Genomic DNA, 115343 nt, shown 5'->3' on the forward strand with positions numbered 1-115343 from the left:
CAGCTCATCTTTGGACAGGTGGTACCAGCGGTCATCCCGCATCTGTATGTTCCAGCCATCACCCGCTGCGATTACCTGCTTGTAAATATCGGTCGGCTTCTGGCCAAACTTCATCATTGCGACCTTTATGGCTGCCACCGTCGTGCAATTGCTTTTATTTGGCCCCTGCTTGAAACCACTCCAGATATTGCCGGGCTCATTACCCACGCCAGGTCTTCTGCCAGGATTACTCCTGTCGGGGTAGAGGTCATCAAGACTCATCCTCTGAGTGGGAGTGTTATGACTTACCTGCCGCGGATGACGAAGCCCAGGTCCGTTATGTGCACGGGGGTGGCCAATGTCATGCGACCGGCTGGACAGAGACTCTCGCCCCGCATCCGGGAACAGGTGCTGTATAGACTGAAAAACTGCCGCTTGGGAGGCTATGTAGACGTCCAAGGTTTGAATCAGCTTGTTGAGATCGTTCTTGAACGTACCGCTGTCCACCGTTTCCAGAAGCGCCTTCAAACTGAAAGATAACCGTTGAGCCATTTGCGCCTTGGAACCTGTCGCATCAAATAACTCATTGAGCTGCTGTTTGACCGCAACCACTTCGGCCGCAGGCGCAACGGAAACCGCCCTGGGTCGCAACCCATTTGGCGCATACCCGGCGCCCACACCTCCCGTCCCTGCCGCCCCTGAATTCCACATCTGCAACGCTCCCGATTAAGTGAAAAGCCCGCAGGGCTCTGACCCGCTCAGTGGTAAGTCGGATGCGGACAGTTCCATACCCTATGTAGGCACGCTGCCCTGTCCATCGCAGAACTTTCAACGACAATTCGAAGAAGCGCTGGCGTGCCCTTCGATAGCATTGCCTGGGTAACGCTGATGCACCGAGGCGTCTGCATCGCAGGCAAGCCAGCTCCCACAGAAAAGCAAAACCCAGGCGGCATTGCAGCCGACCAAATTGTGGAAGCTTAAATCGGTCGAATTGTGGGAGCGGGCTTGCTCGCGAAGGCGGTGGGTCAGTCGCCAGATTCATTGGCTGATGCACCGCATTCGCGAGCAAGCCCGCTCCCACACTGGATCAAGTGAGCCGTTAAAACGATGTGCAAAAAAAACGCCCCGAACCAGTCGGGGCGTTTTCATTCAGCGTTTACCAATCAAGCTTGATCAGCCAACCGCCACGTCGTCCCGCCCTTGCCGTCTTCCAACACCACACCCATCGCGGTCAGTTGGTCACGGATGCGGTCGGACTCGGCCCAGTCTTTGTTAGCCCGCGCAGCCAGACGCGCCTGAATCAGCGCATCAACTTGCGCCGCATCCACACGCCCTTCAGCGCCGGCTTGCAGGAAGTCATCGGCTTCCATCTGCAACACACCCAGCACGCTGGCCAACTCTTTCAAGCGTGCAGCCAGCCCGGCCGCTGCATCCAGATCGGTCTCGCGCAAGCGGTTGATCTCACGCACCATCTCGAACAGCACCGCACAGGCTTCCGGCGTGCCGAAGTCGTCGTTCATCACTTCGGTAAACCGTGCCACGAACGCTTCGCCGCCGGCAGGCGCCACGGCTGGCAGGCCTTTCAACGCGTGGTAGAAACGCTCCAGGGCGCCCTTGGCGTCCTTGAGGTTGTCTTCCGAGTAGTTGATGGCGCTGCGGTAGTGGCTCGATACCAACAGGTACCGCACAACTTCCGGGTGGTACTTTTCCAGCACGTCGCGAATGGTGAAGAAGTTGTTCAAGGACTTGGACATCTTCTCGCCATTGATGCGGATCATGCCGCAGTGCATCCAGGCGTTGGCGTACGTCTTGCCGGTAGCGGCTTCGCTTTGGGCGATTTCGTTTTCGTGGTGCGGGAACTCGAGGTCGCTCCCGCCGCCGTGAATGTCGAAAGTCTCGCCCAGGCAGCAGGTGGACATCACCGAGCACTCGATGTGCCAGCCCGGACGCCCGGCGCCCCATGGCGACTCCCAGCTCGGCTCGCCGGGCTTGGTGCCTTTCCACAGCACGAAGTCGAGCGGGTCTTGCTTGGCTTCGTCGACTTCGATGCGCGCGCCGATGCGCAGGTCTTCGATTTTCTTGCGCGACAGCTTGCCATAGCCCATGAACTTGGCGACGCGGTAGTACACGTCGCCATTGCCGGGGGCGTAGGCATAACCCTTGTCGATCAGGGTCTGGATCATCGCGTGCATGCCCGGGATGTGATCCGTGGCGCGCGGCTCCATGTCCGGCTTGAGGATGTTGAGGCGCGCCTCGTCCTCGTGCATGGCAGCAATCATGCGTTCGGTCAGCGCGTCGAACGACTCGCCGTTTTCGTTGGCACGGTTGATGATCTTGTCGTCGATGTCGGTGATGTTGCGCACATAGGTCAAGTCATAGCCGCTGAAACGCAACCAGCGGGTCACCAGGTCGAAGGCAACCATGCTGCGGCCGTGGCCGATGTGGCAGTAGTCGTACACGGTCATGCCGCACACGTACATGCGCACCTTGTTGCCATCCAGCGGCTTGAAGACTTCTTTGGTCTTGCTGAGTGTGTTGTAGATCGTTAACACGACAACTCCCTTAAATCACTGGCCCCACGAATCTCGCAAGGTCACGGTACGGTTGAATACCGGCTGACCAGGTTTCGAGTCCTTGATATCTGCGCAGAAGTAACCTTCGCGCTCGAACTGGAAACGGTCTTCCGGCTGTGCGTCGCCAAGCGATGGCTCGGCACGACAACCGGTGAGCACTTGCAGGGAATCAGGGTTGATGTTGTCCAGGAAGCTCGCGCTGTCTTCAGCCTTTTCAGGGTTCGGCGAACGGAACAGACGATCGTACAAACGCACTTCGCACTCAATGCTGGCAGCGGCCGGCACCCAGTGAATCACGCCCTTGACCTTACGGCCTTCAGGGTTCTTGCCCAGGGTTTCGGGGTCGTAGGAGCAACGCAGTTCGACGATGTTGCCATCGGCGTCCTTGATCGCTTCATCGGCGCGGATCACGTAGCTGCCGCGCAGACGCACTTCGCCATTCGGCTCCAGGCGCTTGTAGCCCTTTGGCGGCTCTTCCATGAAGTCATCACGGTCGATGTATATCTCACGCGCGAACGGCAGCTTGCGCACGCCGAGTTCTTCTTTTTGCGGATGACGCGGCAGTTCGAGGTTCTCGACCTTGTCTTCCGGGTAATTGGTGATCACCACTTTCAACGGACGCAGCACGCACATGGCGCGCGGTGCGTTGGCGTCGAGGTCCTGACGGATGCTGAATTCGAGCATGCCGTAGTCGACCACGCCGTCGGAGCGGTTGGTGCCGACCATCTCGCAGAAATTACGGATCGACGCCGGGGTGTAACCGCGACGACGGAAGCCCGACAGCGTCGACATGCGTGGGTCGTCCCAGCCATGCACGTGCTTTTCATCAACCAGCTGCTTGAGCTTGCGCTTGCTGGTGATGGTGTAGTTCAGGTTCAGGCGGCTGAATTCGTACTGACGCGGGTGCGCCGGCACCGGCAGGCTGTCGAGGAACCACTCGTACAGCGGGCGATGGCTTTCGAACTCCAGGGTGCAGATCGAGTGGGTGATGCCTTCGATGGCGTCCGACTGACCGTGGGTGAAGTCGTAGTTCGGGTAAATGCACCACTTGTCACCGGTCTGGTGGTGGTGGGCGTGGCGGATGCGGTACATGATCGGGTCGCGCAGGTTCATGTTCGGCGAGGCCATGTCGATCTTGGCGCGCAGCACGCGAGCGCCGTCCGGGAACTCACCGGCGCGCATGCGGTTGAACCAGTCCAGGTTCTCTTCGACCGAACGGTCGCGGAACGGGCTGTTTTTGCCCGGCTCGGTCAGGCTGCCACGGTATTCCTTGGCTTGCTCCGGGGTCAGGTCGTCGACGTAAGCCTTGCCAGCCTTGATCAACTCGACGGCCCAGTCGAACAACTGGTCGAAATACTTGGAGGCGTAGCGCACTTCACCGGACCACTCGAAGCCCAGCCACTTGATGTCGCTTTCGATGGCGTCGATGTATTCCTGGTCTTCCTTGGCCGGGTTGGTGTCGTCGAAACGCAGGTGCGTGACGCCACCGAACTCCTGGGCCAGGCCGAAGTTCACACAGATCGACTTGGCGTGGCCGATGTGCAGGTAACCGTTGGGCTCAGGCGGGAAACGGGTGACGATCTGCGTGTGCTTGCCCGAATCCAGGTCCGCCTGGATGATCGGGCGCAGGAAATTGACCGGGACGGCAGGTCCGGCCTTGGAATTCGAGGTAGGGTCGACAGTGGGCTTGCTCATAGGATCCTTGAACAGACGAAGTGCTTGGCCAGAAGTAGGGGCCGATAAAACAAAGGGCTTATGATAGCCGAAGCTGTCAAGCCGCTGACAGAGCGTGGTCGAAAACTGCTGCATTTAATGCATCGGCGGTAAAAAACCACCTCGAAATTCCTGCAGGTCACGCTAAACTGCGCGCCTTGGCCTCTGTTTAGCCAATCAGGTAAGGCGCTCAGGCGTCCAAACCCACGAATTCCCTGAAAAGAGTAGTGAACATGACTCAAGTCAAACTGACCACCAACCACGGTGACATCGTCATCGAGCTGAACGCCGAGAAAGCGCCGATCACCGTCGCCAACTTCATCGAATACGTTAAAGCCGGCCACTACGAAAACACCGTTTTCCACCGTGTCATCGGCAACTTCATGGTCCAGGGCGGCGGTTTCGAGCCTGGCATGAAAGAAAAGAAAGACAAGCGTCCAAGCATCCAGAACGAAGCGGACAACGGCCTTTCCAACGACAAGTACACCGTCGCCATGGCCCGTACCATGGAGCCGCATTCGGCCTCCGCGCAGTTCTTCATCAACGTCGCCGACAACGCTTTCCTGAACCACAGCGGCAAGAACGTGCAGGGTTGGGGCTACGCGGTATTCGGTAAAGTGACCGAAGGCCAGGACGTCGTCGACAAGATCAAAGCCGTGCAGACCACCGGTAAAGCCGGTCACCAGGACGTTCCGGTAGAAGACGTTATCGTCGAGAAAGCCGAGATCGTTGGGTGATATTGCTGATTTCAGATTTGCATCTGGAAGAGGACCGCCCGGACATCACCCGGGCGTTTCTGGATTTGCTCCACGGGCGCGCCCGTGGCGCCCAGGCGTTGTACATTCTGGGCGACTTCTTTGAAGCCTGGATTGGCGACGATGGCATGACACCGTTCCAGCGTTCGATTTGCGCGGCCCTGCGTGAGCTGAGCGACAGCGGCACCCCGATTTTCATCATGCACGGCAACCGTGACTTCCTGATCGGCAAGGCGTTCTGCAAAGCTGCAGGCGCCACCTTGCTCAAGGACCCGAGTGTCGTGCAGTTCTACGGCGAGCCTGTGCTGTTGATGCACGGCGACAGCCTTTGCACCCGCGACCTTGGCTACATGAAGCTGCGGCGCATCCTGCGTAACCCGATTGTGCTGTTTATCCTGCGGCACCTGCCATTGCGCACCCGCCACAAGCTGGCGCGCAAGCTGCGCAGTGAAAGCCGCGCGCAGACACGCATGAAAGCCAACGACATTGTCGATGTGACGCCCGAGGAAGTGCCGCGGGTGATGCAGCAGTTTGGCGTGCGCACCCTGGTCCACGGCCACACGCACCGCCCAGCGATCCATAAGCTGCAGATTGGTGATCAGGCGGCCAAGCGCATTGTGCTGGGGGATTGGGACAAGCAGGGCTGGGCGTTGCAGGTAGACGAGCAAGGGTTTGCGTTGGCGGCGTTTGACTTCGTCAACCCACAACTAGCCTTGCCTGGCGCCTGATTCTCAGACACAACACCCGTCAAATGTGGGAGCTGGCTTGCCTGCGATAGCATCACCTCGATGTATCTGATGTACCGAGGTGCCTGCATCGCAGGCAAGCCAGCTCCCACATTGACCGAGTTCGGTCTTTCGATCAGTGCCCCGAAGCCTCCGGCCCGGCCTTCGCCGCAAACGGCGGTTTCGCCAACCACACAATCACGATCAAGCCCATGAACATCCAGCCCAGCAGCGTGAAGTAATCCACGGTGGACATCATGTACGCCTGGCTGGTGAGAATCTGGTCCAGCTGTGCATAGGCCTTGTGCCCTGCCCCGCCGAGTGCCTGCAAGGCATCACGGGTTGCCGAGTCGTAGGTGGTCATGTTCTCGCTCATGTACGCATGGTGCTGGTCGGCGCGGCGAATCCAGATCCAGGTGGTCAGCGAGGCCGCAAAACTGCCGCCCAGGGTCCGCAGGAAGGTCGCCAGGCCCGCGCCGTCGGCGATTTGCGCCGGCGGCAGGTCGGACATCAGGATGCTCAAGGTCGGCATGAAGAACAGCGCCACGCCAATGCCCATGAACAGCTGCACCAGGGCGATGTGGGTGAAGTCGACTTCATTGGTAAAGCCGGCACGCATGAAGCAACTCAGGCCAATTGCCAAAAATGCCAGGCCCGCCAGCAAGCGCAGGTCGAACTTGTGCGCGTACTTGCCCACAAACGGCGACATCAGCACCGGCAGAATGCCGATCGGTGCCACCGCCAGGCCCGCCCAGGTGGCGGTGTAGCCCATCTGGGTTTGCAGCCATTGCGGCAGGATCAGGTTGATGCCGAAGAACCCCGCATAACCGAGCACCAGCACAATGGTGCCGATGCGGAAGTTGCGGTAGGCAAACAACCGCAGGTTGACCACCGGGTGCTTGTCGGTCATTTCCCAGATGACGAACACCGCCAGGGCTATCGCCGAAATCACGGCACCAACGATGATGAAGTTGGATTCGAACCAGTCCAGGTCATTGCCTTTGTCGAGGATGATCTGCAGCGCGCCGACACCGACGATCAGGCTCAGCAGCCCGACGTAATCCATCGGCTGGTAACTGGTGACCACCGGACGTTTCTTCAACTGCGAACGCACCACCAGCACCGCGAAGATGCCGATGGGCACGTTGATAAAGAAGATCCACGGCCAGCTGTAGCTGTCGGTAATCCAGCCGCCAAGGATCGGGCCGGCAATTGGCGCCACCACCGTGACCATCGCCAGCAGCGCCAGGGCCATGCCGCGCCTCGCCGGCGGGTAGACCGCGATCAGCAACGTTTGAGTCATCGGGTACAGCGGCCCGGCCACCAGGCCCTGCAGCACCCGAAAGCCGATCAGCTCAGGCATCGAGGTGGAAATACCGCAGAGGAACGAGGCCAGCACAAACAGGATGGTCGCCCACAAAAACAGCTTCACCTCGCCAAAGCGCCGGCTCAACCAGCCGGTCAGCGGCAAGGCAATCGCGTTGCTCACCGCAAACGAGGTGATCACCCAGGTGCCCTGCTCCGAACTCACGCCGAGGTTGCCGGAAATGGTCGGCAAGGCCACGTTGGCGATCGTGGTGTCGAGCACCTGCATAAAGGTCGCCAGCGACAGGCCAATAGTGGCCATCAACAGGCTGGGTGGCGTGAACGAGGCGTTATTGCTCATCAGCGTTGCACAGCCTTGGGCGCGGCGAGGCTGTTGTCATGGATCAGCTGAGTGATCATGGCATCGGCTTCGGCCAATTGGCGGTCATACACGTTGGTGGTGAACGAGGCCTTTTGCGGCGCCTGTTGCGCCAGCACCGGGCCGCTCTTGTCGTGCAGGTCCACGTTGACCACGGTGCTCAAGCCCACACGCAGCGGGTGCTTGGCCAGCTCGTCGGCGTTGATGTGAATACGCACGGGCACCCGTTGCACGATCTTGATCCAGTTACCGGTGGCGTTCTGCGCCGGCAGCAAGGCAAACGCGCTGCCGGTACCGGCGCCCAGGCTGTCCACGGTGCCGCTGTACTTCACGTCACTGCCGTAGATATCCGACTCGATGTCCACCGGCTGGCCGATACGCATATCGCGCAGCTGGGTTTCCTTGAAGTTGGCGTCGATCCACAACTGGTTCAGCGGGATCACCGCCATCAACGCGGTCCCCGGCTGCACGCGCTGACCCAATTGCACCGTGCGCTTGGCCACATAGCCGGTTACGGGTGCAATCAAGGTGCTGCGGGCGTTGGTCAAGTACGCCTGGCGCAGTTGCGCGGCGGCGGCCTGCACGTCCGGGTGGGACGAAATCACCGTGTCGTCCACCAGCGCGCTGGAGGTCTTGAACTGTTGCTGCACGTTGGCCAGGGCGTTTTGCGCCGAGGTCAGGTCGTCACGGGCGTGGGACAGTTCTTCCTGGGAGATCGCGCCGCCGGCGGCAAGGTTCTTACGACGGTTGTAATTGTCCTGGGCCTTCTGCACGTTGGCTTGCTGCGCCAGCACCTGGGCTTTCATGCCATCAACGTTGCTGTACAAGCCCCGCACCTGACGCACGGTGCGCGCGAGGTTGGCCTGGGCACTTTGCAGGCCGACAGCGGCGTCATTGGGGTCGAAGTTGATCAGCACTTGGCCTTCGTGGACCAGGTCGCCGTCGTCGGCGCCGATGCTGACCACGGTGCCGGTGACCAGCGGGGTGATTTCCACCACGTTGCCGTTCACATAGGCATCGTCGGTGCTTTCGTTGAAGCGCCCATAAAGCTCATACCAGGCCCACACGCCGATCACGCCAAGAATCACGATCAGCGCCAGGCCGATCAGCATGATTTTGCGTTTGCGTGGGTTGCTGTCTTTTTGCTGCTCTTTGGGTTGCTCTGTTGCGTTGTTGCTTTCGGCAGTGGCCATGACAAATACCTCAAATTATTCCGTGCGTGTAGCTGGGGTGGTTACGGCCACGTTATCGGCGTTGTACCCGCCACCCAGGGCTTGCATCAATTGAATCGACAGATCGATCTGTGCAGCATTCAAGGCCGCCAACTGACGCTGGGCCTGCAGCAATTGCTGCTCGATGCTGAGTACATCCAGGTAATTCCCGATCCCCGAGCTATAGCGCTGAACCCCGGTGTCGTAAGACTGCTGGGCAATGTCCGCGGCGTGTTGCTGGGCCTGGATCTGCCGACCGGTATCGCGCAATTGCGAAAGGGTGTTGCCAATATCGCCCAAGGCTTGCACCAGGGTTTTGTTGTACTGGGCCACCGCCAGGTCGTAATCGGCGTCGCGGGCATCGAGGTCGGCGCGCAGGCGGCCGCCGTCGAAGATCGGCAACGAGATAGTCGGCGCAATGCTGAAGAATCGGCTGGCCGAGCCAAACATCGCGTCGCCCAACAACGACTCGGCCCCGGCACTCGCGCTCAGGTTGAGGTTGGGGTAGAAGCGGGTCTTGCTCGCGGCGACATTCTTGCTTGCTGCCTCGACACGCCAGCGTGCGGCGATCAAGTCCGGGCGACGGCCCAGCAACTCGGCCGGCAGCACAGAAGGCACGGCAACGGCGCTGGGTTTGAGCACGTTCGGGCGGGTCAGCTCGCTGCCACGGTCGGGGCCTTTGCCGAGCAATACGGCCAGGGCGATCTTGGCGCTTTGCAGCTGTTTTTCTGCATCGATCAATTGCGACTCAGAGCTGGCTTCCAGGCTTTCGGTCTGCTGGTACTGGTACTGGCTGTCGATGCCGGAACTCAGGCGGCGCTTGCTCAGGTCGAGCATCTGGCGGGTGCGCTTGAGGTCGTCGGCGGCCAGGTCTCGCACGATGTGCGCCTGGCCCAGGTCGCTGTAGGCCTTGGCCACGTTGGCGGCCAGGGTCAGGCGCGCGGCTTGCTGATCGACTTCGGCGGCACGCGCCTGGCCCAACGCGGCTTCCCAGGCGGCGCGCTGGCCACCCCACAGGTCAAAGTTGTAGTTGAAGCTGGCGCCGATGTTACGCACGGTGGCGTAGGCATCGCCCTGCCCCAGCGGGTCCTGATCCTTGGCCAGGCGCGAACGGCTCACGCCGGCGCTGGCATCCAGGGTTGGCATGCGGGCGGCATCGGCGGCGTAGGCAGCGGCTTGCGCCTGGTGAGCACGGGCGCTGGCGACTTGCATGTCAGGGCTGTTTTGCAGGGCTTCATGGATCAAGCCGTCCAGCTGCGGGTCGCCAAGGCTCTTCCACCAATCGGCCGTCGGCCAGGCGGCGCTCGACAAGGTCACGCCACTGAGGGACTTGCCGGTTTGCAACGTGTTGGCATCGAGGCGTTGGCCCTGGGTGTCGAGGCCGCTGAAGTTGGCACAACCGGCCATGCTCATCGCCACCAGCACCAGGCTAAGTGCGCGTGTGTTCATTGATTACCTACCCGCTGGATGACGATGGCGTCACCGGCAGCTATCAGAATTTTCGTGAGGATTTTTTCCAGGGTTTGCAACTCGCCGGGCTGCAGGGCGCCAGCCAGCTCATTCATCGCCTGCGCGCCGATGTGCGGCAGCATGTCTGCCAGGCGCTGGCCGTCTTCGGTCAGCACCAGCTGCACCTGGCGCCGGTCCTGCTCGGAGCGCTTGCGCGCCAGCAGGCCCTTTTGCTCCAGGCGGTCGAGCATGCGGGTCATGGAACCGCTGTCCAGCGACAGGTTGCGACACAGCTCGGCGGGCGTGTCGACCTCGTACTGGGCAATGATGATCAACACTTTGAACTGCGCGGCGGTGACGCCATGCGGTTCCATATGCGTGTCGATAATGCGGTCCTTGAGCAGCGCGGCGCGGCCCAGCAACAGGCCGAGGTGGCAGTTGCGAAAGCTGTCAGGGGTGAAGTGGGTCATCGAAAGTCACCTTATTACTGCCTAGGCAGTGAATGTATGACAAGATGTTACTGCTTAGGCAGCGAATGTCAAATGGAATTATTAGCTTGCTTGCTAATTGACCGACAGGTGGGCTGCACCACAAACACTGTGGGAGCTGGCTTACCGGCGATGGCGGTCTGTCAGTCAATGAATCATCGACTGATGGACCGCCATCGCCGGCAAACCAGCTCCCACAGTGTTTGTGCGTGAGGGTTTAGAAATCGCGCTTGTAGAAGATATCCAGTGAACTGGCCACGCCACTGGCCACTTCCAGGTACACCTTCTTGCTCAGCAGGTAGCGCAAGGCAATCGTACTGGCCGGCTCGAACACCCCAACCCCATACCGCAGGCTGAGTTTTTCGGTGATCTTGCCGCTGGCCACCACGGCGGTGTTATTGCCGGTGCCCTGGGTGTCGAGGTCGAAGTCCTGGATACCCAGCTTGTTGGCGATATCCGAGGTCACCCCGGCGCTGCCCATCAACCCCAGCCCCAAGGCGGCTTCGGCCAGCATGTTGTTGTCTTCGCCGGTGTTGTTGCGCGAACGCCCCAGTACCAGATACGAGAGTGCATCCTCCTGAGGCATGGTCGGCTCGGAGAAGATCTGCGTGGTCGGTTGTTCGGCGCTGCCGCTCAAGCGAATACCGGCCGTCACCGTTCTGGACGGTTCGGTAACGACGCGCACCGCTTCGACATCCAGGAACGGTTGGTCCAATGGCCCTGCAAACAACAGCCGCGCGCGGCGCACGTCAAGCCGCTGCCCGTAGGCACGGTAGCGGCCATCGTTGAGCCACAGCTCGCCACGGGTGTCCATGTTGTCGCCGATGTGCACATGGCCCTGCACTTTGGCAGTGAGCCCGAAGCCCGCGAAGTTGAGCTGGTCTTCGCCCACCACCACGTCGATGTCCATGGCCATCGCCATCGGCGCCTTGCCCTCCTCGGTCTGGCTGCCGACGATCACGGTGTCATCGGAGACCTTGACGGTGGACGGCGGCAATTCACGCACGGTGATGTCGCCACGCGGGATGTGCACCTTGCCGGCAATCGCCAGCTTGTCGTGTTTCAGGCTGATTTTCAGGTCCGGCGCCACTTCCAGCTTGGCGTAAGGCTCAACCGTGACCGGCAATTGCGCGCCTTGCAGGCTGAGGTCCACCACCAGCGCCTGGCCCCAGTCGATCTGCCCCTTGAGGCTGCCCTGCCCGGCCTTGCCGCTGTGCCACGCGCCATTCAACTGCACGCTTTCGCCGGCAATCAGGGCCTGCACGTTCAAGCCTTCAAGGCTGATCGGCAACTCCGGCCCGGAGACTTCACCGCCCACCAGATTCACGTTGCCGTTGACCTGCGGTGCCAGCAAACCACCGGAGATACGCCCGTTACCGTTGAGCTTGCCGGTGAGTTTGTCCACCATCGGCACAAACGGTCGGGCCACGGCGAGATCCAGGCCGTTGAGGCTGAAATTACCGGTGATCGGCTTGTTCTTCGGCAACGGGTTGATCTGCGCCTGCACCAGCAACTCGCCGAGCTTGCCGCCACGGAAGGTCAGCTGAGTGTCGATGCGTTTAGGGTTGAGGGTGGTTTCCAGCTTCAGGGTGTCGTAGGGGAAATCCACCCACTGAGCCTTGTCCTTGACGCGCAGGGTGCCACCGCTGGCATCCACCGCGATCACGCCTTTAGGGCCGCTGGCGGGCAGGTCGAGCTGCACGTCGGCGTTGAGCTTGCCTTGCCAGGCGAAATCCTTGGGCATAAAGGCAGCCAGGCTGTCGATAGGGAATTGCTTGAGGTGGTAACGCAACTTCGGCTCAGGCATCAGGCGCTGATCTTCACCGCACAGGCTGGAAGGGCCAGACACCCAGCAATGCGCCGCAAAGGTCAGCTTGCCGTCCGCCAGGCGTTCGATCCTGGCCGGGGCTTGCAGCTTCCAGTCCTGGCCACCGGCTTGAACGTCACCGCTGGCCAGGCGCCCGCGCCAGTTACCTTTGTCGAGGTTGCCATCGAGCGCCAGGCCCAGCTTGACCAGCGGCCCGGCCAGGTCCAACTGGACTTTCTGGCTTTTGATATCCCCTTGAGCGCTGGCGGTCAGGGTGCCGACCTGGGTGTCGCCGGCCTGAATGCCACTGCCCTTGAGGTCGATCTTCGCGCGCTGGGCGTTGTCGAGTGTGGCGTTGAAGGTGAGGTTTTGCAGTTGATTGTCGGCGAACGCCAGTTGCTGGCCTTTAAGGTCGAGTTTGCCTTGCGGCGCCTTCAACGTACCGGCCACATCGACGCGCCCGTTGATCTGCCCACGCAGTTGCGGCCACAACTGGGCCAGGCGCGTCAGCTTGATGTCGATCTGGCCGGCCACACGTTGCTGCAGGCTGCCGCTGCCATTGATGCGGTTATCACCCAGGCGGATGTCCAGGTTGGCCAGGGTCCATTGCTCGCCTGCGCCTTCTGCCTTGGCCGCCAGCACGGCAGTCTGACCGCGCAAGCGGCCCTTGAGGTCGAGGTCGGCGTTGAGCTTGAGTTGTTCCTGTTTGAACTCGCCCTTGCTGCGCAGCGGCCCGGCCAACGTGCCCGGCAACTCCGCGACCCAGTACGCCGGGTTCAACGCCGACAGGTCCAGCGCGGTGTCCCAGGCAATGCCGTCGGCAAACTGCAGGCTCAGGTGGCCTTCAGCCTTGCCTTGGCCGGCCGTCAATTTCAGTTCGGGCAGGAAGAGTTGCTTGAGGTCGCCACTGAACGGCGTGACCACATTGAATTTGCCGGCCGGGCCGTCGAGGTCGGCCTTGAGGTTGCCGAGGTAATTGCCGTCTTTGTAGGAAATCTCGCCGTTGAGCGTATGCAGCGCGAACTGCGGCTCATCAATCAATGGATAGAGGCGGTGCCAGGGAAAATCCAGCCAATCGATCTTGGCGTCGGCGCTGAAGCCTTGTTGCCAGTCCAGATTGGCGCTGAGCTTGAGGCTTTGCTGGTCGCCGGCATTCAAATCCAGGCCGGCGATCTGCGCGCCCTTGGCGTCAACCTTGCCCTGCAGCAGCAGGTCTACCGGGCCTTTTTCCGCAGGCAGCACGGCCTTGCCCAGCAGTTGATAACCGCTGCTCAGGTCGCCCTTGGCGGTGAGGTCCAGTTGATTGAGTTGCAGGGTGTCGGGCAAGTCGGCGCTGGGTTTGAAGCCGTCGGCGCTGATGTGCAATTGCGCGGGCAAGTTCTCCACCAGTGGTTGCAGCTCACCGCTGAGTTTGGCGGGCAGGTAGCCGCTGCTGTCGGCGTCGAGCTTGAGGGTCTTGAGCAAGTCTCCGTCGAGCTTGAGGGCAACCTTCCACGGCGCGCCGCCGGGCGCGTACGGCAGGCTCAGGTTGCCCGTGGCGCTCAGCGGCCAGTTGCCGGTCGGTTGCAGCAGACCGGCCAAGTCCAGCACCAGGTCGTCGCGTTGCAGGTGCACCGAGTCGATCTGCAGGCCCGCGGCGGTCCAGTGCGCCGCGAGCTGCAAGCCCTTGAGCTCTTCGCTGCCATTGAACAGCAGGCTACCGACGCGAACGTCGCCCAACTGGATCGCCACCGGCAGTTTCAACTCCGGCAGCTGGATCGGCCCGCTGCTGCTGTCATCGGTACTGGGTGGGAATTGCAGGCTGACCTGTTCCACGTCCAGCTGGTTGATGCACAGGGTCATGCGCAGCAGGCAGGCCGGCGACCAGTCGAACTTCGCCGCATTCAGCTCGACCCGGCTGGTGTCTTGCTGCCACAGCAGGTGGTCGACACGCCACTGGCCACCCAAATGCCCCTGGAAATTCTCAACCGTCAACCCGGGCACCTGGCTCAAGGCCCAGCGGCTGCCCGCTTGGCTGCCGAGTACCGCCCACAGTGCCAGTAACACCACGGCGAAGACTGCCACGATGGCCAGCCCCGCTATTTTCAAACCACGCATCACAGCTCAGGCCCCATGGAAAAGTGCAAACGAATGCCGCCCGGATCTTCCAGGGCATGGGCCAGGTCGAGGCGGATCGGGCCCACCGGCGACACCCAACGCACGCCCACGCCCACACCGGTTTTCAGGCTCGGCATGTCCAGGCTGTTGAAGGAGTTGCCTTGGTCGACAAAGGTCGCGATCCGCCATTTTTCGGCGATGGAATATTGATATTCGGCACTCAGCGCCACCATGTAGCGACCGCCGATGCGGTCACCGCGATCGTTTTCGGGTGACAACGTCTGGTACTCGTAGCCACGCACGCTCTGGTCACCACCGGCAAAAAAGCGCAGCGATGGCGGCACCGATTTGTAGCCATTGGTGGCACTGCCGCCAAACTGCGCACGGCCGAGGAAACGGTGGTTGTCCCACAAGGTGGTCAAGCCCTTGATCGTGGCGGTGCCGTAAAGCAGGTTGGTGTCGGAACCCAGGCCTTCCTTGGCGACCTTGGCGTCGAACATCAGGCGATAGCCATTGTGCGGGTCGATGCGGTTGTCGCTGCGCAGGTAGGAATAATTGATCCCCGGCATCACCAGGTTACTCAGGCCCGAGTCATTGCCCAGGCGGTATTCTTCGCGCTGGTATTTGAGCGAGATGACCCGCGTCCAGCCGCTGGGCAATTTGCTGTGCCATTCAGGGCCGAGGGTGAGCAATTTACTCAGGGTGTCGGTATTGGCGATCTCTTCATTCTGGTAGCCGCCGGCAAAACGCAGTTTGTCGGTGAGCGGTGGGTCCAGCGGGATGTCGTACCACAGGCCGACGTTCTGGCGCGGCGCCGACAGCTCGGCTTCCCAGCCATAGCTGTGACCTTGTGGGTTGACCCAGTGACGCGTCCAGTTGGCTTTGCCGCGCGGGCCGACGTCGGTCGAGTAACCCAGGCCCAGGCCCATGGTGCGCGGCTTGCGGGTGTCCAGTTGCACCGCCACCGGGATCACATCGTTGGCCGAGGCTGCGGGGCTTGCGTCTACGCGCACGGTTTCGAAAAAGCCACTCGCCTGCAGGTTCTGGTTGAGTTCGGCGATCAGCTCGGAGTCGTAAGGGTCGCCGCTTTTGAACGGCACCATGCGTTGCAGCAGGTCTTCATCAAACGGCGTGTCGCCGGCGAAGCTGACCTTGCCCATGCTGTAGCGCGGGCCGCTGTCGTAAATGAGTTCGATATCGGCGACGCCGGCTTTGGGGTCAACCGAGAGTTTCTGGCTGGTAAAGCGCCCGCTGAAAAAGCCGTAGCGCGAGGCCTGGTTCTGGATCAGACGCTTGGCGTCTTCGTAGTGGCCGTGGTTGAGCACGGCGCCGGATGTGAGGTCGCTGCTGTCGGGCACGCGAAAAGCCTTGAGGCTCGCGGCCTGGCCGTCAACCCGAATGGTCACGTTGCGCAAATGCACCGGCTCGCCGGGGTCGATGGTGAGGATCAGGCGTGGATTCTTGCCGCCTTTCACATCACTGACGATTTGCGGCTGATAGTAGCCCAGCGCCTGGGCCGCCTTGCGGGCCTGCTCTTCGGCGCCGCGGCTGAACCGCAGCAGGGCTTCTTCATCACGATCGCCTACCCCGCCGATATAGCCTTCGATGTTGGCTTTCAACGCGTCGTTTGTAGGCTTGATCCGCACGTCCAATTCGCTTTGCGCCAAGGCGCCGCAGCTTGTGAACAGCAGAATCAAGCCGCTGGTAAATCTTCCTGGAAACTTCATAGGCGCGGATGCTACACGAGCTGGGGAGAGACTTTGAACCCGGAATTATCTGAATAATTCTGCATTAAGCCGTTGCAACATGTAACGACTGCGGATTGGGGTGGAAAAACACGTGCTCCAGGATAGGCCCTATCGCCACTTCGCCGATTTCCTCATAGCCCTGGCGCTTATAAAAATCCAGGTAGCGTGAGTTGCCGGTATCGAGCACTACGCCTGAGGAATGCGGGTCGTCGGCGCACCAGTTGTGCACGGCCTCAAGCAATTGCTCGCCATAGTGTTTGCCCTGAAATTGCGGGTGGATGCCCAACAACGGCAGTACGTGCACCGACTCGGTCGGCAGGCACGCCAGCACTGCGTGATGGTATTCCAGGTAACGGCGAGTGCCGCGCACACCGGTGCTCAACCACATGCGCAATTGCCACGCCCAGCTTTCGGTAATGCCCAGGCGCCGTTGCGGTGGCGCAATCAGAGCGATGCCGATCAGCCGGTCGTTGACGAATAGGCCGATGGCGGGCAGTTTCTGAAAAAAATGCTGCTTGACCAGCTCACGCACCGTGGCGCGTACCCGCTGTTCATAGCCTGGGCGTTCAGCTTCGAAGATGTAGGCGAACGTCGGCTCATGCCGATAAGCCTGGTAGAGCATGGAGCGCGCTTCGCGCGAATAGCCGCTGTTGAGCAGGCGGATCTCGGCAAGGGCCGTCGAAGTGTCAGGCATACAGTCAATCTCCCTGGGCGCCATTCAGAAGATGGCGTTCTTATGGGTACGAACCTACGCAGCACCAGTCGTTCCCAGACATTAGCAGTGCATCTGCTCGACCGCCACGCTGGCCCCCGTCGGACTTGTCGGCTAGCATCGCCCTTTTGCCAGACTGGACTGCCGACCATGAAAATCGTCTCCTTCAATATCAACGGGCTGCGCGCCCGCCCTCATCAGCTGGCGGCGCTGATTGAAAAGCATCAACCCGACGTGATCGGCCTGCAAGAAACCAAGGTTCATGATGACCAGTTCCCGCTGGCCGAAGTGCAGGCCTTGGGCTACCACGTTTATTACCACGGCCAAAAAGGCCATTACGGCGTGGCCCTGCTCTCGCGCAAAGAAGCGCTGAGCGTGCACAAAGGTTTTGCCAGCGATGAAGAAGACGCCCAGCGCCGCTTCATCTGGGGCACCTTCGCCGATGAGAACGGCAACCCCGTGACCATCATGAACGGCTACTTCCCCCAGGGCGAAAGCCGCGACCACCCAACCAAGTTTCCGGCCAAAAAACGCTTCTACGAAGATTTGCAGCACCTGCTGGAAAGCCAGTTCAGCAATGACCAGGCCTTGGTGGTGATGGGCGACATCAACATCTCCCCGCAAGACTGCGACATCGGTATCGGCGCCGACAACGCCAAACGCTGGCTGAAAACCGGCAAATGCAGCTTCTTGCCGGAAGAACGCGAGTGGATGGCCCGCCTGAAAAACTGGGGCCTGGTGGACAGCTTCCGCCACCTCAACCCGGACGTGGCCGACCGCTTCAGTTGGTTTGATTACCGCAGCCGTGGGTTCGAAGATGAGCCCAAGCGCGGCCTGCGCATTGACGTGATCATGGCGTCCAACGGCCTGGTGCCGCGGGTCAAGGATGCCGGCGTGGACTACGAGCTTCGGGCGCTGGAAAAGCCGTCGGACCACGCGCCGATCTGGCTGGAACTGAGCTGACGCGACTCAATGTGGGAGCTGGCTTGTGTGGGAGCTGGCTTGCCTGCGATGCAGGCACTTCGGTCTTCCAGCTAAACCGAGTTGATGCTATCGCAGGCAAGCCAGCTCCCACCTTTGGGTTGTTTGTGTGCCCGTCACACCGTTGAAACCTTACTGACTTAATCTCCCGGCACTCCCTTTGGCTTAAGAAGGTGCCGGCATGATGCTGCGCGTTCTGCTCCTGTTGATCCTGCCCCTCTACGCAGTTGCCGCTGCCCTGCCCGCTCCCGACCAAGACCCCGCGTTGCGCATCCAGGGTTCCAACACCATCGGCGCCGCGCTCGGGCCCGCGCTGGTCATGGGCATGATGCAATACCAGGGCTTGCAGGCGGTGCACAGTGAACCGGGCGACGGCGCCAATGAACAGCGCGTGATCGGCAAGACCCGCCAAGGCAGGACGGTCACCATCGAGGTGGCGGCCCACGGTTCCAGTACCGGGTTCGCCGCGTTGAAAAACCTCAGCGCCGACCTCGCCGCGTCGTCGCGCCCGATCAAGGACAGCGAACTGGTGGACCTTGAACCGTTGGGCGACCTGAAAAGCCCCGAGGCTGAGCAAGTGATCGCCATTGATGGCCTGGCGATTATCCTCAACCCGCAAAACCCGTTGAATACCCTGAACACCGAGCAACTGGCGCAGATTTTCAACGGCGAAGTCGACACGTGGGAGGCACTGGGCGGCATCGGCGGGCCGATTCATTTGTATGCCCGGGATGATCAGTCCGGCACCTACGACACCTTTAAGGAACTGGTGCTACGCCTGCGCGGTAAACCCCTGGCACCTGCCAAGCGCTTCGAATCCAGTGAGCAACTGTCCGACGCCGTAAGCCAGGACCCTCAGGGCATCGGCTTTATCGGCCTGCCGTATGTGCGCCAGGCCAAGGCCGTGGCAATCGTCGATGGCGACTCACAACCGATGTTGCCGTTGAACAGCCTGATTGCCACCGAGGACTACCCGCTGTCACGCCGACTGTTCTTTTACCTGCCGCCCTCGAGCCGCAACCCGTGGGCCAAGGCGCTCGTGGACTTTACCCAGAGCAGCAAAGGCCAGGCGATTGTTGCAGCCAACGGTTTTATCGCGCAGCAGGTGCAGGCGATCAGCGTGGAGCCGCGCCCGTCGATGCCTGCGGACTATCAAGCCATCGCGCGTGAGGCCCAGCGACTGAGCGTGAACTTTCGCTTCGAAGAGGGCAGCGCCAGCCTCGACAACAAGGCGCGCCAGGATTTGCAGCGGGTGGTGGCGTACCTGAAAAGCCACGACAAACTCCACAAGCAGGTGACGCTCGTAGGGTTTGGCGACGCCAAGAATGACCCACAGCGCGCCGCGCTACTGTCGAAGTTGCGGGCAATGGCGGTGCGCCGGGAACTGGTGAAGAACGGTGTGGTGCTGCGCGATATTCTCGGCTTCGGCGCGCAGATGCCGGTGGCGGCGAACACGGCGGACGAGGGGCGGATCAAAAACCGGCGAGTGGAGGTTTGGGTGCACTGACGCCTGGCGAGCAAGCCCGCTGTGGCGAGCGGGCTTGCCCCGCGTTGGGCTGCGCAGCAGCCCCATAATCACACGCACTCTTCCAGGCAGAACCGGTCGCATGGTTTCAGGGCTGCTGCGCAGCCCAACGCGGGGCAAGCCCGCTGGCTACATCTACTGCCCGCTGCGCATCAGCTCTTTGGGCACGTACTTGCCGATCTCGAACTTGCCGATCGCCGCACGGTGCACTTCATCCGGGCCGTCGGCCAGGCGCAAGGTGCGTTGCATGGCGTACATGTAGGCCAGCGGGAAGTCGTTGGAAACCCCGGCGCCGCCGTGAATCTGGATGGCGCGGTCGATCACTTTCAACGCCACGTTCGGCGCCACCACCTTGATCTGCGCGATTTCGCTTTTCGCAACTTTGTTGCCCACGGTGTCCATCATGTACGCCGCTTTCAAGGTCAGCAGGCGGGCCATGTCGATTTCCATCCGTGAGTCGGCGATCTTGTCGATATTGCCGCCCAGACGGGCCAATGGTTTACCGAACGCGGTGCGGCTGACGGAGCGTTTGCACATCAGTTCCAGCGCGCGCTCAGCCATGCCGATGGAGCGCATGCAGTGGTGGATACGGCCTGGGCCAAGGCGGCCCTGGGCAATTTCGAAGCCGCGACCTTCGCCGAGCAGTACGTTTTCGTACGGCACGCGCACGTTGTCGAACAGCACTTCGGCGTGGCCGTGCGGGGCGTCGTCGTAACCGAAGACCGGCAATGGGCGCACGATTTTTACACCGGGGGCATCCACCGGCACCAGGATCATCGAGTGCTGCTGATGACGCGGTGCATCCGGGTTGCTCAGGCCCATGAAGATCAAGATCTTGCAGCGCGGATCGCAGGCGCCGGAGGTCCACCATTTTTTGCCGTTGATCACCCACTCGTCACCCTGGCGCTCGGCGCGGGCGGCCATGTTGGTGGCGTCTGAGGACGCCACGTCCGGTTCGGTCATGGCAAAGGCCGAGCGAATCTCGCCGCGCAGCAACGGCTCGAGCCAGCGTTGTTTTTGCTCTGCGTTGGCGTAGCGCACCAGCACTTCCATGTTGCCGGTGTCGGGAGCGGAGCAGTTGAACGGCTCCGGGCCCAGCAGGGAGCGGCCCATGATCTCGGCCAGTGGTGCGTATTCGAGGTTGGTCAGGCCGGCGCCCAGTTCGGATTCGGGCAGGAACAGGTTCCACAGGCCTTCGGCTTTTGCCTTGGCTTTCAACTCTTCCATGATGGCGGTGGGCTGCCAGCGGTCGCCTTCGCTGACCTGGCGTTCGAACACCGGCTCGGCCGGGTAAACGTAAGCGTCCATGAATGCAGTGACGCGTTCACGCAGTTCCTGAACCTTGGGCGAATAGGCGAAATCCATGAGCAGCTCCCTTCTCTGAGAGGTTGTTTAGGTCATGCAATCGATGCTAGAACAGCGCTGATAATTTACCTAGCCTATTCTCGGCGTGTATTAACATTCATCACCGATATATGATCGGCGCCTGAGCACCTGACAAATCGCCACCTAACAATAAGAGCGCAACGAAATGAATCTGAGCAAGGTCGACCTCAACCTCTTTATTGTCTTCGATGCGATCTACACCGAAGCCAACTTGACCCGTGCCGGGCAGATCGTCGGCATCACCCAGCCGGCGGTGTCCAACGCGCTGGCGCGCTTGCGCGAAACCTTCAATGACCCGTTGTTCGTGCGCACGGCCCAGGGCATGGTACCCACGCCGATGGCGCAGAACATCATCGGCCCGGTGCGCAATGCGTTGTCGTTGCTGCGGGTGTCGGTGCAGGAAAGCCGGATTTTCAACCCGCAGCAGGCGGCCAAGACCTACCGCATCAGCATGACCGACCTCACCGAAGCGGTGATTCTGCCGCTGTTGTTCCAGCGCCTGCGCCGCCTGGCGCCGACGGTGGTGATCGAGAGTTTCCTGTCCAAACGTCGCGAAACCACCAAGGAACTCGCCGCCGGGCGCCTGGATTTTGCCGTGGATGCGCCGCTTAACACCGACCCGCAAGTGCGCCACGTCAAGCTGATGGAAGACCGCTACGTGTGCGCCATGCGCAAGGGCCATCCGATGGCGGGCAAGGACAAATTCACGCTGGATGACTACCTGTCGCTGACGCATATCCATATCTCCAGCCGCCGCAACGGCCTGGGCCATGTGGACCTGGCCCTGGGCAAGATGGGCATCCAGCGCAAGATCGCCCTGCGCTCCCAGCATTACCTGATGGCCTCGCAAGTGTTGCAGCAGACCGACATGGTGATGACCGTGCCCGAGCGCTTTGCCAGGCGCCATGAATTGCACTGGTTCAACCTGCCGGTCAATGACGTGCCGCCTGTAGAAACCCACTTGTACTGGCACGAAAGCACCGACCAGGACCCGGCCAACCGCTGGATGCGCGAGCAAATGATCGAGTTGTGCCAACAGGTGACGGCGCATGAGAAAAAGCTCGATGGCAAGCAAGCCTGACCTATGGCAAGCAGACCTTTTGTGGTGAGCAGTCCCAGTGTGGCAAACAGGCCCTGTGTGACAAACAGGCCCTGTGTGGCGAGCAGGCTTGCCCTGCGTTGGGCTGCGTAGCAGCCCCAAACCCAGGCGCCGCGTTTTATCTAAAAAACTGAGTCAATGTTTATTGCAGGCGCGTCACACCCAACGCAGGGCAAGCCTGCTCGCCACAACACGCCCGCTCATAAGGTTGGAAAGGCAGCTTGACGTTCACGTCAACCTGACATTAGCTTAGCGCCAAGACCTTCTTGAGCGCCCCCATGAGTACGACCTACAGCATCTCCGACCTCGCCCGCGAGCTCGACATCACCACCCGCGCCATTCGCTTTTATGAAGAACAAGGCCTGCTGGCCCCGGAACGCCGGGGCCAGGAGCGCATCTACTCGGCGCGCGACAAGGTCAGCCTCAAACTGATCCTGCGCGGCAAGCGCATTGGTTTCTCCCTGGCCGAGTGCCGCGAGCTGATCGAACTCTACGACCCCAGCAGCGGCAACCACATTCAACTCAACAGCATGCTCGCCAAAATCGCCGAACGCCGTGAGCAGCTTGAGCAACAACTGCTGGATATCGAACAGATGAAGCTGGAACTGGACACCGCCGAAGAGCGCTGCACCCAGGCCCTCGCGCAGACCATGAGCCAGGTTGGCCAATAACGATAAGGTAGCCATCATGCCCCTCCCCTCACACGTACGCCTGGTGGAAGTCGGCCCGCGCGACGGCCTGCAGAACGAAGCCCAGCCCATCAGCGTGGCCGACAAGGTCCAACTGGTGGATGCCCTGACCGACGCGGGCTTGAGCTATATCGAAGTCGGCAGCTTTGTCTCGCCCAAGTGGGTGCCGCAGATGGCCGGGTCGGCGCAAGTGTTTGCGCAAATACAACGCAAACCCGGCGTGACCTACGGCGCACTCGCGCCGAACCTGCGCGGTTTTGAAGATGCCGTGGCCGCGGGCGTAAAGGAAGTTGCCGTGTTTGCGGCCGCGTCCGAGGCGTTTTCCCAACGCAACATCAATTGCTCCATCAGCGAAAGCCTGGAGCGCTTTGCGCCCATCATGGCGGCGGCCAAGCAGCACGGCGTCAGCGTGCGCGGGTATGTGTCGTGTGTGTTGGGTTGCCCTTACGAAGGTGACATCGCGCCGGAACAGGTCGCGGCGGTCGCGCGCGAGTTGTACGCCATGGGCTGCTATGAGGTTTCCCTGGGCGACACCATCGGCACTGGCACGGCGGGCGCTACGCGGCGGCTGTTTGAGGTGGTCGGCGCGCAGGTGCCACGGGACAAGTTGGCCGGGCACTTCCATGACACCTACGGGCAGGCGATTGCGAATATCTACGCCAGTGTGCTGGAAGGGATTACGGTGTTCGACAGCTCCATCGCGGGCCTCGGCGGCTGCCCCTACGCCAAGGGCGCCAGCGGTAACGTGGCGACTGAAGACGTGGTGTACCTGCTCAACGGTCTGGGTATCGACACCGGCATCGACCTGCAGGCGCTAATTCTCGCGGGCCAGCAAATCAGCAGCGTGCTCGGCCGGCCCACTGGGTCGCGGGTTGCCAAGGCGCGTAACGCCAGTTGAGTAGAGCGGCTGTGACAATGTGTTACCGCACCGCTACATATCGAGTAACACGGGAACATATTTTGTCGCATTCGCTGTAGGCGATTTCTTATAAAAATTTCAACCTGCTGATTTTAAAGGCTTTTTAAAAGTTGGCACGGCTTCTGCTATCTCTATTGCATAACAAGAATAAAAAGCGCCAAACCTAATAAAAATAAGACGAAACGACTCTGACATAACAAAAACAACACGGCAGAGACGCAGCTAACAGATTTTTTTGGAGAAGATGTGCTTCGCAGGGTACGGCATGCCGAAACCCGCAACCGGTTAGAGAAAAATAAAACTACCTCAGGTAGCTGCCACTGGTTGGATCGGTAACGAAGAAGCAGATCAGCGCTCAAAAAAATACGTTTGCTCTTGACCCCGAATGGGGGTCGCCCAAAACAGCGGTAAAGGGTAACGGCTGCCAAAAACAACAACAGGCCGCCCCTCAATAATAAAAAAGAGCACGCAACGACAAATTAAAGGGGACCTTCGGGTCCCCTTTGTGCTTTCCGGGATTCGACAAACGCTCGTCTGGCATCGATCAAAAAGCGTGTTCGCGAAGGCGGTGTATCAGTGACAGATGAGCTGGCTGACCCTGCGCATTCGCGAGCAAGCCCGCTCCCACATGGTTTTTGGGTTGTTAGTTAGACTGGGTTTTCAGCTCCTCGATCGAGATTTCGCGCATGCGAAATTTCTGGATCTTGCCCGTCACCGTCATCGGAAACTCTTCCACGAATTTGAAATGCTTGGGCGTCTTGAAATGCGCGATGCGGCCCTTGCACCAGGTTTGCAGCTCCAGCTCGTTGGCCATATGGCCCGGATGGAACTTGACCCAGGCGACGATCTCTTCACCGTAACGCTCATCCGGAATGCCAATAACTTGCACATCTGCCACCGCCGGGTGGGTGAAGAAAAACTCTTCGAGCTCGCGCGGGTACACGTTTTCGCCACCGCGAATGATCATGTCCTTGTTGCGCCCGGCGATACACACGTAACCGTGTTCATCCATGGTCGCCAGGTCGCCGGTGTGCATCCAGCCCGCGTCATCGATGGCGTCACGGGTGCCGTCGGGGTTGTTCCAGTAGCCGAGCATGACGCTGTAGCCGCGCGTGCACAGCTCGCCGATTTCACCGCGCGCGACGGTATTGCCGGCGGTGTCGATGATCTTGTTTTCCAGCTGCGGCTGGGTGCGGCCCACGGTGGTGACGCGGCGCTCCAGGTCATCGTTGGCACCGGTTTGCAGTGACACCGGGCTGGTTTCGGTCATGCCATAGGCAATCTGCACTTCCCCCATGTGCAGCTCGCTGATGACGCGGCGCATCACCTCGATAGGGCATGTGGCACCGGCCATGATCCCGGTGCGCAAGCTGGCCAGCTCGAATTCGCCGCGGCGAGGGTGATCGAGGATGGCGATGAACATGGTCGGCACGCCGTAGAGGCCGGTGGCGCGCTCTTCGGCGACGGCGCTGAGGGTCAGCAACGGATCAAAGCCGTCATTCGGGTAGATCATCGTGGTGCCGTGGGTGATGCAGCCGAGGTTGCCCATGACCATGCCAAAGCAGTGATACAACGGCACCGGAATCACCAGCCGGTCCTGCGCCGTGAGGCCCAGGCTTTCGCCAACCATGTAACCGTTGTTGAGAATGTTGTGATGACTGAGGGTGGCGCCCTTGGGAAACCCGGTGGTGCCGGAGGTGTATTGAATGTTCACGGCCTGGTCGAAGTGCAGGCTGGCCTGGCGCCTGTGCAGCTGTTCGGGCGGGACGCCAGCACCCAGGGCCGCCAGCTGCGACCAGGGCAAAAACCCCTGCGGTGGGTTGGGGTCGAGGCTGATCATCGCGCCCAGGTTGGGGCTCAGTGCTTGCAGCATGGCGTGGTAATCGGAGCTTTTGAATGACCCGGCGCACACTAGCCATTGGCAACCGGACTGCTTGAGCACGTACTCCAGCTCACTGCTGCGGTAGGCCGGGTTGATATTGACCAGGATCACGCCAAGCTTGGCACTGGCAATCTGGGTGATGCACCACTCTGCACAATTGGGCGCCCAGATGCCCAGGCGGTCACCGGCTTGCATGCCCAGTGCCAGAAACGCACGGGCGTGCAAATCAACCGTGTGAGCCAGTTGCCGCCAGGTGTAGCGGCGTTGCTGATGGCGCACCACCAACGCTTCACCCTCGGGATAGCGCGAGACCGTGTTATCGAAGGCCTGGCCAATGGTCATGGCCAGCAAGGTCTTGTCCTGAGAGCCACGGCTGTAGCTCTGATTCGGTTGATCCATAACGACCCCTTTTGTCTTTTTTGTAAGGTGGACGGCGGCTACTTGACGTAAACGTAAACTACGATTGACAGCCTCGCAACGCAAGCTTACGTTAACGTAAAGGTGAGCGCCCTCCCCAGCGCTCAACCACACAACAACAAAGCTCACATTAAGGTGCCTGTCCATGAGTTACCCGTCCCTGAACTTCGCCCTCGGCGAAACCATCGACATGCTGCGCGACCAGGTGCAGTCCTTCGTGGCCAAGGAAATCGCGCCCCGCGCGGCTCAAATCGACAGTGACAACCTGTTCCCCGCCGATATGTGGCGCAAGTTCGGTGACATGGGCCTGCTCGGCATTACGGTGCCGGAAGAGTACGGCGGCGCCGGCCTGGGCTACCTCGCCCACGTGGTGGCCATTGAAGAAATCAGCCGAGGTTCGGCGTCAGTCGGCTTGTCCTATGGCGCGCACTCAAACCTGTGCGTCAACCAGATCAACCGCAACGGCAGCCACGAACAGAAGCTCAAATACCTGCCGAAGTTGATCAGCGGCGAGCATATCGGCGCCCTCGCCATGAGCGAGCCGAATGCCGGCTCCGACGTGGTCTCGATGAAACTGCGCGCCGAAAAACGCGGCGACCACTATGTGCTCAACGGCAGCAAGACCTGGATCACCAACGGCCCCGACGCCAACACCTTCGTGATCTACGCCAAGACCGACGTGGAAAAAGGCCCTCACGGCATCACCGCGTTTATCGTCGAGCGCGACTGGAAAGGCTTCAGCCGCAGCAACAAGTTCGACAAGCTCGGCATGCGCGGCTCCAACACTTGCGAGCTGTTTTTCGATGACGTGCAAGTGCCCGAAGAAAACATCCTCGGCGCACTCAATGGCGGCGTGAAAGTGCTGATGAGCGGCCTGGACTACGAACGCGTGGTGCTGGCGGGCGGCCCGATCGGCATCATGCAGGCGTGCATGGACCTGATCGTGCCGTACATCCACGACCGCAAGCAGTTTGGCCAGAGCATCGGCGAATTCCAGCTGATCCAAGGCAAGGTCGCCGACATGTACACCCAGCTCAATGCCAGCCGCGCCTACCTCTACGCGGTGGCGCAGGCGTGCGAGCGCGGTGAGACCACGCGCAAGGACGCCGCCGGGGTAATCCTGTTCAGCTCCGAGCGCGCCACACACATGGCCCTGGACGCCATTCAGATTCTGGGCGGTAACGGTTACATCAACGAATTCCCCGCCGGGCGCCTGCTGCGTGACGCCAAGCTGTACGAAATCGGCGCCGGCACCAGTGAGATTCGCCGGATGCTGATCGGCCGCGAACTCTTCAACGAAACCCGCTGAAGGAGCGCCCATGGCCACCTTGCACACCCAACTCAACCCGCGCTCGGCAGAATTTGCCGACAACAGCGCAGCCATGCGCCTACAAGTTGACGCCCTGCACAACCTGCTCGCCCACGTGCAGCAAGGCGGTGGCGCCAAGGCTCAGGAGCGGCACACGTCGCGCGGCAAACTGCTGCCCCGTGAGCGGATCAATCGTTTGCTCGACCCGGGCTCGCCGTTCCTTGAACTGAGCCAACTGGCGGCCCATCAGGTGTACGGCGAAGACGTGCCGGCGGCCGGGGTGATTGCCGGGATTGGCCGCGTGGAAGGCGTCGAATGCATGATTGTCGCCAACGACGCCACGGTAAAAGGCGGCTCCTACTACCCGCTCGCGGTAAAAAAACACCTGCGCGCGCAGACCATCGCCGAGCAGAACCGCCTGCCGTGCATCTACCTGGTGGACTCCGGTGGCGCCAACCTGCCGCGTCAGGATGAAGTCTTCCCGGATCGCGAGCACTTCGGGCGGATCTTCTTCAACCAAGCCAATATGAGCGCCCAGGGCATCCCGCAGATTGCGGTGGTGATGGGCTCGTGCACGGCGGGCGGTGCCTACGTGCCGGCCATGGCCGACGAAGCGATCATGGTGCGTCAGCAGGCGACCATCTTCCTCGCCGGCCCGCCGCTGGTGAAAGCGGCGACCGGCGAAGTGGTCAGCGCTGAAGACTTGGGCGGCGCCGACGTGCACTGCAAGATCTCCGGCGTGGCCGACCACTATGCCGACAGCGATGAACACGCGCTGGCCCTGGCGCGGCGCAGCGTGGCCAACCTCAACTGGCGCAAACAGGGGCAGTTGCTGCAACGCCCGCCGGTGGCGCCGCTGTACAGCAGCGAAGAGCTTTACGGCGTGATTCCGGCCGATGCCAAGCAGCCGTTTGATGTGCGCGAAGTGATCGCGCGGCTGGTCGACGGCTCGGTGTTCGATGAGTTCAAGGCACTGTTTGGCACCACGCTGGTGTGTGGTTTTGCGCACTTGCACGGCTACCCGATGGCGATTTTGGCCAATAACGGGATTCTGTTCGCCGAAGCCGCGCAAAAAGGCGCGCACTTTATCGAACTGGCCTGTCAGCGCGGGATTCCGCTGCTGTTTTTGCAAAACATTACTGGCTTCATGGTCGGCCAGAAGTACGAAGCCGGCGGCATCGCCAAGCACGGCGCCAAGCTGGTGACCGCGGTGGCCTGTGCCAAGGTGCCCAAATTCACGGTGATCATCGGCGGCAGCTTTGGTGCCGGTAACTACGGCATGTGCGGCCGGGCTTACGACCCGCGCTTTTTGTGGATGTGGCCCAATGCACGCATCGGCGTGATGGGTGCCGAACAGGCGGCCGGCGTGCTGGTGCAGGTCAAGCGTGAACAAGCCGAACGCGCTGGCGCAAGCTTCAGCGCCGAAGAGGAAGCCGCGATCAAGCAGCCGATCCTCGACCAGTATGAAACCCAGGGCCACCCGTATTACTCCAGCGCGCGCTTGTGGGATGACGGCGTCATCGACCCGCTGCAGACCCGCGACGTGCTGGCCCTGGCCTTGTCCGCTTCGCTGAACGCCCCCATCGAGCCGAGCCGCTTCGGCGTGTTCCGCATGTAAATGGAGCTGTACCCATGAGCGATTTCAACACCCTCGAACTGATCACCGACCGCCGTGGTTTTGCCACGCTGTGGCTCAGCCGCGAAGCCAAGAACAACGCGTTCAACGCCGAAATGATCCGCGAACTGATCATCGCGCTCGACCAGGTGCAGGGCGATTCGTCGTTGCGCTTTCTAGTGCTGCGCGGGCGCGGCAAGCACTTCAGTGCCGGTGCCGACCTGGCGTGGATGCAGCAATCGGCCGAGCTGGACTACCACACCAACCTGGACGACGCCCGCGAGCTGGCGGAGTTGATGTACAACCTGGCCAAGCTGAAGATCCCGACCCTGGCTGTTGTGCAGGGCGCGGCCTATGGCGGCGCGCTGGGCTTGATCAGTTGCTGCGACATGGCGATCGGCGCCGATGACGCGCAGTTCTGCCTGTCGGAGGCGCGCATCGGCCTCGCTCCGGCGGTGATCAGTCCGTTCGTGGTGCAGGCCATCGGCGAACGTGCGGCGCGGCGTTATGCCCTGACCGCTGAGCGTTTTGGCGGCCAGCGGGCACGCGACATTGGCCTGCTGGCAGAAAGTTACCCCGCCGGTGAGCTGGATCAGCACGTCGAACACTGGATCGCCAACCTGCTGCTCAACAGCCCTGCGGCGATGCGCGCCAGCAAGGACTTGTTGCGCGAAGTGGGCAATGGCGCCCTCACCCCGGCGTTGCGCCGCTATTGCGAAAACGCCATCGCACGGATTCGCGTCAGCGCCGAGGGCCAGGAAGGCTTGCGCGCCTTCCTGCAAAAACGTCCGCCCAGCTGGCAAGCACAGGAGCCGCGTTCATGAGCGCACTGACGACTGTGCTGGTGGCCAACCGCGGCGAAATTGCCTGCCGAGTGATGCGCACCGCCAAGGCCATGGGCCTGACCACCGTGGCGGTACACAGCGCCATCGACCGTGATGCGCGCCACAGCCGCGAGGCGGACATCCGTGTCGACCTGGGTGGCAGCAAGGCCACCGACAGCTACTTGCAAATCGACAAGCTGATTGCCGCCGCCCAAGCCAGCGGCGCCCAGGCGATCCATCCCGGGTATGGGTTTCTATCGGAAAACGCCGGTTTTGCTCGCGCGATTGAAGCCGCCGGGTTGATCTTCCTCGGCCCGCCCGCCTCGGCCATTGATGCAATGGGCAGCAAATCGGCCGCCAAAGCGCTGATGGAAAAAGCCGGCGTGCCGCTGGTGCCGGGTTTCCACGGCGAAGCTCAGGACCTGGACACCTTCCGCGCGGCCTGCGAGCGCATCGGCTACCCGGTGCTGCTCAAGGCCACCGCGGGCGGTGGCGGCAAGGGCATGAAGGTGGTCGAGGACGTCAGCCAACTGGCCGAGGCCCTGGCTTCCGCCCAGCGTGAGGCACTGTCGTCGTTTGGCAACGGGCAGATGCTGGTGGAGAAATACCTGATCAAGCCGCGTCATGTGGAAATCCAGGTCTTTGCCGACCAGCACGGCCACTGTTTGTACCTCAATGAGCGCGACTGCTCGATTCAGCGTCGCCATCAAAAGGTCGTGGAAGAAGCGCCGGCGCCGGGCCTGAGCGTTGCACAGCGCAAAGCCATGGGCGAAGCCGCCGTGCGCGCGGCCCAGGCCATCGGTTATGTGGGCGCGGGCACGGTGGAGTTTTTGCTCGACGCGCGTGGCGAGTTTTTCTTCATGGAAATGAACACACGGCTGCAGGTGGAACATCCGGTGACCGAGGCGATCACCGGCCTCGACCTGGTGGCCTGGCAGATCCGTGTCGCCCAGGGCGAGCCACTGCCGATCACCCAGGACCAGGTGCCCTTGATTGGGCACGCGATTGAAGTGCGCTTGTATGCCGAAGACCCGGCCAATGATTTTCTGCCGGCCACCGGGCACCTCGCGCTGTACCGCGAATCCGCACCCGGCCCGGGCCGTCGCGTGGACAGCGGGGTAGAACAAGGCGACAGCGTTTCGCCGTTCTACGACCCGATGCTGGGCAAGCTGATTGCCTGGGGCGAAGACCGTGAACAGGCGCGCCTGCGCTTGTTGAGTATGCTCGATGAGTTCGCGGTGGGCGGGCTCAAGACCAACCTGGGCTTTTTGCGGCGCATCATCGGCCATCCGGCGTTTGCGGCGGCTGAATTGGATACCGGGTTTATTCCGCGCTATCAGGCTGAGTTGTTGCCGGTGCCGGGCGAGTTCAGCGACGAGTTCTGGCAGGCCGCAGGCTCAGCGCTTATGCAGAATCTGCCGGCAGGTGATGGGCCGTGGGCGGATACGCGGGGGTTTCGCGCGGGGCTGCCTGCCGAGGTTTCGCTGCATTTGAGCAGCGGCGCGCAGGATCGTCGGGTAACGTTGGGTGGAGGCGCTGCGCAGTTACGCGGCGAGCAGTTGTGGCTTGAGCACAACGGCGTACGCCGCGCCCATCTGTCGGTGCGCGGCGAAGGGTGCGTGTACCTGCGCTGGGACGGCGAGATGCATGCAGTGAGCCTGTTCGACCCGATTGCAGCGGTCGAGGCCAGCCAATCTCATCAGGGTGGGCTCACGGCGCCCATGAACGGCAGCATCGTGCGGGTGTTGGTGGACGTCGGCCAGGCCGTCGAAGCCGGTACACAATTGGTGGTACTGGAGGCGATGAAGATGGAGCACAGCATTCGCGCGCCGCACGCAGGCGTGGTCAAGGCACTGTTTTGCCAGGAGGGTGAAATGGTTGCCGAAGGCAGTGCCTTGGTGGCGCTTGAAACAGCGGACTAAAACTTCGCCGTGGCCTGCACGACAACGCCGAGGATTCGGCATTCGTCGGTGAACAGCTGCTTGGGGTAGGTGGGATTGAGCGGCACCAGGTAACGCTGGCCGCTTTCTTCCATTAACTGGCGAAAGGTCGCCTGGGGGCTGTCGGCCCATTGGGCGACCACCAGTTTGCCGGGTTCGGCGTCAATGGCCGGGTCCACCAGAATCAACATGCCAGCGCCAATGCTCAAACCACTGGGGGCAGTCATCGCGTCTCCCGTCACCGGCAGCCAGTAGGCTTCGCCTTGGGCGTGGTAATCGGTTAGTTCAAAACGTGCGGCGCCGTAGACCGAGCGCTCTTCACGTATTTCGCAGACGCCCTTCCAGTCGCTGACCGGGTAGCGAAAATACGGGTTGTAGTGTTTTTCCAGGGGCGGGGCCTGATCGGCTTTCTGCCGAATTTCCAGCGCAACCTCCAGATACTCCAACCCTAACTCGGCGAGCACCCGGTTCATGTCCGCCAGGCTTGGCACGCGGCGCTTGTTGAGCCAATGGCCCACGCCGCCCTGAGACATGCCCAGGCGTTCAGCCAGTTCATCCTGCGTGACCTTGCGGTCTTTCATGTTGGCTTTGACCAACGCTATCCAGTTATCCATGGGCCGTGACAATACGTTGTGCAGATGCCACGACAATAAACAGTTTGTAGTAATCCATCAAATGACATAAATACGATTCGTATTAGTATCAGGCGCAGGTTTTCGACATTCACTCAGAGTAGCCACCCTCATGACGACCCGCCCGTATCATCTGCCCGGCACCGCTGAAACCGAACAACTGTCGGGGCTGCGCACCAGCGGCGCGGCCCAGCGCGCATTGGATCATTACTTGAAAGAGGATGTGTCGGCGCCGCTCCCGGACGAGAGCTTCTTCGATATCAAGCCCAACGTCAGCCACGAGGATGCCCTGGTGCATGCTTCGGAGCTGTTACGCAGCGCAGCAGCGGCGGCCTACGAACTGGCGAGCAGCCGGCAGGGCAACCAGCGGGACCTGGCGTTTTCAGTGGTGTATTTGATTGATATGGCGAAGGTGATGGTGGAGCGGACGTTGCAGTCGCCAGCGGCTCAGGCAAACGCATAACAGACACGAAGCAAAAATATTTCTATCCCACGGATAAAAACATTTGACTTGCAAATGATAATGATTATTATTGGGCTCAGCTGATCGCGAGATCAGTCGATAAACCAAGGGACCTTAGGTCGGACTCTTGGAATATCTCCTCATCAGGCTAATCACGGTTTTTGACCCGGCTCTTTGGCCGGGTCTTTTTTTTGCCAGTTTCCCTGGCATGGCTTCAGGCTAATGAAGACTGTGTGTTGCTTGATGGCGCGCATGGTAGCAAAAGACCATCTTCAAAAGAAAGCCGAACGAGCGCTCCAGGCCCGATCTTTCCGAAATAGCGCTTGAGAATCAATCTCATAGATTCTAAGCTGCTGCTGCGTCAGGGATGATGCCCCCCTCCCCCGTGCAAAAATATTGCATCAAGATTTTGCCTGACTCCTGTGTAAGATATCCGCCACAACACTCATATTCAGGCAATCAGACTATGACCGTGGCCTTGACCTCCATCAAGATCAGCACCGACTTCGACAGTGGCAACATCCAGGTTCTGGATGCGAGTGATGCCTATCAGTTATTGCTGGCGATCAAACCCGACACCCGCAGCGCACACTTCCAGTGGTTCCACTTCAAGGCCGAAGGCATGCACGTGGGCCACACCCACACCTTTCGCCTGAGTAACGCGAGTCAGTCCTCTTACAAAAATGCCTGGAGCGGCTACAACGCCGTGGCGTCCTACGACCATATCAACTGGTTTCGCGTCCCCACGCGCTTTGATGGCGAAACATTGCACATCAGCCTGGAAACCCGCGAAAAACAGGCCTGGATCGCCTACTTCGAACCCTACAGCCGCGAGCGTCACGACGCCTTGATCGAGCAGGCCTTGAACCGCGCCGGTACCCAGTTACTCGCCACCGGCAAAAGTGCCGAAGGCCGTGATATCCAACTGCTGCGCCGCGGCAAGGGTGGCGAGGGCCAGCGCAAGGTCTGGATCATCGCCCAGCAACACCCCGGCGAGCACATGGCCGAATGGTTCATGGAAGGCATCATCGAACGCCTGCAACAGGACGGTGACGCCGAGCTGAAAAAACTGTTGTCCGTGGCTGACCTGTACCTGATCCCCAACATGAACCCCGACGGCGCCTTCCACGGCCACTTGCGCACCAATGCCATGGGCCAGGACCTCAATCGTGCCTGGCAGAGCGCCAGCCAGGAAATCAGCCCTGAAGTGCTGTTCGCCCAGCAGCAGATGGAAAAATACGGCGTCGACCTGTTTCTCGATATCCACGGCGACGAAGAAATCCCCTACGTGTTCACCGCCGGCTGCGAAGGCAACCCCGGCTACACGCCTCGCATCGAAGCGCTGGAAAAACACTTTCGCAGCCACTTGAGCGCATTGACTCGCGACTTCCAGACCACCCACGGTTACACCCGCGACCTGCCGGGCGAGGCCAACATGACGCTGGCCTGCAATGCCGTCGGAGAGAAATTCGACTGTCTGTCGCTGACCCTGGAGATGCCCTTCAAGGACAACGACGATGCGCCTAACCCGAAAACCGGTTGGTCAGGTGAGCGCTCCAAACAGCTGGGCAAGGACGTATTGAGCACGGTTGCCGATATCGTCACGGCACTGCGCTAAGCCGCCCCGCCTCCGGCATCAGTCCTTGGTGCCGGTCATGCTTTGCAGCACGCCGTCACGGCGAATCAAGCCGTGAAACAGCGCCGCCGCCAGGTGCAACAGCACCGTCAGAAACAGCAGATACGCCAGATACCCATGGGCCTTGCGCAACACCGCAAACAACGGCGCATTCGCCCCCACCAGCGCCGGCAACTGCACTGAACTGCTGAGCATCACCGGGTCACCGGCCGCCGAAATCATCGCCCAGCCCAGCAACGGCAACACCAGCATCAACGCGTACAACAGCACATGAGAGGCCTTGGCTGCCAACCTTTGCCACAGCGGCAAATCATCCGGCAGCGGCGGTTGCCGAGTGGAAAAACGCACCACCAGCCGCACGATCACCAGCGCCAGAATCGCAATCCCCAGCGGCTTATGCAGGTGAATCAGCCACTCATGGCGCTCCGACACCGACGCCGCCATGCCCGCACCGATAAACAACATAGCGATGACCATCAGCGCCATCAGCCAATGCAGCACACGCGCCAGCGGCGCGAAATAGCGTGGTTGAACATTCATGGCTTCGACTCCTGAGGGGCGCTGTGCAGCGGGCTGACTTCACCGGCACGACGCACGTACGAGCTGGCGTAGGCTGCCGAACGCGCCGCCAGCAGCGGGTCGTCGGAGGCCTGGATACCACTGGGCAAAATCAGCGGATCAAAGTTGATATCACGGCAATCGCCGTCCGCTTGCGGCTGGCTGCTCTGCAGTACCAGGGTGCCGGCGTTGAGCACCTTGTGTTCGCCGGTCCAGGTTTTGCTCGCATCGTCCAGCGGGTCGCCGGGGTTGGCCAGGGTCATGTTCAACTGCCAGCGCAGCGGGCCGGATGCCAGACGCTGCACCAGGTCTTTTTCAAGAAAGTCACTGCCTGAAGGCGCGGTATCGCCCGCTGCATCCTGGCTCTGCGGCACGACGCCCCAACGCACTGCCTGGCGCTTGCCGTCAGCGCTGACCAGATAAAACGCATTGATGCCGTTGTAGGTTTCTGTCGCATAGCTGGCCGACGGCTTGGCCGTCTTGACCCACGCCAGGAACGGCGCGGTCTCCGGGTGCGCGGCAAAAAACGCCGGCATGCCCGCCGGGTTCGGCTTGCCGGTGGCCGGGTCTGGAGCGCCCGCCTTGAGCATCTGGTAAAAGGCTTCAGGCGTGCCCACCGGGAACACCGGCATGCTGTTCATCCCCGTGCGCCATTGCTGGCCGTTGGCTTGGCTGAACTGCAAGGCAAAGCTGCGGATCGGCACACTGCTGTCCGGCGCGTAAGGGTTGCCGCTGGGCAAGGCAAATCGACCAATCACCGGCGTTTTCGCTTCGCTGAACACTTGGGCACTCGAATACGCCCGCGCCTCGGGGCTGCTCTCGAAGTAACCCGCCACGCACACGCCCTTGGCATGGTTGCGGCGAAAGCCAGGGTGCAGGCCGTTATTGGTTTCCAGGGCATTAACCAGGGTTTTGGGGCGCAGGCGCTGTGGGTCGAGGGTGCCGTTGACGTAGGCAAACGCCCCGGCAACAACGGCAACCACGGCACCGATACCGGCGAGCCGTGCGATCAGGCTCGCGGTACTCAACGCAGGACGGGGCGGTGATGAGTGATCTACCATGAAGTGACTCCAGGGCCAGAGGCCTAAGCGGTGAAACATAAGGTCGGAGCATTAAGACGAACGCCGATCCGCTCTATTCCCACGCCCTGTGTTTATTTTTCAGGCTTGGGAATAACCTTCAACGTCAGACGTCTCTCTAGTCCCAGCGTAGCGACCAGCCAGATTCCCATGCACGAACTCGACGAACAGTTACGTGAACTGATCCCCAGGATGCGGCGCTTTGCCGTGTCCCTGACCCGTAACACCAGCAGCGCCGACGACTTGGTGCAATCGACCCTGGAACGCGCAATCACCCGTTGGGCCGATAAACGCATCGAAGGCGACCTGCGCGCGTGGCTGTTCTCGATTCTTTACCGGCAATTCCTCGACGCCCACCGCCGCAGCCGGCGTTACGCGCGTATGCTCGACTTCTTTACCGGCCGTGACGACGCGCAACCTTCGGTGGAGCGCACGGTGATGGCCCAATCGGCCTTGCAGGCTTTCGACCAACTCAACACCGAACAGCGCGCCCTGTTGCTCTGGGTGTCGGTCGAAGGGTTAAGCTACAAGGAGGTTGCCGTCATCCTCGAGGTGCCCGTCGGCACCGTCATGTCGCGCTTGTCCCGGGCGCGCCAGGCCCTGCGCCAACTCAGCGATGGTGAAATTGCCAGCCCTTCCCTGCGGATACTCAAATGATCAGCCTGCCCCCCAGCGAACGCGATTTGCATGCCTACGTCGATCACCAACTGCTGGAGAGCGATCGCCGCGTGCTTGAAACCTACTTGGCGGCCCACCCCGACGTCGCCGCCCAGGTGCATGCCTGGCAACAGGATGCGCAAGCACTGCGCGCGTCATTGAGCGGGGCCTTGCAACAACCGGCCAACCCCGAGCTGGACCCGGCGCTGATTCGCCAACGCATCAAACACCAATCGCGCCGCCACTTCGCCACGGCTGCCGTGCTGTTGATCGCCATCAGCCTGGGCGGTGTTGGCGGCTGGCACGCCCGCGAAGCGACCCAGCCTGCCCTGTTGCCGATGGCCGACGCCATGCAGGCGTTCCGCCTGTTTGCCCAGGACGGCATCATGCCCGCCGACTACAACGCCCAGGACGGCGGCTCGATGCAGGCCTGGCTGGATCGCTACTTCAACCAGGCGCACCGCCTGCCGGACTTGAGCCAGGCAGGTTTCAGGCCTGTCAGCGGGCGCTTGCTCACCACTGAGCAGGGCGCTGCCGCCATGGTGCTGTACGAAGACCCGCAAGGCCGGCGCATCAGCTTCTACATCCGCCCGCCCGGCCCGGAAAACGGCTTCCTGCCCCGCGGCAGCCGCAGCGCCGATGGCTTGCAGGCCGAGTACTGGTCCGGCAGCGGCTACAACTACGCGATGGTCAGCCCGGTGGACCAGCCAACCACGCAGATGATGAAGTTCTAAAAGCCCACGTCCAGCACCACGTTGTCCAGATAGATGCCGCTCGGCGGCGTGGTCTGGTCGGTATAGACCTTGGCGTTGTAGTTGAACACCTGGCTGCCGGTGCCCAGGCCGTTGCCAGGGTTGACCTCTGCCGTTGAACTGGCCCGACGCGCCGTGCCCACGCTGCCCCAGCGGGTCGTGCTGGCACTCTTGAAGATGTCGTAAGCAAGGAAGTTACCGGCGGACACCATTTGCCGGCGGCCACCCACACTCACCGGGTTCTGCCCGTCACTGAGGCCCACGGTGTAGGCGCTGCCCTTGGTGCAGGCCACGCTGGCCTGCCCGTTGACGGTGGAAAATGCACTGACCACCGGCGCGCTGCCAAAGGCGATGGCGGGCGTAGTGATCTGGCAGTCATTGACCACGGTCATGCTCACATTCAGCGTGGTGGTGCCGTTGTTGATCTCACGGCCCGCGCAAATCCCACCAATGCCAATGCCCGAACAGTAGTTCCAGTTCCAGGCGATATTCAGGGTTTCGTTGTACACGCCTGCCGCCACGTTACTGCCGACGGTGGTGGCGAAATACAGCGGCACAACTTTGGTGCCCGGCCCGAACACCAGGCCAAGGGAGGCGGCAATGCCGCCACTGCCGCCAAAATCGAACGCGGTGCCGCGCGTCATTGGGAACGCGGTGGTGTTGTTGGCGTAGATCGTATAGCTGATGACATCCCCGGTCGGCCCGACCAGGCCGCCTTGCGCGGAGCCGGTGACGGTCGCATAGAAATGGTCACTCGAGGTCAAGACTGACAGCAGCGCTGACGTGCAGCTCAAGCCAGCGTTGGTGGTCGAACTCGGCTGGGAGGTGGTGCGCACAGTCATTGAACTCACCGTGGTGCCGAAACTGGCCGGCACGGTGGCGCCCACCGTGCACACCGCCTGCACCTGCACCGACACTCCCAGGCTTGCCAACAGCAGTAACCGCAACAGCCAATCCTTGACCCGCACACGCACACTCCTTATGTCATTGGCACACCAGTGGCCCAATCAGCGGTACCTGCTCCTGCGTGGTATCCAGTTCGAACGTCGCCTGGCAGGCCTGGCCATCGCCGACGGTGACCTGCAAGGTGTTGTGCGCCGCCAGGTTTTCCAGGTAGACCAGGCCGTCCCACCCTACCACCGCCAGCGCGCCGCTTTGCTCGTGCCGCACCTGGCTGCCTAGGGGCAATTCCTGATGCTGGGCGTCGACCAGGGTGATGCTCGCCGCGAGCACCTGGCGCACCGGAAACTCCAGCAAGTAGCCACTGCCCCGGCGCACGGCCACGCGTTGTTCGGCGTTGGGCACTTGCATGTTGGCCGGCAGGTTCAGCGGGTCGATCTCGTATTTGGCCCGGTAGTAGGCGCTGGTCCACGGCACCAGCAAGTGCCCGTTGCGGTCGGTTTCACCCACCACTTGGTTCTCGTAGCGCACCGGTACGCCGCCGACGCCACCGGTGCTCACCACCACAAACGCATCGTCGACACGGTTGGCGGCGAACACGTGGTGGTCCATCCACACCAGCGAGCCACTGGCATCCGCCCAACGGGTTTGCGCGTCGCGGTTGCCATACACGCCGGCCTGCAATTGCACCGACTGCAGGCGCCAGGTCAGGTCAGCCTGTCGATAAGCCGGCCCGTCACCGCTGGCGTAACCCAGGTTAAAGCCCACGCCGCCCTCGGCCGGCACTGCCCGGCTGTAGTTGACGCGCTGCTGGCTTTCTCCGGTTTTGCTGCGTTCGCTGCCCACGCTGAGGCTGCCGTAGATGTCGAAGGGCACCACCACTTGGGCCTGCACTGCCCAGCTGCTGTCACCAACTTCGTGGTTGGCCGACAGGTAAAAACTGCTGTTGCGCCACAGCGCTTTGCTCCAGGTCATGTTCACCAGGCGGGTACGAGAATCATCCGCCGCCTGCACATCGAAATAGCCCACGCCCAGGCTGCCGAAGTCGTTGAGGTTCAGGCTCAAGGTCGCTTGCTGGCTGCGCTTGCTGAGGCTGGCATAGGGCGTGTCGACCAGGCTCAGGTCGGCGTATTCATCGCGGCGCTCTACCCGTTGATAAGACACGCTGTAACGCTGATTGCTGTATTGGTAGCCCAGGCTCAGTTGCTGGCCTGTGCGCCCGTCGAACTGGCTTTGGCTGACGGCGGTATTGAGCACGCCGAAGTTGCCCATGCGCAGGTTGCCGCCAACACCGCCCAGGGCCAGGTCACCCGCGGCTTCGGCGTGGCTTTCCAGGGTAAACGCATCCGACAGCCCATACCGAAAGGTACCGCTCGCCACGCCGGCGCCGTAGCCAAAATCGCGCACAGTGTAGTCGCGGCGCAGGTTCCCCGCCGCCACCGAAAAGTCCGACAAGCCCTTTTGCAACAGCGTACTCGTGACGTAGAACGGCACCGTGGTCGAGACCTGCCGGCCCAGGGCGTCGGTGGTCACCACCACCGCCTCACCCGCGCCGTTGATGAACGGCACGTTGGTCAGGGTGTACGGCCCAGGCTGCAGGTCGGCGCTGCTGGTTTTGTAGCCGTTGATAAACAGGTCCACCGACGACGGCACGGCGGCCTCACCGGCAAACTGTGGAAGCGGGTAGGTGACCAAATCCGGACGCACGCCAAAATCGCGCGACACCTGTACCCCGCCAAGACGCACTGAGGTGCTCCACGGCAAAGCGCCGCTGATCACATCGCCGGCCTCATAGGTCAGCAGGCGCTCGTCGTCGGAAAACCGCCACGTGGTGTCATAACGCCGATAGCCGTTGTACAGGCTGCTGCCGGCTGTCTCCCGGCCAAGGGTGGTGCGGTACTGGCCGGTGTTGGACAAGGTGCCCCAGGTGTCGAACAACCTGACTTCGTTGAAGATGCCGAGGTAGGTGCCGGCGTCATCGGTGTCGTTGAGGTAGGCATCATAGTTGAGCAGCGCGCCAAAGCTGGTCAGCGCCTGGGTGCGCGGGTAATTGTCGCGACTGCCGATAAATTGCTCCGGCAACCAGGCCGGCGGCACGCTGAGCATCAGGCGCTGGCCCTGGCTGTCGTAATCGGTGTGCATGCCTGGCAGGTTTTCCAGCGCAACCTCGGCGGGCACCTCACCCGGCAGCTTCATACCGATGTCCTGCAACACCGACGCCGGCAAAAACAACTGCCCGGCACGCTGATTGACGGCGACCACGCGCCCGGTATCCCTCTGGTTGACCACCAGTTCCAGAAACAACTGCGCATCGGCAACAGCCTCCATACTGCTGGGAGGGGGCGGCAATGGCGCGGCCACGCTCGGCGCCGCAAACACCAGGCCAGACAGGCCACTCACCACCCACACCGATCGCCATAAACCTCTCGCCCGTTCATGGCTCACCAAGGCTTTGCGTCCATCAATGGACATCTCCATCCGTTAACACCAAGGGCTGCTCCATGCCCTACCGCACTGATTTATCGCCCGGGTGCAAGGTTCTCCAATTGCGTCGCACCATTGACTCGCACCTGCAGCGGCTGATCAGCCGGCAGCCCCTCCGGCACCGGCCAGCGCATGGTTGCGCCCGGCAGCACATAGCCCATCAGGCCTTCCACCAGCGGCCGCGGCTGGCCGCCCTGTTTGAACGTGGCGTCGGTCAAGCGCGCGTGCACGGCGCCCTGGTTGCGCATTTCGACGTAGTTGCGCCCGCCCACTGTGACCTTTTTCCAGCTCAGGTCCGGCTTGCCGGCGCTTTTGGGGTCGCGCTCGCGTGTACCGTCGACCTTGCTCCAAAGGCCCGGGCCATAGGCGAACAGCGGCACCGAATAGCGCATCTGGAAGCGAATCGCGGCGGCCGTCTTGCCATCAGCCGGGGCCGCAGGCGGCGTGGCCGGGGGGATTTCATCGATGATGATCCGGTAGGCCAGTTCCCGGCCCGGCGGCACCTCTTTGGTCCGGGTCAGGCGCACCAGCTGTTTCTGCCCCGGCTCGATTTTCGCCACCGGCGGGCTGCCGATCACGTCGCGCTGGTTCTGGTACTGCTCATCAAAACCGCTCTGGGTCCAGGCAAACACGCGGATTTGCAGGTTGGCGGTCTCCGTGCCGCGATTTTCCAGCCACAGGGCGCTGGCCTGTTGGTCGGCCTCCAGCACCGGGTCAATCGGCCAGATCAGCACGGAGCTTGCCGCCTGCGCCTGCCCTGCCGTCAACGCCAACAACGCGCTCAAACCTGCTGCCCAAAAGTGCCGGGAAGCTGCATCCATAAGTCTTACTCCTCATTGCCAATCGCCTTACCACGACAGCTGCACCTGCAACGTGTCGCTGTACGTCCCCCCAGGCGTATTACCCGGTAACTGCACTCGCCCATAAATCGGCAAGGTGATGCTGGCTGCGTTGCTGTAGGCCACGCTCACGCTTTGGCTGATGCCCAGGCTCTGGCTGAACGCCGCGTCCCGAAACAGTTGATAAGCCACTTGGGCAGTGCCGCTATTGAGCTGCATCCGCCGACCGCTGTTGTTGTGCAAACCGCCATCGACACTCATGCTCAACGCGACGCCCGGCGTACATTGCAGGGTCACGCCCGCCGTGAGTGCGACAGACGCGGTGCTGGTCGCCAGGGCCGAATAAGTGCCGAAGGCCAGGCTGCCGTAGTTCGTGCCGCCACCCACCACCAGGCATCCAGGGGTGATGGTCGCGCTGACCTGGAAGGACTGACTGGTCACCGCCAGCAGCGACACCGGCATGCCCCAGCCGATGCACACCACACACGCCGCCCACCCTGCCCGGCTCATGGCGCTTAGAACGTCAGCGTCACGTTGACCGTGTCGGTGTAAGTCCCGGCCGGCAGCCCGGCCTTGCCGTTGGCCTTACCGTAAATATTCACGGCCTGGGCCACGCCCGTGCTGGGTGCCAGGTTGATCACCCCACCGATGGCGAGCAAATTGGAGTGACCACTGTCGGTGAACAGGTCATACGGCACGTAATTGGCCACACCGTCGTACAGCGCGCGCCCACCGCCCACGGACTTGCCGTCGTTGGCGCCGGCAGACACGGTCAGCGTCGGTGAAGTGCCCGCCGAACACAGGATCGACAACGCGCCACCGCCGCCGCCCAACACCTGGCCGTCGGCTTCAGTGAACAGGCTGTTGGCCGTACCGAAGTTCAAGTTACCGAAGCTCATCCCGCCAGTGGCTGCCGCGCCATTGACCTGGCAGCTGCTGGTCAGCACCAGCGTTGCGGTGACGGTGCCGGCGACCGTGGCCGCCTGCGTACCCGACACCCACACCAGCGCCATCAATGGAAAAACTGCTTTCGATACAAGTGCATGCATGATGTTCATCCTCATGATTTACCAATCCAGAGTCACCGTCAGGGTGTCTGTGTAGATGCCGGCCGGTAGGGCCCTGGTATTCGCCACCACCGAGCCGAATACCGGGATCGGTACTTGCGTGCCCTTGGTCACGACGAAATTGCGTTGTTGGCCAACGCTGTAAGTGCTGTGGCCCAGCGGATCAGCCGACAGCCGATACGGAATGGTCTGACGCCCGTTGCTCAAGCGTCGCGTGGTGCCATCGCCATGCGCGCCGCCGTCGATAGTCACGGTGAAACTGCTGACCACCGACGGGTTGCAGGACACCGACAGCGGCGCCTTGTCGCCATCGGAAACGGCTGCGCCCAGTGGGTTGATCCAGGTCGGGCCCTGGCTGCCAAAATCGAGCATTGCCGTGCCGCCCACAGGGCTCACGGGCGCGCTCACGGGCGAGCTTGCGGCGCCCTTGCTCACCTCACAACTGGCGGTTATCACCAGCCGCGCATGAATCTGCCCGGCCACGGCCGCCTGGGCGTCCTCCGCCAGCAGCAACAGGCCGCCCATGGCCACGAGGGCCCAGCCCCGGCTTACCATGTGACCGTGACCTTGAGCAGGTCGGTGTAGCGGCCGACGGCGGGGATGTCCTTGAGCGGTTCGATGCGGCCATATAAGGGCAAGTCGACGCTGCCCGAGTCCGGCACGCGGCCACTGAGCGGTTCGTTCACGGGCAAGGCAATACGTCGCGCGGCGTCGGCGTAAAGGCGATAGGGAATAGGTTTGCTCGAGGGGGTCGCGGCGCTGAGGTAGCGCACTTCGCCGACGCCGCCATGCAGGCCGCCGTCAACGCGCATTTGATAGGGTGTGTCCGGGTTGCATTCCAGGCGCGGCTGGCGCTGGCTGATCAAGGCCGCACTCAACGGGCCGGCCGGGTCATCCAGACGCGGGCCGCTGCCAAAGTCCAACACGCCCAGCTGCTCGATACCCGCATCGCGGGTGATGCCCACCAGCTGGCAGCCCCGTTGCACGTCGATGCGCACTTCTACCTGAAGTTGCGCAGCGTAAACCGTGTTACAGAGTATGGCGCCCATCACTGCCAATACTGCTCGTCCCTTCACAGCCCCAATTCCTTATACAGGGGTGACAACTGTGTATGAGGTTAGCCATTTAAGGAGAAACCGCCAGTTTGCCCAGGATTGCCCCCATGCCATGCTTTTTCGAGATAGCTGGCGGCGCGCTTCTCTAATGGTCAAATCGCTTCGGGCGCCCTAAAGTGAGCGACCACCGCACGACAGAGTGACTTGCATTGGCTGTGCTTCCCCTGATTCAGCGTTTGCTGGGCAAAAAAACCGCCGTCCTGGCCCCCTCGCCTATCCCGGCGTTCTTTGAGAACAAAGCCAGGCAACAGGGCTATACCCTGAGCGCAGGCCAAAACCGGGCGATTGCCGCCCTCGCCCGCGAGACCCAGCACCTGCTCGCCAACCGTGCAACGCGCAGCCTGTACCTGCACGGCCCGGTGGGGCGCGGCAAGAGCTGGCTGCTTGATGGGTTCTTCCAGGCGCTGCCGATTGCCGACAAGCAGCGCGTGCACTTCCATGCGTTTTTTGCCCGCCTGCATCGGGGCATGTTTGCGCACCGTGAGCACGACGACGCCCTGGGCGTGACCCTCGATGAGTTGCTGGCGGGATGCCGGGTGCTGTGTTTCGACGAATTCCATGTTCACGATATCGGCGATGCCATGCTTATCAGCCGGTTGTTCACGGCCTTGTTCGAGCGCGGCGTGCTGGTGCTGGTGACCTCAAACTATGCACCCGAGGGGCTGCTGCCCAACCCGCTGTACCACGAACGCTTCAAACCGGTGATCGACCTGATTGCCGCGCGGATGGACGTGCTGGAGGTCAGCTCACCCCAGGATTTTCGCAGCTTGCCCCAAGCGCATGCCGAGCAGCACTTCAGCGCCGGCCAGTATGTTTGGCCGGGCACGCCCGCCCAGCGTGAAATGCTCGGGCTGCCCGCCACCGATTGCCCCGCGCAACGCCTGACCGTCGGCAACCGCCAGCTGATATGTCGCCACCATCAGGCGCCAACCATCGCGTTCACCTTCAACGACCTGTGCGAACAACTCACGGCCGTGATGGATTACTTACTGCTGTGCGAGGACTTCGACCACTGGATTGTCGACGGGCTGCCCCAGTTGGCAGACTGCCCGATTGCCGTGCAACAGCGGTTTATCAACCTGGTGGACGTGCTGTACGACCAGGACAAACGCCTGACGCTGATCGGCCAACACCCCTTGGCGCATGCCCTTGAAGGGCAGGCCATCGACCTCGCTCGCACCGCGAGCCGCCTGAACCAATTGCAAACCGTCTGCCCGCAACCGGCGCCTCACCCGGTATCATGAACGCCTTTTTACGCCCTCTTGCCGAGTGACTGCGCCGTTCATGAATACCCTCGCCCAACTCAAGGCCGGCCAACTGGCTGGCATCACGCGCCTGGACCTGTCTTGCGGGCTGACCGAATTCCCGCGGGAAATCTTCGAACTGGCCGACTCCCTGGAAATCCTCAACCTCACGGGCAACGCCCTGAGCAGCCTGCCCGACGACCTGCATCGCTTGTCGCACCTGCGCGTGCTGTTCTGCTCGGACAACGCCTTCACCGAGCTGCCGACGTGCCTGGGCCAGTGCGCACAGCTGAGCATGATCGGCTTTAAGGCCAACCGGATCAGCCACGTGCCCGCCGCCGCCCTGCCGCCGCAGTTGCGCTGGCTGATCCTCACCGATAACTGCATCAGCCAATTGCCCAGCGAATTGGGCGAGCGGCCGTTGCTGCAGAAACTGATGCTGGCCGGCAACCAACTGGCGCACCTGCCGCAAAGCCTGGCCAACTGCCACAACCTGGAACTGATCCGCATCGCCGCCAACCGCCTGACTCAACTGCCGCAGTGGCTGCTGACGCTGCCGAGCCTGACCTGGCTGGCCTATGCCGGTAACCCGGTGGAAATGGCCGTGGCTGTGGCGGGCGATGACGCGACTCCGAACATCCCGTGGTCGGAACTGGAACTGGGCGAAGTACTGGGCGAAGGCGCCTCTGGGATCATTCGCAAGGCGGCGTGGCGACCGCGGGGGTTGTCTGTTGCAGTCAAACTGTACAAAGGCACGATCACCAGCGACGGCTCTCCGCTGCACGAAATGCAGGCCTGCATCGCCGCCGGGCTGCACCCCAACCTGATCAAGGTGGAAGGCCGCGTGGTGGGCCATCCCGATGACCAGGCCGCGCTGGTGATGGACCTGATCGACCCGAGCTATCGCAACCTTGCTGCGCTGCCGAGCCTGGCGTCCTGCACGCGCGATATCTACGCGCCCGACACGCGCTTCAGCCCCGAAGTGGCCTTGCGCATGGCGCGCGGCATAGCGTCGGTGGCGGCCCATTTGCACCGCCACGGCATTACCCATGGCGACCTGTATGGCCACAACATTCTGTGGAATGCCGAAGGTGATTGCTTGCTCGGGGATTTTGGCGCGGCGTCGTTCCATGCCACGGTGGGCACCTTGGAAACCCAGGCGTTGCAGCGTATTGAAGTGCGCGCGTTTGGGGTGTTGCTGGGGGAGTTGCTGGAGCGGGTTGACACGCCGTTCAACAACGAGGCGTTGGTCGCGCTGCAGAACAGCTGCTGCCAGCCTGATGTGTTGGCGCGGCCGAGCTTTGAAGAGATCGAGACCTTGCTGCAATCTCTGTCACGCCACTGATCAAATGTGGGAGCGGGCTTGCTCGCGAATGCAGTGTGTCAGTCACCCAATCAGTAACTGACACTACGCATTCGCGAGCAAGCCCGCTCCCACATTTTTTACCGCGTTCTATTCAGCGATAAATCAGCCAGCCAGGCCGACGAACATATCCTGCACGTCGTCATGGTTGTCCAGGCCTTCCAGGAAGGCTTCGACTTCGGCCATCTGCTCATCGGTCAAACCACTCACCGGGTTCTTTGAGATGTAGCCCAGCTTGGCCGACAACACCGTGAAACCCTGCTCTGGCAGGGCTTTCTGCACGGCATCCAGGTCGGTGGTTTCGGTGATGAACAGGGTCGTGCCCTCTTCTTCGCCGTCTTCAAAATCCTGGGCGCCGGCTTCGATAGCCGCCATTTCCGGATCAGCGTCCGGCGTGTCCGGCGACGCTTCGATCAGGCCGACATGGTTGAAGTCCCAGGCCACAGAGCCCGAAGCACCCAACTGACCTTTGCGGAACGCCACGCGGATTTCCGCCACGGTGCGGTTGATGTTATCGGTCACGCACTCGACGATCAGCGGCACCTGGTGCGGGGCGAACCCTTCGTAGGTCACGCGGTGGTATTGCACGGTTTCACCCAGCAGGCCGGCGCCTTTCTTGATCGCACGCTCCAGGGTTTCCTTGGGCATCGAAGCCTTTTTGGCTTGCTCAACCACCAGACGCAGGTGGGCGTTGGTCGCGGTGTCGGCACCGTTGCGGGCGGCGATGGTGATTTCCTTCACCAGCTTGCCGAAGATCTTGCCCTTGGCATTGGATGCCGCTTCTTTATGTTTGACTTTCCACTGTGCGCCCATGACTCACTCTCTTCTGTCCATCGCGCCGAGACGTCTACTGGCCGGCGCTTTGGGGGCAGAGTTTATAGGGCAAAAAAAAATCGTTCCAGCAAAAAACCGTCAAGACGCCAACTCGAAAAACGCCTGGATCAGGCGCAGTGAGCGGCGTCGCTGCATGCAACCGAGCATGTGCCGGTTGACCAGCCCGTCGCCCTGCAAGGGAATGGCATGCACGCGCGGATCGCGGCTGACCTCCATTGACGACACCACCCCCACGCCCAGTTCAGCGGCGACGGCTTCGGTCACCGCCTCACGGCTGTCCAGTTCGAGCAAGACTTTGGGCTGCACAGCGGCGCTGGCGCACGCGCTGTCGAAGGTGCGCCGGGTAATCGAGCCGGGCTCGCGAAGCACCATGATCACTTCGTGCAATTGCTCCAGGCGAATGCCCGCCGGGTCGGCCAGCCACGGATGCCCTGCCGGCACCAAGGCGCAGATGCGCGATTCGTTCAGGGCTTGCAGGTGCAGGCCATTGCGCGGTTCCACCTCGGTGAGCACCGCCACATCCGCATGCTCGGACAACAGCGCCGCCAGGGTTTCCTGAGCATTGCCCAGGCGCAGGTTCACGGTGATGCCCGGGTAGCGCGCACGTAACCTGGCGATCATCGGCATCACCAGATGCGGGCCGTCGGCCGCCACCTCCAGCCGCCCGGTGAGCAACTGCCGGTTGGCTTCCAGCAGGGTCTGGGCCTCGTCCACCAGGCCGAAGATCGCGCGGGTGATCGCCGCCAGGCGCGTGCCCTCCTCGGTCAACTCCACCCGCCGCGCCGTACGCCGTAACAACGGGATCTGATAGTGCTCCTCCAAAGCCTTGATGTGCCCGGTCACCGCCGGCTGGCTGATGAACAGCCGCGCCGCCGCTCGGGTGAAACTGCCCTCGCGAGCTACGGCATCGAATGCACGCAGTTGGAACAAGTTCATAGCTATCGGCCTCACTGATAGCTCGCATAACAACAAACAATTTGATTGATAACAAGCCAAACTGCAATTTAGGCGCCGTAGATTCAACCCCCGAGACTTGCGAGGACTTGAGATGACCACCGCCGCGCCCATTCTGCTCACACCCGGCCCGCTGACCACGTCCGTGCGTACGCGTCAGGCCATGCTGGTGGATTGGGGTTCATGGGACCAGCGATTCAACCAACTCACCGCCAGCGTGTGCGAGCAGTTGCTGGCGATTCTCAACGCTGCCGACAGCCACCACTGCGTGCCCCTGCAAGGCAGCGGCACCTTTGCCGTCGAAGCCGCCATCGGCACTCTGGTGCCGCGCAATGGCAAGGTGCTGGTGTTGATCAACGGCGCCTACGGCAAGCGCCTGGCCAGGATCTGCGAAGTGCTCGGCCGCGATTTCAGCACCTTTGAAACCGCCGAGGATGAACCGACCACTGCGGCCGATGTGGACCGTCTGCTGCTCGCCGACCCGGCCATTACCCACGTGGCGCTGATCCACTGCGAAACCAGCACCGGCATTCTCAACCCGCTGCCGCAGATCGCCGAGGTGGTGAAAAGCCACGGCAAGCGCTTGATCATCGACGCCATGAGTTCCTTCGGTGCGCTGCCAATTGACGCTCGCGAAGTGCGGTTCGACGCACTGATCGCCGCCTCGGGCAAATGCCTGGAAGGCGTGCCGGGCATGGGTTTTGTGTTTGCCAACAAACAGTCGCTGGCCGCCGCCCAAGGCAACTGCCACTCCCTGGCGATGGACCTGTTCGACCAGCACCGCTACATGGCCAAGACCGGGCAATGGCGCTTCACCCCGCCAACGCACGTGGTCGCCGCCCTGCACGAAGCGCTGCGGCAATACCACGAAGAGGGCGGCCTGCCTGCGCGTCACCAACGCTACGCACGCAACTGTCAGGCATTGCTGGATGGCATGGCCGAAGTGGGCCTGCGCAGCTTTCTGCCGGCAGCGATCCAGGCGCCGATCATCGTCACCTTTCATGCGCCAAAAGACCCGCGTTACCAGTTCAAGGACTTCTACGAGCGGGTCAAGGCCAAGGGTTTCATCCTTTACCCCGGCAAACTGACCCAAGTGGAAACCTTCCGCGTGGGCTGTATCGGCCACGTCGATGCGGCCGGCATGCGCGCCGCGGTCAAGGCGATCGCGCAGGTGCTGCAAGAAATGGAAGTGCTGGACGTCTGATTGCCCCCTTACCCACAGGATTTGAACCATGAACTATCAAAACCCCAACACCCTCCAGGCCGTTATCCTCGACTGGGCCGGCACCGTGGTCGATTTCGGCTCGTTCGCCCCCACGCAAATCTTTGTCGAAGCCTTCGCCGAATTCGACGTGCAAGTCTCCATCGAAGAGGCCCGTGGCCCGATGGGCATGGGCAAGTGGGACCACATCCGCACCCTTTGCGACCAGCCGCAGGTGGCCGAGCGTTACCGCAAGGCGTTCGGCCGTACGCCGACGGATGATGACGTGACCGCCATCTACCAGCGCTTCATGCCGTTGCAGATCGAGAAAATCGCCGAACACTCGGCGCTGATTCCCGGCGCCCTCGACACCATTGCGCGGCTGCGTGTGCAAGGCATCAAGATCGGTTCCTGCTCCGGCTACCCCAAGCAAGTCATGGACAAGGTCGTCGCCCTGGCCGCCACCAATGGCTACTTCGCCGATCACGTGGTCGCCACCGACGAAGTCCCCAACGGCCGCCCATGGCCGGCCCAGGCACTGGCCAACGTGATCGCGCTGGGCATCGATGATGTGGCGGCTTGCGTGAAGGTAGACGACACCGTGCCGGGCATTCTCGAAGGCCGTCGCGCGGGCATGTGGACCGTCGCTCTCACCTGCTCGGGCAATGCGCTGGGCCTGACTTACGAGCAATTTCGTAACCTGGACGCCGCCACCCTGAACAGCGAGCGCAAACGCATCGTGAAACTCTTCGAAGGCGCGCGCCCGCACTACCTGATCGACACTATCAACGACCTGCCTGCAGTGATCACCGATATCAATCAGCGCCTGGCACGCGGTGAAATGCCGCAAAGCCACTGATTGAGGTCAAAACAACGGCATTTACGCCAGGCAAAGCGCTCAAAACCGGCATACAGTTAAAGGACTCCGTCACCAAGAACGGAGGTTTGCCCTGATGAGTGAGGAACACAGCGATGCCGTGGAAAAACTCCGATACACGCTACAGCACCATATCGATTGCGCTGCACTGGTTGATGGTGGTGCTACTGGCGGTGGTTTACGCCTGCATAGAGTTACGCGGCCAGTTTCCCAAAGGCAGTGGCGCGCGTACGTTGATCGTCGAAATGCACTTCATGTTTGGCCTCACCGTGTTCGTGCTGGTGTGGCTACGCCTGTTCGCGCGCAGCCTGGGCGTTGCGCCGAAAATCGTGCCGGCCCCCCCGCAATGGCAAAGCCTGTTGGCCACGCTGATGCACGTTGCGCTGTATGCGTTGATGATCGGCATGCCGATCGCCGGCTGGCTGATCGTCAGTGCCGAGGGGCATTCGGTGATGTTCTATGGCATTGAACTGCCGCCGTTGATCGCTGAAAACAAGGCTCTGGCCAAAGAGATTGAGCACTGGCATGTGCTGTTCGGCAAGGTCGGCTATTGGCTGATCGGGCTGCATGCATTGGCGGGGATCATTCACCACTACATCCTGCGCGACAACACGGCGCTGCGGATGATGCCCGGTCGAGTCAAAACCGGCGGCTAAGCCTCTACGCAAACCCACGGCGACCTTGCAGGCCGCCGGTATGCACGAAGATCAGACGAGTGCCGGGAGGAAAACGCCCGGCCTCGATCTGCTGCTTGAGCGCCAACAAGGCCTTGGCGGTGTAAAGCGGCTCCAGCGGCACACCACTGGCCTGTTCCGTGGCGTGCATGAATTCAAGCAATAACGGATCGACCTTGGCGAAACCGCCTCGGCTTGCGTCCACTAATTCATACCCTTGCTGCACGATAGCCTGCACGTTTTGAGCGACGCCGTGGTCGTCCGGCACCGCCATTGCGCCATAGACCGTGCGCGCGCCCGCCTCGGCCAACGTCAACCCGGCCAGCGTTGTACCGGTGCCCGACGCCAACCACCACGCGTCGTAGTCGGCCCAGCCCAGGGTGTTCAATTGCGCGCGCACTTGATCGACCAATACCGCGCAGCCCAAGGCACCGGCGATTCCACCGCCGCCTTCCGGCACTGGGTAAAGTTGCGGGTATTGTGCGTGCCACGGCAACCAGAAATCCGCCGCGTGCCGCGCGCGATAGCCGCCGTAACCGAGCCAATGCAGCTGCATGCCGAAGGCTTTCAGGTCGAGCACAGTGGGTGTGTCTTGCGGATGGCCGCGCAACAGGCCTACGGTCGGGAAACCGAAGCGTTTGCCGGCCGCCGCCAGCGCGTGCAGGTGGTTGGAGTGCGCGCCGCCGAGGCTGATGACTCCGCGGGCTCCGGCCGCCTGGGCATCGGCCAGGTGCTGGGTGAGCTTGAACCATTTGTTGCCGCTGATCAGCGGGTCGATGCGGTCCAGGCGCAGCACGGCCACCTCGACGCCGTTCAGCCAATCCAGCTGCAACAGTTCAAGGGGCGCGTGGGGAAGCCAGTCGAAAGGGCCCATAGGGAGGCATGTGAATAGAAAAAGGGGCGGTAGTCTAACACCGCCCCTTTTTTCGTCTTACAGCTCGGCAGCGAGGCGCGAGCCCTGGTTGATGGCGCGCTTGGCATCCAGCTCGGCCGCCACGTCGGCGCCGCCGATCAGGTGCACGTTCTGGCCTGCGGCGACCAGGCCGTCCTGCAGCTCGCGCAGCGGGTCTTGCCCTGCGCAGATGACGATGTTGTCCACCGCCAGCAGCTGCGGCTCGCCTTCGGCGCCGATGCGGATATGCAGACCCTGGTCATCGATGCTCAGGTATTCGACGCTGTTGAGCATCTGCACCTGTTTGTTCTTCAGGCCTGTGCGATGGATCCAGCCGGTGGTCTTGCCCAGGCCGTCGCCGACCTTGGAGGTTTTGCGTTGCAGCAGGAACACTTCACGCGCCGGCGCATGCGGCGCCGGCTTGATACCGGCCACGCCGCCACGGGCTTGCAGTTGCGTGTCGATGCCCCACTCTTTCCAGAACGCTTCGCGGTCCAGGCTGGTGGACACGCCGGCGTGCACCAGAAATTCAGAGACGTCAAAGCCGATCCCGCCAGCGCCGATCACCGCCACGCGCTTGCCCACCGGCTTGCGCTCAAGAATCACGTCCAGGTAACTCAGCACCTTGGCGTTGTCGATACCCGGGATGGCCGGGGTGCGCGGCGCAATGCCGGTGGCGAGGATAATCTCGTCATACCCGCCCGCCGCCAGTTGCGCGACATCCACACGGGTGTTGAGGCACACCTCGACGTGGGTGGTCTGCAATTTGCGCTTGAAGTAGCGCAGGGTTTCAAAGAACTCCTCTTTGCCCGGCACGCGCTTGGCGATATTGAACTGGCCGCCGATTTCGCTGGCGGAATCGAACAAGGTCACTTGATGGCCGCGCTCCGCCGCCACGGTAGCCGCTGCCAGGCCCGCAGGACCGGCGCCGACCACGGCGATTTTCTTGATCTGCTTGACCGGCAGGTAGTTCAGCTCGGTTTCGTAGCAAGCGCGCGGGTTGACCAGGCAGGTGGTCAGCTTGCCGCCAAAGGTGTGGTCCAGGCAGGCCTGGTTGCAGCCGATGCAGGTGTTGATTTCATCGGCGCGGCCGGCAGCCGCCTTGTTGACGAACTCCGGGTCGGCCAGGAATGGCCGCGCCATCGAGACCATGTCGGCATCACCTTCGGCGAGGATCTGCTCGGCAATGTCCGGCGTATTGATGCGGTTGGTGGTGATCAGCGGAATCTGCACCGCACCGCGCAGCTTGGCGGTGACTTTGCTGAACGCGCCACGCGGCACTTTGGTGGCGATGGTCGGGATGCGCGCTTCGTGCCAGCCGATACCGGTGTTGATAAGGGTCGCACCCGCCTGCTCGATGGCCTTGGCCAACTGCACGATTTCTTCCCAGCTGCTGCCGCCTTCGACCAGGTCGAGCATCGACAGGCGGAAGATAATAATGAAGTTCGGGCCCACGGCTTCACGCACGCGGCGAACGATGTCCACCGCCAGGCGCATGCGGTTTTCGTAGCTGCCACCCCAACGGTCGGTGCGGTGGTTGGTGTGGGCGGCCAGGAACTGGTTAATGAAGTAGCCTTCGGACCCCATGATTTCCACACCGTCGTATTCGGCGACCTGGGCCAGCAGCGAGCAGGTGACGAAATCCTGGATCTGCTTTTCGATGCCTTCTTCGTCCAGTTCCTTGGGCTTGAACGGGTTGATCGGCGCCTGGATCGCGCTCGGTGCGACTTGCTTGGGGCTGTAGGCATACCGCCCGGCGTGGAGGATCTGCATGCAGATCTTGCCGCCCGCTTCGTGCACGGCCTGGGTCACGATTTTGTGCTTCTGGGCTTCCTCGTCAGTGGTCAGCTTGGCCGCCCCGGCATACACGCCGCCCTCGTCGTTCGGGCCAATCCCGCCGGTGACCATCAGGCCGACACCGCCACGGGCGCGCTCGGCAAAGTAGGCGGCCATGCGCTCGAAACCACCTGGTTTTTCTTCAAGGCCTGTGTGCATCGAGCCCATCAGGGTGCGATTGCGCAAGGTGGTAAAACCCAGGTCCAACGGGGCCAGCAGGTGCGGGTAGGCAGCAGCGGTCATGGTACAGCTCCACAACGGATCATCACGGGACGTGGCAGGCTCGAATGGCCTGGCATCGGTTTATGTCCCACAGACTAAGAGGCGATGGACTGCCGCTCAATGACTGAAACTGACAAGTTATTGATCCAAATGCACAGCGCCCCTTGGCAAGCAGGTGCCTGAGCCCTACCCTAGTCGGCGAACCCTGCACACGGTCTGTTGTCTGTTGCCCCATGCGTAAACTTCTAGCGTTCACCCTCGTCATGGCCCTGGTTGCCGCCGTCGCCGCGTATCTGGTCTGGACCCAGGAGCGCCCTGTGGCGCATTACCTGTCGGACCTGCGCATTTCCCTGGCCGTCAATGAAGGCGAGCCTGCCGATCGTGGCAACTTGCTGGGCATTCAGCCGGAGTTGTTCCCCGCCGACTACCAGAGCCTGGAACGCCTGCACCTGAAGCTCGCGGCGTACCTGCAAAAGGCCCGTGATCAGGGGCTGATCAATCAAAAGACCATCGTGGTCCTGCCCGAACATATCGGCACCTGGCTGATGCTCAGCGGCGAAAAAAACGAGTTGTACCAGGCGGTCCATTTAAAAGACGCGATGAACTGGCTGTCGGCCAGCAACCCTCTGCAGTTTGCGCGCGCATGGATCAGCGCCACCGGCGATAACCGCATGGATGACGCCTACCTGCGTATGAAAGCCTCCGCCATGGCGCGCGACTATCAAGTGTTGTTCGGCGGCCTGGCCAAAGAGTTTGGTGTCACGCTGGTGGCCGGCTCCATCACCCTGCCCAACCCGAGTGTCGAACAAGGCCAACTGCATGTCGGCCATGGTCCGCTGTACAACGCCAGCCTGGTGTTCAGTGCCGACGGTTTGCCAGTGGGTCAGCCACAGCGCCAGTTCTACCCCATCTACGATGAGCGCGGTTTCATCCAACCGGGCGATGAAAATATCGTCAACGTGGTCGACACCCCGGCCGGGCGCCTGGGCATCCTGATCGGCAGCGACAGCTGGTACCCGGACAACTACCGCAAACTCAACGAGCAAGGCGCGCAGTTGGTCGCCGTGCCGGCATTTGTGACTGGCCGCGACACATGGGATCGCCCATGGCGCGGGTTCAAAAGCGTGTCGACGCCACCCGAAATCAGCCTCAAGCCCGAGGAACTCAGCGAAGGCGAAGCCTGGCACCGTCTGACTCTGATCAGCCAACAGCCGATCAGCCAGGCAAGCGCCGGCATGAGCGTGTTCTTGCGTGGACAGTTCTGGGACTTGGGCACTGCCGGGCACAGCTTTCTCAGCAGCAACGGGCGAGTCAACGCCGACAGCGGCGCCCGTGGCGCACGCCTGCTGAATATCTGGTTGTAGCGCCTTGAAGCCGGTGCGCCTCGGGGATCTGTCGGTGGGCTTCGTGCACACCCTGGCGGACGCCATTCAAAGCCACGGCCTGGACCCGCAACCGCTGCTGCTGCAATACGGCCTGGACGCCGCGCGCCTCGCCGAAGCCGGTGCGCGTCTGTCGATCCCGCGTTACATGCGCCTGGGCCATGCGGCCATCCAACTGACCGGCGACCCGGGCCTGGGCTTGCGCATGGGCCAGCTCAGCCGCCTGAGTCAGGCGGGCCTGGCAGGCGTCACCGCCGCGCAAGCGCCCAACGTGCGTGAAGCCGCGCGCACATTGACGCGGTTCGAGGCGCTGTACGGCTCCAACTATCGCGGGCAGTCGAGTTTTCACGAAGATGCCGAAGGGGCGTGGCTGCGGTTCTATTCCATCAGCCCCTACAACGCCTACAACCGCTTTGTGGTGGATTCGATCATCGCCGGCTGGCTGCAGCAATTGTCCAGCCTGGCCCAACAACCGGTGCAGGCGCAGCGCATCGACATCGAATTTGAAGCGCCCCCGTATTGTGACCAGTACGCCGTGCTGGGCGACGGCCCGGTGCAATTTGGCGCCGACGCCAATCAACTGCGCCTGAGCCAGCAAACCCTGGCGATGCGCAACCCGCAGCATTGCCCGAGTACCTGGCAGCTGTTGTTGAAGTTGTGTGAAACAGAGCTGGAGCAGTTGACGCGCACCCGCAGCCTGCGCGAGCGCATTACCCGTTTGCTGGGGCCGATGCTCAATGGCGGCCGGGAACCCGACCTGGAAGAAGTGGCGGCACGCTTGAAGCTGCCCACCTGGACCCTGCGCCGCAAACTGGCCGAAGAAGGCACGCAGTTTCGCGCGATTCTCAACGACACCCGTCGCGATCTGGCCATGACCTACATTCGTGACACGGAATTGGCGTTCGGCGAAATCGCCTACTTGCTCGGTTTTGCTTCAGCCCAAGCCTTTCAACGAGCGTTCAGGCGATGGAACAACCAGACTCCAGGGGAATTTCGCCGCAGTCAGCGGCATTCCGCCTGAAGTCGGTATTACAGCTCGGTGGCGTCATCGACCGGATCCAGCGGATCCAATTCAAACGCGTGGTACTCCAGCAGTTCTTCTTGGTAATCGTCCATGGTGGACTCCTTGTGGGTTTAAAGCGGCTGCCAATAAATGACCCGCACAGCCAGCCTAAAGTGCCGTGATGACGAAAAAATGTCTGCGCCATGACGTTCCTGCACATCCTGATTAAACGTAGCAGCGCCGGGATGATTTAGCGCTCGACATTTGACGTGCGATTGCAATCATTGCAAATGCAACCAGTTTTCCATTAGGGTACGAACCTCTGTTGCCCGGAGCTTCAACCCATGCCCGCCTCTACCGCTAACGCCGCGCAGCTGTGTATTGACGCACTGAACGCCGCCGAACCATCGCGCAGTTCGCCGCTGTACACGGTGATGACCATGGCCAATACCCTGGAATTCAGCCGGCACGCCTGGGTGATTCGCGGCCAGTCACGCAGCCGGCGTGTGGGTAGCTGGCCCAGCTGGTTTGCGCGTAATACCGGCGAAAAACCACTGCTGTACCTGCACAGCGCGGCGTCGTCGGCGCAGCTGTGTGCGTTGTCGGGTGAGACCGCGCAGCGCGGCATCCTGTGCAACGACATCGAGAACCAGCCTTCGCCCTGGCCCAAGGGCGCGCAACCCTCCCTGCCGCTGTGGCTGGCAAATCACCCGCGTTGCACACCGTATGATCCGGCCTCGGGTGAGGAAGCCCGCGCGATTGTGCTGGCGGGGTTACGCGCGCTGTATGTGGACGGCAAGCCGGGCTTTTATTACCTGGCGCTGCATGATCAAGAGACCGCCGTGACGTTGGATGCGCAAGACCGTGAGGATGCGCTCAAGGGCATGTACCCGATCCGACGTCGCCAAGGGGATGTGCGATTGCTCGGTGCAGGTCGGGCGCTGGTGGAAGTCGCTTATGCTGCACAGTTGCTTGAACAGGACTGGAGCATCACGGCGCAGCTGTGGAGCTGCCCCAGCTACACGCGACTGGCCCGCGAGGCTGCGGCCGCTGCGCGCTGGAATCGGCTGCACCCCATGGCGCCCCAGCAGAGCTGTCACTTGCGTGAAAGCCTGGCCGGGGATACCACGCCGGTCATCGCCGTCACCGGTTATCCGCAGCCGATTGTCGATCAGTTGGCGCCGTATGTTGACGCGCGTTTTGTGGCCTTGGGCGCAGGCTCGGTGCAGGCCGCTGCGCCGAGTCGTTTCTGGATCGTGGTGTGTGCGTTGAGGGCGTTGGCGGATGAAGGGCGTATCGACGCACAACAGGTGGAAATAGCGATGAAACGCTATCCACTTAAATGAATGGGAAACGCGATAAAAAATGTGGGAGTGGGCAAGCCCGCTTCCACATTGGATCTGCACCGTGTCTCAGGTCTTGCGTCGGTTACGGGTTTGCACACCCGCCTCCACTGCCAACTCCGCCGTACGCTCCAGCGTATCGGCAAACAACTGGCGCTGCTCCGGCTCGATTTGCGACAGGAACAACTCGTCGACGGTGCTTTCGTAGATCGTCCACATTTTTTTGCGCAACACCCGACCCGCGTCGGTGATCGAGGCAAACGCCGCTCGGCCGTCGCCGTCTGAACGCGAACGCACCACCAGGCCGTCCTTTTCCAGACGGTCCACCAGGCGCGTCAGGTTGTAGCGCTCGATCGCCAGCACATCGGCCAGTTCGTGCATACGGCGAGTGCCCTCGGGGCCGCTTTCCAGGCCCCACAGCGCGTCATACCAGGCGTACGGCGGCAGGCCCGCCTCAGCCAGCCGACGCTCGATTTCACGGATGACCGTCCTGTGGGCCCTGACAAAACGGAACCATACATCAGGCTCATTCGACGACATGCAACACCATCCGGGGAATTTCAAGAAGGTTGCAATAGTAGCTCATCCCGCGCTAGATTCAGGCATGTCGTTGCAATTGCAACTACATTGGCGCCACTCCCACAAGGAGCTCGCTGCTTCAAATCCGCCTACCCTGGAGCTTCACATGACCCCCAATAACGCTGTAAGGCTGGACGACGATCCACAGGAAACCCGTGAGTGGCTGGAGTCCATCGAATCGGTGCTGTCCACCGAAGGCCGCCCGCGCGCCCATTACCTGATAGATCAGTTGCTGGATTTCGACGTAGCGCGCCATGGTGACTTCTACGGGCGGGTGACCACGCCCTACGTCAACACCATTCCCGTCGACCGCCAGTTGCCCTACCCCGGCAACCTGGCCATCGAGCGTCGCACCAATGCGTTTATCCGCTGGAACGCCATGGCCATGGTCTTGCGCGCGGGCAAACATTCCGGTGTGGGTGGGCATATCGCGACTTATGCGTCAGCTGCTGTGCTGTACGACGTAGGTTTTGACCACTTCTTCCGTGGGCGTACCGACACGTTCGATGGCGATCTGGTGTACATCCAGGGCCACTCCTCTCCTGGCATCTATGGCCGCGCGTATCTGGAGGGGCGCATCAGCGAAGCGCAGTTGGATAACTTCCGCCGCGAGGCCGGTGGCGAAGGTTTATCGTCCTACCCGCACCCGCGCTTGATGCCGGACTTCTGGCAATTCCCCACCGTGTCCATGGGGCTGGGGCCGATCACTGCGGCTTACCAGGCGCGATTCATGCGTTACCTGGAATTTCGCAACCTCAAGCAACACCAGGGCCGCAAGGTCTGGGCCTTCCTCGGTGATGGCGAAATGGACCAGCCGGAATCCCTCGCCGCCATCTCCCTCGCCGGCCGCGAGAAACTCGACAACCTGATCTTCGTGGTCAACTGCAACCTGCAACGCCTGGACGGCCCGGTGCGCGGCAATGCCAAAGTGATTCAGGAATTCGAAAGCCTGTACCGCGCCGCCGGTTGGAATGTGATCAAAGTGATCTGGGGCGGTGGCTGGGACGCGCTGCTGGAAAAGGACCAGAGCGGTCTGCTGCGCCAACGCATGATGGAATGCGTGGACGGCGATTATCAGAATTACAAATCGCAGAACGGCGCCTATGTGCGCGAGCATTTCTTCGGTAAATACCCCGAGTTGCTGGCACTGGTTGCAGACATGTCCGACGACGAAATCTGGAAACTCTCACGCGGTGGCCACGACCCGGACAAGGTCTACAACGCGTATGCAGCCGCCGTGCGCCACCAGGGCCAACCGACGGTGATCCTGGCCAAAACCGTCAAGGGCTTCGGCATGGGTGAAGCCGGCGAAGGCCAGAACATCAACCACCAACTGAAGAAAATGGGCGCCGAGGCGGTAAAAGCCTTCCGCGACCGCTTCGGCCTGGAAGTGGCGGATGACCAGCTCGACGACATCCCCTACCTCAAGCCCGCTGCCGACAGCGAAGAAGCCCGCTACTTCGCCGCGCGTCGCCAGGCCTTGGGCGGCTATGTGCCCGCGCGCCACAGTGCCATCGAGTCATTGCAAATCCCCGAACTGAGCGCATTTGCGACCCAACTCAAAGACACGGGCGAGCGCGCCATTTCCACCACCATGGCCTTTGTGCGCATCCTTGGCACGCTGCTCAAGGACCCGCACCTGGGCAAGCTGATCGTGCCAATCGTGCCGGATGAATCGCGCACCTTCGGCATGGAAAGCCTGTTCCGTCAGATCGGCATCCATTCAGCGGTGGGTCAGCTTTACACCCCACAGGATGCCGGGCAACTGAGCTACTACAAGGAGAGCAAGGACGGACAGATCATGCAGGAAGGCCTGAACGAATCCGGCGCCATTTCCTCGTGGATCGCGGCCAGTACGTCCTACAGCAACCACGGCCTGATGACCGTGCCGTTCTACATTTTCTATTCGATGTTCGGCTTCCAGCGCGTCGGCGACCTGGCCTGGGCGGCGGGCGATGCGCGGGCGCGCGGGTTCCTGCTGGGGGCCACGGCGGGGCGCACCACGTTGATGGGCGAAGGCTTGCAGCATGACGACGGCCACAGCCATATCCTGTCGTCGGTGATCCCGTGCTGCGTGTCGTATGACCCGACGTTTGCCTACGAGCTGGCGGTGATCATTCGCGAAGGCATGCGGCGCATGTACGTCGAGCAAGAGGACATTTACTACTACATCACCCTGCTCAACGAGAACTACCCACACCCGGCCATGCCCGATGGCGTGGAGCACGGGATTCTCAAGGGCATGTATCAACTGAGCAGCCATCCGCAAGCGCAGGTGCAATTGATGGGCAGCGGCTCGATTTTGCGCGAAGTGATCGCCGCGGCCGACTTGCTCGAAAAGGACTTCGCCGTGCACAGCAACGTGTGGAGCGTCACCAGCCTGACCGAGCTGCGCCGTGACGGGCACGCGGCGCAGCGCTGGAACCTGCTGCACCCGGAAAGCGAGCCACGTGCGAGTTACGTTGAGGAATGCCTCGCCGGGCAAGCAGGGCCGGTGGTAGTGGCCACGGACTACATGAAATTATTCGCCGATCAGGTTCTTCCCTTCGTCCACGGCCGTCGCTTTGTAGCGCTGGGCACCGATGGGTTCGGGCAATCGGACACCCGCGAAAACTTGCGTGAGTTTTTCGAAGTGGGCCGGCACTTTATCGTGCTGGCGGCCTTGAAGGCTCTGGCCGATGACGGCGTGATCGGCCGGGACTCCATCACTCAGGCCATCAGGCGCTACGGGATCAACGTCGACAAGGCGGATCCCGTAGCGGTCTGAGTTACTGCGCGGGCGTGGGCAGCGGCGGAATCGCCTCTGTCGGCGCCGGCAGGTTCGGATTGGTCGGCGCCGGCGCCGGCTCGCTTGCCGGAGTTGGGGCTGGCTCTTCCTTGGGTGCAATCGGTGCCGTCTCGGCAGGCGGCGTCACCGTTTGCGAAGCAGCTGGCGCTGCCGGTTCTTCCTTTGGTGCCTCGACCTTCTCGGCTACCGGCGCCGCCTTGGGTTCCGGCACACCGAGGTCAGCCTTGGGCTTCTCGGGAATATGCTCGGCCTTCTTCACTTCCTGCGGCAGGAATACATCCACCAGCGCGAAATAACGGTCGTAGAACTTGGGCGCCGAGACCGTCTCGCTTGCCACCTTGACCATCGAGTCATCGGTGGAACCGATCGGCATCGATACCGAGCCCAACACACCCACACCGAGGCTTGCGGAATTGTTGACCTTCTTCAGCGCATAGCGATCCTGCAAGGCGTTGGCAAACATCGTCGAGTGGTTATTGCCCTTGCCGTCATCGGCACACACCACGTTGAAGCTGATCTGCAGGTGCGTCTCGCCGGTCTGCTGAAAGCTCTTGTTACCCACGACCAGCTTCGGATCGCTGCTGGTGATGATGTAGCCCTGGCTCAGCAGGGCACGCCGCGCCGCTTCGCAGGCCGCCACATCGCTGACCGGGTAATCACGGGAGAACGTACCGGAGTCGTCGAAATTCTCATGTTCATAAATAGCGGTCTTGGGTGACGAGCAGCCCGCGGCGCCCGCCAGCACCAGCGCCAACCCGAGGCTACGCAAGTGAAATGATGTCGACATCGAAAATCCTGAGGAAAACAGTCCGGGCGGTATTGTGCAACAGAACGGGGTCCTGGCGCGCGCATTCCTGTCGGTAAAACGTCACAGGCCTACAGGACGGTGCCTGCAGGAAAAAGCCCGGCGCCCATATGGTCGATAAACACACGCAGTTTGGCTGAAGCATGGCGACTTGCCGGCCATAACATCCAGAAGCTGCCGCGGTGCTCGAGAAAGTCATCCAGCACCCGCTGCAAATGCCCTTGCTGCACCGCGTCCCTGACCATGTAATCCGGCAGGCAGGCGATGCCCAGGCCTTCGTGCACCACATGGTTGAGCGATTCAATGGTCGTGCTGACCAACGGTGTGCGCAAAACAGGTTCTGCGGCGCCTGGCACAGGACGCAATGGCCATGGCTCCAATTTGCCGGTGGCGCAGAATTTGTGGCGCAGGCAAGCGTGGCCGCTCAAGTCCCGGGGCTGCTGCGGGGTGCCATGTTGCTCGAAATAGGCTGGCGTCCCCACCAGCACCAGACGGTAGTGCCCCAGATGACGCGCCATCAAGCGCGAATCTTCCGGCCTGCCTGTACGAATCACCGCGTCGAAGCCTTCCTCGATCACATCCACCATGCGGTCGGAAAAATCCACATCCAGTTCGATGTCCGGGTACGCACGCATGAAATCGCTGAGCACCGGCATCAACAGCCCACGCACCTGCGGCACGCTGATCCGCAACTTGCCGCGCGGCGTGAGGGTGGCCTCGGTCAGCTCCTGCTCCGCGGCCTCGACTTCGGCGAGAATCCGTCGCGAACGCTCGAGAAACAACGCCCCCTCGCTGGTCAAGGTGATACTGCGCGTACTGCGGTGAAACAGGCGCACGCCCAGGCGTTCCTCGGTGCGTGCGATGCTTTTGCCCACCGCCGAGGAAGACACGCCAAGCACGCGGCCCGCGGCGGTGAAGCTGCGGGTTTCCGCGACATGCACGAATACCGAGAGACTGCTCAGGCTGTCCATGGGCTTACCTACCAATTGCGGACGTAGGTGTCCGATAAGTTCGGAACCTTAGCCTGTTTTTCCGCAGCTCACAGCCCCCTATCCTGCTTCCTGGCCTTTTTCCATGGATAGCGTGCGATGAGCAACAGCCCTGCAATAACCGATTCGGCCCCCGCCAACCAACGTCAGGCCCTGCCACTGGGTGGTTTGCTGGCGTTGGCTTCGGCCGGGTTTATCACCATTCTCACCGAGGCAATGCCCGCCGGGCTCCTGCCGCAGATGAGCGACGGCCTGGGCGTCTCGCCGGCACTGGTGGGCCAGTTGGTCACCCTGTATGCCCTCGGCTCATTGCTCGCAGCCATTCCTCTCACGCTGCTGACCCGAGGCTGGCGTCGACGGCCATTGCTGCTGATTGCGATCGGAGGCTTTGCCTTGGTCAACAGCGTGACAGCGTTTTCCAGCCATTACGGGGTGACCCTGGTGGCACGCTTCTTCGCCGGGGTTTTCGCCGGGCTGCTCTGGGCGCTGCTGGCGGGATATGCCAGCCGCATGGTTGCGCCGCGCCTGCAAGGGCGGGCGATTGCCGTGGCGATGCTTGGCGCGCCCTTGGCCTTGTCTCTGGGTGTGCCGGCGGGCACGTTCCTGGGCACCACTGTTGGTTGGCGCTTGAGTTTCGCAATCATGACCGGGCTGACGCTGTTGCTGCTGATTTGGGCGCGCTGGCAGCTGCCGGATTTTGCAGGCGAACCTGCGGGAAAACGTCTGGGGCTGCGCCAGGTCCTGAATTTGCCAGGCATTCGTCCGGTGCTGTGGGTGACCTTTACCTACGTGCTGGCCCACAACATTCTCTATACCTACGTGGCGCCCCTGCTGGGGCCCGCCGGAATCGCCGCCGAGATTGATCGTGTGCTGCTGGTATTTGGCCTTGCCGCGCTGCTGAGCATCTGGCTGGCGGGCGTACTGATTGATCGATGGTTGCGGGTGTTGCTCGTGGCCAGCTGTACGCTGTTTGGCTTGATCGCCCTGGCGCTGGCGTTCTGGATCGAGTCGCCAGTGGTTGTCTACGGCGCCGTGGCGTTATGGGGCCTGGCGTTCGGCGGCCTGCCAGCGTTGCTGCAAACCGCACTGGCCAAGGCGGCCGGTGCATCGGCGGATGCAGCGCAGTCGATGCTGGTCACTGTATGGAACCTTGGGATTGCCGGCGGTGGGTTGGTCGGTGGCGTATTACTTCAAGGCTGGGGCGTCGGCGCCTTCGCGTGGGCGGTTGTGCTGCTGATGCTATTGGCTGTGATCGCCAGTCTGAAGAGCAGCCAATAAAAAGCCCCCGGTCCTTTCAGAGCGGGGGCTTTTTACTTCAAACCAACATCAGAATTTCTTGATGTCAGCCTTGGTTTCCAACTGCTTGCGGTAAGCGGCAAAGTCTTGCTGGCCAATACGGGAAGCGAGGAAGCGGCGGTATTGCGCCTTTTCTTCGTCCGTAGGCGCAGCGGCTTCGTTGACGCCGTTCAAGCGCACGATCACCAGGCTACCGTCCGCCAGGGTCACGGTAGTGAAGGTCGGCTTGTCCTTGCTTGCAGGCTTGGGCATGCGGAACAGGGCTTGCAGCACGGCCGGGTCGATCGCTTCCTGGCTACGGGTAGCCGCTTCAGTGACTTTCCAGGCCTGGCCGTCGATCGGCTGGTTCAGCGCAGTTTTGCCATCACGCAGGCTGGCGATCAACTCGTCAGCATGAGCCTTGGCAGCCGCGCTGGCGCGCTCCTTGGTCATCTGCGCACGGATAGCGGCAGAGACGCTTTCCAGTGGCAATTGCGTAGGCTTCAGATGCTCTTTGGCCCGCAGCACAATGATGGTTTCCGGGTCCAGCTCAATGGCGGTGCTGTTGGCACCTTCATCCAGCACTTCCGGGCTGAATGCAGCAGTGACCACCGCACGGTTGGCGGCAACACCTTCGCCACCTTCACGGCCAAACGGCGCCGAGGTGTGCACGGTGAGCTTCAGGTCAGACGCCGGCTGAGCCAGGTCGGAGGCTTCGAATGCCGCATCTTCCAATTGCTTGGTAGCCTCGACAAAACGTTGCTCAACCTGCTGAGTTTTGAGCTCGCGCGTCAGCTTGTCTTTCAGGCTGGCGAACGACGGCACTTGCGGTGCTTCAACGCCCAACAGCTTGATCAGGTGCCAACCGAAGGTGGTGCGTACCGGCGCTGACACCTGGTCCTTGTTCAGGGCGTACAGGGCAGTTTCGAAGTCCGGATCGTAGACGCCAGGGCCCGCGAAGCCGAGGTCACCGCCATTGGCGGCCGAACCTGGGTCCTGGGAGAACTCCTTGGCCAGGGCGTCAAACTTCTCACCCTTGGCCAGGCGTGCCTGGATTTCTTCGATCTTGGCCTTGGCTTGCGCGTCGGTTGTCTTGTCGTTGACTTCAATCAGGATGTGCGCGGCACGACGCTGTTCAGCGAGGTTGGCGGTTTCTTTCTGATAGGCAGCCTGCAGCTCATCGTCCTTGACAGTGACCTGGTCGAAGAACGAAGACTTCTTCAATTCCAGATAGTCGATAACCACCTGATCCGGGGTCATGAACTCTTTGGCGTGCTGGTCGTAGTAAGCCTTGACCTCATCGTCGGTGAGCTTCACCGCCGTAGGGTCGGCCTTGATGTTGACGGTGGCGAAGTCGCGGGTCTGTTTTTCCAGACGGGCGAATGCCAGCACTTCGGCGTCGGTGACAAAGCCGCTGCCGGCGAGACCTGCGCGAACCTGGCCGATCAGCATTTCCTGGGTCAGCATCTGACGGAATTGCAGACGGCTGTAGCCCAGTTGACGGATCACCTGGTCAAAGCGTTCGGCGTTGAACTGGCCGTCCACCTGGAATTCCGGCGTCTGCAGGATCACTTGGTCAAGCGCCGCTTCAGAGAAGCCGAACTTGGAATCGGCAGCACCTTGCAGCAGCAGTTTGCGATCGATCAGACCCTTGAGAGCCGCATCGCGCAGCAGTTTTTCGTCCAGCAGGGAAGCATCGAAATCCTTGCCCAGCTGTTGCATCAGCTGGCGACGTTGCATGTCGACGGCCTGGCTCAATTCGGTTTGGGTGATCTCTTCACCGTTGACCTTGGCCACGTCCTGCTTGTTGTTGGTCGAAGCCTGGAAAATGGCCTCGATACCGGTGAACGCCATCAATGCGACGATGATCCCGATAATGGTCTTGGCAATCCAGCCTTGTGAATTGTCCCTGATATTTTGCAGCATGCGTCCCCCAGAAACGGTTGATCTTCAAAAATTAGGCAACCGTGGAGCGTGGGTAGAGTCCGGATAGAAGAAAGGCGCATCCGAGGATGCGCCTTCTCGTAACTGGCGGAGCGGACGGGGGTTTGAACCAACACCCCAAGCCCTGGCGACCCGATGGATACTTGGGTCAGCTGCCGCTCCGCTGCCAGGCCAGACCTGCGTCTGACCCGGGTAGGTAAGGCTTGAGCGAAGCTTAGTTAACGGCTTCTTTCAGGGCTTTACCGGCTTTGAAACCTGGTTTCTTGGCAGCAGCGATTTGCAGTGCTTTGCCAGTCTGTGGGTTACGGCCAGTGCGAGCTGGGCGGTCGGTCACAGAGAAAGTACCGAAGCCTACCAGTACTACAGAGTCGCCGGCCTTCAGAGCGCCAGTGACGGATTCGATTACTGCGTCCAGCGCACGGCCAGCAGCAGCTTTCGGGATATCAGCGGATGCGGCGATAGCATCAATCAGTTCCGACTTGTTCACTCTAAGTCCCCTTATATATCTATTGAGTATGATTCTAAGTTTTTTGGTGAAAGCAAAAACCAGTGCTGAATGGCCTACAGACACTTAAGAGCCGCTTTATAACAAGGGCTCTAAAAAGCTGTCAAGGAAGCCACCCGGCTTAATCGCATTAATGCGTGCTAATTCTTTCCTTGGAATCAGACTCGCGTTTTTCATCCTTCGAGACTATCTCCGGAGCCACATCCGGCAAGGGCTCCGGCGCGTATTGCAGCGCAATTTGCAGGACCTCGTCAATCCATTTAACCGGTTTAATCTGAAGATCCTGCTTGATGTTGTCCGGAATTTCCTTCAAGTCGCGAACATTCTCTTCAGGAATGATCACCGTCTTGATACCACCGCGGTGTGCAGCGAGCAATTTCTCTTTCAGACCACCAATGGCCAATACCTGACCACGCAGGGTAATTTCCCCTGTCATTGCCACATCGGCTCGCACAGGTATGCCGGTCAATGCCGATACCAGTGCCGTGCACATGCCTACGCCAGCGCTAGGACCGTCTTTGGGCGTCGCCCCTTCCGGCATATGGATGTGGGTGTCGTGCTTCTCGTGGAAGTCCAAGGGAATCCCCAGGCTCTTGGCGCGGCTGCGCACCACGGTCTGCGCGGCAGTGATGGATTCGACCATCACATCACCCAGCGAACCGGTCTTGATCAACTGGCCTTTGCCCGGAATCACAGCGGCTTCGATGGTCAGCAATTCGCCACCCACCTGAGTCCACGCCAGGCCGGTCACCTGCCCTACCTGGTCTTGCTGCTCGGCCAGGCCGTAACGGAATTTCTTCACACCCAGGAAGTGTTCAAGGGAGTCAGCGACAACCTTCACAGAGAAGCGTTTTTCCAGCGCGTGTTCTTTGACCGCCTTGCGGCAAATCTTCGCAATCTGGCGCTCAAGGCCCCGTACACCCGCCTCGCGCGTGTAATAACGCACGATGTCGCGAATCGCTTCGACCTCAAACTCGATCTCGCCTTTTTTCAAGCCGTTGGCTGAAATCTGTTTAGGCGCGAGGTATTTGACGGCGATGTTGATCTTCTCGTCTTCGGTGTAACCCGGCAGACGAATCACCTCCATCCGGTCCAGCAGCGCTGGCGGAATATTCATGGAGTTGGAGGTGCACAGGAACATTACATCGGACAGGTCGTAGTCGACCTCCAGGTAATGGTCGTTGAAATTGTGGTTCTGCTCGGGGTCGAGCACTTCGAGCAATGCAGAGGCTGGATCGCCGCGCATGTCGCTGCCCATTTTGTCGATTTCATCGAGCAGGAACAGCGGGTTGCGCACGCCCACCTTTGTCATCTTTTGAATCAATCTTCCTGGCATCGAACCGATGTAAGTACGGCGATGGCCACGAATTTCAGCTTCATCACGCACACCACCGAGGGCCATGCGCACGAATTTGCGGTTGGTGGCGTTGGCGATGGACTCAGCCAGGGACGTTTTACCGACCCCCGGAGGACCCACCAGGCACAACACCGGACCACGAATTTTCTTCACGCGCTTTTGCACGGCGAGGTATTCGAGGATGCGTTCTTTGACCTCTTCGAGGCCGTAGTGGTCGGCGTCGAGGATGTCTTCAGCGCGCGCCAGGTCCAGACGCACTTTAGTCTGAGCCTTCCACGGCACCTGCACCAGCCAGTCGATGTAGGAACGCACCACGGTGGCTTCGGCAGACATTGGCGACATCTGCTTGAGCTTGTTCAGCTCAGCAGTAGCCTTGGTCAGCGCGTCTTTTGGCAGGCCGGCAGCATCGATGCGCTTTTTCAGCTCTTCGATTTCATTGTGGCCGTCCTCGCTGTCACCGAGTTCTTTCTGAATGGCCTTCATCTGCTCATTCAGGTAGTACTCGCGCTGGCTGCGCTCCATTTGTTTTTTCACGCGACCGCGGATGCGTTTTTCAACCTGCAGCAGGTCGATCTCGCCATCCAGCAGCGCCAGTACGTGCTCGACACGAGCCGGCAAGTCGATAATTTCGAGGATGTCTTGCTTCTGCTCGATTTTCAGCGCCATGTGCGCGGCCATGGTATCGACCAGGCGGCTTGGCTCATCAATGCTGTTGAGCGAGGACAGGACTTCAGCCGGGACTTTTTTACCCAACTGCACATACTGCTCGAACTGCGAGAGCAGGCTGCGCACAAACACTTCAGATTCGCGCTCAGGGGCTTCGACTTCGTCGATCAGCGCCACTTCGGCGCGCAGGTGGCCGTCCACCTCCATGAAACGCTCGACCGCGCCACGTTGCTCACCTTCCACCAGCACCTTGACGGTGCCATCGGGCAGCTTGAGCAATTGCAGGACGGTAGCAACGGTACCGACGCGATACAGGGCGTCTTCGCCTGGATCATCATCAGCAGGATTTTTCTGGGCCAACAGCAGGATCTGCTTGTCGCCCGTCATCGCGGCCTCGAGGGCTTCGATAGACTTCTCGCGCCCCACGAACAGCGGGATAACCATGTGCGGATAGACGACGACATCACGCAACGGCAGGAGAGGCAATTCGATGGTTGTCTTCATGATTTCGCCTCTATGACAGTTGAAAAGTAAGCTTGAAAACAAGATGGGGGCTGTATGCAAAAAAAACAAGCTCAATGCCAGCAGTTAAACGCATGAATAAACGCGAATTAAAAAAACTGCTGCAAAAAAGAAGGGGCCCCGAAAGGCCCCTTGCTTGTACTGCAACTGCAAAACGCTTAAGCGTCTGGTGCAGCCTTGGCAGCCGGCTCACTGTTTTCGTAGATATACAGTGGCTTGGATTTGCCTTCGATAACGCTTTCGTCGATCACCACTTTACTCACCTCGGACTGCGAGGGGATTTCGTACATGGTGTCGAGCAAAACGCCTTCGAGAATCGAGCGCAAACCACGTGCACCGGTCTTGCGCTCCAGTGCCCGCTTGGCCACTGATTTGAGTGCGTCGGTACGGAACTCGAGGTCTACACCTTCCATTTCGAACAGCTTGGCGTATTGCTTGGTCAGGGCGTTTTTCGGCTCGGTGAGGATCTGAATCAAAGCAGCCTCATCCAGCTCGTCCAACGTGGCCAGGACCGGCAGACGGCCAACGAATTCCGGGATCAGACCGAACTTGACCAGATCGTCAGGCTCGACTTCACGCAGGGACTCGCCCACCTTCTTGCCTTCTTCCTTGCTGCGCACTTCCGCACCGAAACCGATGCCGCCACGCGTGGAACGTTGCTGAATAACCTTTTCCAGACCGGAAAACGCACCGCCACAGATGAACAGGATGTTGCGCGTATCAACCTGAAGGAATTCCTGTTGCGGGTGCTTGCGACCACCTTGAGGCGGAACGGAAGCAACCGTGCCTTCGATCAGTTTCAACAGGGCCTGCTGCACGCCTTCACCGGAAACATCACGGGTGATCGACGGGTTGTCGGACTTGCGCGAAATCTTGTCGATTTCGTCGATGTAGACAATACCCATCTGGGCCTTCTCTACGTCGTAGTCGCACTTCTGCAGCAGTTTCTGAATGATGTTCTCGACGTCCTCACCCACGTAGCCAGCCTCGGTGAGGGTGGTGGCGTCGGCGATGGTGAACGGAACGTTCAACAGGCGAGCGAGGGTTTCTGCAAGCAAGGTTTTACCCGAGCCTGTAGGGCCGATCAGCAAGATGTTGCTCTTGCCGAGTTCGACTTCGTCACCTTTCTTGTCACGCTGGTTCAAGCGCTTGTAGTGGTTGTACACCGCTACGGCCAGAACCTTCTTTGCACGCTCTTGACCAATCACATACTGATCAAGGATGCCGCTGATTTCTTTAGGCGAAGGCAATTTATGCGCGCTGCTTTCGGCCTGAGCTTCCTGCACCTCCTCGCGGATGATGTCATTGCACAGGTCGACGCACTCGTCGCAGATAAACACCGAGGGGCCGGCAATCAATTTGCGTACTTCATGCTGGCTTTTGCCGCAGAAGGAGCAATAGAGCAGCTTGCCGTTGTCCTCGCCGTTGCGGGTGTCAGTCATTCGTTCGATCCAAATCCGATAGGCTTGCAACACAAGATGAAGGCTTATGCGGGCTTTTTCAAGCCCGCCGGTGGTCGGACATGCCGACCAGCCCTATTTTGAGGTGCTTATATTAAGCGGGGCGCTTTTCGATCACTGCGTCGATCAACCCATAGGCGCGTGCAGCTTCCGCGCTCATGAAGTTGTCGCGATTGGTGTCACGCTCGATTTCTTCCAGGGTGTGCCCGCTGTGCTTGGCCATCAACGTGTTGAGGCGCTCACGAATAAACAGGATTTCCTTGGCGTGAATTTCGATGTCCGACGCCTGGCCCTGGAAGCCGCCCAGCGGCTGGTGAATCATCACGCGCGAGTTAGGCAGGCAGTAACGCTTGCCCTCGGCACCCGCGGTGAGCAGGAACGCGCCCATGCTGCAGGCCTGACCGATGCAGGTCGTCGATACGTTTGGCTTGATGAACTGCATGGTGTCGTAGATCGACATACCCGCCGTCACCGAACCGCCCGGGGAGTTGATGTAAAGATGGATGTCCTTGTCCGGGTTTTCCGCTTCAAGGAACAGCAGTTGCGCGCAGATCAGGTTGGCCATGTAGTCCTCTACAGGGCCGACCAGAAAGATCACTCGTTCCTTGAGCAGGCGCGAGTAGATGTCATAGGCGCGTTCGCCACGAGCAGATTGCTCGACAACCATCGGGACCAGGCCGCCAGCGGCCTGGATATCAGAGTTCTGCTGAATATAGGAATTACGGAACATGCTCTGCAGTTACTCCCAAATAGTCATGTCTTGAAAACGCATAAGCCAGCGCGAGGCTGGCTTATGGTTGTATTTCGAACGAGTTGGACAATCAGTCGGCTTGTGCTGCTTCCGCCGGTTTGACTGCTTCTTCGTAAGAGACCGCTTTGTCGGTCACCTTAGCCTTCTGCAGAACAGTATCCACAACTTGTTCTTCCAGCACAACCGAACGTACTTCGTTCAGCTGCTGGTCGTTCTTGTAGTACCAAGCCACGACCTGCTCTGGCTCTTGGTAGGCGGAAGCCATTTCCTGGATCATTTCGCGAACGCGATCTTCGTCAGGCTTGAGGTCGAATTGCTTGACCACTTCTGCCACGACCAGACCCAGCACAACGCGGCGCTTGGCTTGCTCTTCGAACAGCTCGGCCGGCAGTTGGTCAGGCTTGATGTTGCCACCGAACTGCTGAACCGCTTGAACGCGCAGGCGATCCACTTCGTTGGACAGCAGAGCCTTAGGCACTTCGATCGGGTTGGCAGCCAGCAGACCGTCCATGACCTGGTTCTTGACCTTGGACTTGATGGCCTGACGCAGCTCACGCTCCATGTTCTTGCGAACTTCGGTGCGGAAGCCGTCGATACCGGTTTCCTTGATACCGAATTGAGCGAAGAACTCTTCGTTCAGCTCTGGCAGCTTAGGCTCGGAAACACTGTTGACGGTCACGGTGAACTCGGCGGCTTTGCCGGCCAGGTCCAGGTTCTGGTAGTCAGCAGGGAACGTCAGGTTCAGAACGCGCTCTTCGCCAGCTTTGGCGCCAACCAGGCCGTCTTCGAAGCCAGGGATCATGCGGTTCGAACCCAGCACCAGCTGAGTGCCCTTGGCGGAGCCGCCAGCGAATACTTCGCCGTCAACCTTGCCAACGAAATCGATGTTCAACTGGTCTTCGTTCTGAGCAGCGCGATCGACCGCTTCGAAACGGGTGTTCTGCTTGCGCAGGATTTCCAGCATGTTGTCCAGGTCGGCATCGGCCACTTCAGCGCTCAGGCACTCTACGGCGATGTCTTCGAAACCGGCAACGGTGAACTCCGGGAACACTTCGAATACGGCAACGTATTCCAGGTCTTTGCCGGCTTCCAGGGATTTAGGTTCGATCGAAGGCGAGCCAGCCGGGTTCAGCTTGTGCTCGACAACAGCTTCGTAGAACGAAGCCTGGATCACGTCACCTACAGCTTCCTGACGCGCATCGGCGCCAAAACGACGCTTGATTTCGCTCATTGGCACTTTGCCTGGACGGAAACCAGCGATCTTGGCCTTTTGGGCAGTCTGCTGCAGACGCTTGTTGACCGCAGTCTCAATACGCTCTGCCGGCACGGTGATGCTCAGGCGGCGCTCGATAGCAGTAGTATTTTCAACAGAAACTTGCATGGATATTCCTCGTTGCACAGACGTTAGCCGGCCGTTTCCGACCCCAGAATCAAGGGCATGCATTCTAGTGGGTCAAACTCAAGAAGTCACCCTACTGAAAACGGGTAGAAAAACAGCAGGCCATTTATAGGTTCAAGTGCACGCATGCACTTTATCCCGTTAGCAAATACAGCTCATCACGCCAGGGCTCTGCATCAGCCTTCTATATATAGAAGAGCGTAGATGCGCCCCCTTGGCGACCGACCTTGCGTGCAAGGCCGAAGGGCGCGGCAGCAGCATCGAGACACACAAATACGACGAAACGCCCCACCCTGGAAACTCAAGACACTTAAACAAAAACGGCACAGCCCTTTTCAGGTACTGCGCCGTTATTCGCTATTAAATAGCTGCACTGACCCTGATATAGCCGAGAATCAGTTCTACACGCTCAAAACCGGCAACGATTCTAACGCCAAGGCATTGAGAATGCTTGCTTTTTCTTGGCGTCAAGACACCGCTCGTGGCAGATGGAAATTTTCGGCGCAAAAAAAAGCGCCAGATCATTGATCTGGCGCTTTTTCTGAATATGGGGTGGACGAAGGGGATCGAACCCTCGACAACGGGAGTCACAATCCCGTGCTCTACCAACTGAGCTACGCCCACCATATTGCATTAACAAAGAACCCAAACATCTTCTTTGCCGAACCTCGCATCCCCTGACGGGGGTGCAAAGCTTTAATTGGTGCGGATGAAGAGACTCGAACTCTTACGCCTCGCGGCGCTGGAACCTAAATCCAGTGTGTCTACCAATTCCACCACATCCGCGCTTGAAGCTCTTAAAGCAAAGGCGCCAGATGATTAATCTGGCGCCTTTTAAAATATGGGGTGGACGAAGGGGATCGAACCCTCGACAACGGGAGTCACAATCCCGTGCTCTACCAACTGAGCTACGCCCACCATATAGCGCTACTTGTGCCAAAGCTGCCTAATGGCGCACCCGGCAGGACTCGAACCTGCGACCATCCGCTTAGAAGGCGGATGCTCTATCCAGCTGAGCTACGGGCGCCTGATTAATCTGTACTCTTGGAGGATTACAAACTAAGTGCTTCCAGCCTTGCACGACAACAATTGTGCTCGACCTTCTTAACCAGTGCTAGGCTGTGCCCGACAAGTGCGACGAATAGTATAGACGCCTCGGAAACCCGTCAAATCTTTTTTGAAAAAAATTCATTTTATTTAAGGGGTTAGGGCAATTTGCAGCCCAAGCGCCTTTGCCCTCACGTCTTGGCATGCGAGAATGCGCGCACTTTTCTTCCCCCTCTCGATGGTTAATCACGCGTAATGACTGCACAACTTATCGACGGCAAATCAATCGCCGCCAGCCTGCGCCAGCAGATCGCCAAACGAGTCACCGAGCGTAGCCAGCAAGGCCTGCGCACGCCTGGCCTCGCGGTGATCCTGGTCGGCAGCGATCCTGCCTCTCAGGTTTATGTCTCGCACAAGCGTAAAGACTGTGAAGAGGTCGGCTTTATTTCCAAGGCCTACGACCTGCCGGAAGACACCACCCAGCAGGCCCTGACCGACCTGATCGACAGCCTCAATGACGACCCGGGCATCGACGGCATCCTGCTGCAGCTGCCACTGCCCGAGCACCTGGATGCTTCCAAACTGCTGGAGCGCATCCGTCCCGACAAAGACGTCGACGGTTTCCACCCGTATAACGTCGGCCGCCTGGCCCAGCGTATCCCGCTGCTGCGCCCGTGCACCCCGAAAGGCATCATGACCCTGCTGGAAAGCACCGGCGTCGATCTGTACGGCCTCGATGCCGTCGTCGTCGGCGCGTCCAACATTGTCGGTCGCCCGATGGCCATGGAGTTGCTGCTGGCTGGCTGCACCGTGACCGTCACTCACCGTTTCACCAAAGACCTCGCTGGCCATGTCGGCCGCGCCGACTTGGTAGTGGTGGCTGCCGGCAAACCCGGCCTGGTCAAAGGTGAGTGGATCAAAGAAGGCGCCATCGTCATCGACGTGGGCATCAACCGCCAGGAAGACGGCAAGCTCGTCGGCGATGTGGTGTACGAAACCGCCCTGCCCCGCGCCGGCTGGATTACACCAGTGCCAGGCGGCGTTGGCCCGATGACTCGAGCATGCCTGCTGGAAAACACCTTGTACGCGGCAGAAACACTGCACGACTGATAAGTGACTGCCATGAAAAGCCCCGCCTGACAGCGGGGCTTTTTTATTGGGCGCAATTAACCGACGACGATGCGTCGTACCTGCCGGTGGCTGCGCTACCCGCCTGGCCTGCCTCGTTTACAACACTGAAAGTGGGCCATTTGCCTGTAAGCACCCTGCCTGACTATTGTGGGCAACTTCATCCGGCGCACGCGGGTAAAACCGTCGGCCTAAGCCGCCTTGAAAAAAACCTGCCACGATGACCAGGTTTTTCTAAAAATCGGTACAACCCTGACCAATCATCGGCTTACAGCCTTTCTTTAAAGGCTCTCTATCGCTTTCTGATCCATACTCCTAAAATGTAACGGCATTTGTCATATAACCCGTTCCTGAACGGTATTTCCTTACTTTTTAGCGAGTTCACCCGCGTGAAAATTCGTCTCTCTATTGTCAGCCTATTTTTTGCATTTACAGGCACCTTCGCGCACGCAGCCGAAACCACCTTGGCCCCGCGCGACACCTCCAAACTGCAGATCGCTTCCGGCAGCGCCATGCTGGTTGACCTGCAGACCAACAAAGTCATCTATTCCAGCAACCCCGATGTCGTCGTGCCCATCGCCTCCGTCAGCAAACTGATGACCGGCCTGATCGTGCTTGAAGCCAAGCAGAACATGGACGAATACATCGACATCAACATCAAAGACACGCCAGAAATGAAAGGCGTGTTCTCGCGCGTGAAAATCGGCAGCGAAATGCCGCGCAAGGAAATGCTGCTGATTGCCCTGATGTCTTCGGAAAACCGCGCTGCCGCCAGCCTGGCCCACCACTACCCAGGCGGCTACCCAGCCTTTATTGCTGCAATGAACGCCAAGGCCAAGGCCCTGGGCATGACCAGCACGCACTATGTCGAACCCACCGGGCTGTCGATTCACAACGTGTCCACTGCGCGCGACTTGAGCAAGCTGCTGGCCTATGCGCGCAAGTTTCCGATGCTGAGTCAGTTGAGCACCACCAAGGAAAAGACCGTGTCGTTTCGCAAACCCAACTACACCCTGGGTTTCTCCAACACTGACCACCTGATCAACCGCGCCAACTGGGACATCAAGTTGACCAAGACCGGTTTCACCAATCAGGCTGGCCACTGCCTAGTGCTGGTCACCAGCATGAGTAACCGCCCAGTGTCGCTGGTGATTCTGGATGCGTTTGGCAAATTCACCCACTTTGCCGATGCCGGGCGCATTCGCAACTGGGTCGAGACTGGCAAGAGCGGTTCGGTGCCGGACGTAGCGCTGCGCTACAAGGCCGACAAGAACCTGAAGAACCGCCCGAATGCCGCAGAAGTGCGTCGCTAAGCACCACAATTCCAATGTGGGAGCGGGCTTGCTCGCGAAGGCGGTGGGTCAGTCATGAATGTATCGACTGACACTCGGCTTTCGCGAGCAAGCCCGCTCCCACGTGGGGCTCAGCGTATTTTTACTTCCTTTGCGCCAACACCTTGAGCGCCTGCGCCGCCGCTTGCTCCTGGCCGGCTTGGGCGGTCGCGTTCGCCGCCGCCCGCCAGCGCTGCTCATCCACATTCGCCGGCAGCTGGCTCGGACGCTGAGTCAGGATGGCCCAGTTGCCTGCGCTCTTCCACGCTGACTCAAAGTCGCTGAAACCCATCACCAAACGCCGGTCCATGCCCGAGCGCAACAGCACCGTGCTCTTCTGTTGATTGAACCCCACCACCACGACATAACGTGTGCCGGACCAAAAGCTCGGGTTGATCCGCGCCATCACCGGGTAACCCGCCGCCACCTGCGCCAGCACGGCCGTCAGCTGGATGTCCAGCGGATACACCATCAGCCCGTATTCACGCGCCAGCACCTGCATGTTGCGCTCCAGGTCCGCCTCGCCGCCTGGCAAGTGCAGGGGCTTATCCAGCAAACCGGGTGTCATGACAATGCCTTGTTGCGACAGCATGCTGGCTAAAGCCGAGGGGCCACTCAGGTAAGCCTCGCTGCGAAAGGTCGGCACGCCGTTGAGTTCGACACGCTCCGGCAGGCCCGCCAGCCTGGACGGGTGCCCGGAACAGGCCGCGAGCCCCAGAGCGCAGGCCAGCAGCAAGGATGTTTTAACGTTCGACCGTAACCGCAATTTTTTACTCTCTTGATCAACTGCCGGTAAGGGCCCTGATCATAGGATGCTCCGCACGGCGGGTATAGCCCGAGGCGTCAGTAAAATGCGCTGGATAGAGCAAACAAGTTGGATGGACTCGACCATTGGTCAATAGCAGGCAACCGTCAGGTAGCTAGACTGTCCATTGAGAAGACTGTGTGTGCCCCCTGCGGGGCGAAAGGAGGCCCGAATGAGCCTTGCAACAACGATTTTCCTGTTGATCTGCGGTTGGCTGGCGGTAGCCAGCGCCATGTTGTGGGGGGTCATGCGCGTGACTCGCCGGCATCATCACCCCCACGTCAAACCCGCTGCACCGGCCAAACACCCCAAGGCCGCGGTGCATCACGCCTAGCCGGGCATGCAATTGAAGTCTTGAGTCGCTGCCACTTCCTTGCCGTGCCCGTCCTTGAGGACGGCACGCACGGTGGTGCCCAGGCTCGATTCAGTCAGGGTGTAATGCTCACCCGCCTGGAAATGCTTGTACTCGACCCGGCCCTGGCAATCCTGCTGATTGTCATCGCCCGCCTCCTCCTCGAATAAGGTCACATCCAGGCGATGGTCACCCGGTGTCACCTCAAAAAAGCGCCCGTCGTCCACGCGCTTGCCGTCGACACGCTCGGCCATCAGGTCATTCGGCGCCTCTTCTTTCAAACCAATCCAGGCTTCGCTCGGGTCAGCCTTGGGAATCGGGCCGGCGCAGGCCGACAACAACAAAACAGCACCAAGGGCTGGGATCAACAACAATGGTTTAAGTGACATGGCAGGGCTCCAAAGGACATCAGAAAAAAACGTTGGACGGCGTCAAAATGTGTCGCGTCCGATGGGAGACAAGCTTGGAGAGCTGCCCTTTGTAGAACAAATGAATACATATGAAACGATCTTCAGCCGTTAACTAAATGTTCCTTCACCTGGCTGAAAGGTGCGTGTTAGGTGGGTCGGGCAAGACTGCCGGGGTTTGCAATTCTGCTCCCTCGGAGGTTCACGCATGCTCGGGCTGGTAAAGACCGCACTGCAAAAGCCGTACACGTTTATCGTGTTGGCCATATTCATCTGTATCGTCGGGCCGATGGCGGCCCTGAAAACCCCTACGGATGTTTTCCCCGATATCGGCATCCCCGTCGTCGCGGTGGTCTGGCAGTACAACGGCCTGTCGCCGGACGCCATGGCCGGTCGGGTGATCTACACCTACGAACGCTCCCTGAGCACCACCGTCAACGACATCGAACACATCGAATCGCAATCGCTGCCCGGCATGGGCATCGTCAAGATCTTCTTCCAGCCTGGGGTCGACATCCGCACCGCCAACGCGCAAGTGACCGCGGTGTCACAAACCGTGCTCAAGCAGATGCCACCGGGCATCACGCCACCGCTGATCCTCAACTACAGCGCCTCCACGGTGCCGATCCTGCAAATGGCGTTCTCCAGCCCCAGCCTCTCGGAAGCCAAGATCCGTGACCTGGTGCAGAACAACATTCGCCTGCCGCTGAGCGCCCTGCCCGGCCTGGCCATGCCCACGCCAATGGGCGGCAAGCAGCGCCAGATCACCCTCGACCTCGACCCGCAAGCCCTGGCGGCCAAAGGCCTGTCGGCGCAGGACGTGGGCAACGCCCTGGCGCTGCAGAACCAGATCATCCCGGTGGGCACCGCCAAGCTCGGCCCCAACGAATACACGATCCTGCTCAACAACAGCCCCAAGGCGATTGATGAACTCAACGACCTGCCGATCAAGACGGTCGATGGCGCACTGATCACCATCGGCCAAGTGGCGCACGTGCGTGACGGTTCGCCGCCGCAGACCAACATCGTGCGCGTCGACGGCCACCGCGCGGTGCTGATGCCGGCGTTGAAAAACGGCAGCATCTCGACCTTGTCGATCATCGACGGCATCCGCCAGATGTTGCCGCGCATCAACGAAACCCTGCCGCCGTCGCTGAAGACCTCGCTGTTGGGCGACGCCTCGGTGTTCGTCAAGCAATCGGTGGGCAGCGTGGCCCAGGAAGGCATCATCGCCGCGCTGCTGACCAGTGCGATGATCCTGCTGTTCCTCGGCAGCTGGCGTTCGACGCTGATCATCGCCGCATCGATTCCCTTGGCCGTGCTGTCGGCGATCGCGCTGCTGGCGGTCACCGGGCAAACCCTCAACGTCATGACCCTGGGCGGGCTGGCGCTGGCGGTGGGGATTCTGGTGGACGACGCCACGGTTACCATCGAAAACATCAACTGGCACCTGGAACAAGGCAAGGCGGTGAAGACCGCGATCCTCGACGGCGCCGCACAAATCGTCGGCCCGGCGTTCGTCTCGCTGCTGTGTATCTGCATCGTGTTCGTGCCGATGTTCCTGCTGCAAGGCATCGCCGGCTACCTGTTCCGGCCGATGGCGCTGGCGGTGATTTTCGCCATGGCCAGTTCGTTCATCCTTTCGCGCACCCTGGTGCCGACCCTGGCGATGTTCCTGCTCAAGCCGCACACACCGGAACAAGGCGCAGGGCATCACCTCGAAGATGCATTCATCAACCACCACGAAGGCGATCAGCACAAGAAACCGCGCAACGCCGTGCTGCAATCGGTGCTTAATTTTCAGCAAGGCTTCGAGCGCCACTTCTCGAATATCCGCGACACTTACCACGGCTTGCTGATTCTCGCGCTGGGCAACCGCAAGCGCTTTATCGTCGGCTTCCTGGCCTGCGTGCTTGCCTCGTTCCTGCTGCTGCCCAGCCTGGGCCAGGACTTCTTCCCGGCCACCGATGCCGGCGCCCTCGCCCTTCACGTGCGCCTGCCGCTGGGCACGCGGATTGAAGAAAGCGCCGCCGCCTTCGACCGGATTGAAGCGCGGATTCGCGAAGTGATACCCGCCGAAGAACTCGACACCATCGTCGACAACATCGGCATTCCGCTCAGCGGCATCGACATGGCCTACAGCAGCAGCGGCACCATCGGCCCGCAGGATGGCGACATCCAGGTCACGCTGAAAAAAGACCACGCGCCCACCGCCGACTACGTGAAAAAACTGCGTGAAGCCTTGCCGGAAAGCTTCCCCGGCAGCCACTTCGCGTTCCTGCCGGCGGACATCAGCAGCCAGATCCTCAACTTCGGCGCACCGGCCCCGCTGGACGTGAAGATCTCCGGGCGCAGCGATGAAGAAAACCGCACCTACGCGGTGGAACTCGAACGTCGCCTCTCGCACATTCCGGGCATCGCCGACCTGCGCATCCAGCAGTCCACCGGCTACCCATCGCTGCAAGTTAACGTTGATCGCATGCGCGCCAATGGCCTGGGCATCACCGAGCGTGACGTGACCAACAGCATGGTCGCCTCCCTCGCCGGCAGCTCGCAAACCGCGCCGACCTTCTGGCTCAACCCGGCCAACGGCGTGTCGTACTCCATCGTGGCGGCAACGCCGCAATACCGCCTCGACAGCCTGCCGTCACTGGAAGCCTTGCCGGTCACCGGGGCCGATGGCCAGTCACAAATTCTCGGCGGCGTAGCCACCATCGAACGCGTGCAAAGCCCGGCAGTGGTGACCCACTACAACATCGAACCCACCCTGGACCTGTATGCCAACGTGCAAGGCCGCGACCTCGGCGGCGTGGCGCGCGATGTGCAAAAAGTGCTGGATGACACCACCTCCATGCGCCCCAAAGGCGCGGTGATCAGCCTGCATGGGCAGATCGATGCGCTGCACGAAGCCTTCAGTGGTTTGAGCTTCGGCCTGCTCGGCGCCGTGGTGCTGATCTACTTGCTGATCGTGGTCAACTTCCAGTCGTGGGCCGACCCGTTCGTGATCATCACCGCCTTGCCGGCCGCGCTGGCGGGCATCGTGTGGATGCTGTTCCTCAGCGGCACTTCGCTGTCGGTGCCTGCGCTGACCGGAGCCATCCTGTGCATGGGCGTGGCCACCGCCAACTCGATCCTGGTGGTGAGCTTCTGCCGTGAACGCCTGGCCGAACATGGCGATGCGTTGAAGGCCGCGATGGAGGCCGGTTACACGCGCTTCCGGCCAGTGTGCATGACGGCTCTGGCGATGATCATCGGCATGTTGCCGCTGGCGTTGTCCGAAGAGCAGAACTCGCCCCTTGGCCGGGCGGTGATCGGCGGCTTGATCTTCGCCACCGTCGCCACCCTGTTTTTTGTACCCGTGGTCTTCAGCCTGGTCCACGGTCGTCACCCTACTCGCGCTGCTGCTGGAGAAACTTCACATGTCGTCTGATCACAAACCCTCGCGCAAGCGTCTGATGCTCATGGGTGTCGGCGGCCTGACACTGGCCGCCCTGTTGGTCGCCAACGGCCTGCACGCCCGCACGATGCACGAACAATCGGTGAGTGCCTGGACCGAAACCGCCGCCATCCCGCAAGTGATGGTGTTCCAGCCCAAACAAAACGTGGCCGGCGACACCTTGCGCCTGCCCGCGCACCTTGAGGCCTGGAGCAAGGCACCGATCCACGCACGCGTCAGCGGCTACTTGAAGGACTGGAAAGCCGACATCGGCACCCAGGTCAAAGCCGGGCAAGTGCTCGCCGAAATCGACAGTCCCGACCTCGACCAGCAAATGGCGCAGACCCACGCGCGGCTGGTGCAGGAGCAAGCCAACGCGCGCCTGGCCGAAACCACCGCCACGCGCTGGCAGAACCTGTTGGCCAGCCATTCGGTGTCGCGTCAGGAGGCCGATGAAAAAACCTCCAACGCTGCCGCCGCCAAAGCCAATGCCGAGGCGGCCGCCGCCGACTACGCACGCCTGTCGGCGCTGGAAAGCTACAAGACCATCCGCGCGCCGTTCGCCGGCACCATCACCGCGCGCAACACCGATATTGGCCAGTTGATCAAGGCTGATACCGACAGTGATCCGGAGCTGTTCAACATTGCCGATACCCATCAACTCAGACTTTACGTGCCCGTGCCGCAGAACTATGCAGCCGTGATTCATCCAGGGTTAGAAGCCGAGCTGACGGTGCCCGAGCACCCCGGCGAGCACTTCAAGGCGCGCCTGATCGGCGACTCCACGGCCATCGACCGCCGCTCCGGCACCCTGCTTGCGCAGTTCGTCGCCGACAACCCCAACGGCGAATTGCTGCCCGGTGATTACGCCGAAGCCACGCTGCCCATTCCGGCGGATACCCACGGCGTGAGCATCCCGGCCAGCGCACTGATCTTCCGCGCCCAAGGTACCCAGGTTGCGGTGCTGGACGCGCAAAATCACGTGCACCTGCAAGGCATCCACATCGGCCTCGACCTGGGCGAACGGCTGGTGATCGACCAAGGTTTGAAACCCGCCGACCGCGTGGTCGACAACCCGCCCGATGCCCTGCGCGAAGGCGACCCCGTGCAACTGGCCGACGCCGGAGGTGCGCATGCGCCCAAGGCTTAAACCCCTGGCGGCGTTGATGCTGCTGCTGTTGCAGGGCTGCTCGATGGCGCCCACCTACAAGGTGCCGTCGGTGGACCTGCCGGCCGGCTATCGCGAACAGACCAGCGATGGCCCGTGGCACAGCGCGCAGCCGTCCGACCAACTGGCGCCCGAGTGGTGGAAGCTCTACAACGACCCGCGCCTGACCGACCTGCAACAGCAACTGCTCAAGGCCAACCCGGATCTGGCGGCGGCGTTGGCGCATTTCGATGCGTCCCAGGCGTATGCCAGCCAGTTGCACGCCGGGTTGTTCCCGCAAATTACTGCCAGTGCGCAGCCGCTGCGCCAGCGGCAATCGGACACACGACCACTGCGCGGGGATACGCAGCCGTCGGTGTACAACAGCAATACGGCGGGCTTCTCGCTGAGCTACGACCTGGACCTGTGGGGCAAGATTCGCAACCAGGTCGCGGCTGGCGATGCCCAGGCGCAAGCATCCGGCGATGATTTGGCGGTGGCGCGCCTGAGCCTGCAGCACCAGTTGGCGACGCTGTATGTGCAGCTCAACGGGCTGGATGCGCAGAGCCGGATTCTGAACAGCTCACTGGACGATTTCAGCCAGGCGTTGCAACTCACGCGCAGCCGTTACGAAGGCCAGATTGCCTCGGAGCTGGACCTCACCCGTGCGCAAAACCAACTGGCCGAAGCCAAGGCGCAACTGGACGAAGTGCGCGGGCAACGCAACCTGACCGAACACGCGATTGGCGAATTGGTGGGTGTGGCGGCCAGTAACTTCAGCTTGCCGTCCAGCCAGCAATTGATTGCGCTGCCAGGGATTCCATCGCAGTTGCCCAGCCACCTGTTGCAACGGCGCCCAGACATCGCGGCGGCGGAACGCCGAGTGTTTGCTGCCAATGCCAACATCGGCGTGGCAAAGGCCGCGTGGTACCCGGACTTCAGCTTGACCGGGTTGATTGGCGGGCAAACTCAGGGGGTTGGCAACCTGCTGTCCGCCGGTAACCGCTACTGGGCGCTGGGGCCGTTGGTGAACTTGCCGATCTTTGATGGCGGACGCTTGAGTGCCAATGAACGTCAGGCCAAAGCCGAGTTTGAAGAGGCGTCGGCGCAGTACCGCAGCCATGTGCTCAAAGCCGTGCGCGAGGTGGAAGACAACCTGGCGCAGCTAAGGGATTTGCAGCAGGAAGCGCAGGACGAACAAGCGGCGGCGGATGCGGCGCAGCACACGCAATCTCTGGCGATGAACAGCTATCAGGCCGGTGCCGTGAGTTACCTGGATGTGGTGACGGCGCAGACAGCGGCGTTGCAGGCACAGAGGACGTTGCAGGCGGTGCAGACGCGGCAGTTGCAGGCGAGTGTGGGGTTGGTGACGGCGCTCGGCGGTGGATGGCAACCGGGCGCCTCAGATCGCTCGTAGGTTCAGCTCGGTTCCAGATGTGAGAGGGGGCTTGCCCTCGATGGTGGTGTGCCATAAGGCTTATTTGTAACTGATACACCGCAATCGGGGGCAAGCCCCCTCCCACAGGGGTTCTGCGCCAGACACACAATGTGTGAACACCTCAGATCCAATGTGGGAGGGGCTTGCCCTCTCACAATGGGCCTGCGCCAGACACAAAATGTATGAACACCTCAGATCCAATTTGGGTGGGGGCTTGCCCTCTCACAGGGGTTCTGCGCCAGACACAAAATGTATGAACACCTCAGATCCAATTTGGGAGGGGGCTTGCCCTCTCACAATGGGCCTGCGCCAGACACAAAATGTATGAACACCTCAGATCCAATTTGGGTGGGGGCTTGCCCCTCCCACAGGGGCCTGCGCCAGACACAAAATGTATGAACACCTCAGATCCAATGTGGGAGGGGGCTTGCCCCCGATGGCGGCCTTCCAGACACATCCTGCCAAAAGCCTGTCGATCACTCCTGGATTACCCGATCTAGCCTCTCAACACCCACCCAGAGAGAGGCCAAGGAATGCCTGACTTACCCGCTTCACACCGCCTGCGTATTGGACGCTTCAGCGAACCCAACCGCATCTACCTCATCACCACCAACACTCACGAACGTCTTCCCATCTTTAGCAACTTCCACCTGGGTCGCCTGGTGGTCTGGCAATTTCGGCTGGCCCAATACCAAGGGCTCGCCAACTCCCTGGCGTGGGTGATCATGCCGGACCATTTCCACTGGATTATTGAACTGCAAAAAGGCTCGCTGGCAGATTTGATGCGGCATGTGAAATCCAAGAGCACGCGGTCGGTCAATGGCGCAAGTGGGCGCAAGGGAAGGCTCTGGCAGGAAAGTTTCCATGACCGCGCGCTGCGCAAGGAGGATGACTTGGTGCAAATGGCCAGGTATGTGGTGGCCAATCCACTGCGGGCCGGGTTGGTGCAACGGATTGGCGACTACCCGTTATGGGACGCAATTTGGGTCTAATGCCCAGCAAACCCGTTCAAACAGCACAGCTCAAATGTGGGAAGGGGATTGCCCCCTCCCACATTTTTCAACCGCCTGTCAGGCAGCGAGTTTGCCGCTGGCGATCGCTGCCGAAGCGGCCACCATCGCCCTCAACAACACCGCACACCCCGCCGCCAGGTCATCCGGTGCGGCGTTCTCGATTTCGTTGTGGCTGATGCCGCCTTCGCACGGCACAAAGATCATCCCGGCCGGGCCGAGTTCGGCGACGAAGATCGCGTCGTGCCCTGCCCCGCTGACGATGTCCATGTTCGACAGCCCCAGCCCATTCGCCGCATCCCGCACAGCGTCCACGCAGCCTTTATCGAAATACAGCGGCGGGAAATCGGCGGTGGGTTCCAGCTCAAACGTCAGCCCATGCTTGGCACAGGTTTCGTCGATCACCTTGCGCACCTGGGCAATCATCGAATCCAGGCGTGCCGGCTCCAGGTGACGGAAGTCCAGGGTCATGCGCACTTCACCGGGGATGACGTTGCGCGATCCAGGATAAGCCTGCAGGCACCCGACAGTGCCACACGCATGCGGCTGATGCCCCAGCGCCGCCGCATTCACCGCCGCCACCACGGCCGCCGCGCCCACTAACGCATCTTTGCGCAAGTGCATCGGCGTCGGCCCCGCATGCGCCTCAACACCGCGCAGTTTCAGGTCGAACCACTTTTGCCCCAGAGCCCCCAACACCACGCCGATGGTTTTCTTTTCATCCTCAAGAATCGGCCCTTGTTCAATATGCGCCTCGAAGTAAGCCCCGACCTTATGCCCACTGACCGGCCGCGTGCCCGCATAGCCAATTGCATTAAGCGCATCACCCACGCTCACGCCCTCCACATCCACCTTGGCCAAGGTCTCGGCCAGGGTAAATTTCTCGGCAAAAACGCCCGAACCCATCATGCACGGTGGAAAACGCGAGCCTTCCTCGTTGGTCCACACCACCACTTCCAGCGGCGCTTCGGTTTCGATCTTGAGGTCGTTGAGCGTGCGCAGCACTTCCACACCCGCCAACACGCCGAAGCAACCGTCGAACTTGCCGCCGGTGGGCTGGGTGTCGATATGGCTGCCCGTCATCACTGGCGGCAAGTCGGGATTGCGACCCGGGCGCCGGGCGAAGATGTTGCCGATGGCGTCGATGGTCACGGTGCAACCAGCTTCCTCGCACCACTGCACAAACAGATCACGGGCTTTGCGATCGAGGTCGGTAAGGGCCAGTCGGCACACGCCGCCCTTGGGTGTGGCGCCGAATTTGGCCAGGTCCATCAGCGACTGCCACAAGCGATCGCGGTTGATGTGCTGATGGGTGGATTGCAGAACGTCGATGGCAGCGTTCATGGGGATCTCCTCAGGCTACATTTCTTATGAATTGACGCGATTCCAACGGTTGGAAATGGGGTCTGAAAATGTGGGAGCGGGCTTGCTCGCGAAGGGGCCGTGTCAGTCGCTGCAAATGTCGGCTGGAAGACCGCATTCGCGGGCAAGCCCGCTCCCACATTTGGATTGCATTTCAACCTTTTACAGGGGTGTTTTTACTGCGAGCGGCAAGGCTCTGCGCTTGGCATTCAGCCCGTAATACAGAACGCCACCCAACGCCGATCCGGTAAACCAGCCATAGCTGTAGAACCAGCTGAACGCATCACTGCCCAGCGACAGCAGGGTCAGCACCACGGGCACGCCGAAGGCGATAAAACCGCTCCAGTTCCACGCCGGGTACACGTCGTCACGGTACAGACCGGCCAGGTCGAGCTGCTGTTTGCGGGTGATGAAGTAGTCCACCACCATGATCCCGGCGATCGGCCCCAGCAGGCTTGAATAGCCCAGCAACCAGTTCGAATACACGGTTTCCAGGCTCACGTCCGAGACGATCAGCCCGAGTTTTTTCAGCAGTTCGTGGCCCATCAACGCAAGCCCCACCAGGCCAGTGAGGATCACCGCAGTGGTGCGGTTGATCAGCTTGGGCGCGATATTCTGGAAGTCGTTGGTCGGTGAGACGATGTTCGCCGCGGTGTTGGTGGACAAGGTGGCGATGATGATCAGCAGCATCGCGATGGCCACCCACACCGGGCTCTGGATGTGCCCGATCAAGGTCACCGGGTCGGAGACGCTGACGCCTACCAGTTTCACCGACGCGGCGGTCATGATCACGCCAAGGGCCGCGAACAGGAACATGGTCAGAGGCAGGCCGAAAATCTGCCCGAGAATCTGGTCCTTCTGACTCTTGGCGTAGCGGCTGAAGTCGGGAATATTCAGCGACAGCGTCGCCCAGAAACCCACCATCGCCGTGAGCCCCGCCATGAAGTAACCGGTCAGGCTCGCGCCCTCGGGGCGCTTGGGTGGAATCGCCATCAGCTCGCTGATTGACACGTTCGGCATTGCCCACACCAGCAGGCCGATACCCACCGCCACCAGCAGCGGCGCAGACAGGGTTTCGAGGCGTTTGATCGACTCGGCGCCGCGCAGCACCACCCACAGGTTCAGGCACCAGAAAATCATGAAGCCGATGACTTCACCCGTACCGCCAAGGGATTTCCAGCCCTCGAAAATCGAGCCCAGAAACAGGTGAATCGCCAGCCCGCCGAACATCGTCTGAATGCCAAACCAGCCGCACGCCACCAGCGCGCGAATCAGGCACGGCACGTTGGAGCCGAGGATGCCAAACGACGAACGCAACAAGACGGGAAACGGAATGCCGTACTTGGTGCCGGGAAACGCGTTAAGGGTCAGCGGGACCAGCACCACGATATTGGCCAGCAAAATCGCCATCAGCGCCTCGCCCACCGACAAGCCAAAGTAGGCGGTGAGCACCCCGCCGAGCGTGTAAGTGGGCACGCAGATCGACATGCCGACCCACAGCGCGGTGATGTGCCACTTGTTCCAGGTGCGTTCGTGCACCTTGGTCGGTGCCATGTCGTGGTTGTAGCGGGGGCTGTCGAGGACGTCGGCGCCGGCGTCGAGTTCGTACAGGCCGTTGCGTTCAATGACTTGCGATCTGTTCTGTTGCATGGCCGCTCCACGGTTTTTTCGAATTATTGTTGCTCACCCAACGCTGAGCGCAGGGTGGCCGGAGTACCTCGTAAACAACATGACATCACGGGTCCGGCCAGCCGCCACTGCACTCAATAACCGTGCCGACCTGCCACCTTGAACCCGCACCGCTTATATAACGTGCTGATGTTAATCAGCTTTCCGATTGCGCCTTCGGAACGTGCCGCATCACTCAGGCTAAATAATGCGAAGTTGCCGAACTGTCAGGACTCAATCTGGTGCAACACAATTATTTTTATTTCCTGTCGCCGTCAAGTGGCATGTCTCAAGCGTCTGATTTGCAATAAGAAATGTTGCTCACATTGAGAACCTGTCAAGTGCGTCAAAATGGTGAACGGCCGCCACATTTTGGTGAATTTATATTTTTATCCTTATAAATCAATTGCTTAAGTACGATATAAGCTTATAAAAAATCTTCTTGCTCATTCGAAAAACTCGGGCTAGTTTCTATTCCTGTCACCGATGACAGGATTTAATTGATCATCGGCAAGCAGCATTACAACACTTAGAACTGGCACAAGCCGGTCAAGCCTGTGAGGAACTCGACATGTCGCTGTTGATCCGTGGCGCCACCGTTATTACCCATGATGAAAGTTACCGCGCCGATGTGTTTTGCGCAGGCGGTCTAATTCGCGCTATTGGCACGGATCTGGATATTCCCGCCGGCACTGAAATACTCGATGGCAGTGGCCAATACTTGATGCCCGGCGGCATCGATCCGCATACGCACATGCAATTGCCCTTCATGGGCACCGTGGCCAGTGAAGACTTTTTCAGTGGCACCGCGGCAGGTCTGGCGGGCGGCACCACCTCGATCATCGACTTTGTGATTCCCAACCCGCAGCAATCCTTGATGGAAGCTTTCCACCAGTGGCGCGGCTGGGCGCAAAAGTCTGCCTCCGACTACGGCTTTCACGTGGCGATCACCTGGTGGAGCGAGCAGGTGCGCGAGGAAATGGCCGAGTTGGTCAGCCACCATGGCATCAACAGCTTCAAGCATTTCATGGCCTACAAGAACGCGATCATGGCGGCTGATGACACCCTGGTCGCCAGCTTTGAGCGCTGCCTGGAACTCGGCGCAGTGCCGACGGTGCACGCAGAAAACGGTGAGCTGGTGTATCACCTGCAACGCAAGCTGATGGCCCAGGGCATCACCGGGCCGGAAGCGCACCCGCTGTCGCGCCCGTCCCAGGTCGAAGGCGAGGCCGCCAGCCGCGCGATTCGTATCGCCGAAACCATCGGCACGCCGCTGTACCTGGTGCACGTATCGACCAAGGAGGCGCTGGATGAAATCACCTACGCCCGTGGCAAGGGCCAGGCGGTGTACGGCGAAGTGCTCGCCGGCCACCTGCTGCTCGACGACAGCGTTTACCAACACCCTGACTGGCAAACCGCCGCCGGCTACGTGATGAGCCCGCCCTTCCGCCCGCGCGGGCATCAAGAGGCGCTGTGGCACGGCCTGCAATCGGGCAACCTGCACACCACCGCCACCGACCATTGCTGCTTCTGCGCCGAGCAAAAAGCCGCCGGCCGCGACGATTTCAGCAAAATCCCCAACGGCACTGCCGGTATCGAAGACCGCATGGCGTTGCTGTGGCACGAAGGCGTCAACACTGGGCGCCTGTCGATGCAAGAGTTTGTCGCGCTGACCTCCACCAACACCGCGAAAATCTTCAATCTTTACCCACGCAAAGGTGCGATTCGCGTGGGTGCCGATGCTGACTTGGTGCTGTGGGACCCCGAGGGTACACGGACGATTTCGGCCAAGACCCACCATCAGAAAGTCGACTTCAACATCTTCGAAGGCAAGACCGTACGCGGCGTGCCGAGCCACACCATCAGCCAGGGCAAGCTGGTCTGGGCCGATGGCGACCTGCGCGCCGAACGCGGCGCCGGGCGGTATGTAGAACGCCCGGCGTATCCGTCGGTGTTTGAGCAGTTGAGCAAGCGGGCGGAGCATTCCAGGCCTGTAGCTGTGAAACGCTGATACCGCCAATCGCGGGCAAGCCCGCTTCCACATTTGATCGGGTTCACACAATCCAACTGTGGGAGCTGGCTTGCCTGCAATGAGGCCTGTCCAAGCGACAAAAAAATCAATGCCCGCCAGAGGCAAAAAACCGTGAGGCCAATACCGTGATCCAGACCCTGACCCACCTCCCCCATCCCCATGAAGATGGGCCGACACTCGCCAGCCATTTCACCGACCTGGCGCCGCCCCTCAATGCCCGCCAGGCTGCACTTGAAGCCTCGCGCTGCCTGTATTGCTACGACGCGCCGTGCGTCAATGCGTGCCCCAGCGAGATCGACATCCCGTCGTTCATCCGCAATATCCACACTGAAAACGTCCAGGGCGCCGCGCAGAAGATTCTTTCGGCCAACATCCTCGGCGGCAGTTGCGCACGGGTTTGCCCCACCGAAATTCTGTGCCAGCAAGCCTGCGTGCGTAACAACGCCGAAGAATGCGCGCCGGTGCTGATCGGCCTGTTGCAACGCTACGCCATCGACAACGCGCACTTCAGCGAACACCCCTTCCAGCGCGCCGCCCCGACCGGCAAGCGCATCGCCGTGGTCGGCGCCGGGCCTGCGGGGTTGGCCTGTGCCCATCGCGCCGCCCTGCACGGCCATGATGTGGTGATTTTTGAAGCGCGGGAAAAGGCCGGTGGCCTGAATGAATACGGGATCGCCAAGTACAAACTGGTGGATGACTTTGCCCAGAAGGAGCTGGATTTCCTGCTCGAGATTGGCGGCATCGAAATCCGCCACGGCCAGCGCCTGGGTGACAACCTGACCTTGAGCGAACTGCACCAGCAATTCGACTCCGTGTTTCTTGGCCTCGGCCTCGCCGCCAGCAAACAGCTCGGCCTGCCACACGAGGACGCTCCGGGCCTGCTTGCCGCCACCGACTACATCCGCGAACTGCGCCAGGCCGATGACCTTAGCCAACTGCCGCTGGCCGACCGCTGCATCGTGCTTGGCGCGGGCAACACCGCCATCGACATGGCCGTACAAATGGCCCGCCTCGGCGCCCGCGATGTGAACCTGGTGTACCGCCGTGGCTTGGCGGACATGGGCGCCACCCACCATGAGCAGGACATCGCCAAGGCCAATCAGGTGCGCCTGCTGACCTGGGCCCAACCCGAAGAAGTGTTGCTGGATGATCAAGGCCACGTGCGCGGCATGCGCTTCGCTCGCACACGCATGGACAACGGCCGCTTGCACCCTACCGGCGAGACCTTCGAACTGGCTGCCGATGCGATTTTCAAAGCCATCGGTCAGGGCTTCGACAATGAGGCATTGCACGATCCGCTGGCCCAGCAACTGCACCGCGTGGGCGAACGCATCTTTGTTGACGAACACCTGCGCACCAGCATTCCCGGGGTGTACGCCGGCGGCGATTGCGTCAGCCTCGGCCAGGACCTCACCGTGCAGGCGGTACAACACGGCAAGCTGGCGGCTGAAGCCATGCACGCCCAACTCATGCTGAATGTGGAGGCTGCGTAATGGCCGATCTCTCGATTGTGTTCGCCGGTATCAAAGCCCCCAACCCGTTCTGGCTGGCCTCCGCACCGCCCACCGACAAGGCCTACAACGTGGTCCGCGCCTTTGAAGCCGGCTGGGGCGGCGTGGTCTGGAAAACCCTCGGTGAAGACCCGGCGGCGGTCAACGTGTCGTCACGCTATTCCGCGCATTACGGCGCCAACCGTGAGGTATTGGGCATCAACAATATCGAGTTGATCACCGACCGCTCGCTGGAGATCAACCTGCGCGAAATCACCCAGGTGAAAAAGGACTGGCCGGACCGCGCGCTGATTGTGTCGCTGATGGTGCCCTGTGTTGAAGAATCCTGGAAAAACATCCTGCCGCTGGTGGAAGCCACCGGCTGCGACGGCATCGAGCTGAACTTCGGTTGCCCCCACGGCATGCCCGAACGGGGCATGGGCGCAGCGGTCGGCCAGGTGCCGGAGTACGTGGAACAGGTGACGCGCTGGTGCAAGACGTATTGCTCGCTGCCGGTGATCGTCAAGCTCACGCCAAATATCACCGACATCCGCGTGGCGGCGCGTGCGGCGTATCGCGGCGGTGCGGACGCGGTGTCGCTGATCAACACCATCAACTCCATCACCAGTGTCGACCTTGAGCGCATGGTCGCCCTGCCGGTGGTCGGCACCCAAAGTACCCATGGCGGGTATTGCGGCTCGGCCGTCAAGCCGATCGCGTTGAACATGGTCGCGGAAATCGCCCGCGACCCGCAGACCCAAGGCCTGCCAATTTGCGGGATTGGCGGCATCAGCAACTGGCGCGACGCGGCGGAATTCGTCGCGCTGGGTTGCGGCGCGGTGCAGGTGTGCACGGCGGCCATGTTGCATGGGTTTCGGATTGTGGAAGAGATGAAGGACGGGCTGTCGCGGTGGATGGACAGCCAAGGCTACAAAAGCCTGCAGGAATTTTCCGGGCGCGCGGTGGGCAATACCACCGATTGGAAGTACCTGGATATCAATTATCAGGTGATCGCCAAGATTGACCAGGAAGCCTGCATTGGCTGTGGGCGTTGCCACATTGCCTGTGAGGACACGTCGCACCAGGCTATCGCGAGCTTGAAGCAAGTGGATGGCACGCATAAATACGAGGTGATCGATGATGAGTGCGTAGGCTGCAATCTGTGCCAGATCACCTGCCCGGTGGCCGATTGCATCGAGATGGTGCCGATGGACACGGGCAAGCCGTTTTTGAATTGGACGCAGGACCCACGTAATCCGTATCGGGAGGCGGTGTAGTCCTGCAGACCGCTATCGCAGGCAAGCCAGCTCCCACATTTGATCGGTGAACACATTCAAGTGTGGGAGCTGGGTTGCCTGCGATAGGGCCTTCAGCCCTCACACAAGCTCAAGGCTCCAACCCAACTGGACCGCCTTACAGCCCACTGCATTCCTTCAGGCAAAATGCGGTCAACTGTGGGAGCTGGCTTGCCTGCGATAGGGCCTTCAGCCTTCACACAAGGCTTAAGGCTCCAACCCAATGCCGCGCAAAATCACCGCGGTCACCGTCTGAATCGCCTTCTCGAACTGCATGTCCGACAACGGCTGGTGATCATTCAGAATCTTCACCTGATGGTCAAAGTCGGCATAGTGCTGGGTCGATGCCCAGATCATGTACAGCAGGCTCGACGGCTCCACCGGCAGGATGCGTTTGTCCTCCACCCACTGGCGAATTTTCGCTTCTTTCATCTTGGCCCAGTCGTACAGGCTTTCGTCCAGCGCCTCACCGAGCGTCGGCGCGCCGTGGATGATTTCGTTGGCCCAGACTTTCGAGCCATACGGCCGCGTACGCGAGCGCTGCATCTTGGCGCGGATGTAGCTGCTGAGCACCACCCGCGGGTCATCGAAGGTTTCAAAGCTCAGGGCATCCTGCTTCCACACCTCCAGCAGGTCGAACAGCACCGCGCTGTACAGTTCGCTTTTGGTGGTGAAGTAGTAATGCAGGTTGGAGCGTGGCAGTTGCACTTCTTCAGCGATGTCAGCCATGGCGGTGCTGCCGTAGCCTTTTTCAGCGAAGATTTTCTCCGCCGCCAGCAGGATTTTTTCGACGTTGACCCGCCGAATTCCGATCTTGTGATTGCCCATAAGGGCTCCCCGACAACAACATGGCCTCAAGACTACCATCGGCTCTAGATCGCGGCGACAAGGCATAATGAAACTTCTTACGCGAACCTTTCCCCTGCAAAACGGATTGGTTAGGATCGCGATCCCCATGAAGGATCATTGCCATGACTATCCGACCTCGCGTGGCCGCCGACGACCCTGTGCTGGGAGCACTGTGGGAACGCTCGGTGCGGGCCACCCATGACTTCCTCCCCGAGGATGACATCCAGCGTTTACTGCCGCTGGTACGCGACGCTTACCTGCCAATGCCGGCCCTCGATGTTTGGGTCTATGAAGACCAGAACGGCATCGCCGGTTTTATCGGCACCGGCGGGCACAATGTAGAAATGCTGTTTATCGACCCCGATCGCCGTGGCCAGGGCATCGGCCGCCAATTGCTCGACCACGCCCGCGCGCGCCACGACACGCTGACGGTGGATGTAAACGAACAAAACCCGCAGGCCGTGGGCTTCTACCTGCACTACGGTTTCATCCAGGTCGCGCGCTCGCCGCTGGATGGCGAAGGCAAACCCTTTCCCTTGCTGCACATGGCCTTACCGACTCTCTAAACCTGAAGGTATTGAACAATGTTGATCAAGAAAACCCTGACCACAATCGCCCTGCTCGCCTCCTTGCTGGGCGCTTCGGCGGCCTTTGCCCATGCCCACCTCAAGAGTTCGACACCGGCGGCTGACAGCTCCGTCGCCGCGCCCGCTGACCTGCGCCTGACCTTCACCGAAGGCGTCGAAGCGACGTTCACCAAAGTGTCCCTGAGCAAGGACGGCACCGAAGTCGCGATCAAAGGCCTGGAAACCCCGGACGCCGACAAGAAAGTCCTGGTGGTCACGCCGGCGGCACCGCTGGCCGCCGGTACCTACAAAGTGGAATGGCACGCCGTGTCCGTGGACACCCACAAGAGTGAAGGCAGTTACAGCTTCAAGGTCGGCCAATAACCCATGGCGACCCTGCTGGTGCTGTGCCGCTTCCTGCATTTCATCGTCGTGCTGTTGATGTTCGGGGCCTGTGTGTTCAGGCCCTGGCTGTTGGGCGCTGAACCGCAGCCGGCGCTGGACCGGCAACTGCTGCGCATCACCCGCGCGCTGGCCTGGCTGGGGCTGGGCTCTGGCGTGGCCTGGCTGCTGCTGATCACCGCCAGCATGGCCGGCAGCTGGGACGCGGCCTTGCAACCGGCCACCGTGCAGTTGGTGCTGGGCAAAACCTTTTTCGGCCAGGTGTGGGTCTGGCATCTGTTGCTGAACCTGCTACTGGTGATCGCGCTGATCAAACCCTGGCCAGCCCTGCGCCTGCCATTGACTGCGCTGCTGTTGGCAACGCTGGCGCCGGTCGGCCATGGCGCCATGCTTAATGGCTTGAGCGGGCAATTGCTGATCCTCAACCAGGTGGTGCACCTGGTGTGCGTCGGCGCCTGGCTCGGTGGGCTGCTCGTGCTGGTGCTGATCTTCAGGCAGCCGCAGGGCTATGCGCTGCAGCCGATTCTCAAACGCTTCAGCGGCGTGGGTTACGGCCTGGTCGCCGGGTTGCTGGTGACGGGCTTGATCAACGTGCGCGTACTGACCGGGCAACTGTGGCCCACGCCGCTGTTCAACGGGTTCGCGCTGATTCTGTTGATCAAAGTGCTGCTGGTGCTGGGCATGTTGGCGCTGGCGTTGCTGAACCGGTTGCGCATTGAGCGCTGCGAAGAACGCCAAGGCAGTTTGAAGGCCAGCGTCATGCTCGAATGGTTACTGGGTGTTTCAGCTGTAGCCGCCGTTTCGCTGCTGGGCACACTGCCGCCGATGGTCATGGCCAACTGAACATCGCTTTTGAAATGCAATCCCTGTGGGCGCTGGCTTGCCTGCCATGGCATCCACTCGGTGTACCTGATACACCGAGGTGTTTGCATCTCAGGCAAGCCAGCGCCCACATTGACCGTGCCCGCTTTTGATCGGCACACGCGACGTCATCGTACAACTTCCGCTTGACACCCCACGGAAACCCCGTAAATATCCCGCCCAATGTTGTACGACGACGTATAACAAATAATAAAAACAACAAAAGAAAAAGGGAGCTTCTCTGTGAGTCAATTCGCCCGCAATTCCTCCTCGCGTATCGGCCTTATCGGTCTCGGCAGCCTGGCGTTCACCCTGCCCCTCAGCGCACATGCCGATGGTTTTCTCGAAGACGCCAAAGCCTCGCTGAACCTGCGCAACGCCTACTTCAACCGCAACTTCACCAACCCCACTTACCCGCAAGCCAAGGCCGAGGAATGGACGCAAAACTTCATCCTCGATGCCAAATCCGGCTTCACCCAGGGCACCGTGGGCTTTGGGCTCGACGTGCTGGGCCTGTATTCGCAAAAGCTCGATGGCGGCAAAGGCACGGGGGGCACTCAGTTGCTGCCGATCCACAGCGACGGCCGGCCGGCTGACAATTTCGGCCGTCTGGGCGTGGCCCTGAAAACCAAACTGTCGAAGACCGAACTGAAAGTCGGCGAATGGATGCCGGTGCTGCCGATCCTGCGTTCGGACGACGGCCGCTCGCTGCCTCAGACCTTTCGCGGCGGTCAGGTCACGTCCAATGAAATTGCCGGCTTGACGCTCTACGGCGGGCAGTTTCGCGGTAACAGCCCCCGTAATGACGCGAGCATGGAAGACATGTTCATGAACGGTAAGGCCGCGTTCACCTCCGACCGTTTTAACTTTGGCGGCGGCGAGTACAGCTTCAACGACAAGCGCACTCAGGTGGGCGTCTGGTATGCCGAACTGACGGATATCTACCAGCAACAGTATTTCAACCTGACCCACAGCCAGCCGGTAGGCAACTGGACCCTGGGCGCCAACCTCGGTTATTTCACCGGCAAGGAAGACGGCAGCGCCCTGGCCGGCGACCTCGACAACAAGACCATGTCCGCCCTGCTCTCGGCCCGCTACAACGGCAACACGTTTTATGTCGGCCTGCAAAAGCTCACCGGTGACAGCCTGTGGATGCGGGTCAACGGCACCAGCGGCGGCACGCTCGCCAACGACAGTTACAACGCCAGCTACGATAACGCCAAGGAAAAATCCTGGCAGGTGCGCCATGACTTCAACTTTGTGGTGCTCGGCATTCCGGGGCTGACCATGATGAACCGCTATATCAGCGGCAGTAACGTACACACCGGAGCGATCACCGACGGCAAGGAATGGGGGCGCGAATCGGAACTGGCCTACACCGTGCAGAGCGGCGCACTGAGGGACTTGAACGTGCGGTGGAGGAACTCGACCCTGCGTCGGGACTTCAGCAACAATGAATTTGATGAGAATCGGATTTTTATCAGCTATCCGATTTCGCTGCTGTAATGCGGTGAATGTGGGAGCTGGTTTGCCTGCGATAGCGGTGTACCAGCAAAACATCTGTCAACTGACAGACTGCTATCGCAGGCAAGCCAGCTCCCACGTTTGATCGCACTCGTCAGCAAGGGCGTTGACAAGCCAGGGACGACCTAACGATACTTTCGGCAAGTCATACGACAACCTACAACAACAATGGAACCCTCATGACCACCTCTACCACCACGCCTGTTCCATTCAACCGCCTGTTGCTCACCGGTGCTGCCGGCGGCCTGGGCAAAGTCTTGCGCGAACGCCTGCGCCCTTACGCCCAAGTCCTGCGCCTGTCGGACATCGCCAACATGGCGCCGGCGGCCGATGCATCCGAAGAAGTGCAACCCTGCGACCTTGCCGATAAACAAGCCGTGCACCACCTGGTGGAAGGCGTCGACGCCATCCTGCACTTCGGGGGCGTTTCAGTGGAGCGCTCGTTCGAAGAAGTCCTCGGCGCCAATATCAGCGGCGTGTTCCACATCTACGAAGCCGCTCGCCGCCACGGTGTGAAGCGTGTGATCTTCGCCAGCTCCAACCACGTGATCGGCTTCTACAAGCAAGGCGAAACCCTCGACGCCCGCTCGCCTCGCCGCCCGGACAGTTACTACGGTTTGTCCAAGTCCTATGGCGAAGACATGGCGAGTTTCTACTTCGACCGCTACGGCATCGAGACCGTGAGCATCCGCATCGGCTCCTCGTTCCCCGAACCGCAAAACCGCCGGATGATGCACACCTGGCTGAGCTTCGATGACCTCACTCAGTTGCTCGAACGCGCGCTGTACACGCCGAACGTCGGTCACACGGTGGTCTACGGCATGTCGGATAACCTCGATACCTGGTGGGACAACCGCTACGCCGCACACTTGGGTTTCACCCCCAAGGACAGCTCCGAAGTGTTCCGCGCGCAAGTCGAAACCCAGCCACCGGTCGCCGCCGATGACCCGGCCAAGGTCTATCAGGGCGGCGCCTTCTGCGCGGCGGGGCCGTTCGGTGACTGACTGCACACCCAAGGGAATGAGTTGCCATGACTGCTGAACTGATTGTTGACGCCCGCAATGCCGTGGGCGAATGCCCGGTGTGGGTGCCTGAGGAAAACGCGCTGTACTGGGTGGACATCCCCAACGGCGGCCTGCAGCGCTGGAGCGCTGCCAGCGGCCACAGTGCCGCCTGGAAAGCCCCGCAGATGCTCGCCTGCATTGCGCGCACCACGGCGGGCAACTGGGTCGCCGGGATGGAAACCGGGTTTTTCCAACTCACGCCACACAATGACGGCAGCCTGGACACCACCGCGCTGGCGAGTGTCGAGCACCCGCGCCCCGACATGCGCCTCAACGACGGCCGCTGTGACCGCCAGGGTCGCTTCTGGGCCGGCAGCATGGTGTTGAACATGGGCCTGAATGCGCCCCAGGGCACGCTCTACCGCTATGCCTGCGGTGCCGCGCCGCATGCCCAGTTGGACGGGTTTATCACCCTCAACGGCCTGGCATTCAGCCCGGACGGCCGCACGATGTATGCCTCGGACTCACACCCGCTGGTGCAGCAGATCTGGGCCTTCGATTACGACACCGAAACCGGCACGCCCTCCAATCGTCGCGTGTTTGTCGACATGCAGCAGTTTCTCGGTCGCCCCGACGGCGCGGCCGTCGACGCCGACGGCTGCTACTGGATCTGCGCCAACGACGCGGGGCTGATTCATCGCTTTACCCCCGACGGTCGCCTGGACCGTTCCCTCACCGTGCCGGTGAAAAAACCCACCATGTGCGCCTTTGGCGGCAGCCGCCTGGACACCTTGTTTGTCACCTCGATCCGTGATGACCAGAGTGAACAGTCGCTGTCCGGCGGCGTATTCGCCCTCAACCCCGGCGTCCAAGGACTGCCCGAACCGCGCTTCACCCTCTAGCTGCATTGCTGTGCCTTGAATACAAAAATAACAACACAGGAGTGACATTCCATGGACTTCAAACGCACCTTGCTCGCCGCCACACTCGTTGCCCTCAGCAGCGCCGCCCACGCGCTGGAAATCAAGTTCGCCGACATCCATCCCGCCGGCTACCCCACCGTCGTCGCTGAAGAGAACATGGGTAAAGCCCTGACTAAGCAAAGCAACGGCGAACTGACCTTCAAGTACTTCCCAGGCGGTGTCCTGGGCTCTGAAAAAGAAGTCGTCGAACAGGCCCAGGTCGGCGCAATCCAGATGACCCGGGTCAGCCTCGGCATCGTCGGCCCGGTGGTGCCGGACGTGAACGTGTTCAACCTGCCGTTCGTGTTCCGCGACCAGGCGCACATGCGCAAGGTCATTGATGGCCCGATCGGCGACGAGATCCTCGCCAAGATCACCGACTCCGAATTCGGCTTGGTAGCCTTGGCCTGGATGGACGGCGGCACGCGCAATATCTACACCAAGAAACCGGTGCGTTCGATCGCAGACCTCAAGGGCATGAAGATTCGCGTGCAAGGCAACCCGCTGTTTATCGACGCCTTCAATGAAATGGGCGCCAACGGCATTGCCATGGACACCGGCGAGATCTTCAGCGCATTGCAGACCGGCGTGATTGACGGCGCGGAAAACAACCCGCCAACCCTGCTGGAGCACAACCACTTCCAGAACGCCAAGTTCTACACCCTCACCGAACACCTGATCCTGCCCGAACCCATCGTGATGTCGAAAATCACCTGGAACAAACTCACCCCCGCGCAACAGGACATGGTGAAAAACGCCGCCAAGGTTGCCCAGGCCGATGAGCGCGTGCTGTGGGACGCCAAGTCCGCCAGCAGCGAAACCAAGCTCAAGGCCGCCGGCGTCGAGTTCATCACCGTCGACAAAAAGCCCTTCTATGAGGCCACCGCGCCCGTTCGCGCGAAGTACGGCGCAGCTTACGCCGACATCATCGAGCGCATCGACGCCGTCGAGTAAGCCCCCTCCTCCTCTTAGCTAGGCCCGGCGCGGTCCGCACTGACGTGCCCGGTTACGGTGAACGCCATGAAGAATCGACTGCTGCGCTTCAACGACCGCCTCTACATGACCTGCATCTGGGTCGCCGGCCTCTCGGTATTAGGCGTCGCGCTGATCATCCCCTGGGGCATTTTCGCCCGCTACATTCTCGGCACAGGCGCAAGCTGGCCAGAGCCCAGCGCCATCCTGCTGATGCTGGTGTTTACCTTTATCGGCGCCGCCGCCAGCTACCGCGCCGGGGCGCATATGTCGGTGGCCATGATCACCGACCGCCTGCCGCCGCGCCAACGCCAACTCGTCGGCATCCTCTCGCAACTGTTGATGGCGACCATCTGCCTGTTCATGACGATTTGGGGCAGCAAGCTGTGCCTGTCCACCTGGAACCAGTTCATGAGCGCCATCCCTACCCTGCGCGTGGGCATCACCTATATGCCGATCCCGATTGGCGGCTTGCTGACCCTGGTGTTCGTGCTGGAAAAACTCCTGCTCGGCGACCAGAGCCACCGGCGCGTGGTGCGCTTTGACCTGGTTGAAGAAAGCGAAGGGGCTGCCTGACATGGACGCATTGATTCTGTTGGGCAGCTTTATCGCGTTGATCCTGATCGGCATGCCGGTCGCTTACGCCTTGGGGCTGTCGGCGCTGATCGGCGCGTGGTGGATCGACATTCCGTTTCAGGCCTTGATGATTCAGGTGGCCGGCGGGGTGAACAAGTTTTCGCTGATGGCGATTCCGTTCTTCGTGCTCGCCGGGGCGATCATGGCCGAAGGCGGCATGTCGCGCCGGCTGGTGGCGTTTGCCGGCGTGCTGGTGGGCTTTGTGCGCGGCGGCCTGTCGTTGGTCAACATCATGGCCTCGACGTTTTTCGGCGCCATTTCCGGCTCATCAGTGGCAGACACCGCCTCGGTCGGCTCGGTGCTGATTCCGGAAATGGAACGGCGCGGCTACCCCAGGGAGTTCGCCACGGCAGTGACCATCAGCGGCTCGGTGCAGGCGCTGCTGACCCCGCCCAGCCACAACTCGGTGCTCTATTCCCTGGCGGCCGGCGGCACGGTGTCGATCGCTTCGCTGTTCATGGCCGGCGTGGTCCCGGGCCTGCTGATGAGCGCGTGCCTGATGGTGCTGTGCCTGATCTTCGCGAAGAAACGCGACTACCCCAAAGGTGAAGTCATCCCGCTGAAGCAGGCGCTGAAAATCTGCGCCGACGCGCTGTGGGGCCTGATGGCGATGGTGATCATTCTTGGCGGCATCCTCTCGGGCATTTTCACCGCCACCGAGTCCGCCGCGATTGCCGTGCTGTGGGCGTTTTTCGTGACCATGTTCATTTACCGCGACTACAAATGGCGCGAGCTGCCCAAGCTGATGCACCGCACGGTGCGCACCATCTCCATCGTGATGATCCTGATCGCCTTCGCCGCCAGCTTCGGCTACATCATGACCCTGATGCAGATCCCGGCGAAGATCACCACGATGTTCCTGACCCTGTCGGACAACCGCTACGTGATCCTGATGTGCATCAACATGATGCTGCTGTTGCTCGGCACCGTGATGGACATGGCGCCGCTGATCCTCATCCTCACGCCCATCCTGCTGCCGGTGATTCTGGGCATCGGCGTCGACCCGGTGCACTTCGGCATGATCATGCTGGTGAACCTGGGCATCGGCCTGATTACCCCGCCAGTGGGCGCGGTGCTGTTTGTCGGCGCGGCGGTGGGCAAGGTCAGTATCGAGAAAACCGTGAAGGCCCTGCTGCCGTTTTATGGCGTGCTGTTTCTGGTGCTGATGGCCGTCACCTACATCCCGGCGCTGTCGCTGTGGCTGCCGGGCCTGGTGCTGTAACCCTTTCTCCGAGGCCGAGGTGGTCAACTGTGGGCGCAGGCTTGCCAGCGTCCACAAATCACCTCTGTGTTGGTTCATTCATGCGGCGAGATACCCATGCCTTCAGACTTGATCGAGCTCAGCGACCCACTCACCCACCTCACCCTGGCCCCGGCCCTGGGCGGCAGCATCGTCAATTGGACGGTGCGCGCCACCGGGCAGCCGTTGTTGCGACACAGTGACGAGCACGCGGTAAATACCGGTTTACCCGGCAAGTTGGGGTGCTACCCGTTGGCGCCCTGGTCCAACCGGATCGCCCAAGGCGGTTTCGATAACCCCGACGGCTGGCTGGCACTCACAGCCAACAGCCTGACCGATCCGTTGCCGATTCATGGTTCGGCCTGGCAACAGGCGTGGCACGTGGTCAGTCAGGCGGCGGATGAAGTGGTGCTGGCGCTGCGGTGCGACACACCATTCGCTTATCGCGCCGAACAGCGCTTTGCCTTGCGCGACGGTGAGCTGAGCATTGGGTTGCGCGTAACGCATCTGGCCGAACAGGCGGCGTGGCATGGCTTGGGCTTGCACCCTTACTTGCCGCGCACGCCGGGCACGCGGTTGCAGGCCAAGGCTGGGCAGGTGTGGATGAGCGATGCCTCAAAGCTGCCCACAGGATTGGCGCCGGTGCCGCAGGACTGGGATTTCAGCACATTGAACACCCTGCCCGAAGGCCTGGTGGACAATGGGTTCTGCCAGTGGGACGGCCATTGCCGGATCGAGCAGCCGGCCTTGGGCTATACCCTGGAATGCCGGGCCACCGGGGCGGATTACTTCCTGCTGTATTGCCCGCCGGGGTTGGCATTTTTTTGCATTGAGCCGGTGAGCCATCCGGTGAATGCGCATCACCTGCCCGGCAGGCCGGGGCTGAGGTTATTGGAGCAAGGCCAGTCGACCCAACTCGACTTCACCCTCACATACAGTGCCCATGGGGACGCGGGCTTGCTCGCGAAAGCGGTGGGTCGGTAACCACACGCTTTTCTGGCGCTGCGCTTTTGCGAGCGCGGCCGCGTCCACAGGGTGACCTGTGCTGTGTCAGGGCGGGGTGTCTTTCAGGCGCCCCGCCGTGTCGATACTCACCACCACCGATAACCCCGGACGCAGGCGCTCGCTCTCGGCCTGACCCGGGTCAACGGTGATCCGCACCGGCACGCGCTGGGCGATCTTCACAAAGTTGCCAGTGGCGTTGTCCGCCTGCAACAGGCTGAATTCCGAGCCGGTCGCCGGGGAAATATGCTGCACCGTGCCGTGAAACTTGCGGTGGTTCAGCGCATCCACCGTGAAGGTTACCGGCTGGCCCACCCGCACATTGTCCATCTGGGTTTCTTTCATGTTGGCGATCACCCACAGCTGGGGCGGCACCAATGCCATCAACTGCGCACCGGAGTTGACGAAGGCGCCCAGGCGTACGCCGATCTGCCCGAGCTGGCCGTCACGCGGCGCGAGGATGCGGGTGTTGGACAGGTCGATGCGCGCCAGCTCCACTGCGGCGTCGGCACTCGCCACGGCGGCCTCCAGTGAACCGCGGTTGACGATCACGGTTTGCAGGTCCTGCCGGGCGATTTCCAGGCTGGCCTGGGCCTGGGCCACGGCGGCGATGGTCTGGGCATTGGCGGCGCGCGTCACGTCCAGTTCACGCTTGGACACCGAGCCATCGCTGATCAGCTCTTCGTTACGACGCAAGTCAGCGGTGCTTTTACGCGCCTGGGCCTGGCTGTCGACCAGCGCGGCCTGGCGCAGCTTGATGGTGGCTTCGGCGCTGTTGCGTTGCTGCACCACGTTGGCCAACGAGGCTTTCTGCACCGCCAGTTGCGCCAGCGCCTGGTCGAGGCGCTGCTTGTAGATGCGATCATCCAGGCGCACCAGCAGGTCGCCGGCCTTGACGAACTGGAAGTCCTGCACCGGCACTTCATACACATAGCCGCTCAGTTGCGGGCCGATAATCGTCACCTGGCCGCGCACCAGTGCGTTTTCAGTGCTCTCTACGGCGCTGCTGAAGGGCGGCAATTGCCAGGCATACAGCACGATCAGCACGCCGACGATGGCAATCGCGGCAAAGCCCAACGATGAGATGATGCGCACCCGCAGTGAGCGTGGCTCAGTTGCGGTTGCTCCCGGTGGAGCAGTGCCTTCCGGGGTGGAGGCGATGGCGTTGGTGGTGGTCGTGGTTGTTTCGGTCATGAAGTAACGCCGCTGGGTTGAACGGGAGGGGCTGCTGCCTTGGTGGTGCTCATCAGCCACAGACTGCGGATGAAGATCCAGAGCATGGTGAGAATCGCGATGATCGCAATCAACATGAACACATCGTTGTAGGCCATCACATTCGCCTCACGCGTGGCCGCCGTGGCCAGGCTGCGAATGCCCATCAGGTTGCGCAATTGCGGGTCGGCGATGACACCGCCATACGCCGAACCGCCGCTCTGCACCCGCGCAGCCACACGCGGGTCCAGTAAGGTCAGGTGTTCGACGATCATGCTGGAGTGATACTTCTCGCGCACGATCTGGAAAGTGCCCAGCAACGCTGCGCCTATCAGGCCGCCAAGGTTCTGGCAGATGCCGAACATCACCGAAAAACTCACCAGGTTGCGCGGGTTGGTCAGCACGTTGCGCGTGCCCAGTACCATGGTCGGCCCCAGAAAGAAGGTGCCGCCAAAGCCTAGCAGGAACTGGCTGATATACAGGTTCTGTGGACGGGTCAGGTTGCTTGAGAAGCTGTCCATCACCGAGCCGGTGGCCATCAGCGCCAGGGAGATGATCAAGGGCATCAACAGGTGCGCCGGGTTGATCGTCAGCGCACTGACCACTAGGCCGGCAATCGCCCCGGCCAGCATCACCACGTACAGCGTGTGCATCTGCTGGTAGCTCATGTTCAACATTTGCATAAAGCCCACGGCGCCAGTGGATTGCTCCGACAACACCATGCGAATCAATACCACGGCCAGGGCCAGGCGAATCATCACCCCACTGCCCAGCCAACGGGTCATCAGCAACGGATTGGTGCGGTTATGCTCGATGGCCAGGCCGGCCATGATCAGCACCAGGGAACAGGCCGACGCCACGCCGATCCACGGGGCTTCCAGCCACCAGTCGATACGCCCCAGCGACAGCACCGCGCACAGCAGCGCCACGCCGGTGGCGAGGATGCCGAAGGTGAGGAAGTCGAGTTTTTCAAAGGTCTTGAAGCGATCGCCCGGCGGCAGTTTGAGCAGGAAGACGCAACCCAGGCAGATCAGCGCCATGCCCAATTCGAACAGGTACAGCCCGCGCCACTCGGCAATTTGCAGCAGGTCTTCAGAGAACAACCGCGCCAGCGGCAGTGCCAGCTGCGCGGTGCCCAGGCCGAGCACCAGGGCTTTCATGCGCCACTTGGCCGGGAACGCCTGGATCATGTAGTACAAACCCAGCGAACTCAGCGCCGCGCCCACCATACCGTGGGCCGCCCGCACCGCGATGGCGGAGCTGAGGTCGTTGACGAACAAGTGGCCAAAGGTGACCAGCGCATACAGCACCAGAAACACCTCGGTAAACGCGCGCAGGCCGAACTGCTGGCGAAACTTCACCAGCAGCAGGTTCATGCACACGTTGGTCATCACATAGGCGGCGGGCAGCCAGGCCATTTCGGCGGTGGTCGCGCCCAAGGCGCCTTGCAGGTATTGCAGGTTGGCGATCACCAGCGCGTTGCCCAACCCACCAGTGATTGCCACCAGCACGCCGACCATCGCGAACAGCCAACGCTTGGGCGTGGAGTGCAGCGGCGTCGACGGCGAGCCGGGCAGGCTCGGTCGCTCGTGGGGCTGCCAGGTGTGGGGGGTGTATTTGTCCATTCGGTGGCCTTGATAAGCCGACGTGCAAGGTCGGTGAATCCATTACTCAGGGAGTAGTAAACCTGAGAGACGTGCATCTTGCCATGTCAGGGCAGCAATTGAACGCTTGAACGGGCACGCTCAAAAACGGTGGGAAGCAGGCTTGTCGTGGCGAGCGGGCTTGTCGTGGCGAGCGGGCTTGCCCCGCGTAGGGGCGCGAAGCGGCCCTTGATGCTGACGACGCGATTCTTTTGAGAACTGGGGTGACTTTCTGGGGCTGCTGCGCAGCCCAACGCGGGGCAAGCCCGCTCGCCACGCAGGATTGTGGCGTCTCTGGACAGTTTCAACTTCAGGTCAGAGCGCGGCCTTGAGCAGCATGCCGGCGGCCACTACCACACACAGGCTGGCAAAGCCGACTTGCAGGGTGCGCGCCTTGATCACCGAACACAGGCGCCGCCCAATCAGCATGCCCACGATGCTCGCGCCGATAAACCCCCAGCCCACAGGCTCGATGCTCACCCCGGCATGAAACGCACCCGCGACGCCAATCAACGAGATCAGGCTGATCACCATCAACGAGGTGGCGACGATGCCGCGCATTTGCACATCGGTGAGCTGCTTGAACGCCGGCACGATCAGAAAGCCGCCACCCACGCCAAGCAAACCCGACACGGCACCGGTCACCGCACCCAGCGCGGCCAACGTGGCGCTGCACTTGGCCGTCCAGGCCAAGCGCCCGGTCTGCTGATCAAGCATGCAGTTCTTCTGGCCCCACGACGCGGCGCCATGGTCACTTGGCCCGGCCTCGACCTTTTCGCGCTGCAACATGCGCCAGGCCACCAGCACCATCAATGCGCTGAACAGCCCCATCAGCACGGGCTCCGGCAGTTGATGGGCGAAAAATACACCCAGGGGCGAAAACACTGCGCCGAGCAACGCGATCAATAAGGCCGCGCGGTAACGCACCAGACCATGGCGCAAGCCGTCGATTGCGCCGACCGCCGCCGCCGCGCCCACCGCGAGCAATGACACCGGCGCCGCCTGGGTCATCGTCAAGCCCAACCCCAATACCAGCGCCGGCACCCCAAGGATGCCGCCGCCCGCGCCCGTGAGGCCCATGACCAGGCCCATCAACATGCCCAACACGCTTGCCAGCAGCATTTAATCCACCTTGCTCAGACGGGTCAGCCACTCGCGGCCCTTGAGCATGCCGTTCCAGTAGAACCACGGCAGCAGCGTGGCCTTGAGAAACCACATCGAACGGCGCGCCCGGGTCGGGTCCAGTGGGAAGGTCGGCAGCAGCTTGCCGCCGTAGCCGAACTCGGCCAGCACCACCTTGCCCTTCTCCACCGTCAGTGGGCAGGAACCATAGCCGTCGTACTTGAGCGGCAGCGGCGCCTGTTTGCGCAGGGCCAGCAGGTTTTCAGCGACCACCACGATCTGCTTGCGCACAGCGGCGGCGGTCTTGGCATTGGTAGTGCCGCACACATCGCCCAGGCCAAAGACGTGTGGGTAACGCAGGTGTTGCAGGCTGTGGGGGTTCACTTCGCACCAGCCGCCGGCGTCGGCCAGCGGGCTTTGGCGGATAAAGTCCGGGGAGACTTGCGGCGGGACCACGTGCAGCAGGTCGAAGGATTTCTCTTCAACCGTGAGCGTGCCCGCCGCGTCTTTCACCTCAAACCAGGCCTTGCGCGCCGGGCCATCGACCTTGACCAGGTTGGAATTGAACGCCAGGCGCGCATGGTATTTTTCGACGTATTTCATCAACGGCGGCACAAAGGTCGCGACGCCAAACAGCGCGGCGCCCGCGAGATCGAATTCGACGTCGATGTTTTTCAGGTGGCCTTGTTTAAGCCAGTGATCGCAAGACAGATACATCGCCTTTTGCGGCGCCCCTGCGCATTTGATCGGCATGGCCGGCTGGGTAAAGATCGCCTTGCCGCCCTTGAGCTGTTGCACCAGCTGCCAGGTGTAGGCGGCGTGCTCGTAGCTGTAATTGGAGGTCACGCCGTTTTGGCCCAAGGTGTCTTGCAGGCCTTCGACCTTTTCCCAGGCCAGGCGCAGGCCGGGGCACACGATCAGGTTGTTCCAGGTGACGCGCTGGCCGCTGTCGAGCACCAGGGTCTGCGCCTCGGGCAGCAGTTCGGTGACCGCGGCCTGCACCCAGGTGACGCCATTGGGCAGTACGTCGGCGAGTGGGCGCCGGGTCTTTTTGACGTCGTAGGCGCCGCCGCCGACCAGGGTCCAGGCCGGCTGGTAGCAGTGATATTCGCTCGGTTCGATCAGGGTGATGTTCAGGTGCGGGTCACGTTTGAGCAGGCTGGCCAGCAGGCCGATGCCCGCTGAACCGCCGCCGATGACTACGATATCGCCACTGATGGTAGGGCCACAGTGTTGGTCATTCATGGTCAATCGCCTTTCTTTTACATGCACACAAGGGTCGCTGCCGGATGGCGTCACGCCCAGCTTTTCATGACCGCGCCGCAGTACAGCCCGGACAGGGTTTTCATCACTTGAATCACTTCATGGCTGGCCAGCCCGTAGAAAATGTATTTGCCTTCCCGACGGGTGGCGACCAACCCTTCGTCACGCAGGATGCCCAATTGTTGAGACAGCGTGGGCTGGCGCACGCCGGTCAGCGCTTCCAGTTCACCCACGTTGCGCTCGCCCTGGGTCAACTGGCACAGGATCAACAAACGGTCCTCGTTGGCCAACGCCTTGAGCAAGGAGCAGGCCTTGGACGCCGATGCGCGCAACTGGGCGACTTCGCCCTCACTCAGAGTAGATTCCATTTGCTTCGGGTCCTTTACGTCACTTAAGCTCAAAACATTATGTGTAAACGTAAACTGATTGTAACGACTTTTTTCTTCCTCAACAGGGACAGCCGCCATGCCAGCGTTGATTCACGCTTTTCTGGACGAGGCATCGTCGACCTTCACCTACGTCATCTATGAAGCGGACGGCGGCCCATGTGCCATCGTCGACTCGGTGCTCAATTACGACCCGGCCTCCGGGCGTACCGACACGGCCCAGGCCGACAAAGTCATCGCGTTTGTGCGTGAGCACGGCCTGCAGGTGCAATGGCTGCTGGAAACCCATGCGCATGCCGATCACCTGTCTGCCGCGCCGTACCTGCGCCGTACGCTGGGCGGCAAGATCGCCATTGGTCAGTCGATCAGCAAGGTCCAGGATGTGTTCAAGAACTTGTTCAACCTGGAACCGGAATTTCGCGTCGATGGCTCGCAGTTCGACCATTTGTTTGCGCCGGATGAGGTCTTTCATATCGGCAACCTGAAAGCGCAGGCGCTGCATGTGCCCGGGCATACCCCGGCGGACATGGCCTACCTGATAGACGACCGCTTGATTCTGGTGGGTGACACGCTGTTCATGCCCGATGTGGGTACGGCGCGCTGCGATTTCCCGGGTGGCGATGCGCGGCAGTTGTATGGGTCGATGCGCAAGCTCTTGGCATTTGCACCTGAAACCCAGTTGTACGTCTGTCATGACTACCCGCCTGAGGGGCGGCAGGCGAAATGCCTGACTACGGTGGCCGAGCAGCGCGCGGGCAATATTCATGTGCATGACGGGGTGGATGAGGCGGCGTTTGTAGCGATGCGTACGAAACGTGATGCGGGGTTGGGCATGCCGACGTTGTTGCTGCCGGCGATCCAGGTGAATGTGCGGGCGGGGCATATGCCGCCGGCCGAAGAGAATGGGGTGGTTTATCTGAAGATCCCACTCAACCAACTGTAAGGACGCCGAACCCCCTGTGGGAGCTGGCTTGCCTGCGATGGCGGTATTTCTGACACACATTTGTCAGCTGACCCACCGCTATCGCAGGCAAGCCAGCTCCCACACTTTTACAGCGGCGTGGCTGAGGTTATGTGCCCAGGCTGATGCCGTTGGCCGGCAGGGGCAGCGCGGTCTTGTAGCGCACTTGCTTGAGCGCAAAGCTTGAGCGGATATTCGCGACGCCGGGCACTTTGGTCAGAAAGTCCATCATGAAGCGCTCCAGCGACTGGATCGTCGGCACCAGCACGCGGATCAGGTAGTCCGGGTCGCCGGCCATCAGGTAACACTCCATCACTTCCGGGCGGTCCGAGATCGCGCCTTCGAACTGCTGCAGCGCCAGCTCGTTCTGCTTTTCCAGGCTCACATGAATAAACACGTTGACGTGCAGCCCAAGCAAATCGGCATCCAGCAGCGTGACCTGGTCACGAATCAACCCCAGCTCTTCCATCGCCTTGACCCGGTTGAAACACGGTGTGGGTGACAGGTTGACCGAGCGGGCCAGGTCGGCGTTCGTGATGCGCGCGTTCTCCTGCAGGGCATTGAGAATGCCGATATCGGTACGGTCCAGTTTGCGCATGAGACAAAATCACCTGTTTATTATGTTTATGCAGTTTTTTTATCCGCAAATGATCACGAGCGCAACGAAACAGAGATAAATATTCTTCTACGCCAAGCCTATGATTGTTGTAGGACAAGATTTCTCCTACCCGGAGACGGACTGTCAGCTAGCGCGCCCACTACAAGAAATTCACAAGATAGAGCGTAGAAAGCCATGACCCAGCAGTACGAACCACTGCGTCTGCACGTGCCCGAACCCTCGGGCCGCCCAGGCTGCAAGACCGACTTTACCTACCTGCGTCTGACCGACGCCGGCCTGGTGCGCAAACCCGCCATCGACGTAGAACCCGCCGACACCGCCGACCTGGCCAAGGGCCTGATTCGCGTACTCGACGACCAGGGCCAGGCCCTTGGCCCGTGGGCCGAAGGCATTCCCGTCGAGATCCTGCGCAAAGGCATGCGCGCCATGCTCAAGACGCGGATCTTCGACAACCGCATGGTGGTCGCCCAGCGCCAGAAAAAAATGTCGTTCTACATGCAAAGCCTTGGCGAAGAAGCCATCGGCAGCGCTCAGGCCCTGGCCTTGAACATCGACGACATGTGCTTCCCCACCTATCGCCAGCAAAGCATCCTGATGGCGCGCGAAGTGCCGCTGGTGGACCTGATCTGCCAACTGCTGTCCAACGAGCGCGACCCGCTCAAGGGCCGCCAGTTGCCCATCATGTACTCGGTCAAGGACGCAGGCTTTTTCACTATTTCCGGCAACCTCGCCACCCAATTCGTACAAGGTGTGGGCTGGGGCATGGCCTCGGCGATCAAGGGCGACACCAAAATTGCCTCGGCCTGGATCGGCGACGGCGCCACCGCCGAATCCGACTTCCACACCGCCCTCACCTTTGCCCACGTCTACCGTGCGCCGGTGATTCTCAACGTGGTCAACAACCAGTGGGCCATCTCCACCTTCCAGGCCATCGCTGGCGGTGAAGCCACCACCTTCGCCGGACGCGGCGTCGGTTGCGGTATCGCCTCCCTGCGCGTGGACGGCAACGACTTTATCGCGGTGTACGCCGCCTCTGCCTGGGCGGCCGAGCGTGCGCGCCGCAACCTGGGGCCAACGCTGATCGAGTGGGTCACCTACCGCGCCGGCCCGCACTCGACCTCCGATGATCCGTCCAAATACCGTCCCGCCGACGACTGGAGCCACTTCCCGCTGGGCGACCCGATTGCCCGCCTCAAACAGCACTTGATCAAGATTGGCCAGTGGTCCGAAGAGGAACACGCGGCGGTCAGTGCCGAACTTGAGGCCGAAGTGGTCAAGGCGCAAAAAGAAGCCGAACAGTACGGCACCCTGGCCGGTGGCCAGATTCCAAGCGCCGCGACCATGTTCGAAGACGTTTATAAAGAGATGCCGGAGCACTTGAAGCGCCAGCGTCAAGAGTTGGGGATCTGACCATGAACGATCACAACAACAGTATCGAAGTGGAAACCGCCATGACCACCACCACCATGACCATGATCCAGGCCTTGCGCTCGGCCATGGATGTGATGCTTGAGCGTGACGATAACGTGGTGGTGTTCGGCCAGGACGTCGGTTACTTCGGCGGCGTGTTCCGCTGCACCGAAGGTCTGCAGAACAAGTACGGCAGTTCGCGGGTATTCGACGCGCCGATCTCCGAAAGCGGCATCGTCGGTGTGGCGGTGGGCATGGGGGCCTACGGGCTGCGCCCGGTGGCAGAAATCCAGTTCGCCGACTACGTCTACCCCGCGACCGACCAGATCATCTCCGAAGCTGCACGCCTGCGTTATCGCTCGGCCGGCCAGTTCACTGCGCCGCTGACCATGCGCATGCCCTGCGGCGGTGGCATCTATGGCGGCCAGACCCACAGCCAAAGTATCGAAGCGGTGTTCACCCAGGTCTGCGGCCTGCGCACGGTGATGCCGTCCAACCCGTATGACGCCAAAGGCCTGCTGATTGCCTCAATCGAAAACGACGACCCGGTGATCTTCCTTGAGCCCAAACGCCTGTACAACGGCCCGTTCGACGGCCACCACGACCGCCCGGTAACCCCGTGGTCGAAACACCCGCAAGCGCAAGTCCCGGACGGTTACTACACCGTGCCACTGGACGTGGCCGCCATCGTGCGTCCAGGCTCGGCCGTCACCGTGCTGACCTACGGCACCACCGTGTATGTGTCGCAAGTGGCTGCCGAAGAAACCGGCATCGATGCTGAGGTTATCGACCTGCGCAGCCTGTGGCCGCTGGATTTGGAAACCATCGTCAAGTCGGTGAAAAAGACCGGCCGTTGCGTGGTGGTGCACGAAGCCACCCGCACCTGCGGTTTTGGTGCCGAGCTGGTGTCGCTGGTGCAAGAGCATTGCTTCCATCACCTGGAAGCGCCGATCGAACGCGTCACCGGCTGGGACACCCCCTACCCGCACGCGCAGGAGTGGGCGTATTTCCCAGGGCCGTCCCGCGTGGGCGCGGCGTTGAAACGGGTCATGGAGGTCTGAATGGGCACGCACGTTATCAAGATGCCGGACATTGGCGAAGGCATCGCAGAAGTTGAACTGTCGGTATGGCACGTGAAAGTCGGCGACCTGGTGGTTGAAGACCAGGTGCTGGCGGATGTGATGACCGATAAGGCGATGGTGGACATTCCCTCGCCGGTGCACGGCAAGGTGATTTCCCTCGGCGGCGAGCCGGGTGAAGTCATGGCCGTGGGCAGTATCTTGATCAGCATTGAAGTGGAAGGCGCGGGTAACGCCAAGGATGTACCGGCGGTGGCTGCACCGGCAAACGCTGCACCTGCACCCGCACCTGCGCCGGTTGCTGAAGCCAAACCCGCGCCAGCGCCAAGCAAGCCTGCGCCCGTGGTTGCGGCTCAAGCACACGTGGCCCGTGAAGCTGACGAACGCCCATTGGCCTCGCCTGCCGTGCGCAAACATGCCCTGGATGCTGGCATCCAGCTACGCCTGGTACAGGGCTCTGGTCCGGCGGGCCGGATTCTGCACGAAGATTTGGAGGCTTTCTTGCTCCAGCGTCCGGCGCAAAATAAAGCCGTTGCCAACCCCTACGCCGAACGCACCGACGAAGAACAAATCCCGGTGATCGGCATGCGCCGCAAGATTGCTCAGCGCATGCAAGACGCCACCCGGCGCGCCGCGCATTTCAGCTATGTAGAAGAAATCGACGTCACCGCCCTCGACGAGTTGCGCGTGCACCTCAACGAGAAGCACGGTGCCACGCGCGGCAAGCTGACCCTGTTGCCGTTTATCGTGCGCGCCATGGTCGTGGCGTTGCGCGATTTTCCGCAGATCAACGCGCGGTATGACGACGAAGCCCAAGTCATCACCCGCCTTGGCGCGGTGCATGTGGGCGTCGCCACCCAGAGCGACGTCGGCCTGATGGTGCCAGTGGTGCGTCACGCCGAAGCGCGCAGCCTGTGGGGCAATGCCGAGGAAATCGCGCGTTTGGCCACCGCCGCACGCAATGGCAAGGCCAGTCGTGACGAGCTGTCGGGTTCGACGATCACCCTGACCAGCCTGGGCGCGCTGGGCGGTATCGTCAGCACGCCGGTGCTGAACCTGCCGGAAGTGGCCATCGTCGGCGTCAACCGCATCGTCGAGCGGCCGATGGTGATCAAGGGCCAGATCGTGATTCGCAAGATGATGAACCTCTCCAGCTCCTTTGATCACCGCGTGGTCGACGGCATGGACGCGGCGCAATTCATCCAGGCCATTCGCAGCCTGCTCGAACAACCCGCCAGCCTGTTTTTGGAGTAAGGCATGTCCCAGACATTACACACCACGCTGCTGATCATCGGTGGTGGCCCTGGCGGCTACGTGGCGGCGATTCGCGCTGGCCAGTTGGGCATCCCGACCATTCTGGTCGAAGGCCAGGCGTTGGGCGGCACTTGCCTGAACATCGGCTGCATTCCGTCCAAAGCCTTGATTCACGTGGCTGAGCAATTTCAGCAAACCGTGCACCACAGCCAGGGTTCGCAGTTGGGCATCGAAGTCGACGTGCCGACGCTGGATATCCGCAAGAGCGTGGAATGGAAAGACGGCATTGTCGATCGCCTGACCACGGGCGTCGCCGCGCTGCTGAAAAAGCACAAAGTGCAGGTGATTCACGGCTGGGCGAAGGTGGTCGATGGCAAGACCATTGACGTCGGTGACCAGCGTATCCACTGCGAACACCTGCTGCTGGCCACCGGCTCGAAGAGCGTCAACCTGCCGATGCTGCCGATTGGCGGGCCGATCATCTCCTCCACCGAAGCCCTGGCGCCCACGCATGTGCCCAAGCGCCTGATTGTGGTGGGCGGCGGCTATATCGGTCTGGAGCTGGGCATTGCCTACCGCAAGCTTGGCGCCGAGGTCAGTGTGGTCGAGGCGCAGGAACATATCCTGCCTGCCTATGACGCCGAGCTGACATTGCCAGTGGCCGAATCCCTCAAGCAACAGGGCGTGAAGCTGTACCTCAAGCACAGCGTCACCGGTTTTGAGAACCAGTGCCTGCAAGTGCGCGATCCAAATGGCGACACCTTGTCGCTGGAGACCGATCAGGTGCTGGTGGCTGTGGGTCGCAAACCCAATACCCAGGGCTGGAACCTGGAAGCGCTGAACCTGGACATGAACGGTTCGGCAATCAGGATCGACAGCCGTTGCCAGACCAGCATGCGCAATGTCTGGGCGATCGGCGACCTGAGCGGCGAGCCGATGCTGGCCCACCGCGCCATGGCTCAGGGCGAGATGGTGGCCGAACTGATCAGCGGTAAATCCCGCGAATTCAACCCGGCTGCGATCCCGGCCGTGTGCTTTACCGACCCGGAACTGGTGGTGGTCGGCAAGACCCCGGACGAAGCCAAGGCCGCGGGCCTGGACTGCATCGTGTCGAGCTTCCCGTTTGCGGCCAATGGCCGGGCGATGACGCTGGAGTCGAAAACCGGCTTTGTGCGTGTGGTCGCGCGGCGTGACAACCACCTGATTGTGGGCTGGCAGGCAGTAGGCGTGGGCGTCTCCGAGCTGTCCACCGCCTTCGGCCTGAGCCTGGAAATGGGCGCGCGTCTGGAAGATGTGGCCGGCACCATCCATGCTCACCCGACGCTCGGCGAAGCTGTACAAGAGGCGGCTTTAAGAGCCTTGGGCCACGCGCTGCACCTGTAAATCCGCGGTGAGGCTATCGCGGGCAAGCCCGGCTCCCACAGGGGAATGCATTCCAAATGTGGGAGCTGGCTTGCCTGCGATAACGGTGGATCAGCCCACACACATGCTGAACGGCCCACCCACCTGCTCCCACACCGGCCAATAATGCAGTATTGTTGCGCCCATCCAGAAAAAAACCGACAAGCCTGCCTTCGACCAGGCGGTTGACCAGAGATAGAGGGTGTCATGGGTAACGAAAGCATCAATTGGGACAAGCTGGGTTTTGACTACATCAAGACCGACAAGCGGTTTCTCCAGGTCTGGAAAAACGGCGAATGGCAAGAAGGCACCCTGACCGACGACAACGTGCTGCACATCAGCGAGGGCTCCACCGCCCTGCACTATGGCCAGCAATGCTTTGAAGGCCTCAAGGCCTATCGTTGCAAGGACGGTTCGATCAACCTGTTCCGCCCTGACCAGAACGCCGCGCGC

Annotated in this window: 97 protein-coding genes and 4 tRNA genes (2 of these 101 cut by a window edge); 51 read left to right on the forward strand and 50 right to left on the reverse strand. The window is 61.1% G+C overall.

The genetic code is table 11. The features are described 5' to 3' along the window. The 3 genes from AB5I78_RS17795 to AB5I78_RS17805 form a co-directional block, all read right to left on the reverse strand. Positions 1 to 690: the 5' portion of a hypothetical protein gene (locus tag AB5I78_RS17795; protein WP_369303194.1), read on the reverse strand. The gene continues 402 nt to the left of window position 1, outside the view; 690 of the gene's 1092 nt are visible here — the first part of the coding sequence; its start codon is at positions 688 to 690; the stop codon falls past the left edge of the window. 452 nt (positions 691 to 1142) lie between these two features. Next, positions 1143 to 2531 (reverse strand): cysteine--tRNA ligase, encoded by a 1389-nt coding sequence (gene cysS, locus AB5I78_RS17800; RefSeq protein ID WP_145164016.1) that lies wholly within the window; start codon positions 2529 to 2531, stop codon positions 1143 to 1145. 15 nt (positions 2532 to 2546) lie between these two features. After that, the gene (locus AB5I78_RS17805) at positions 2547 to 4247 is read right to left on the reverse strand and encodes a glutamine--tRNA ligase/YqeY domain fusion protein (protein ID WP_262206148.1); all 1701 of its coding nucleotides are present in this window, start codon (positions 4245 to 4247) and stop codon (positions 2547 to 2549) included. 251 nt (positions 4248 to 4498) lie between these two features. On the opposite strand from AB5I78_RS17805, the gene AB5I78_RS17810 reads away from it, so the two are divergent. Together AB5I78_RS17810 and lpxH are read left to right on the forward strand one after the other, a co-directional pair. Further along, positions 4499 to 5002, forward strand: a complete 504-nt coding sequence (locus AB5I78_RS17810) for a peptidylprolyl isomerase (RefSeq protein WP_106578797.1) — start codon at positions 4499 to 4501, stop codon at positions 5000 to 5002. After that, positions 4999 to 5748 (forward strand): UDP-2,3-diacylglucosamine diphosphatase, encoded by a 750-nt coding sequence (gene lpxH, locus AB5I78_RS17815; protein WP_369303195.1) that lies wholly within the window; start codon positions 4999 to 5001, stop codon positions 5746 to 5748. The genes AB5I78_RS17810 and lpxH overlap by 4 nt, the downstream gene beginning before the upstream one ends. 133 nt (positions 5749 to 5881) lie before the next feature. Here the strand turns inward: lpxH and AB5I78_RS17820 are convergent, their stop codons facing one another. The 7 genes from AB5I78_RS17820 to AB5I78_RS17850 form a co-directional block, all read right to left on the reverse strand. Next, positions 5882 to 7411 (reverse strand): DHA2 family efflux MFS transporter permease subunit, encoded by a 1530-nt coding sequence (locus AB5I78_RS17820; RefSeq protein ID WP_145164010.1) that lies wholly within the window; start codon positions 7409 to 7411, stop codon positions 5882 to 5884. Beyond that, entirely contained in the window at positions 7411 to 8622 is a 1212-nt protein-coding gene (locus AB5I78_RS17825) for an HlyD family efflux transporter periplasmic adaptor subunit (RefSeq protein ID WP_369303196.1), read from the reverse strand. The genes AB5I78_RS17820 and AB5I78_RS17825 overlap by 1 nt, the downstream gene beginning before the upstream one ends. 15 nt (positions 8623 to 8637) lie before the next feature. Then, positions 8638 to 10089, reverse strand: coding sequence for an efflux transporter outer membrane subunit (locus AB5I78_RS17830; protein ID WP_119739829.1), 1452 nt, complete (start codon positions 10087 to 10089; stop codon positions 8638 to 8640). After that, positions 10086 to 10559, reverse strand: a complete 474-nt coding sequence (locus tag AB5I78_RS17835; RefSeq protein WP_145164004.1) for a MarR family winged helix-turn-helix transcriptional regulator — start codon at positions 10557 to 10559, stop codon at positions 10086 to 10088. Before AB5I78_RS17835 ends, AB5I78_RS17830 begins: the two co-directional genes overlap by 4 nt. A gap of 235 nt (positions 10560 to 10794) precedes the next feature. After that, positions 10795 to 14481, reverse strand: a complete 3687-nt coding sequence (locus AB5I78_RS17840) for a translocation/assembly module TamB domain-containing protein (RefSeq protein ID WP_369303197.1) — start codon at positions 14479 to 14481, stop codon at positions 10795 to 10797. After that, positions 14481 to 16208 (reverse strand): autotransporter assembly complex family protein, encoded by a 1728-nt coding sequence (locus AB5I78_RS17845; protein ID WP_262207522.1) that lies wholly within the window; start codon positions 16206 to 16208, stop codon positions 14481 to 14483. Before AB5I78_RS17845 ends, AB5I78_RS17840 begins: the two co-directional genes overlap by 1 nt. A gap of 64 nt (positions 16209 to 16272) precedes the next feature. Beyond that, positions 16273 to 16923 (reverse strand): N-acetyltransferase, encoded by a 651-nt coding sequence (locus AB5I78_RS17850; RefSeq protein ID WP_145163998.1) that lies wholly within the window; start codon positions 16921 to 16923, stop codon positions 16273 to 16275. A 168-nt stretch (positions 16924 to 17091) separates the two neighbouring features. On the opposite strand from AB5I78_RS17850, the gene xthA reads away from it, so the two are divergent. Together xthA and AB5I78_RS17860 are read left to right on the forward strand one after the other, a co-directional pair. After that, positions 17092 to 17904: an exodeoxyribonuclease III gene (gene xthA / locus AB5I78_RS17855; protein ID WP_106578806.1), complete on the forward strand. Its 813-nt coding sequence runs from the start codon at positions 17092 to 17094 to the stop codon at positions 17902 to 17904. 199 nt (positions 17905 to 18103) lie between these two features. Next, on the forward strand, positions 18104 to 19429 hold the full coding sequence (locus AB5I78_RS17860; RefSeq protein ID WP_369303198.1) for a substrate-binding domain-containing protein: 1326 nt from the start codon (positions 18104 to 18106) through the stop codon (positions 19427 to 19429). Between the two features lie 153 nt (positions 19430 to 19582). Here the strand turns inward: AB5I78_RS17860 and AB5I78_RS17865 are convergent, their stop codons facing one another. After that, positions 19583 to 20812 carry an acyl-CoA dehydrogenase gene (locus AB5I78_RS17865; RefSeq protein ID WP_145163992.1) on the reverse strand — a complete coding sequence of 410 codons (1230 nt, stop codon included), beginning with the start codon at positions 20810 to 20812 and terminating at the stop codon, positions 19583 to 19585. A gap of 166 nt (positions 20813 to 20978) precedes the next feature. Between AB5I78_RS17865 and AB5I78_RS17870 the strand changes: the two genes are divergently transcribed. The 3 genes from AB5I78_RS17870 (at position 20979) to AB5I78_RS17880 (ending at position 23519) form a co-directional block, all read left to right on the forward strand. Further along, a complete protein-coding gene (locus AB5I78_RS17870; RefSeq protein WP_017136514.1) occupies positions 20979 to 21914 on the forward strand; it encodes a LysR family transcriptional regulator in 936 nt (311 codons plus the stop codon). 296 nt (positions 21915 to 22210) lie between these two features. Then, positions 22211 to 22603, forward strand: coding sequence for a MerR family DNA-binding transcriptional regulator (locus AB5I78_RS17875; RefSeq protein ID WP_106578810.1), 393 nt, complete (start codon positions 22211 to 22213; stop codon positions 22601 to 22603). Between the two features lie 16 nt (positions 22604 to 22619). Beyond that, the gene (locus AB5I78_RS17880) at positions 22620 to 23519 is read left to right on the forward strand and encodes a hydroxymethylglutaryl-CoA lyase (protein ID WP_369303199.1); all 900 of its coding nucleotides are present in this window, start codon (positions 22620 to 22622) and stop codon (positions 23517 to 23519) included. A gap of 664 nt (positions 23520 to 24183) precedes the next feature. Here the strand turns inward: AB5I78_RS17880 and AB5I78_RS17885 are convergent. Beyond that, complete coding sequence (locus AB5I78_RS17885; RefSeq protein ID WP_369303200.1) at positions 24184 to 25821, reverse strand: AMP-binding protein; 1638 nt, start codon at positions 25819 to 25821, stop codon at positions 24184 to 24186. A 163-nt stretch (positions 25822 to 25984) separates the two neighbouring features. Between AB5I78_RS17885 and AB5I78_RS17890 the strand changes: the two genes are divergently transcribed. Genes AB5I78_RS17890 through AB5I78_RS17905 form a run of 4 tightly spaced genes read left to right on the forward strand, consistent with a single transcriptional unit; the run spans position 25985 to position 31509 of the window. Then, a complete protein-coding gene (locus AB5I78_RS17890) occupies positions 25985 to 27148 on the forward strand; it encodes an isovaleryl-CoA dehydrogenase (protein WP_242199379.1) in 1164 nt (387 codons plus the stop codon). 10 nt (positions 27149 to 27158) lie between these two features. Continuing rightward, a complete protein-coding gene (locus AB5I78_RS17895; RefSeq protein WP_369303201.1) occupies positions 27159 to 28766 on the forward strand; it encodes a carboxyl transferase domain-containing protein in 1608 nt (535 codons plus the stop codon). A 14-nt stretch (positions 28767 to 28780) separates the two neighbouring features. Beyond that, positions 28781 to 29587: a gamma-carboxygeranoyl-CoA hydratase gene (locus tag AB5I78_RS17900; RefSeq protein ID WP_242199373.1), complete on the forward strand. Its 807-nt coding sequence runs from the start codon at positions 28781 to 28783 to the stop codon at positions 29585 to 29587. Continuing rightward, positions 29584 to 31509 (forward strand): biotin carboxylase N-terminal domain-containing protein, encoded by a 1926-nt coding sequence (locus tag AB5I78_RS17905; RefSeq protein WP_369303202.1) that lies wholly within the window; start codon positions 29584 to 29586, stop codon positions 31507 to 31509. The genes AB5I78_RS17900 and AB5I78_RS17905 overlap by 4 nt, the downstream gene beginning before the upstream one ends. Here AB5I78_RS17905 and AB5I78_RS17910 read toward each other — a convergent pair. Beyond that, complete coding sequence (locus AB5I78_RS17910) at positions 31506 to 32141, reverse strand: LexA family protein (protein ID WP_369303203.1); 636 nt, start codon at positions 32139 to 32141, stop codon at positions 31506 to 31508. The genes AB5I78_RS17905 and AB5I78_RS17910 overlap by 4 nt on opposite strands. A 130-nt stretch (positions 32142 to 32271) precedes the next feature. Here AB5I78_RS17910 and AB5I78_RS17915 point away from each other — a divergent pair, with 130 nt between their 5' ends. Together AB5I78_RS17915 and AB5I78_RS17920 are read left to right on the forward strand one after the other, a co-directional pair. Next, complete coding sequence (locus tag AB5I78_RS17915) at positions 32272 to 32622, forward strand: DUF3077 domain-containing protein (RefSeq protein WP_145163974.1); 351 nt, start codon at positions 32272 to 32274, stop codon at positions 32620 to 32622. Positions 32623 to 33088: 466 nt separating this feature from the next. Further along, a complete protein-coding gene (locus tag AB5I78_RS17920; RefSeq protein ID WP_369303204.1) occupies positions 33089 to 34240 on the forward strand; it encodes a M14-type cytosolic carboxypeptidase in 1152 nt (383 codons plus the stop codon). Between the two features lie 18 nt (positions 34241 to 34258). Here AB5I78_RS17920 and AB5I78_RS17925 read toward each other — a convergent pair whose 3' ends face one another. Both AB5I78_RS17925 and AB5I78_RS17930 read right to left on the reverse strand, forming a co-directional pair. Beyond that, entirely contained in the window at positions 34259 to 34798 is a 540-nt protein-coding gene (locus AB5I78_RS17925) for a cytochrome b (protein ID WP_106578819.1), read from the reverse strand. Beyond that, on the reverse strand, positions 34795 to 35877 hold the full coding sequence (locus AB5I78_RS17930; RefSeq protein WP_242199361.1) for a catalase family peroxidase: 1083 nt from the start codon (positions 35875 to 35877) through the stop codon (positions 34795 to 34797). The genes AB5I78_RS17925 and AB5I78_RS17930 overlap by 4 nt, the downstream gene beginning before the upstream one ends. A gap of 168 nt (positions 35878 to 36045) precedes the next feature. On the opposite strand from AB5I78_RS17930, the gene AB5I78_RS17935 reads away from it, so the two are divergent. Both AB5I78_RS17935 and AB5I78_RS17940 read left to right on the forward strand, forming a co-directional pair. Beyond that, positions 36046 to 36552, forward strand: a complete 507-nt coding sequence (locus AB5I78_RS17935) for a sigma-70 family RNA polymerase sigma factor (RefSeq protein ID WP_106578821.1) — start codon at positions 36046 to 36048, stop codon at positions 36550 to 36552. Continuing rightward, positions 36549 to 37286: an anti-sigma factor gene (locus AB5I78_RS17940; protein ID WP_369303206.1), complete on the forward strand. Its 738-nt coding sequence runs from the start codon at positions 36549 to 36551 to the stop codon at positions 37284 to 37286. The genes AB5I78_RS17935 and AB5I78_RS17940 overlap by 4 nt, the downstream gene beginning before the upstream one ends. Here AB5I78_RS17940 and AB5I78_RS17945 read toward each other — a convergent pair. Genes AB5I78_RS17945 through AB5I78_RS17975 form a run of 7 tightly spaced genes read right to left on the reverse strand, consistent with a single transcriptional unit; the run spans position 37283 to position 43643 of the window. Continuing rightward, entirely contained in the window at positions 37283 to 38272 is a 990-nt protein-coding gene (locus AB5I78_RS17945; protein WP_370003159.1) for a spore coat protein U domain-containing protein, read from the reverse strand. The two genes, AB5I78_RS17940 and AB5I78_RS17945, sit on opposite strands and share 4 nt — an antisense overlap. A 16-nt stretch (positions 38273 to 38288) precedes the next feature. Further along, positions 38289 to 40682 (reverse strand): fimbria/pilus outer membrane usher protein, encoded by a 2394-nt coding sequence (locus AB5I78_RS17950; RefSeq protein ID WP_369303207.1) that lies wholly within the window; start codon positions 40680 to 40682, stop codon positions 38289 to 38291. Between the two features lie 41 nt (positions 40683 to 40723). Next, positions 40724 to 41509 (reverse strand): molecular chaperone, encoded by a 786-nt coding sequence (locus tag AB5I78_RS17955; protein WP_242199352.1) that lies wholly within the window; start codon positions 41507 to 41509, stop codon positions 40724 to 40726. Positions 41510 to 41536: 27 nt separating this feature from the next. Then, positions 41537 to 42037, reverse strand: a complete 501-nt coding sequence (locus AB5I78_RS17960; protein ID WP_370003162.1) for a spore coat U domain-containing protein — start codon at positions 42035 to 42037, stop codon at positions 41537 to 41539. Between the two features lie 5 nt (positions 42038 to 42042). Then, on the reverse strand, positions 42043 to 42576 hold the full coding sequence (locus AB5I78_RS17965; protein ID WP_106578825.1) for a spore coat U domain-containing protein: 534 nt from the start codon (positions 42574 to 42576) through the stop codon (positions 42043 to 42045). Positions 42577 to 42594: 18 nt separating this feature from the next. Continuing rightward, positions 42595 to 43149 carry a spore coat U domain-containing protein gene (locus tag AB5I78_RS17970; RefSeq protein WP_262207546.1) on the reverse strand — a complete coding sequence of 185 codons (555 nt, stop codon included), beginning with the start codon at positions 43147 to 43149 and terminating at the stop codon, positions 42595 to 42597. After that, entirely contained in the window at positions 43143 to 43643 is a 501-nt protein-coding gene (locus AB5I78_RS17975; protein ID WP_164487989.1) for a spore coat U domain-containing protein, read from the reverse strand. Before AB5I78_RS17975 ends, AB5I78_RS17970 begins: the two co-directional genes overlap by 7 nt. Positions 43644 to 43858: 215 nt before the next feature. Here AB5I78_RS17975 and zapE point away from each other — a divergent pair, with 215 nt between their 5' ends. Further along, positions 43859 to 44953 carry a cell division protein ZapE gene (gene zapE, locus AB5I78_RS17980; protein ID WP_369303208.1) on the forward strand — a complete coding sequence of 365 codons (1095 nt, stop codon included), beginning with the start codon at positions 43859 to 43861 and terminating at the stop codon, positions 44951 to 44953. A gap of 40 nt (positions 44954 to 44993) precedes the next feature. Then, positions 44994 to 46298, forward strand: coding sequence for a protein kinase (locus tag AB5I78_RS17985; RefSeq protein ID WP_369303209.1), 1305 nt, complete (start codon positions 44994 to 44996; stop codon positions 46296 to 46298). 123 nt (positions 46299 to 46421) lie between these two features. Here the strand turns inward: AB5I78_RS17985 and AB5I78_RS17990 are convergent, their stop codons facing one another. Next, complete coding sequence (locus AB5I78_RS17990; protein WP_090402660.1) at positions 46422 to 47129, reverse strand: YebC/PmpR family DNA-binding transcriptional regulator; 708 nt, start codon at positions 47127 to 47129, stop codon at positions 46422 to 46424. A 99-nt stretch (positions 47130 to 47228) separates the two neighbouring features. Next, positions 47229 to 48086: a LysR substrate-binding domain-containing protein gene (locus AB5I78_RS17995; protein WP_369303211.1), complete on the reverse strand. Its 858-nt coding sequence runs from the start codon at positions 48084 to 48086 to the stop codon at positions 47229 to 47231. 112 nt (positions 48087 to 48198) lie between these two features. On the opposite strand from AB5I78_RS17995, the gene AB5I78_RS18000 reads away from it, so the two are divergent. From AB5I78_RS18000 to AB5I78_RS18010, 3 genes are all read left to right on the forward strand, one after another. Continuing rightward, positions 48199 to 49308, forward strand: coding sequence for a 2-aminoethylphosphonate--pyruvate transaminase (locus tag AB5I78_RS18000; RefSeq protein ID WP_369303212.1), 1110 nt, complete (start codon positions 48199 to 48201; stop codon positions 49306 to 49308). Positions 49309 to 49336: 28 nt separating this feature from the next. Next, the gene (gene phnX, locus AB5I78_RS18005; protein ID WP_369303213.1) at positions 49337 to 50164 is read left to right on the forward strand and encodes a phosphonoacetaldehyde hydrolase; all 828 of its coding nucleotides are present in this window, start codon (positions 49337 to 49339) and stop codon (positions 50162 to 50164) included. 113 nt (positions 50165 to 50277) lie between these two features. Further along, entirely contained in the window at positions 50278 to 50838 is a 561-nt protein-coding gene (locus AB5I78_RS18010; RefSeq protein ID WP_369303214.1) for a cytochrome b, read from the forward strand. Positions 50839 to 50842: 4 nt separating this feature from the next. On the opposite strand, the gene AB5I78_RS18015 is transcribed toward AB5I78_RS18010, so the two are convergent. Next, on the reverse strand, positions 50843 to 51730 hold the full coding sequence (locus AB5I78_RS18015) for a 1-aminocyclopropane-1-carboxylate deaminase/D-cysteine desulfhydrase (protein WP_369303215.1): 888 nt from the start codon (positions 51728 to 51730) through the stop codon (positions 50843 to 50845). Positions 51731 to 51787: 57 nt separating this feature from the next. Further along, positions 51788 to 53827 (reverse strand): NADPH-dependent 2,4-dienoyl-CoA reductase, encoded by a 2040-nt coding sequence (locus AB5I78_RS18020; protein WP_242199334.1) that lies wholly within the window; start codon positions 53825 to 53827, stop codon positions 51788 to 51790. Between the two features lie 212 nt (positions 53828 to 54039). On the opposite strand from AB5I78_RS18020, the gene AB5I78_RS18025 reads away from it, so the two are divergent. The 3 genes from AB5I78_RS18025 to AB5I78_RS18035 all read left to right on the forward strand — a co-directional run bounded on the left by AB5I78_RS18025 (position 54040) and on the right by AB5I78_RS18035 (position 57537). Next, complete coding sequence (locus AB5I78_RS18025) at positions 54040 to 55170, forward strand: carbon-nitrogen hydrolase family protein (RefSeq protein ID WP_369303216.1); 1131 nt, start codon at positions 54040 to 54042, stop codon at positions 55168 to 55170. 4 nt (positions 55171 to 55174) lie between these two features. Then, on the forward strand, positions 55175 to 56209 hold the full coding sequence (locus AB5I78_RS18030; protein ID WP_369303217.1) for an AraC family transcriptional regulator: 1035 nt from the start codon (positions 55175 to 55177) through the stop codon (positions 56207 to 56209). 326 nt (positions 56210 to 56535) lie between these two features. After that, a complete protein-coding gene (locus AB5I78_RS18035) occupies positions 56536 to 57537 on the forward strand; it encodes a pyruvate dehydrogenase (protein WP_369303218.1) in 1002 nt (333 codons plus the stop codon). 66 nt (positions 57538 to 57603) lie between these two features. Here AB5I78_RS18035 and AB5I78_RS18040 read toward each other — a convergent pair whose 3' ends face one another. After that, a complete protein-coding gene (locus tag AB5I78_RS18040) occupies positions 57604 to 58074 on the reverse strand; it encodes a MarR family winged helix-turn-helix transcriptional regulator (protein WP_369303219.1) in 471 nt (156 codons plus the stop codon). A gap of 145 nt (positions 58075 to 58219) precedes the next feature. Here AB5I78_RS18040 and aceE point away from each other — a divergent pair, with 145 nt between their 5' ends. Beyond that, complete coding sequence (aceE, locus tag AB5I78_RS18045; protein WP_369303220.1) at positions 58220 to 60880, forward strand: pyruvate dehydrogenase (acetyl-transferring), homodimeric type; 2661 nt, start codon at positions 58220 to 58222, stop codon at positions 60878 to 60880. A gap of 1 nt (position 60881) precedes the next feature. Here aceE and AB5I78_RS18050 read toward each other — a convergent pair whose 3' ends face one another. Further along, positions 60882 to 61688 (reverse strand): DUF2242 domain-containing protein, encoded by an 807-nt coding sequence (locus AB5I78_RS18050; RefSeq protein WP_145163935.1) that lies wholly within the window; start codon positions 61686 to 61688, stop codon positions 60882 to 60884. An 89-nt stretch (positions 61689 to 61777) separates the two neighbouring features. Beyond that, complete coding sequence (locus AB5I78_RS18055) at positions 61778 to 62677, reverse strand: LysR family transcriptional regulator (protein ID WP_145163933.1); 900 nt, start codon at positions 62675 to 62677, stop codon at positions 61778 to 61780. 117 nt (positions 62678 to 62794) lie between these two features. On the opposite strand from AB5I78_RS18055, the gene AB5I78_RS18060 reads away from it, so the two are divergent. Then, on the forward strand, positions 62795 to 63973 hold the full coding sequence (locus AB5I78_RS18060; RefSeq protein WP_369303221.1) for an MFS transporter: 1179 nt from the start codon (positions 62795 to 62797) through the stop codon (positions 63971 to 63973). A 48-nt stretch (positions 63974 to 64021) separates the two neighbouring features. Here AB5I78_RS18060 and AB5I78_RS18065 read toward each other — a convergent pair whose 3' ends face one another. The 10 genes from AB5I78_RS18065 to AB5I78_RS18110 form a co-directional block, all read right to left on the reverse strand. Further along, positions 64022 to 65896, reverse strand: coding sequence for a SurA N-terminal domain-containing protein (locus tag AB5I78_RS18065; protein ID WP_145163929.1), 1875 nt, complete (start codon positions 65894 to 65896; stop codon positions 64022 to 64024). A gap of 232 nt (positions 65897 to 66128) precedes the next feature. After that, the gene (locus AB5I78_RS18070) at positions 66129 to 66401 is read right to left on the reverse strand and encodes an HU family DNA-binding protein (RefSeq protein ID WP_003174819.1); all 273 of its coding nucleotides are present in this window, start codon (positions 66399 to 66401) and stop codon (positions 66129 to 66131) included. A 148-nt stretch (positions 66402 to 66549) separates the two neighbouring features. Further along, entirely contained in the window at positions 66550 to 68946 is a 2397-nt protein-coding gene (lon, locus tag AB5I78_RS18075) for an endopeptidase La (RefSeq protein ID WP_119739770.1), read from the reverse strand. A 176-nt stretch (positions 68947 to 69122) separates the two neighbouring features. Next, the gene (clpX, locus tag AB5I78_RS18080; RefSeq protein WP_017136464.1) at positions 69123 to 70406 is read right to left on the reverse strand and encodes an ATP-dependent Clp protease ATP-binding subunit ClpX; all 1284 of its coding nucleotides are present in this window, start codon (positions 70404 to 70406) and stop codon (positions 69123 to 69125) included. A gap of 112 nt (positions 70407 to 70518) precedes the next feature. Continuing rightward, on the reverse strand, positions 70519 to 71154 hold the full coding sequence (gene clpP, locus AB5I78_RS18085) for an ATP-dependent Clp endopeptidase proteolytic subunit ClpP (RefSeq protein ID WP_083357884.1): 636 nt from the start codon (positions 71152 to 71154) through the stop codon (positions 70519 to 70521). 91 nt (positions 71155 to 71245) lie between these two features. Further along, complete coding sequence (gene tig, locus AB5I78_RS18090; protein WP_369303222.1) at positions 71246 to 72556, reverse strand: trigger factor; 1311 nt, start codon at positions 72554 to 72556, stop codon at positions 71246 to 71248. 566 nt (positions 72557 to 73122) lie between these two features. Further along, positions 73123 to 73198: transfer RNA gene (locus tag AB5I78_RS18095), tRNA-His, on the reverse strand. A gap of 77 nt (positions 73199 to 73275) precedes the next feature. Further along, positions 73276 to 73360, reverse strand: a tRNA-Leu gene (locus AB5I78_RS18100). A gap of 56 nt (positions 73361 to 73416) precedes the next feature. After that, positions 73417 to 73492, reverse strand: a tRNA-His gene (locus tag AB5I78_RS18105). 32 nt (positions 73493 to 73524) lie between these two features. After that, positions 73525 to 73601 (reverse strand) — tRNA-Arg (locus tag AB5I78_RS18110). Positions 73602 to 73876: 275 nt separating this feature from the next. Here AB5I78_RS18110 and folD point away from each other — a divergent pair. Together folD and pbpG are read left to right on the forward strand one after the other, a co-directional pair. Next, positions 73877 to 74731 (forward strand): bifunctional methylenetetrahydrofolate dehydrogenase/methenyltetrahydrofolate cyclohydrolase FolD, encoded by an 855-nt coding sequence (folD, locus tag AB5I78_RS18115; protein WP_106578848.1) that lies wholly within the window; start codon positions 73877 to 73879, stop codon positions 74729 to 74731. Positions 74732 to 75138: 407 nt separating this feature from the next. Beyond that, positions 75139 to 76062: a D-alanyl-D-alanine endopeptidase gene (gene pbpG / locus AB5I78_RS18120; protein ID WP_145163788.1), complete on the forward strand. Its 924-nt coding sequence runs from the start codon at positions 75139 to 75141 to the stop codon at positions 76060 to 76062. 121 nt (positions 76063 to 76183) lie between these two features. Here pbpG and AB5I78_RS18125 read toward each other — a convergent pair whose 3' ends face one another. Next, positions 76184 to 76846 carry a peptidase C39 family protein gene (locus AB5I78_RS18125; protein WP_369303030.1) on the reverse strand — a complete coding sequence of 221 codons (663 nt, stop codon included), beginning with the start codon at positions 76844 to 76846 and terminating at the stop codon, positions 76184 to 76186. A gap of 211 nt (positions 76847 to 77057) precedes the next feature. Between AB5I78_RS18125 and AB5I78_RS18130 the strand changes: the two genes are divergently transcribed. After that, positions 77058 to 77219, forward strand: a complete 162-nt coding sequence (locus tag AB5I78_RS18130; RefSeq protein WP_178119724.1) for a hypothetical protein — start codon at positions 77058 to 77060, stop codon at positions 77217 to 77219. On the opposite strand, the gene AB5I78_RS18135 is transcribed toward AB5I78_RS18130, so the two are convergent. Next, entirely contained in the window at positions 77216 to 77626 is a 411-nt protein-coding gene (locus tag AB5I78_RS18135; protein ID WP_106578850.1) for a hypothetical protein, read from the reverse strand. The two genes, AB5I78_RS18130 and AB5I78_RS18135, sit on opposite strands and share 4 nt — an antisense overlap. A 226-nt stretch (positions 77627 to 77852) precedes the next feature. On the opposite strand from AB5I78_RS18135, the gene AB5I78_RS18140 reads away from it, so the two are divergent. The 4 genes from AB5I78_RS18140 to AB5I78_RS18155 all read left to right on the forward strand — a co-directional run bounded on the left by AB5I78_RS18140 (position 77853) and on the right by AB5I78_RS18155 (position 84657). After that, positions 77853 to 81074 carry an efflux RND transporter permease subunit gene (locus AB5I78_RS18140; RefSeq protein ID WP_369303031.1) on the forward strand — a complete coding sequence of 1074 codons (3222 nt, stop codon included), beginning with the start codon at positions 77853 to 77855 and terminating at the stop codon, positions 81072 to 81074. After that, a complete protein-coding gene (locus tag AB5I78_RS18145; protein WP_145163782.1) occupies positions 81064 to 82230 on the forward strand; it encodes an efflux RND transporter periplasmic adaptor subunit in 1167 nt (388 codons plus the stop codon). Before AB5I78_RS18140 ends, AB5I78_RS18145 begins: the two co-directional genes overlap by 11 nt. Further along, on the forward strand, positions 82214 to 83644 hold the full coding sequence (locus AB5I78_RS18150; protein ID WP_369303032.1) for an efflux transporter outer membrane subunit: 1431 nt from the start codon (positions 82214 to 82216) through the stop codon (positions 83642 to 83644). The genes AB5I78_RS18145 and AB5I78_RS18150 overlap by 17 nt, the downstream gene beginning before the upstream one ends. 554 nt (positions 83645 to 84198) lie before the next feature. Further along, complete coding sequence (locus AB5I78_RS18155) at positions 84199 to 84657, forward strand: transposase (protein ID WP_242199316.1); 459 nt, start codon at positions 84199 to 84201, stop codon at positions 84655 to 84657. Positions 84658 to 84735: 78 nt separating this feature from the next. Here AB5I78_RS18155 and AB5I78_RS18160 read toward each other — a convergent pair whose 3' ends face one another. Both AB5I78_RS18160 and AB5I78_RS18165 read right to left on the reverse strand, forming a co-directional pair. Then, positions 84736 to 86019, reverse strand: a complete 1284-nt coding sequence (locus tag AB5I78_RS18160) for a Zn-dependent hydrolase (protein ID WP_262206063.1) — start codon at positions 86017 to 86019, stop codon at positions 84736 to 84738. 180 nt (positions 86020 to 86199) lie between these two features. Continuing rightward, positions 86200 to 87687 (reverse strand): NCS1 family nucleobase:cation symporter-1, encoded by a 1488-nt coding sequence (locus AB5I78_RS18165; protein WP_369303033.1) that lies wholly within the window; start codon positions 87685 to 87687, stop codon positions 86200 to 86202. Positions 87688 to 88276: 589 nt separating this feature from the next. On the opposite strand from AB5I78_RS18165, the gene hydA reads away from it, so the two are divergent. From hydA to preA, 3 genes are all read left to right on the forward strand, one after another. Further along, positions 88277 to 89716, forward strand: coding sequence for a dihydropyrimidinase (hydA, locus tag AB5I78_RS18170; protein ID WP_369303034.1), 1440 nt, complete (start codon positions 88277 to 88279; stop codon positions 89714 to 89716). Positions 89717 to 89862: 146 nt separating this feature from the next. Continuing rightward, positions 89863 to 91230, forward strand: a complete 1368-nt coding sequence (locus AB5I78_RS18175) for an NAD(P)-dependent oxidoreductase (protein WP_242199307.1) — start codon at positions 89863 to 89865, stop codon at positions 91228 to 91230. Further along, positions 91230 to 92504 (forward strand): NAD-dependent dihydropyrimidine dehydrogenase subunit PreA, encoded by a 1275-nt coding sequence (gene preA, locus AB5I78_RS18180; protein ID WP_369303035.1) that lies wholly within the window; start codon positions 91230 to 91232, stop codon positions 92502 to 92504. The genes AB5I78_RS18175 and preA overlap by 1 nt, the downstream gene beginning before the upstream one ends. 225 nt (positions 92505 to 92729) lie before the next feature. Here the strand turns inward: preA and AB5I78_RS18185 are convergent, their stop codons facing one another. Further along, positions 92730 to 93350, reverse strand: coding sequence for a TetR/AcrR family transcriptional regulator (locus AB5I78_RS18185; RefSeq protein WP_145163765.1), 621 nt, complete (start codon positions 93348 to 93350; stop codon positions 92730 to 92732). 143 nt (positions 93351 to 93493) lie between these two features. Here AB5I78_RS18185 and AB5I78_RS18190 point away from each other — a divergent pair, with 143 nt between their 5' ends. From AB5I78_RS18190 to AB5I78_RS18235, 10 genes are all read left to right on the forward strand, one after another. After that, complete coding sequence (locus tag AB5I78_RS18190; RefSeq protein ID WP_242199306.1) at positions 93494 to 93937, forward strand: GNAT family N-acetyltransferase; 444 nt, start codon at positions 93494 to 93496, stop codon at positions 93935 to 93937. A gap of 18 nt (positions 93938 to 93955) precedes the next feature. Beyond that, positions 93956 to 94321 (forward strand): copper homeostasis periplasmic binding protein CopC, encoded by a 366-nt coding sequence (gene copC, locus AB5I78_RS18195; protein ID WP_369303036.1) that lies wholly within the window; start codon positions 93956 to 93958, stop codon positions 94319 to 94321. A gap of 3 nt (positions 94322 to 94324) precedes the next feature. Continuing rightward, entirely contained in the window at positions 94325 to 95182 is an 858-nt protein-coding gene (gene copD, locus AB5I78_RS18200) for a copper homeostasis membrane protein CopD (protein ID WP_369303037.1), read from the forward strand. A 261-nt stretch (positions 95183 to 95443) separates the two neighbouring features. Then, positions 95444 to 96706 (forward strand): OprD family porin, encoded by a 1263-nt coding sequence (locus tag AB5I78_RS18205; protein WP_369303038.1) that lies wholly within the window; start codon positions 95444 to 95446, stop codon positions 96704 to 96706. Positions 96707 to 96903: 197 nt separating this feature from the next. Continuing rightward, positions 96904 to 97728, forward strand: coding sequence for an NAD(P)-dependent oxidoreductase (locus AB5I78_RS18210; RefSeq protein WP_145163752.1), 825 nt, complete (start codon positions 96904 to 96906; stop codon positions 97726 to 97728). 26 nt (positions 97729 to 97754) lie between these two features. Beyond that, positions 97755 to 98630, forward strand: a complete 876-nt coding sequence (locus AB5I78_RS18215) for an SMP-30/gluconolactonase/LRE family protein (protein WP_145163750.1) — start codon at positions 97755 to 97757, stop codon at positions 98628 to 98630. A 51-nt stretch (positions 98631 to 98681) separates the two neighbouring features. Next, positions 98682 to 99644: a TRAP transporter substrate-binding protein gene (locus AB5I78_RS18220; RefSeq protein WP_145163748.1), complete on the forward strand. Its 963-nt coding sequence runs from the start codon at positions 98682 to 98684 to the stop codon at positions 99642 to 99644. A 66-nt stretch (positions 99645 to 99710) separates the two neighbouring features. Next, positions 99711 to 100238: a TRAP transporter small permease gene (locus tag AB5I78_RS18225; protein WP_262206073.1), complete on the forward strand. Its 528-nt coding sequence runs from the start codon at positions 99711 to 99713 to the stop codon at positions 100236 to 100238. A 1-nt stretch (position 100239) separates the two neighbouring features. Then, the gene (locus AB5I78_RS18230) at positions 100240 to 101520 is read left to right on the forward strand and encodes a TRAP transporter large permease (RefSeq protein ID WP_145163744.1); all 1281 of its coding nucleotides are present in this window, start codon (positions 100240 to 100242) and stop codon (positions 101518 to 101520) included. Positions 101521 to 101616: 96 nt separating this feature from the next. Further along, positions 101617 to 102522 (forward strand): aldose 1-epimerase, encoded by a 906-nt coding sequence (locus AB5I78_RS18235; protein WP_369303039.1) that lies wholly within the window; start codon positions 101617 to 101619, stop codon positions 102520 to 102522. Positions 102523 to 102588: 66 nt separating this feature from the next. Here AB5I78_RS18235 and AB5I78_RS18240 read toward each other — a convergent pair whose 3' ends face one another. The 5 genes from AB5I78_RS18240 to AB5I78_RS18260 form a co-directional block, all read right to left on the reverse strand. Then, positions 102589 to 103734: an HlyD family secretion protein gene (locus AB5I78_RS18240; RefSeq protein WP_369303040.1), complete on the reverse strand. Its 1146-nt coding sequence runs from the start codon at positions 103732 to 103734 to the stop codon at positions 102589 to 102591. Next, complete coding sequence (locus tag AB5I78_RS18245; RefSeq protein ID WP_145163740.1) at positions 103731 to 105377, reverse strand: MFS transporter; 1647 nt, start codon at positions 105375 to 105377, stop codon at positions 103731 to 103733. Before AB5I78_RS18245 ends, AB5I78_RS18240 begins: the two co-directional genes overlap by 4 nt. 333 nt (positions 105378 to 105710) lie before the next feature. Next, positions 105711 to 106517: a sulfite exporter TauE/SafE family protein gene (locus AB5I78_RS18250; RefSeq protein WP_369303041.1), complete on the reverse strand. Its 807-nt coding sequence runs from the start codon at positions 106515 to 106517 to the stop codon at positions 105711 to 105713. Continuing rightward, positions 106518 to 107762 carry an FAD-dependent oxidoreductase gene (locus AB5I78_RS18255; RefSeq protein ID WP_369303042.1) on the reverse strand — a complete coding sequence of 415 codons (1245 nt, stop codon included), beginning with the start codon at positions 107760 to 107762 and terminating at the stop codon, positions 106518 to 106520. It lies immediately after the preceding gene. Between the two features lie 50 nt (positions 107763 to 107812). Further along, positions 107813 to 108148: a helix-turn-helix transcriptional regulator gene (locus AB5I78_RS18260; RefSeq protein WP_016974127.1), complete on the reverse strand. Its 336-nt coding sequence runs from the start codon at positions 108146 to 108148 to the stop codon at positions 107813 to 107815. A gap of 97 nt (positions 108149 to 108245) precedes the next feature. On the opposite strand from AB5I78_RS18260, the gene AB5I78_RS18265 reads away from it, so the two are divergent. After that, a complete protein-coding gene (locus tag AB5I78_RS18265) occupies positions 108246 to 109109 on the forward strand; it encodes an MBL fold metallo-hydrolase (RefSeq protein WP_369303043.1) in 864 nt (287 codons plus the stop codon). Positions 109110 to 109236: 127 nt separating this feature from the next. Here the strand turns inward: AB5I78_RS18265 and bkdR are convergent, their stop codons facing one another. Continuing rightward, positions 109237 to 109725, reverse strand: a complete 489-nt coding sequence (gene bkdR, locus AB5I78_RS18270; RefSeq protein ID WP_106578875.1) for a Bkd operon transcriptional regulator BkdR — start codon at positions 109723 to 109725, stop codon at positions 109237 to 109239. Positions 109726 to 109920: 195 nt separating this feature from the next. Between bkdR and AB5I78_RS18275 the strand changes: the two genes are divergently transcribed. From AB5I78_RS18275 to AB5I78_RS18295, 5 genes are all read left to right on the forward strand, one after another. Further along, positions 109921 to 111156 carry a 3-methyl-2-oxobutanoate dehydrogenase (2-methylpropanoyl-transferring) subunit alpha gene (locus AB5I78_RS18275; protein ID WP_369303044.1) on the forward strand — a complete coding sequence of 412 codons (1236 nt, stop codon included), beginning with the start codon at positions 109921 to 109923 and terminating at the stop codon, positions 111154 to 111156. A 2-nt stretch (positions 111157 to 111158) separates the two neighbouring features. Continuing rightward, positions 111159 to 112217: an alpha-ketoacid dehydrogenase subunit beta gene (locus AB5I78_RS18280; RefSeq protein WP_016974130.1), complete on the forward strand. Its 1059-nt coding sequence runs from the start codon at positions 111159 to 111161 to the stop codon at positions 112215 to 112217. Beyond that, positions 112218 to 113489: a dihydrolipoamide acetyltransferase family protein gene (locus AB5I78_RS18285; protein WP_369303045.1), complete on the forward strand. Its 1272-nt coding sequence runs from the start codon at positions 112218 to 112220 to the stop codon at positions 113487 to 113489. A gap of 3 nt (positions 113490 to 113492) precedes the next feature. Then, positions 113493 to 114872: a dihydrolipoyl dehydrogenase gene (gene lpdA, locus AB5I78_RS18290; RefSeq protein WP_369303046.1), complete on the forward strand. Its 1380-nt coding sequence runs from the start codon at positions 113493 to 113495 to the stop codon at positions 114870 to 114872. A gap of 225 nt (positions 114873 to 115097) precedes the next feature. Next, positions 115098 to 115343 carry the 5' portion of a branched-chain amino acid aminotransferase gene (locus AB5I78_RS18295; RefSeq protein WP_145163725.1) on the forward strand. It continues 774 nt past the right edge of the window, so the window shows 246 of its 1020 coding nt (coding positions 1-246); it begins with the start codon at positions 115098 to 115100; the stop codon falls past the right edge of the window.

The organism is Pseudomonas sp. N2-3-1-14, assembly GCF_041228395.1.
In the GTDB taxonomy this organism is placed as follows: Bacteria; Pseudomonadota; Gammaproteobacteria; order Pseudomonadales; family Pseudomonadaceae; genus Aquipseudomonas.

Excerpts from the sequence above, each read along its gene's own strand:
- AB5I78_RS17805 (WP_262206148.1), bottom strand. The coding sequence starts at position 4,247 with ATGAGCAAGCCCACTGTCGACCCTACCTCGAATTCCAAGGCCGGACCT.
- AB5I78_RS17810 (WP_106578797.1), top strand. The coding sequence starts at position 4,499 with ATGACTCAAGTCAAACTGACCACCAACCACGGTGACATCGTCATCGAG.
- AB5I78_RS17820 (WP_145164010.1), bottom strand. The coding sequence starts at position 7,411 with ATGAGCAATAACGCCTCGTTCACGCCACCCAGCCTGTTGATGGCCACT.
- AB5I78_RS17825 (WP_369303196.1), bottom strand. The coding sequence starts at position 8,622 with ATGGCCACTGCCGAAAGCAACAACGCAACAGAGCAACCCAAAGAGCAG.
- AB5I78_RS17830 (WP_119739829.1), bottom strand. The coding sequence starts at position 10,089 with ATGAACACACGCGCACTTAGCCTGGTGCTGGTGGCGATGAGCATGGCC.
- AB5I78_RS17835 (WP_145164004.1), bottom strand. The coding sequence starts at position 10,559 with ATGACCCACTTCACCCCTGACAGCTTTCGCAACTGCCACCTCGGCCTG.
- AB5I78_RS17840 (WP_369303197.1), bottom strand. The coding sequence starts at position 14,481 with ATGCGTGGTTTGAAAATAGCGGGGCTGGCCATCGTGGCAGTCTTCGCC.
- AB5I78_RS17845 (WP_262207522.1), bottom strand. The coding sequence starts at position 16,208 with ATGAAGTTTCCAGGAAGATTTACCAGCGGCTTGATTCTGCTGTTCACA.
- AB5I78_RS17850 (WP_145163998.1), bottom strand. The coding sequence starts at position 16,923 with ATGCCTGACACTTCGACGGCCCTTGCCGAGATCCGCCTGCTCAACAGC.
- xthA (WP_106578806.1), top strand. The coding sequence starts at position 17,092 with ATGAAAATCGTCTCCTTCAATATCAACGGGCTGCGCGCCCGCCCTCAT.
- AB5I78_RS17860 (WP_369303198.1), top strand. The coding sequence starts at position 18,104 with ATGATGCTGCGCGTTCTGCTCCTGTTGATCCTGCCCCTCTACGCAGTT.
- AB5I78_RS17865 (WP_145163992.1), bottom strand. The coding sequence starts at position 20,812 with ATGGATTTCGCCTATTCGCCCAAGGTTCAGGAACTGCGTGAACGCGTC.
- AB5I78_RS17870 (WP_017136514.1), top strand. The coding sequence starts at position 20,979 with ATGAATCTGAGCAAGGTCGACCTCAACCTCTTTATTGTCTTCGATGCG.
- AB5I78_RS17875 (WP_106578810.1), top strand. The coding sequence starts at position 22,211 with ATGAGTACGACCTACAGCATCTCCGACCTCGCCCGCGAGCTCGACATC.
- AB5I78_RS17880 (WP_369303199.1), top strand. The coding sequence starts at position 22,620 with ATGCCCCTCCCCTCACACGTACGCCTGGTGGAAGTCGGCCCGCGCGAC.
- AB5I78_RS17885 (WP_369303200.1), bottom strand. The coding sequence starts at position 25,821 with ATGGATCAACCGAATCAGAGCTACAGCCGTGGCTCTCAGGACAAGACC.
- AB5I78_RS17890 (WP_242199379.1), top strand. The coding sequence starts at position 25,985 with ATGAGTTACCCGTCCCTGAACTTCGCCCTCGGCGAAACCATCGACATG.
- AB5I78_RS17895 (WP_369303201.1), top strand. The coding sequence starts at position 27,159 with ATGGCCACCTTGCACACCCAACTCAACCCGCGCTCGGCAGAATTTGCC.
- AB5I78_RS17900 (WP_242199373.1), top strand. The coding sequence starts at position 28,781 with ATGAGCGATTTCAACACCCTCGAACTGATCACCGACCGCCGTGGTTTT.
- AB5I78_RS17905 (WP_369303202.1), top strand. The coding sequence starts at position 29,584 with ATGAGCGCACTGACGACTGTGCTGGTGGCCAACCGCGGCGAAATTGCC.
- AB5I78_RS17910 (WP_369303203.1), bottom strand. The coding sequence starts at position 32,141 with ATGGATAACTGGATAGCGTTGGTCAAAGCCAACATGAAAGACCGCAAG.
- AB5I78_RS17915 (WP_145163974.1), top strand. The coding sequence starts at position 32,272 with ATGACGACCCGCCCGTATCATCTGCCCGGCACCGCTGAAACCGAACAA.
- AB5I78_RS17920 (WP_369303204.1), top strand. The coding sequence starts at position 33,089 with ATGACCGTGGCCTTGACCTCCATCAAGATCAGCACCGACTTCGACAGT.
- AB5I78_RS17925 (WP_106578819.1), bottom strand. The coding sequence starts at position 34,798 with ATGAATGTTCAACCACGCTATTTCGCGCCGCTGGCGCGTGTGCTGCAT.
- AB5I78_RS17930 (WP_242199361.1), bottom strand. The coding sequence starts at position 35,877 with ATGGTAGATCACTCATCACCGCCCCGTCCTGCGTTGAGTACCGCGAGC.
- AB5I78_RS17935 (WP_106578821.1), top strand. The coding sequence starts at position 36,046 with ATGCACGAACTCGACGAACAGTTACGTGAACTGATCCCCAGGATGCGG.
- AB5I78_RS17940 (WP_369303206.1), top strand. The coding sequence starts at position 36,549 with ATGATCAGCCTGCCCCCCAGCGAACGCGATTTGCATGCCTACGTCGAT.
- AB5I78_RS17950 (WP_369303207.1), bottom strand. The coding sequence starts at position 40,682 with ATGGAGATGTCCATTGATGGACGCAAAGCCTTGGTGAGCCATGAACGG.
- AB5I78_RS17955 (WP_242199352.1), bottom strand. The coding sequence starts at position 41,509 with ATGGATGCAGCTTCCCGGCACTTTTGGGCAGCAGGTTTGAGCGCGTTG.
- AB5I78_RS17960 (WP_370003162.1), bottom strand. The coding sequence starts at position 42,037 with ATGAGCCGGGCAGGGTGGGCGGCGTGTGTGGTGTGCATCGGCTGGGGC.
- AB5I78_RS17965 (WP_106578825.1), bottom strand. The coding sequence starts at position 42,576 with ATGCATGCACTTGTATCGAAAGCAGTTTTTCCATTGATGGCGCTGGTG.
- AB5I78_RS17970 (WP_262207546.1), bottom strand. The coding sequence starts at position 43,149 with ATGGTAAGCCGGGGCTGGGCCCTCGTGGCCATGGGCGGCCTGTTGCTG.
- AB5I78_RS17975 (WP_164487989.1), bottom strand. The coding sequence starts at position 43,643 with ATGGGCGCCATACTCTGTAACACGGTTTACGCTGCGCAACTTCAGGTA.
- AB5I78_RS17985 (WP_369303209.1), top strand. The coding sequence starts at position 44,994 with ATGAATACCCTCGCCCAACTCAAGGCCGGCCAACTGGCTGGCATCACG.
- AB5I78_RS17990 (WP_090402660.1), bottom strand. The coding sequence starts at position 47,129 with ATGGGCGCACAGTGGAAAGTCAAACATAAAGAAGCGGCATCCAATGCC.
- AB5I78_RS17995 (WP_369303211.1), bottom strand. The coding sequence starts at position 48,086 with ATGAACTTGTTCCAACTGCGTGCATTCGATGCCGTAGCTCGCGAGGGC.
- AB5I78_RS18000 (WP_369303212.1), top strand. The coding sequence starts at position 48,199 with ATGACCACCGCCGCGCCCATTCTGCTCACACCCGGCCCGCTGACCACG.
- phnX (WP_369303213.1), top strand. The coding sequence starts at position 49,337 with ATGAACTATCAAAACCCCAACACCCTCCAGGCCGTTATCCTCGACTGG.
- AB5I78_RS18010 (WP_369303214.1), top strand. The coding sequence starts at position 50,278 with ATGCCGTGGAAAAACTCCGATACACGCTACAGCACCATATCGATTGCG.
- AB5I78_RS18015 (WP_369303215.1), bottom strand. The coding sequence starts at position 51,730 with ATGGGCCCTTTCGACTGGCTTCCCCACGCGCCCCTTGAACTGTTGCAG.
- AB5I78_RS18020 (WP_242199334.1), bottom strand. The coding sequence starts at position 53,827 with ATGACCGCTGCTGCCTACCCGCACCTGCTGGCCCCGTTGGACCTGGGT.
- AB5I78_RS18025 (WP_369303216.1), top strand. The coding sequence starts at position 54,040 with ATGCGTAAACTTCTAGCGTTCACCCTCGTCATGGCCCTGGTTGCCGCC.
- AB5I78_RS18035 (WP_369303218.1), top strand. The coding sequence starts at position 56,536 with ATGCCCGCCTCTACCGCTAACGCCGCGCAGCTGTGTATTGACGCACTG.
- AB5I78_RS18040 (WP_369303219.1), bottom strand. The coding sequence starts at position 58,074 with ATGTCGTCGAATGAGCCTGATGTATGGTTCCGTTTTGTCAGGGCCCAC.
- aceE (WP_369303220.1), top strand. The coding sequence starts at position 58,220 with ATGACCCCCAATAACGCTGTAAGGCTGGACGACGATCCACAGGAAACC.
- AB5I78_RS18050 (WP_145163935.1), bottom strand. The coding sequence starts at position 61,688 with ATGTCGACATCATTTCACTTGCGTAGCCTCGGGTTGGCGCTGGTGCTG.
- AB5I78_RS18055 (WP_145163933.1), bottom strand. The coding sequence starts at position 62,677 with ATGGACAGCCTGAGCAGTCTCTCGGTATTCGTGCATGTCGCGGAAACC.
- AB5I78_RS18060 (WP_369303221.1), top strand. The coding sequence starts at position 62,795 with ATGAGCAACAGCCCTGCAATAACCGATTCGGCCCCCGCCAACCAACGT.
- AB5I78_RS18065 (WP_145163929.1), bottom strand. The coding sequence starts at position 65,896 with ATGCTGCAAAATATCAGGGACAATTCACAAGGCTGGATTGCCAAGACC.
- lon (WP_119739770.1), bottom strand. The coding sequence starts at position 68,946 with ATGAAGACAACCATCGAATTGCCTCTCCTGCCGTTGCGTGATGTCGTC.
- clpX (WP_017136464.1), bottom strand. The coding sequence starts at position 70,406 with ATGACTGACACCCGCAACGGCGAGGACAACGGCAAGCTGCTCTATTGC.
- clpP (WP_083357884.1), bottom strand. The coding sequence starts at position 71,154 with ATGTTCCGTAATTCCTATATTCAGCAGAACTCTGATATCCAGGCCGCT.
- tig (WP_369303222.1), bottom strand. The coding sequence starts at position 72,556 with ATGCAAGTTTCTGTTGAAAATACTACTGCTATCGAGCGCCGCCTGAGC.
- folD (WP_106578848.1), top strand. The coding sequence starts at position 73,877 with ATGACTGCACAACTTATCGACGGCAAATCAATCGCCGCCAGCCTGCGC.
- AB5I78_RS18130 (WP_178119724.1), top strand. The coding sequence starts at position 77,058 with ATGAGCCTTGCAACAACGATTTTCCTGTTGATCTGCGGTTGGCTGGCG.
- AB5I78_RS18135 (WP_106578850.1), bottom strand. The coding sequence starts at position 77,626 with ATGTCACTTAAACCATTGTTGTTGATCCCAGCCCTTGGTGCTGTTTTG.
- AB5I78_RS18140 (WP_369303031.1), top strand. The coding sequence starts at position 77,853 with ATGCTCGGGCTGGTAAAGACCGCACTGCAAAAGCCGTACACGTTTATC.
- AB5I78_RS18145 (WP_145163782.1), top strand. The coding sequence starts at position 81,064 with ATGTCGTCTGATCACAAACCCTCGCGCAAGCGTCTGATGCTCATGGGT.
- AB5I78_RS18150 (WP_369303032.1), top strand. The coding sequence starts at position 82,214 with ATGCGCCCAAGGCTTAAACCCCTGGCGGCGTTGATGCTGCTGCTGTTG.
- AB5I78_RS18155 (WP_242199316.1), top strand. The coding sequence starts at position 84,199 with ATGCCTGACTTACCCGCTTCACACCGCCTGCGTATTGGACGCTTCAGC.
- AB5I78_RS18160 (WP_262206063.1), bottom strand. The coding sequence starts at position 86,019 with ATGAACGCTGCCATCGACGTTCTGCAATCCACCCATCAGCACATCAAC.
- AB5I78_RS18165 (WP_369303033.1), bottom strand. The coding sequence starts at position 87,687 with ATGCAACAGAACAGATCGCAAGTCATTGAACGCAACGGCCTGTACGAA.
- hydA (WP_369303034.1), top strand. The coding sequence starts at position 88,277 with ATGTCGCTGTTGATCCGTGGCGCCACCGTTATTACCCATGATGAAAGT.
- preA (WP_369303035.1), top strand. The coding sequence starts at position 91,230 with ATGGCCGATCTCTCGATTGTGTTCGCCGGTATCAAAGCCCCCAACCCG.
- AB5I78_RS18185 (WP_145163765.1), bottom strand. The coding sequence starts at position 93,350 with ATGGGCAATCACAAGATCGGAATTCGGCGGGTCAACGTCGAAAAAATC.
- AB5I78_RS18190 (WP_242199306.1), top strand. The coding sequence starts at position 93,494 with ATGACTATCCGACCTCGCGTGGCCGCCGACGACCCTGTGCTGGGAGCA.
- copC (WP_369303036.1), top strand. The coding sequence starts at position 93,956 with ATGTTGATCAAGAAAACCCTGACCACAATCGCCCTGCTCGCCTCCTTG.
- copD (WP_369303037.1), top strand. The coding sequence starts at position 94,325 with ATGGCGACCCTGCTGGTGCTGTGCCGCTTCCTGCATTTCATCGTCGTG.
- AB5I78_RS18210 (WP_145163752.1), top strand. The coding sequence starts at position 96,904 with ATGACCACCTCTACCACCACGCCTGTTCCATTCAACCGCCTGTTGCTC.
- AB5I78_RS18215 (WP_145163750.1), top strand. The coding sequence starts at position 97,755 with ATGACTGCTGAACTGATTGTTGACGCCCGCAATGCCGTGGGCGAATGC.
- AB5I78_RS18220 (WP_145163748.1), top strand. The coding sequence starts at position 98,682 with ATGGACTTCAAACGCACCTTGCTCGCCGCCACACTCGTTGCCCTCAGC.
- AB5I78_RS18225 (WP_262206073.1), top strand. The coding sequence starts at position 99,711 with ATGAAGAATCGACTGCTGCGCTTCAACGACCGCCTCTACATGACCTGC.
- AB5I78_RS18230 (WP_145163744.1), top strand. The coding sequence starts at position 100,240 with ATGGACGCATTGATTCTGTTGGGCAGCTTTATCGCGTTGATCCTGATC.
- AB5I78_RS18235 (WP_369303039.1), top strand. The coding sequence starts at position 101,617 with ATGCCTTCAGACTTGATCGAGCTCAGCGACCCACTCACCCACCTCACC.
- AB5I78_RS18240 (WP_369303040.1), bottom strand. The coding sequence starts at position 103,734 with ATGACCGAAACAACCACGACCACCACCAACGCCATCGCCTCCACCCCG.
- AB5I78_RS18245 (WP_145163740.1), bottom strand. The coding sequence starts at position 105,377 with ATGGACAAATACACCCCCCACACCTGGCAGCCCCACGAGCGACCGAGC.
- AB5I78_RS18250 (WP_369303041.1), bottom strand. The coding sequence starts at position 106,517 with ATGCTGCTGGCAAGCGTGTTGGGCATGTTGATGGGCCTGGTCATGGGC.
- AB5I78_RS18255 (WP_369303042.1), bottom strand. The coding sequence starts at position 107,762 with ATGAATGACCAACACTGTGGCCCTACCATCAGTGGCGATATCGTAGTC.
- AB5I78_RS18260 (WP_016974127.1), bottom strand. The coding sequence starts at position 108,148 with ATGGAATCTACTCTGAGTGAGGGCGAAGTCGCCCAGTTGCGCGCATCG.
- AB5I78_RS18265 (WP_369303043.1), top strand. The coding sequence starts at position 108,246 with ATGCCAGCGTTGATTCACGCTTTTCTGGACGAGGCATCGTCGACCTTC.
- bkdR (WP_106578875.1), bottom strand. The coding sequence starts at position 109,725 with ATGCGCAAACTGGACCGTACCGATATCGGCATTCTCAATGCCCTGCAG.
- AB5I78_RS18275 (WP_369303044.1), top strand. The coding sequence starts at position 109,921 with ATGACCCAGCAGTACGAACCACTGCGTCTGCACGTGCCCGAACCCTCG.
- AB5I78_RS18280 (WP_016974130.1), top strand. The coding sequence starts at position 111,159 with ATGAACGATCACAACAACAGTATCGAAGTGGAAACCGCCATGACCACC.
- AB5I78_RS18285 (WP_369303045.1), top strand. The coding sequence starts at position 112,218 with ATGGGCACGCACGTTATCAAGATGCCGGACATTGGCGAAGGCATCGCA.
- lpdA (WP_369303046.1), top strand. The coding sequence starts at position 113,493 with ATGTCCCAGACATTACACACCACGCTGCTGATCATCGGTGGTGGCCCT.